104 protein-coding genes, 2 tRNA genes and 1 pseudogene (2 of these 107 only partly in view) are annotated in these 115,343 nt (G+C 41.8%); 56 read left to right on the forward strand and 51 right to left on the reverse strand.

All coding sequences use genetic code 11. The annotated features are described in order from the left end of the window. The 18 genes and pseudogenes from secY to AOB57_RS10695 all read left to right on the forward strand — a co-directional run. Nucleotides 1-522 carry the final stretch of a preprotein translocase subunit SecY gene (gene secY, locus AOB57_RS10610; protein WP_054299427.1) on the forward strand. Its footprint begins 957 nt before the window's first position, so only the last 522 of its 1,479 coding nucleotides appear in the window; its start codon lies beyond the left edge, outside the window; its stop codon occupies nucleotides 520-522. Between the two features lie 78 nt (nucleotides 523-600). Continuing rightward, nucleotides 601-1,251, forward strand: coding sequence for an adenylate kinase (locus tag AOB57_RS10615; RefSeq protein WP_054299426.1), 651 nt, complete (start codon nucleotides 601-603; stop codon nucleotides 1,249-1,251). A 181-nt stretch (nucleotides 1,252-1,432) separates the two neighbouring features. Continuing rightward, complete coding sequence (locus tag AOB57_RS10620; protein WP_054299425.1) at nucleotides 1,433-1,711, forward strand: hypothetical protein; 279 nt, start codon at nucleotides 1,433-1,435, stop codon at nucleotides 1,709-1,711. Nucleotides 1,712-1,910: 199 nt separating this feature from the next. Beyond that, nucleotides 1,911-2,168, forward strand: a complete 258-nt coding sequence (locus tag AOB57_RS10625) for a hypothetical protein (protein WP_167829600.1) — start codon at nucleotides 1,911-1,913, stop codon at nucleotides 2,166-2,168. Between the two features lie 182 nt (nucleotides 2,169-2,350). After that, complete coding sequence (locus AOB57_RS10630; protein WP_054299423.1) at nucleotides 2,351-2,971, forward strand: DUF106 domain-containing protein; 621 nt, start codon at nucleotides 2,351-2,353, stop codon at nucleotides 2,969-2,971. Next, nucleotides 2,971-3,513, forward strand: coding sequence for a (d)CMP kinase (gene cmk / locus AOB57_RS10635; protein WP_054299422.1), 543 nt, complete (start codon nucleotides 2,971-2,973; stop codon nucleotides 3,511-3,513). Before AOB57_RS10630 ends, cmk begins: the two co-directional genes overlap by 1 nt. A 156-nt stretch (nucleotides 3,514-3,669) precedes the next feature. Further along, the gene (locus tag AOB57_RS10640; RefSeq protein WP_054299421.1) at nucleotides 3,670-4,686 is read left to right on the forward strand and encodes an RNA-guided pseudouridylation complex pseudouridine synthase subunit Cbf5; all 1,017 of its coding nucleotides are present in this window, start codon (nucleotides 3,670-3,672) and stop codon (nucleotides 4,684-4,686) included. A 171-nt stretch (nucleotides 4,687-4,857) separates the two neighbouring features. Continuing rightward, a tRNA-Ser gene (locus tag AOB57_RS10645) sits at nucleotides 4,858-4,940 on the forward strand. 261 nt (nucleotides 4,941-5,201) lie between these two features. After that, nucleotides 5,202-5,690, forward strand: a complete 489-nt coding sequence (locus AOB57_RS10650) for a 30S ribosomal protein S13 (RefSeq protein WP_054299420.1) — start codon at nucleotides 5,202-5,204, stop codon at nucleotides 5,688-5,690. Nucleotides 5,691-5,713: 23 nt separating this feature from the next. Further along, entirely contained in the window at nucleotides 5,714-6,367 is a 654-nt protein-coding gene (locus tag AOB57_RS10655) for a 30S ribosomal protein S4 (protein WP_054299419.1), read from the forward strand. A 2-nt stretch (nucleotides 6,368-6,369) separates the two neighbouring features. Continuing rightward, nucleotides 6,370-6,750, forward strand: coding sequence for a 30S ribosomal protein S11 (locus AOB57_RS10660; protein WP_054299418.1), 381 nt, complete (start codon nucleotides 6,370-6,372; stop codon nucleotides 6,748-6,750). Between the two features lie 70 nt (nucleotides 6,751-6,820). Next, nucleotides 6,821-7,621, forward strand: a complete 801-nt coding sequence (locus tag AOB57_RS10665) for a DNA-directed RNA polymerase subunit D (RefSeq protein WP_054299417.1) — start codon at nucleotides 6,821-6,823, stop codon at nucleotides 7,619-7,621. A 307-nt stretch (nucleotides 7,622-7,928) separates the two neighbouring features. Beyond that, a tRNA-Leu gene (locus AOB57_RS10670) sits at nucleotides 7,929-8,013 on the forward strand. Between the two features lie 965 nt (nucleotides 8,014-8,978). Next, a pseudogene (locus AOB57_RS14590) lies at nucleotides 8,979-9,698 on the forward strand (sensor histidine kinase); the annotation flags it as partial. 38 nt (nucleotides 9,699-9,736) lie between these two features. Continuing rightward, the gene (locus AOB57_RS15055) at nucleotides 9,737-10,240 is read left to right on the forward strand and encodes a PAS domain-containing protein (protein WP_082384295.1); all 504 of its coding nucleotides are present in this window, start codon (nucleotides 9,737-9,739) and stop codon (nucleotides 10,238-10,240) included. Then, on the forward strand, nucleotides 10,192-10,350 hold the full coding sequence (locus AOB57_RS15060) for a PAS domain-containing protein (RefSeq protein ID WP_082384294.1): 159 nt from the start codon (nucleotides 10,192-10,194) through the stop codon (nucleotides 10,348-10,350). Before AOB57_RS15055 ends, AOB57_RS15060 begins: the two co-directional genes overlap by 49 nt. Before the next feature lie 6 nt (nucleotides 10,351-10,356). Beyond that, nucleotides 10,357-11,073 carry a sensor histidine kinase gene (locus AOB57_RS10690; RefSeq protein WP_054299415.1) on the forward strand — a complete coding sequence of 239 codons (717 nt, stop codon included), beginning with the start codon at nucleotides 10,357-10,359 and terminating at the stop codon, nucleotides 11,071-11,073. A gap of 986 nt (nucleotides 11,074-12,059) precedes the next feature. After that, nucleotides 12,060-13,115, forward strand: a complete 1,056-nt coding sequence (locus AOB57_RS10695) for a tetratricopeptide repeat protein (RefSeq protein WP_054299414.1) — start codon at nucleotides 12,060-12,062, stop codon at nucleotides 13,113-13,115. 254 nt (nucleotides 13,116-13,369) lie between these two features. Here AOB57_RS10695 and AOB57_RS10700 read toward each other — a convergent pair whose 3' ends face one another. Both AOB57_RS10700 and AOB57_RS10705 read right to left on the reverse strand, forming a co-directional pair. Then, on the reverse strand, nucleotides 13,370-13,741 hold the full coding sequence (locus AOB57_RS10700) for a DUF2795 domain-containing protein (RefSeq protein ID WP_054299413.1): 372 nt from the start codon (nucleotides 13,739-13,741) through the stop codon (nucleotides 13,370-13,372). 378 nt (nucleotides 13,742-14,119) lie between these two features. Next, nucleotides 14,120-14,680 carry a hypothetical protein gene (locus AOB57_RS10705; RefSeq protein WP_054299412.1) on the reverse strand — a complete coding sequence of 187 codons (561 nt, stop codon included), beginning with the start codon at nucleotides 14,678-14,680 and terminating at the stop codon, nucleotides 14,120-14,122. A gap of 805 nt (nucleotides 14,681-15,485) precedes the next feature. Between AOB57_RS10705 and AOB57_RS10710 the strand changes: the two genes are divergently transcribed. Continuing rightward, nucleotides 15,486-15,779: a hypothetical protein gene (locus tag AOB57_RS10710; RefSeq protein WP_054299411.1), complete on the forward strand. Its 294-nt coding sequence runs from the start codon at nucleotides 15,486-15,488 to the stop codon at nucleotides 15,777-15,779. Between the two features lie 351 nt (nucleotides 15,780-16,130). On the opposite strand, the gene AOB57_RS10715 is transcribed toward AOB57_RS10710, so the two are convergent. The 7 genes from AOB57_RS10715 to AOB57_RS10745 form a co-directional block, all read right to left on the reverse strand. Next, entirely contained in the window at nucleotides 16,131-16,550 is a 420-nt protein-coding gene (locus AOB57_RS10715; RefSeq protein WP_054299410.1) for a hypothetical protein, read from the reverse strand. Between the two features lie 322 nt (nucleotides 16,551-16,872). Then, nucleotides 16,873-17,400, reverse strand: coding sequence for a gamma carbonic anhydrase family protein (locus tag AOB57_RS10720; RefSeq protein ID WP_054299409.1), 528 nt, complete (start codon nucleotides 17,398-17,400; stop codon nucleotides 16,873-16,875). Between the two features lie 348 nt (nucleotides 17,401-17,748). Beyond that, nucleotides 17,749-18,795 (reverse strand): hydrogenase expression/formation protein HypE, encoded by a 1,047-nt coding sequence (gene hypE, locus AOB57_RS10725; protein WP_054299408.1) that lies wholly within the window; start codon nucleotides 18,793-18,795, stop codon nucleotides 17,749-17,751. 143 nt (nucleotides 18,796-18,938) lie between these two features. Further along, on the reverse strand, nucleotides 18,939-19,607 hold the full coding sequence (gene hypB / locus AOB57_RS10730; RefSeq protein ID WP_226999698.1) for a hydrogenase nickel incorporation protein HypB: 669 nt from the start codon (nucleotides 19,605-19,607) through the stop codon (nucleotides 18,939-18,941). A gap of 18 nt (nucleotides 19,608-19,625) precedes the next feature. Further along, entirely contained in the window at nucleotides 19,626-20,048 is a 423-nt protein-coding gene (hypA, locus tag AOB57_RS10735) for a hydrogenase maturation nickel metallochaperone HypA (protein ID WP_054299406.1), read from the reverse strand. After that, nucleotides 20,041-21,159, reverse strand: a complete 1,119-nt coding sequence (gene hypD / locus AOB57_RS10740) for a hydrogenase formation protein HypD (RefSeq protein WP_054299405.1) — start codon at nucleotides 21,157-21,159, stop codon at nucleotides 20,041-20,043. Before hypD ends, hypA begins: the two co-directional genes overlap by 8 nt. An 18-nt stretch (nucleotides 21,160-21,177) precedes the next feature. Next, on the reverse strand, nucleotides 21,178-21,438 hold the full coding sequence (locus tag AOB57_RS10745) for a HypC/HybG/HupF family hydrogenase formation chaperone (RefSeq protein ID WP_054299404.1): 261 nt from the start codon (nucleotides 21,436-21,438) through the stop codon (nucleotides 21,178-21,180). Nucleotides 21,439-22,655: 1,217 nt separating this feature from the next. Between AOB57_RS10745 and AOB57_RS10750 the strand changes: the two genes are divergently transcribed. The 4 genes from AOB57_RS10750 to AOB57_RS10765 all read left to right on the forward strand — a co-directional run bounded on the left by AOB57_RS10750 (nucleotide 22,656) and on the right by AOB57_RS10765 (nucleotide 26,960). Beyond that, nucleotides 22,656-23,801, forward strand: coding sequence for a hydrogenase small subunit (locus AOB57_RS10750; RefSeq protein WP_226999473.1), 1,146 nt, complete (start codon nucleotides 22,656-22,658; stop codon nucleotides 23,799-23,801). 7 nt (nucleotides 23,802-23,808) lie between these two features. After that, nucleotides 23,809-25,584 (forward strand): nickel-dependent hydrogenase large subunit, encoded by a 1,776-nt coding sequence (locus tag AOB57_RS10755; protein WP_054299402.1) that lies wholly within the window; start codon nucleotides 23,809-23,811, stop codon nucleotides 25,582-25,584. Nucleotides 25,585-25,608: 24 nt separating this feature from the next. Beyond that, nucleotides 25,609-26,391 carry a cytochrome b gene (locus AOB57_RS10760; protein WP_054299401.1) on the forward strand — a complete coding sequence of 261 codons (783 nt, stop codon included), beginning with the start codon at nucleotides 25,609-25,611 and terminating at the stop codon, nucleotides 26,389-26,391. Nucleotides 26,392-26,474: 83 nt separating this feature from the next. Then, the gene (locus AOB57_RS10765) at nucleotides 26,475-26,960 is read left to right on the forward strand and encodes a hydrogenase maturation protease (protein WP_054299400.1); all 486 of its coding nucleotides are present in this window, start codon (nucleotides 26,475-26,477) and stop codon (nucleotides 26,958-26,960) included. 261 nt (nucleotides 26,961-27,221) lie between these two features. Here AOB57_RS10765 and AOB57_RS10770 read toward each other — a convergent pair whose 3' ends face one another. Then, entirely contained in the window at nucleotides 27,222-28,136 is a 915-nt protein-coding gene (locus tag AOB57_RS10770; RefSeq protein WP_054299399.1) for a peptidoglycan-binding domain-containing protein, read from the reverse strand. Nucleotides 28,137-28,601: 465 nt separating this feature from the next. Between AOB57_RS10770 and AOB57_RS10775 the strand changes: the two genes are divergently transcribed. Genes AOB57_RS10775 through AOB57_RS10785 form a run of 3 tightly spaced genes read left to right on the forward strand, consistent with a single transcriptional unit; the run spans nucleotide 28,602 to nucleotide 32,408 of the window. Beyond that, nucleotides 28,602-29,813, forward strand: coding sequence for a hydrogenase small subunit (locus tag AOB57_RS10775; RefSeq protein WP_054299398.1), 1,212 nt, complete (start codon nucleotides 28,602-28,604; stop codon nucleotides 29,811-29,813). Then, complete coding sequence (locus tag AOB57_RS10780) at nucleotides 29,813-31,603, forward strand: nickel-dependent hydrogenase large subunit (RefSeq protein ID WP_054299397.1); 1,791 nt, start codon at nucleotides 29,813-29,815, stop codon at nucleotides 31,601-31,603. The genes AOB57_RS10775 and AOB57_RS10780 overlap by 1 nt, the downstream gene beginning before the upstream one ends. 13 nt (nucleotides 31,604-31,616) lie before the next feature. Further along, complete coding sequence (locus AOB57_RS10785) at nucleotides 31,617-32,408, forward strand: cytochrome b (protein ID WP_054299396.1); 792 nt, start codon at nucleotides 31,617-31,619, stop codon at nucleotides 32,406-32,408. Nucleotides 32,409-33,115: 707 nt separating this feature from the next. Here AOB57_RS10785 and AOB57_RS10790 read toward each other — a convergent pair. Then, nucleotides 33,116-33,316, reverse strand: a complete 201-nt coding sequence (locus AOB57_RS10790; RefSeq protein ID WP_167829601.1) for a hypothetical protein — start codon at nucleotides 33,314-33,316, stop codon at nucleotides 33,116-33,118. A gap of 818 nt (nucleotides 33,317-34,134) precedes the next feature. On the opposite strand from AOB57_RS10790, the gene cgi121 reads away from it, so the two are divergent. From cgi121 to AOB57_RS10840, 10 genes are all read left to right on the forward strand, one after another. After that, nucleotides 34,135-34,659, forward strand: a complete 525-nt coding sequence (cgi121, locus tag AOB57_RS10795) for a KEOPS complex subunit Cgi121 (RefSeq protein WP_054299394.1) — start codon at nucleotides 34,135-34,137, stop codon at nucleotides 34,657-34,659. Nucleotides 34,660-34,970: 311 nt separating this feature from the next. Next, nucleotides 34,971-36,059, forward strand: a complete 1,089-nt coding sequence (gene glpX / locus AOB57_RS10800; RefSeq protein ID WP_054299517.1) for a class II fructose-bisphosphatase — start codon at nucleotides 34,971-34,973, stop codon at nucleotides 36,057-36,059. A gap of 86 nt (nucleotides 36,060-36,145) precedes the next feature. Further along, the gene (locus tag AOB57_RS10805) at nucleotides 36,146-37,456 is read left to right on the forward strand and encodes a tRNA (N(6)-L-threonylcarbamoyladenosine(37)-C(2))-methylthiotransferase (RefSeq protein WP_054299393.1); all 1,311 of its coding nucleotides are present in this window, start codon (nucleotides 36,146-36,148) and stop codon (nucleotides 37,454-37,456) included. A 368-nt stretch (nucleotides 37,457-37,824) separates the two neighbouring features. Next, entirely contained in the window at nucleotides 37,825-38,256 is a 432-nt protein-coding gene (locus AOB57_RS10810; protein WP_054299392.1) for a NifB/NifX family molybdenum-iron cluster-binding protein, read from the forward strand. 199 nt (nucleotides 38,257-38,455) lie between these two features. Beyond that, the gene (locus tag AOB57_RS10815; RefSeq protein ID WP_048166970.1) at nucleotides 38,456-38,833 is read left to right on the forward strand and encodes a NifB/NifX family molybdenum-iron cluster-binding protein; all 378 of its coding nucleotides are present in this window, start codon (nucleotides 38,456-38,458) and stop codon (nucleotides 38,831-38,833) included. A 103-nt stretch (nucleotides 38,834-38,936) separates the two neighbouring features. Next, nucleotides 38,937-40,172, forward strand: a complete 1,236-nt coding sequence (locus tag AOB57_RS10820; RefSeq protein WP_048166969.1) for a cation diffusion facilitator family transporter — start codon at nucleotides 38,937-38,939, stop codon at nucleotides 40,170-40,172. A gap of 14 nt (nucleotides 40,173-40,186) precedes the next feature. Beyond that, nucleotides 40,187-41,044 carry an ATP-binding protein gene (locus AOB57_RS10825; protein ID WP_054299391.1) on the forward strand — a complete coding sequence of 286 codons (858 nt, stop codon included), beginning with the start codon at nucleotides 40,187-40,189 and terminating at the stop codon, nucleotides 41,042-41,044. Further along, the gene (locus tag AOB57_RS10830) at nucleotides 41,041-41,985 is read left to right on the forward strand and encodes a nucleotide-binding protein (protein WP_054299390.1); all 945 of its coding nucleotides are present in this window, start codon (nucleotides 41,041-41,043) and stop codon (nucleotides 41,983-41,985) included. The genes AOB57_RS10825 and AOB57_RS10830 overlap by 4 nt, the downstream gene beginning before the upstream one ends. Before the next feature lie 519 nt (nucleotides 41,986-42,504). Beyond that, on the forward strand, nucleotides 42,505-43,113 hold the full coding sequence (locus AOB57_RS10835) for a hypothetical protein (RefSeq protein WP_226999699.1): 609 nt from the start codon (nucleotides 42,505-42,507) through the stop codon (nucleotides 43,111-43,113). A gap of 380 nt (nucleotides 43,114-43,493) precedes the next feature. Continuing rightward, nucleotides 43,494-43,889, forward strand: a complete 396-nt coding sequence (locus AOB57_RS10840) for a secondary thiamine-phosphate synthase enzyme YjbQ (RefSeq protein WP_082384292.1) — start codon at nucleotides 43,494-43,496, stop codon at nucleotides 43,887-43,889. 42 nt (nucleotides 43,890-43,931) lie between these two features. Here AOB57_RS10840 and purF read toward each other — a convergent pair whose 3' ends face one another. The 3 genes from purF to AOB57_RS10855 form a co-directional block, all read right to left on the reverse strand. Continuing rightward, the gene (gene purF, locus AOB57_RS10845) at nucleotides 43,932-45,383 is read right to left on the reverse strand and encodes an amidophosphoribosyltransferase (protein ID WP_054299388.1); all 1,452 of its coding nucleotides are present in this window, start codon (nucleotides 45,381-45,383) and stop codon (nucleotides 43,932-43,934) included. A gap of 49 nt (nucleotides 45,384-45,432) precedes the next feature. Beyond that, the gene (locus tag AOB57_RS10850; protein WP_082384277.1) at nucleotides 45,433-45,603 is read right to left on the reverse strand and encodes a 50S ribosomal protein L37e; all 171 of its coding nucleotides are present in this window, start codon (nucleotides 45,601-45,603) and stop codon (nucleotides 45,433-45,435) included. Nucleotides 45,604-45,755: 152 nt separating this feature from the next. Further along, nucleotides 45,756-45,974, reverse strand: a complete 219-nt coding sequence (locus tag AOB57_RS10855) for an LSm family protein (RefSeq protein ID WP_011032293.1) — start codon at nucleotides 45,972-45,974, stop codon at nucleotides 45,756-45,758. A gap of 439 nt (nucleotides 45,975-46,413) precedes the next feature. On the opposite strand from AOB57_RS10855, the gene thiD reads away from it, so the two are divergent. Beyond that, complete coding sequence (thiD, locus tag AOB57_RS10860; protein WP_054299515.1) at nucleotides 46,414-47,772, forward strand: bifunctional hydroxymethylpyrimidine kinase/phosphomethylpyrimidine kinase; 1,359 nt, start codon at nucleotides 46,414-46,416, stop codon at nucleotides 47,770-47,772. A gap of 323 nt (nucleotides 47,773-48,095) precedes the next feature. After that, the gene (locus AOB57_RS10865) at nucleotides 48,096-49,394 is read left to right on the forward strand and encodes a TrpB-like pyridoxal phosphate-dependent enzyme (protein ID WP_054299386.1); all 1,299 of its coding nucleotides are present in this window, start codon (nucleotides 48,096-48,098) and stop codon (nucleotides 49,392-49,394) included. Between the two features lie 225 nt (nucleotides 49,395-49,619). Here the strand turns inward: AOB57_RS10865 and AOB57_RS10870 are convergent, their stop codons facing one another. From AOB57_RS10870 to AOB57_RS10950, 17 genes are all read right to left on the reverse strand, one after another. Further along, nucleotides 49,620-50,027, reverse strand: a complete 408-nt coding sequence (locus AOB57_RS10870) for a DUF1699 family protein (RefSeq protein WP_054299385.1) — start codon at nucleotides 50,025-50,027, stop codon at nucleotides 49,620-49,622. A gap of 694 nt (nucleotides 50,028-50,721) precedes the next feature. Next, on the reverse strand, nucleotides 50,722-51,129 hold the full coding sequence (locus AOB57_RS10875; protein ID WP_054299384.1) for a DUF1699 family protein: 408 nt from the start codon (nucleotides 51,127-51,129) through the stop codon (nucleotides 50,722-50,724). A 102-nt stretch (nucleotides 51,130-51,231) separates the two neighbouring features. Then, nucleotides 51,232-52,533: a histidinol dehydrogenase gene (gene hisD, locus AOB57_RS10880; RefSeq protein ID WP_054299383.1), complete on the reverse strand. Its 1,302-nt coding sequence runs from the start codon at nucleotides 52,531-52,533 to the stop codon at nucleotides 51,232-51,234. Between the two features lie 311 nt (nucleotides 52,534-52,844). Next, complete coding sequence (locus AOB57_RS10885; protein ID WP_054299382.1) at nucleotides 52,845-55,034, reverse strand: ATP-dependent DNA helicase; 2,190 nt, start codon at nucleotides 55,032-55,034, stop codon at nucleotides 52,845-52,847. Nucleotides 55,035-55,243: 209 nt separating this feature from the next. Further along, a complete protein-coding gene (locus AOB57_RS10890) occupies nucleotides 55,244-57,010 on the reverse strand; it encodes a ribosome biogenesis/translation initiation ATPase RLI (protein ID WP_054299381.1) in 1,767 nt (588 codons plus the stop codon). Nucleotides 57,011-57,485: 475 nt separating this feature from the next. Next, nucleotides 57,486-57,899 carry an EMC6-like membrane protein gene (locus tag AOB57_RS10895; protein ID WP_226999474.1) on the reverse strand — a complete coding sequence of 138 codons (414 nt, stop codon included), beginning with the start codon at nucleotides 57,897-57,899 and terminating at the stop codon, nucleotides 57,486-57,488. Between the two features lie 269 nt (nucleotides 57,900-58,168). Next, a complete protein-coding gene (locus AOB57_RS10900) occupies nucleotides 58,169-59,182 on the reverse strand; it encodes an MBL fold metallo-hydrolase (RefSeq protein ID WP_054299379.1) in 1,014 nt (337 codons plus the stop codon). A 531-nt stretch (nucleotides 59,183-59,713) separates the two neighbouring features. After that, a complete protein-coding gene (locus tag AOB57_RS10905; protein ID WP_054299378.1) occupies nucleotides 59,714-60,121 on the reverse strand; it encodes a DUF1699 family protein in 408 nt (135 codons plus the stop codon). 620 nt (nucleotides 60,122-60,741) lie between these two features. Next, the gene (gene trxA, locus AOB57_RS10910; protein ID WP_054299377.1) at nucleotides 60,742-61,008 is read right to left on the reverse strand and encodes a thioredoxin; all 267 of its coding nucleotides are present in this window, start codon (nucleotides 61,006-61,008) and stop codon (nucleotides 60,742-60,744) included. 298 nt (nucleotides 61,009-61,306) lie between these two features. Continuing rightward, on the reverse strand, nucleotides 61,307-62,116 hold the full coding sequence (gene cofE / locus AOB57_RS10915) for a coenzyme F420-0:L-glutamate ligase (RefSeq protein ID WP_054299376.1): 810 nt from the start codon (nucleotides 62,114-62,116) through the stop codon (nucleotides 61,307-61,309). 282 nt (nucleotides 62,117-62,398) lie between these two features. Beyond that, nucleotides 62,399-63,277 (reverse strand): methylenetetrahydrofolate reductase, encoded by an 879-nt coding sequence (locus AOB57_RS10920; protein ID WP_054299514.1) that lies wholly within the window; start codon nucleotides 63,275-63,277, stop codon nucleotides 62,399-62,401. A 319-nt stretch (nucleotides 63,278-63,596) separates the two neighbouring features. Next, complete coding sequence (locus AOB57_RS10925) at nucleotides 63,597-64,211, reverse strand: methylenetetrahydrofolate reductase C-terminal domain-containing protein (protein ID WP_054299375.1); 615 nt, start codon at nucleotides 64,209-64,211, stop codon at nucleotides 63,597-63,599. Nucleotides 64,212-64,213: 2 nt separating this feature from the next. Further along, the gene (gene folP, locus AOB57_RS10930) at nucleotides 64,214-65,440 is read right to left on the reverse strand and encodes a dihydropteroate synthase (RefSeq protein ID WP_054299374.1); all 1,227 of its coding nucleotides are present in this window, start codon (nucleotides 65,438-65,440) and stop codon (nucleotides 64,214-64,216) included. Nucleotides 65,441-66,322: 882 nt separating this feature from the next. Then, on the reverse strand, nucleotides 66,323-67,186 hold the full coding sequence (locus AOB57_RS10935; RefSeq protein ID WP_054299373.1) for a bifunctional methylenetetrahydrofolate dehydrogenase/methenyltetrahydrofolate cyclohydrolase: 864 nt from the start codon (nucleotides 67,184-67,186) through the stop codon (nucleotides 66,323-66,325). A 25-nt stretch (nucleotides 67,187-67,211) separates the two neighbouring features. Then, nucleotides 67,212-68,450 (reverse strand): bifunctional serine hydroxymethyltransferase/L-allo-threonine aldolase, encoded by a 1,239-nt coding sequence (gene glyA, locus AOB57_RS10940; RefSeq protein WP_054299372.1) that lies wholly within the window; start codon nucleotides 68,448-68,450, stop codon nucleotides 67,212-67,214. A 415-nt stretch (nucleotides 68,451-68,865) separates the two neighbouring features. Next, on the reverse strand, nucleotides 68,866-69,474 hold the full coding sequence (purN, locus tag AOB57_RS10945; protein WP_054299371.1) for a phosphoribosylglycinamide formyltransferase: 609 nt from the start codon (nucleotides 69,472-69,474) through the stop codon (nucleotides 68,866-68,868). Between the two features lie 334 nt (nucleotides 69,475-69,808). Beyond that, nucleotides 69,809-70,792: a transcriptional regulator gene (locus AOB57_RS10950; RefSeq protein WP_054299370.1), complete on the reverse strand. Its 984-nt coding sequence runs from the start codon at nucleotides 70,790-70,792 to the stop codon at nucleotides 69,809-69,811. Between the two features lie 148 nt (nucleotides 70,793-70,940). On the opposite strand from AOB57_RS10950, the gene AOB57_RS10955 reads away from it, so the two are divergent. Further along, on the forward strand, nucleotides 70,941-72,227 hold the full coding sequence (locus AOB57_RS10955) for a tRNA(Ile)(2)-agmatinylcytidine synthase (RefSeq protein WP_054299369.1): 1,287 nt from the start codon (nucleotides 70,941-70,943) through the stop codon (nucleotides 72,225-72,227). A gap of 87 nt (nucleotides 72,228-72,314) precedes the next feature. Here AOB57_RS10955 and AOB57_RS10960 read toward each other — a convergent pair whose 3' ends face one another. Beyond that, nucleotides 72,315-73,085, reverse strand: a complete 771-nt coding sequence (locus tag AOB57_RS10960) for an NAD+ synthase (RefSeq protein WP_054299368.1) — start codon at nucleotides 73,083-73,085, stop codon at nucleotides 72,315-72,317. A gap of 550 nt (nucleotides 73,086-73,635) precedes the next feature. On the opposite strand from AOB57_RS10960, the gene AOB57_RS10965 reads away from it, so the two are divergent. The 5 genes from AOB57_RS10965 (at nucleotide 73,636) to AOB57_RS10985 (ending at nucleotide 82,972) form a co-directional block, all read left to right on the forward strand. Further along, nucleotides 73,636-75,960 carry a CDC48 family AAA ATPase gene (locus tag AOB57_RS10965; protein ID WP_054299367.1) on the forward strand — a complete coding sequence of 775 codons (2,325 nt, stop codon included), beginning with the start codon at nucleotides 73,636-73,638 and terminating at the stop codon, nucleotides 75,958-75,960. Between the two features lie 149 nt (nucleotides 75,961-76,109). Then, nucleotides 76,110-76,361, forward strand: a complete 252-nt coding sequence (locus tag AOB57_RS10970) for a PRC-barrel domain-containing protein (protein ID WP_054299366.1) — start codon at nucleotides 76,110-76,112, stop codon at nucleotides 76,359-76,361. Between the two features lie 253 nt (nucleotides 76,362-76,614). Next, nucleotides 76,615-77,337, forward strand: a complete 723-nt coding sequence (locus AOB57_RS10975) for an SAM-dependent methyltransferase (RefSeq protein ID WP_226999475.1) — start codon at nucleotides 76,615-76,617, stop codon at nucleotides 77,335-77,337. Between the two features lie 815 nt (nucleotides 77,338-78,152). Continuing rightward, nucleotides 78,153-81,791 carry an HD domain-containing protein gene (locus tag AOB57_RS10980; RefSeq protein ID WP_054299365.1) on the forward strand — a complete coding sequence of 1,213 codons (3,639 nt, stop codon included), beginning with the start codon at nucleotides 78,153-78,155 and terminating at the stop codon, nucleotides 81,789-81,791. A 785-nt stretch (nucleotides 81,792-82,576) separates the two neighbouring features. Continuing rightward, nucleotides 82,577-82,972, forward strand: a complete 396-nt coding sequence (locus AOB57_RS10985) for a DUF6326 family protein (protein WP_226999476.1) — start codon at nucleotides 82,577-82,579, stop codon at nucleotides 82,970-82,972. 209 nt (nucleotides 82,973-83,181) lie between these two features. Here the strand turns inward: AOB57_RS10985 and AOB57_RS10990 are convergent, their stop codons facing one another. Beyond that, the gene (locus tag AOB57_RS10990) at nucleotides 83,182-83,415 is read right to left on the reverse strand and encodes a DUF2795 domain-containing protein (protein WP_054299364.1); all 234 of its coding nucleotides are present in this window, start codon (nucleotides 83,413-83,415) and stop codon (nucleotides 83,182-83,184) included. 511 nt (nucleotides 83,416-83,926) lie between these two features. On the opposite strand from AOB57_RS10990, the gene AOB57_RS10995 reads away from it, so the two are divergent. Continuing rightward, nucleotides 83,927-84,550: a transglutaminase-like domain-containing protein gene (locus AOB57_RS10995; protein WP_226999477.1), complete on the forward strand. Its 624-nt coding sequence runs from the start codon at nucleotides 83,927-83,929 to the stop codon at nucleotides 84,548-84,550. A gap of 57 nt (nucleotides 84,551-84,607) precedes the next feature. Here AOB57_RS10995 and AOB57_RS11000 read toward each other — a convergent pair whose 3' ends face one another. Together AOB57_RS11000 and radA are read right to left on the reverse strand one after the other, a co-directional pair. After that, a complete protein-coding gene (locus AOB57_RS11000; protein ID WP_054299362.1) occupies nucleotides 84,608-85,288 on the reverse strand; it encodes a phosphoglycolate phosphatase in 681 nt (226 codons plus the stop codon). Nucleotides 85,289-85,451: 163 nt separating this feature from the next. After that, the gene (gene radA, locus AOB57_RS11005; protein WP_054299361.1) at nucleotides 85,452-86,429 is read right to left on the reverse strand and encodes a DNA repair and recombination protein RadA; all 978 of its coding nucleotides are present in this window, start codon (nucleotides 86,427-86,429) and stop codon (nucleotides 85,452-85,454) included. A gap of 327 nt (nucleotides 86,430-86,756) precedes the next feature. Here radA and AOB57_RS11010 point away from each other — a divergent pair, with 327 nt between their 5' ends. The 4 genes from AOB57_RS11010 (at nucleotide 86,757) to AOB57_RS15065 (ending at nucleotide 88,750) form a co-directional block, all read left to right on the forward strand. Continuing rightward, nucleotides 86,757-87,227 carry a phosphopantetheine adenylyltransferase gene (locus tag AOB57_RS11010; protein ID WP_054299360.1) on the forward strand — a complete coding sequence of 157 codons (471 nt, stop codon included), beginning with the start codon at nucleotides 86,757-86,759 and terminating at the stop codon, nucleotides 87,225-87,227. Between the two features lie 67 nt (nucleotides 87,228-87,294). Beyond that, nucleotides 87,295-87,627, forward strand: a complete 333-nt coding sequence (locus tag AOB57_RS11015; RefSeq protein ID WP_054299359.1) for a hypothetical protein — start codon at nucleotides 87,295-87,297, stop codon at nucleotides 87,625-87,627. 14 nt (nucleotides 87,628-87,641) lie between these two features. Then, the gene (locus AOB57_RS11020) at nucleotides 87,642-88,475 is read left to right on the forward strand and encodes a TIM barrel protein (protein WP_054299358.1); all 834 of its coding nucleotides are present in this window, start codon (nucleotides 87,642-87,644) and stop codon (nucleotides 88,473-88,475) included. Nucleotides 88,476-88,576: 101 nt separating this feature from the next. Beyond that, the gene (locus tag AOB57_RS15065; protein ID WP_226999700.1) at nucleotides 88,577-88,750 is read left to right on the forward strand and encodes a HepT-like ribonuclease domain-containing protein; all 174 of its coding nucleotides are present in this window, start codon (nucleotides 88,577-88,579) and stop codon (nucleotides 88,748-88,750) included. Between the two features lie 68 nt (nucleotides 88,751-88,818). Here AOB57_RS15065 and AOB57_RS15070 read toward each other — a convergent pair whose 3' ends face one another. Further along, a complete protein-coding gene (locus tag AOB57_RS15070) occupies nucleotides 88,819-89,274 on the reverse strand; it encodes a hypothetical protein (protein ID WP_394339712.1) in 456 nt (151 codons plus the stop codon). A gap of 89 nt (nucleotides 89,275-89,363) precedes the next feature. On the opposite strand from AOB57_RS15070, the gene AOB57_RS11030 reads away from it, so the two are divergent. Next, the gene (locus AOB57_RS11030) at nucleotides 89,364-89,627 is read left to right on the forward strand and encodes a UPF0228 family protein (protein ID WP_054299357.1); all 264 of its coding nucleotides are present in this window, start codon (nucleotides 89,364-89,366) and stop codon (nucleotides 89,625-89,627) included. Nucleotides 89,628-90,198: 571 nt separating this feature from the next. Here the strand turns inward: AOB57_RS11030 and AOB57_RS11035 are convergent. The 8 genes from AOB57_RS11035 to AOB57_RS11070 form a co-directional block, all read right to left on the reverse strand. Beyond that, entirely contained in the window at nucleotides 90,199-90,489 is a 291-nt protein-coding gene (locus AOB57_RS11035) for a DUF378 domain-containing protein (protein ID WP_082384291.1), read from the reverse strand. Between the two features lie 257 nt (nucleotides 90,490-90,746). Beyond that, on the reverse strand, nucleotides 90,747-92,108 hold the full coding sequence (locus AOB57_RS11040) for an energy-coupling factor ABC transporter ATP-binding protein (protein ID WP_054299356.1): 1,362 nt from the start codon (nucleotides 92,106-92,108) through the stop codon (nucleotides 90,747-90,749). An 11-nt stretch (nucleotides 92,109-92,119) separates the two neighbouring features. Next, nucleotides 92,120-92,902: a cobalt ECF transporter T component CbiQ gene (gene cbiQ, locus AOB57_RS11045; protein ID WP_054299355.1), complete on the reverse strand. Its 783-nt coding sequence runs from the start codon at nucleotides 92,900-92,902 to the stop codon at nucleotides 92,120-92,122. 120 nt (nucleotides 92,903-93,022) lie between these two features. Further along, nucleotides 93,023-93,364 carry an energy-coupling factor ABC transporter substrate-binding protein gene (locus AOB57_RS11050; RefSeq protein ID WP_054299354.1) on the reverse strand — a complete coding sequence of 114 codons (342 nt, stop codon included), beginning with the start codon at nucleotides 93,362-93,364 and terminating at the stop codon, nucleotides 93,023-93,025. Further along, a complete protein-coding gene (locus tag AOB57_RS11055; protein ID WP_054299353.1) occupies nucleotides 93,361-94,068 on the reverse strand; it encodes an energy-coupling factor ABC transporter permease in 708 nt (235 codons plus the stop codon). The genes AOB57_RS11050 and AOB57_RS11055 overlap by 4 nt, the downstream gene beginning before the upstream one ends. Before the next feature lie 727 nt (nucleotides 94,069-94,795). Continuing rightward, on the reverse strand, nucleotides 94,796-95,251 hold the full coding sequence (locus tag AOB57_RS11060; RefSeq protein WP_054299352.1) for a YqaA family protein: 456 nt from the start codon (nucleotides 95,249-95,251) through the stop codon (nucleotides 94,796-94,798). Between the two features lie 458 nt (nucleotides 95,252-95,709). Continuing rightward, entirely contained in the window at nucleotides 95,710-98,313 is a 2,604-nt protein-coding gene (locus AOB57_RS11065) for an S-layer protein domain-containing protein (protein WP_054299351.1), read from the reverse strand. Nucleotides 98,314-98,644: 331 nt separating this feature from the next. Beyond that, on the reverse strand, nucleotides 98,645-98,848 hold the full coding sequence (locus AOB57_RS11070; RefSeq protein WP_167829602.1) for a hypothetical protein: 204 nt from the start codon (nucleotides 98,846-98,848) through the stop codon (nucleotides 98,645-98,647). A 283-nt stretch (nucleotides 98,849-99,131) separates the two neighbouring features. Between AOB57_RS11070 and cca the strand changes: the two genes are divergently transcribed. Beyond that, the gene (cca, locus tag AOB57_RS11075) at nucleotides 99,132-100,496 is read left to right on the forward strand and encodes a CCA tRNA nucleotidyltransferase (RefSeq protein WP_054299350.1); all 1,365 of its coding nucleotides are present in this window, start codon (nucleotides 99,132-99,134) and stop codon (nucleotides 100,494-100,496) included. Between the two features lie 147 nt (nucleotides 100,497-100,643). On the opposite strand, the gene AOB57_RS11080 is transcribed toward cca, so the two are convergent. The 7 genes from AOB57_RS11080 to argC form a co-directional block, all read right to left on the reverse strand. Next, entirely contained in the window at nucleotides 100,644-103,364 is a 2,721-nt protein-coding gene (locus AOB57_RS11080; RefSeq protein ID WP_054299349.1) for a DUF2254 family protein, read from the reverse strand. Nucleotides 103,365-103,650: 286 nt separating this feature from the next. Further along, nucleotides 103,651-104,493: a DNA-3-methyladenine glycosylase family protein gene (locus tag AOB57_RS11085; RefSeq protein ID WP_054299348.1), complete on the reverse strand. Its 843-nt coding sequence runs from the start codon at nucleotides 104,491-104,493 to the stop codon at nucleotides 103,651-103,653. Then, nucleotides 104,480-105,880 carry an ADP-dependent glucokinase/phosphofructokinase gene (locus AOB57_RS11090; protein WP_054299347.1) on the reverse strand — a complete coding sequence of 467 codons (1,401 nt, stop codon included), beginning with the start codon at nucleotides 105,878-105,880 and terminating at the stop codon, nucleotides 104,480-104,482. Before AOB57_RS11090 ends, AOB57_RS11085 begins: the two co-directional genes overlap by 14 nt. Nucleotides 105,881-105,930: 50 nt before the next feature. Continuing rightward, nucleotides 105,931-107,403 (reverse strand): ADP-specific phosphofructokinase, encoded by a 1,473-nt coding sequence (gene pfkC / locus AOB57_RS11095; protein WP_054299346.1) that lies wholly within the window; start codon nucleotides 107,401-107,403, stop codon nucleotides 105,931-105,933. A 157-nt stretch (nucleotides 107,404-107,560) separates the two neighbouring features. Beyond that, nucleotides 107,561-108,748 (reverse strand): bifunctional ornithine acetyltransferase/N-acetylglutamate synthase, encoded by a 1,188-nt coding sequence (argJ, locus tag AOB57_RS11100; RefSeq protein WP_054299345.1) that lies wholly within the window; start codon nucleotides 108,746-108,748, stop codon nucleotides 107,561-107,563. 18 nt (nucleotides 108,749-108,766) lie between these two features. Beyond that, on the reverse strand, nucleotides 108,767-109,231 hold the full coding sequence (locus AOB57_RS11105) for a CBS domain-containing protein (RefSeq protein WP_054299344.1): 465 nt from the start codon (nucleotides 109,229-109,231) through the stop codon (nucleotides 108,767-108,769). A 75-nt stretch (nucleotides 109,232-109,306) separates the two neighbouring features. Continuing rightward, entirely contained in the window at nucleotides 109,307-110,320 is a 1,014-nt protein-coding gene (gene argC / locus AOB57_RS11110; protein WP_054299343.1) for an N-acetyl-gamma-glutamyl-phosphate reductase, read from the reverse strand. A gap of 354 nt (nucleotides 110,321-110,674) precedes the next feature. On the opposite strand from argC, the gene AOB57_RS11115 reads away from it, so the two are divergent. The 5 genes from AOB57_RS11115 to AOB57_RS11135 all read left to right on the forward strand — a co-directional run. Next, nucleotides 110,675-111,097 (forward strand): nucleoside 2-deoxyribosyltransferase, encoded by a 423-nt coding sequence (locus AOB57_RS11115; protein ID WP_054299510.1) that lies wholly within the window; start codon nucleotides 110,675-110,677, stop codon nucleotides 111,095-111,097. 526 nt (nucleotides 111,098-111,623) lie between these two features. Continuing rightward, entirely contained in the window at nucleotides 111,624-111,794 is a 171-nt protein-coding gene (locus AOB57_RS11120; protein WP_167829603.1) for a hypothetical protein, read from the forward strand. Nucleotides 111,795-112,118: 324 nt separating this feature from the next. Continuing rightward, nucleotides 112,119-112,547, forward strand: a complete 429-nt coding sequence (locus tag AOB57_RS11125; RefSeq protein ID WP_054299342.1) for an N-acetyltransferase — start codon at nucleotides 112,119-112,121, stop codon at nucleotides 112,545-112,547. A 225-nt stretch (nucleotides 112,548-112,772) separates the two neighbouring features. Continuing rightward, nucleotides 112,773-114,347 (forward strand): class I SAM-dependent DNA methyltransferase, encoded by a 1,575-nt coding sequence (locus AOB57_RS11130; protein ID WP_054299341.1) that lies wholly within the window; start codon nucleotides 112,773-112,775, stop codon nucleotides 114,345-114,347. A gap of 189 nt (nucleotides 114,348-114,536) precedes the next feature. After that, a protein-coding gene (locus AOB57_RS11135; RefSeq protein ID WP_054299340.1) for a hypothetical protein crosses the window boundary here: on the forward strand, nucleotides 114,537-115,343 show its 5' portion. It continues 159 nt past the right edge of the window; the window shows 807 of its 966 coding nt (coding positions 1-807); it begins with the start codon at nucleotides 114,537-114,539; its stop codon lies off the right edge, out of view.

Here is a 115,343-nt window from a genome sequence, read left to right on the forward strand (position 1 = left end):
GAGTTCAGTGGGTCAACACCGCTTAACGGGATTATGTATTATCTTGCTCCAATAAATAGCCCCTATGACTGGATTCCGTCTCTAGTGCGGGAGTCCTTCGCAAGCTATGGGGTTGCTGCGCCTGCTACCTGGCAGATTGCACTTCATGTTTTCATGGATGCGCTTTTCCTTATTGGAGGCGGGATTATCTTTGCCCTCTTCTGGATAGAGACTACAGGCATGGGCGCAAAGCCTACAGCCCAGAAGATATTTAATTCTGGCATGCAGATCCCAGGCTTCAGGCGGAACATCGGCAGTATTGAAAAGGTCATGCAGCGTTATATCCCGAAAGTAACCGTAATAGGTGGAGCTTTCATAGGAATTCTTACACTGGTTGCAAGTCTGCTAGGTACCATTGGAAGTGCTGGCGGTACAGGGCTGCTGCTTACTGTGAGTATCGTGTATAGGCTGTACGAGGATATAGCATCCGAGCAGATGATGGAAATGCACCCGATGATCCGTTCTTTCTTCGGGGAACAGTAAGGGTCTTTTGAGTTTGAGAAAGGAATCGAGTTAGGTGTAAAGTAATAAACTAAAGGATACAGACACAGGGATTTTCGAATGAATATAATAATCTTCGGGCCCCCGGGTGCCGGAAAAGGTACCCAGGCCAAAAAAATGGTTGATTTCTACGGAATCCCGCAGATCTCCACAGGGGATATTTTGCGGGCGAATGTTAGGGAAGGGACCGAGCTTGGGCTTGCAGCCAAGGCATATATGGATAAAGGAGAACTTGTTCCTGATGAGGTGCTTATAGGGATTATTAAGAACCGTCTGAAGGAAGAGGACTGTGAAAAAGGCTTCATCCTTGACGGATATCCAAGGACTATACCCCAGGCTGATGCTCTTGCAACCATCCTTGATGAGATCAACAAGCCTATAGATGTTGTCCTCAACCTTGAAGTGCCTGATGAAGAATTGGTCGAGAGAATAAGCGGCCGTCTTATGTGCAGTAACTGCGGCGCGAGCTACCACAGAACCTTCAACCCACCGAAAAAGGAGGATGTCTGTGATGTTTGCGGCGGGGAACTTTTCCAGCGTGACGACGACAGAGAAGAGGCTGTCAAGAATCGCCTTACAGTTTATAAAAGACAGACTCAGCCACTTATTGATTATTATGCAAAAAAGAGTCTCCTGGTATCTCTTGATGGCACCAAAGGCATAGATGAGGTTTTTGAAGATATAAAGGCAGTCCTTGCAAAATTTGCCTGAAACCTTCATTTCCTTTTCCTTTTCTTTTATTAAGTCTCTTGCTTTTCTATTTTTTCCTTTACTAGGCATGTCAAATAAAAAGCCTCCGCTTCTTTCTTCTCTATTTGATTCAAACAATTAGTATTTAAATAATATGCGGCTGTTTATGTCAACAAGAACTATACGACGGAGAAGCTGTAATATGACTGAAAACTCAATCGATGAACTGGTTAACTGGGTTATCAGTGTTGACCGCCGTTTGATTCTTATGGATTCCATGAAAAGGCATACTTTTGTTCGTGCTTCGAATATTGCCCATGAGGCGAGCCGATCTACACAGAATATCAGCCATGCTTTAAAGGAACTTGAGAGTAAAGGCTTAATCCAGTGCTTGACTCCTGATAAGACCACATGGAAAAAATACACGCTGACAAGTGAAGGAAAAAAAGTTCTGGAAAAACTTGACGGAACGTATCTTTAATTGCTGGAATTATTGGAATATCTCCTGTTGCACAGATATTCGTTGAAAGCATTAACAAAAATATGTACAGCATATAAAATTAGAATTTTAGCGAAAATAAATTAATTAGCAAATTTTTTTACTCTGGACTTTCAGGGCTCTGAAGCTCTCTGGTCCCGCTTTCATGTAATATACTTAAATGCAATCCCTTATTCTCAAGTTGGACGTATTTATGATAAACTATGTGAATATATTCGAAGATACCCTCTGCCCCACAATCCTTCTCACAATCTTTCTAATAAGCCTTTTCAAAAAACTGCTTGAGACCGCAAGCCTTTTCAAAAAAGGCTTGAGCGAAAACCCCGAGCAACGGCGTGATCGACCGGCGCAACGGTCGCAGCTCAACGGTTTTGATCGAGCAACGCCACGCTTTCGGGTCAACGGTATCGGGTCAATTGAATTTCACAGAATAGTATAACTTATATATACATCGACCCTTATTAAGCAGAACAATCTGAGTTATCGTTTAAAACCGGCTCCGTAATCGAGCTGATTTATCAGAACTTTACAGTAATCAAGCTTGTCGAGCTTTTATTTAACGGAATTCTTCTACGTTTGAAGATCTCAGAATAATTATTGAACCTGAATGGTGAGGACATCTTGGTTTCAGAGACACTAAAAAATCAAATAGACCGGTTCCTGCTAGCTCTCGGTTTTTCCCTTATGATAGGGATTATAGTCCTTGGAGAGGGTTTCAGGAATGCTGTCGGGGAAGCCGTCGGGATTTTAATGAATCCCATACTTGCTCTGGTCGGGCAGGAGAATTTTCATCTAATTCTTTTGGTAATGGCGGCTATCACTGCTATTTATGCATCCCTTATCCAGAAGTATACAATTGACTGGGAACTCATGAGGAATACTCAGGAACGCATGAGGGTTTTCCAGAAGGAATTCAGGGAGGCACAGCTTTCCCAGAATACCTATATGCTGAAAAAACTTGAAGACCAGCGTAAGGAAATGATGGAAGACCAGATGAAAATGTCCAAGCAGCAGTTCAAGCCAATGGCTTATATCAGTATCATTTCCCTTCCTCTTTTTATGTGGGCTTATTACTACATTAGCGGGCATGGGAATGCTACTATGGTTTTTCCTTTCTGGGGTGAACAACTGCTGACTTCTAAGGCTTTCTGGGTCTTCCAGCATTGGATATACTGGTACTTTATCTCTTCTCTAGGGGTTAGCCAGCTTATCAGAAAGGCGCTGAATATCGGTGGGGTCTGATGCGGATAACAGTTAGTGGGCTTCCTGGAAGTGGGACGACAACAATCTCAAGGCTTCTTGCCGAATACTATGAGCTTGAGCTGATTTCCTCAGGTGAAGTTTTCAGGAGGATTGCAAAGGAAAAAGGGATCAGCCTGGCAGAATTCGGAGCTATGGCTGAAAAAGATCCTTCAATTGACCTGGCTATCGATAAGAATCAGAGAGCTGTTATCAACAGTCAGGAAAATCTGATTCTCGAAAGCAGGCTTGCCGGTCACATGGCTAAAGACGTCCCGAATGTACTCAAAATCTGGATAAAGGCTTCATTACCTGTCAGGGTAAAACGTATCCTGAGGCGGGAGAAAGCCTTATCTTTTGATGAAGAGCTTGAAAAAACAGTCGAGAGGGAAAAATCCGAAGCTCTCCGTTATATGAGTTATTATAATATTGATATAAGTGACCTTTCGATTTATGATATCATTATTGACTCCGAGAAATGGAATCAGTACCAGATCTTTGACATTCTCAGGACAGCTATCGATTCTCTTATGGGACCAGAATAATTTTCTGCGGGCTCTGTCAAAGGCTGGATTCTTATATAAAGCGTAGAGTTTTATTTGCCGGAACCTGATATAACTTGATATATTAAAGCGATTATGAGTATTCAGCATAATGATGTTTTACATTTATCCATCCAATTCAGGAGTTTTTGAAAAACTATGTCATCTGCCGGCAAATTGCCATCCGAAGTTGAAAGGATTCTGATCCGGAAGTCCGGTGCCTGGACGAATCCATCTTATGGTTCCTATCCTGAAAGGCGCCCTATCCTCGAATACATTGAGAAAGGCGTTGTAAATATTGATAAACCAGCGGGGCCGACAAGCCATGAAGTTGCAGCCTGGGTAAAGGCTATTCTTGGTGTAAGCACGGCAGGGCATGCGGGCTCGCTTGATCCCAAGGTTACGGGGCTTTTGCCCACTTTACTCGGAAAGGCTACAAAGGCAGTCCCTGCTCTGCGCCTCTCAGGAAAGGAATATATCTGCCTCCTGAAGCTTCATAAGGAAATGCCTCAAAAACTGGTAAGGGAAGTCTGCGAGGAATTCACAGGTCCTATCTACCAGATGCCTCCTATTAAATCCGCTGTCAAGAGAGTTATCAGGATAAGGACGATCTATTATCTCGAGGTGCTTGAGATTGAAGGCAGTTCAGTGCTCTTTCGCGTAGGCTGCGAAGCCGGGACTTATATCAGGAAACTCTGCCATGATATAGGGCTTGCTCTTGGCTGCGGCGGGCATATGCAGGAACTCAGGAGAACAAAGGCAGGTCCTTTTACCGAGGAGACACTTATCACGCTTCAGGACCTGATAGATGCATACATATTCTGGAAAGAAGATGGTGACGAGTCTGAACTCCGGCGGGTAATCATGCCAATGGAAACCGCTGTAGCCTACCTTCCCAAAATCGTCCTGCGGGACAGTGCTGTGGATGCTGTCTGCTCCGGCGCCGCTCTGGCAGTTCCTGGCATCACAAGCCTTGATGCAAACCTTAAGAAAGGAGATCTTACAGCATTGTTTACGCTTAAAGGTGAACTCGTTGCCCTTGCAAAAGCTGAAATGAGTACAGAGGATATTCTTAAAGCCTCTACCGGGCTTGCAGCAACCTCAATCCGGGTTATGATGGAAGTCGGGACTTACCCGAAAGGTTGGGTTAAAAAAGAAGATAATGTTAAACCCTGATCTCTAAAACTCTTTTTAAACACCCTTTCTTAGAATAAAGTTTATATATCACTATTCCGTTATGGTATAAGTCGTGCCACAACCTTTCCAAGGGAAAGCTTGACCAAAGGTCTGGTATAAGTCGTTTAATAAGTTAAAGTTGTGTTAAAATTAGTTGTTTATAACCTCTATGCCGAGGTAGTCTAGTGGTAGGGCGCAAGCCTGGAAAGCTTGTGGGGCTTAGCCCCTCGGGAGTTCGAATCTCCCCCTCGGCGTCGTACTCTTCTTACTTTCGTATTCTTAAGTTTCCCTGGATTTTCTTTCTATACTCTATTGTTTTTCTATGGAAATTGTCTGTAGGTTTTTTACCCGGGCAGAAGATCATATCCAGTAACGGGTCCAGTGCAGATACCCTTATATACTGGTAAATGCATGTAAAGTGAACTCATCAGTATATGCTGTAAAGAAGCTCCTATAGAGAGCTGCTCCTGACTTTTTCGTGTATTCTTTAAGGGTATTCGATCAGGGGCTACAGGATGCTGTATGCATTCCCCAGGAGGGAGTATATGGTAGAAGAGAAGAATAATGAAGAATTAAGGCATCTTGTTCGGATTATGAATACCGACTTGCAGGGGGCAAAACCTGTAGAGTACGCCCTTACAGGTATCCCGGGAATAGGGAGGCGCACTGCTATCCTTATTGCAAAGGGCGCAGGAGTAGACCCTACTGCTACACTTGGATATCTGCCAGATGAAGAAGTGGCAAAACTTGACAATGCAATCGGGAAAATTGAGGAAATCGTTCCTTCCTGGATGTTGAACAGGCGGAGAGACTTGGCAACAGGACTGGATAAGCACCTGCTGGGAACGGACATCGTATTGACTTTCAGGGAAGATATTAACAACCTTAAAAAGATCCGTGCATATAGAGGTCTCAGGCACGAAAGGGGTCTTAAGGTCAGAGGACAGAGGACAAAATCCACTGGTCGCCGCGGATCAACTGTCGGTGTCAGCAGGAAGAAGTGATTTTCCGGTTGAGGTGATTTTAAATGGCATATCCAGGTAAGAAAAGTAAAAGTTTCGAGACTCCAAGGCACCCCTGGCAGGAAGCCAGGATGGCATCCGAAGTCCAGCTTATAAAGGCATACGGCCTCAGAAATAAGAGAGAAGTCTGGAAAGCAGCCAGTATGCTCAGAATGTACAGGACCGAAGCCAGAAAATTACTTGCAAGCGCTGCAAACGCTCAGGAAAGAGGACTTGAAGGACATCAGAAGACTCAGTCTGAAGAAATTCTTTCAAGACTTATCCGCTATGGTATGATCAAGCCGGATGCAGATGTTGACGACATCCTCTCCTTAAAAACTGAAAATATCCTTGAAAGGAGGCTCCAGACCCAGGTTCTCCGCCTTGGGCTCGCCAGAACTATCGTCCAGGCACGCCAGTTTATTACTCATGGGCACATAGCAGTAAACGGCAGAAAGGCTACCGTACCAGGAATGCTTATCTCCAAGGAAGATGAGATGCATATAGGGTATTATGGAACTTCTCCGCTTGTTAGCGAATCTCACCCTGAAAGACCTGTGCAGGTGGCATCTGCCCTTGCAGAGACCACAACTTTAAAGGCTGCTGCCGAAGCAAAACAGGCTAAAGAGAGAGCCTCTGAAAGAGGCGGCGGAAAGAGGAAGAGAGGAGGGAGGAGATAACCATGGCAGACATGAAATGGGCCATAGCTCACATCAAATCTTCGTTTAACAATACAATTATTACTGTAACCGATATCACAGGGGCTGAGACCATTGCAAAGTCCTCAGGTGGTATGGTTGTAAAAGCTGCAAGAGACGAGAGCTCTCCTTATACTGCCATGCAGATGGCAGGCCAGCTTGCTGATCAGCTCAGGGATAAGGGTATCAATGGCATCCACATCAAGGTAAGAGCCCCAGGTGGAAACAAGCAGAGAAGCCCCGGTCCTGGTGCTCAGGCTGCAATCCGGGCTTTTGCAAGAGCAGGAATCCGGATTGGCAGGATTGAAGATGTTACTCCTGTCCCACATGATGGTACTAGACCGAAAGGCGGAAGACGTGTATAAGAGAAATTTTCAGGGAATTCTCCTAAAATTCTCTTTTTTGAATGCATTAAACTATAAGGGAAATTAAGGTATGACGATGGAAGTAGACATTCTGGAGTTATCGGACAGATCTGCAAAATTCGTGCTCTCAAGAGTTAGCACCGCTTTTGCCAACGGCATTCGGCGTGCCATGATCGCAGATGTGCCAACGCTTGCGATCGAGTATGTGAACCTTTATGACAACACCTCGGTACTCTATGATGAGCAGCTGGCTCTACGTCTGTCCTTAATCCCGCTTGTAACAGATCTGGAGGCGTATGTGCCACAGGCAGAATGTGATGTCTGCGGAGGAGAAGGCTGTCCTGCCTGTGAGGTTTCCTTAACCCTCAGCGCAGAAGGCCCGGGCACGGTTTATTCACGGGACCTTGTCTCTTCTGACCCGAAGATACAGCCAGCTGATCCAAATATACCGATTGTCGAGCTGAAAAAGGGGCAGAAGCTTGTGCTTGAGGCTATCGCTCACATGGGTTACGGCAGGGACAGCGCTAAATGGCAGGCAGGAATCTCTTGCGGCTACAAGAATGTGCCTATTATCAACATTCAAAACTGTGATGCATGTGGACACTGTGCAGCCGAGTGCCCAAAAAGCATTATACGGCTTGAGGAATCAGGTGCTAGAGTTGCTGAGGAAGACATTCTCAAATGCTCGCTTTGCAGGCTCTGTGAGCAGGTCTGTGATATTCATGCGATAAACATTGGCTTCGATGAAAACGCTTTTGTGTTTACAATGGAGTCCGATGGTTCTTATACAGCTAAAGATCTTGCACTTAATGCGGCAAATGTGATTAAAGGCAAAGCCGAAGAAATCCTGGGCATTCTGGACCAGTTCTGAGCCGCAACTCGGACGGGCCCAAACCTAACTTTTTACATGAGGCTTTGTAGAGTCATAAACATTTCAATATATAGGCTTCTCAGGACTTTTTATGCCTGATTTATTTGATCTTTCTATGCCGCTATGCATTGCAACTGAAAAAAAAGGGGACATCCGCTTTACTAAAGTTTTTCTATGACCTGTGCAGAATGGCTTATACGACTCGAAATGTTTATATATTATCCATGATATTGTGAGGGATTGCAAGGCGTAAAGCGCGCCGCATTACCAAAATGGAACCGCTTTGAAAACATAATTAAAACAAGATGCGAGGGTTGCCCAGCCAGGTCAAAGGCGCTAGGTTGAGGGCCTAGTCTCGTAGGAGTTCGTGCGTTCGAATCGCACCCCTCGCATCAAATTTTCTATTCTTTCATTTTAAAACTTTTAACATTCGGTTAGGGACGTTAAATAAGGATAAGTTTGCAGCTTATTTAGCATAAGTACTGAGACAAGAACTTTTCACTTTTGCCAGTTATTGGAGAAGAATATGGGGAGTAAAAGTAGAATTCTGTTATTGATTTTGTTGAGGTACCCTGGGGAGCAAATTTTTGCAAATTCTACCGGACAAAAGCAGATTTGACAGACTTACTAGTCCCCGATTTCAAAGCATGTCTGGGGAAAAATGAATTGTGCATATTGTCACCAAATTCGTGGGAATGCTGGGGGATAATAAATGAGCGTAGTCGGAGATATCCAGAAAAGGCTTAAATTTGGGTTGAGTACAGATCAAGAGGATCGCTTTCGACAGGCTAACTTTGGTAAGGACATAGCTCATGCCCGGATTTTCATTATTCTGATCCTCCTGCCCTTTGTAGCCATTCTGGTCAATGATTATGGTTTCTTTGGGCCCACACGAATGTTCTATGGGATTTTAGCGCTTAGACTTGTTATTGTTGCATATACCATCCTGTTCCTCAAAAGCCTGCGAGGACTTCCGGATTACCTCTCTTACGACCGGGCTGAATTCTATTGGGGTCTCTCTTTGGCACTCGCTCACATCATGGCGAATTCGACGCGACCTGAAAACTTCTTCGCCCATACCATTGCCATAGTCGTAGCTATTTCCATCACGGTTATTGCCATTCCTAATCGATTCACCAACCAATTTATTACAGCCATAGTGTACGTCGTCGGGCAGACGCTGATTATAGCACCCAATATATGGACGTCTCCACTAGCTTCCTTTACGGTACTTCTTAACATGTTCATAGCTACTGCCGTTGTTATTATATTTAGCTGGCTGCTTCACTTCTGGCGCAGGCGTGAATTCCTGACTCAAGAGGAAATAGAGGAGGCAAGGGCGAAGATTGAGATGCAGCTTACTGAACTAAAGCAGGCAGAAAAAACTATGGCAAAAATAGACAATGCTCGCCAGAAAGAGATCCATCACAGGATAAAAAATAACCTGCAGATAATTTCTTCCCTTCTGGATCTTGCGGCTGAGAAATTCAATAATAGAGAATGTATTCAGGATTATGAAGTTATTAAAATCTTTAAGGAGAGCCGGGACAGAGTGATATCCATGGCTTTTATTCACGAAGAGCTCTACAAAGGTGAAGGATTCGAAACTCTAAAATTTTCGCCTTATATTAAGAAACTTGCTGAGAATCTCTTCCAGACATATAAGCTTATAGATACTGATATCAGCTTAAGTATGGATGTGGAAGAGGATATTTTCTTCAATATGGATATTGCAGTCCCGTTGGGGATAATCGTTAACGAACTTGTTTCAAATTCCTTTAAACATGCGTTTAAAGGGAGAGATACAGGAGAAATAAGAATCAAGCTCTATAGAGAAGAAAACAGCGAATGTATAAACGGCTTAAATAATAATAAAGAAGCCTGTAAGAGTACAGATTTCGTTCTGGTTGCTTCCGATAACGGTGTGGGAATTCCTGAAAGTCTTGATATTGAAGATCTTGAAAGTCTTGGGCTTCAGCTGGTAGTTCCCCTTGTGGATCAGTTAGATGGAGAACTTGAACTGAAAAGAGAGAATGGGACGGAGTTTATTATAAAATTCACAGTGACAGATAAATAAACATACCGCCAACCTTAAAACAGCTAACTTAATGGCGTATTAGAACCTGGCTAGAACATATCCATCCCGATGAACGGGACAGAATTTGGCAGGCTTTTGAGAGGTATCTGGGAAAGGGAGAAAATTTCAGTCTGGAGTACAGGTTCAGGAAACCTGATGAAAGTTATATCTGTATAGAAGAGAACGTAATCTGCCTCAAAGATGAGAACGGTGATGTAAACCGAGCTCTTGGAATAATTAAAGATATAACTGAAAGAAAGCTTGCCCAGGAAAGACTAAAAACCAGTGAAAGTAAGTATCGCTCATTTATACAGAATTTTGATGGAATTGCATTCCTGTTAGATGAAAACTTCTTTCCTGAGTTTATGCATGGAAAAGTAGAAGAGATTACCAGATATAGTGAAGAAGAATTCTTATCTGGTCAAGTTTTGTGGATAGGTATTATTCATCCTGCTGACAGGTCCCTTATCGTTAAAGGCAGTATAAAGATAAGATTCGAGAATCTCCATATAATTTATCCAGAGAGCTTAACTTCCGCATAATACATAAGAGTGGTAGAATTAAATGGGTTCATCAAATTTACCAGAAAATTAAGGGACAGGATGGAAGATCTGATAAGTACCAGGGAGTCATTTATGACGTCACTGAATAAAAGAGTATGGAAGATGCCCTTGAGAAAATAGAGGCTATCCGTAATAAAGAAATTCATCACAGGATAAAAAACAACCTGCAGGTAATCTCTTCGCTTCTGGGTCTTCAGGTTGAAAAGTTCAACAATAGAGAATGCATTAAGAACTCAGAAATCCTTGAAGCTTTCAAGGAAAGGCAGGATAGAGTTATGTCTATTGTCCTCATCCATGAAGAATTGCACAAGGGCGAAGAAAGAGATACATTGAACTTTTCGCCTTACCTTGAGAAACTTGTTGAGAACCTTTTACAAACCTACAGACTTGGAAACGTTGATATCAGCTTAAATTTAGATCTTGAGGAGAATGTTTCCTTTGATATGGATACTGCAGTTCCATTAGGAATGGTCGTTAATGAACTTGTTTCAAATTCCTTAAAATATGCATTTCTTGGCAGGAATAAAGGGATAATTCAAATCAGGCTCTTCAGTGAAGAAACCGGACAGAACTTTAACGATAGTAAAAGGGAACTTCCTGTAAGAGATACTATGTATACCCTCATAGTCTCAGATAATGGCGTTTCTATCCCACAAAAGATCAATTTTGAAAACCCAGGTACACTTGGTCTGCAACTTGTAAGCGTGTTAGTAGATCAATTAGACGGTAAAATCGAGTTAACAAGGAATAAAGGTACTGAATTCAAAATAGGGTTCAATGTTAGTAGAGTTAACAAGAACTTGTGCTTTTGAACAATAATCAGCAGGATTAATCTGTGCTCCTATGTTCACTAAAAGTTTCACCCACTTTGTTTACTCATATGAATTTACAAAGTGTTTAAGATGATTAAAACATTTAAGCAACACTCAAGCCTGAAACTCAAATAAGAACATTATAAAACGGGCTAACATTTCTGTAAAATCAATCTAGAAGTAGATGGTAGAGTCTGAGTCCCTATGCTCAGGTCCCTACCTGCGATCCAACCCAAAGATTAAGAGGAAACCCTATGACTCTTAATCTGTACCTTTATAATGACTCAGTTATATAAATCATAACCGATACGAAACATTGTTTCTAATTTGAATTTTTGATATAATTGAAAAATTATATAACATTGAAAATTTTAATTATATTAAAAATAATCGATTTATAAAAAAAGTAAATATACGAAAAGCTTACGGTGGGCTTAAAGTACTTCACGTCAAAGTGTTTTTTACTCGAAACTAACTTTTGATATAAATAATTTAAAATAGGTTTTAATATACTATGCTTCGTAGTTGGTAGGTAAATGTGGTCTCATCTCCCAAATGAAGGAATGCCTGGAAAAACGCCTGGAGATTTCTGATCTTTCTTTAAATCAGTATGCTTGGGGGAGCATAAGTGAAAAGACTGTATAGAAATACAGTGAACGATGCAGTGTTCCGGGCTTCTTCGCCACTACTTTATGGTGAATGGGAGATAGAACTCAGGTATAAAGAAAAAAAATGGTATAAAATATATTTGTATTCGTTAATTAGGTGAATCTAACCCTTTTGGCCATGAAAGTCTACTTTTCCCAATTTCTTTTCAAAAAGTATCTCTGTGTATTACATTGCAAATATGTATTCGTGGGAGATTATTGGGTTAAAGAGAGATTGTGAGGGTTAAAGGGAATTTATGTAGGTTTAAAGCCGGTGAATCCAGTTCGGCGTGGGATTGTAAATGACTACTGATATCTAAATTGTCAGGTCCTAGTATTATGACTGAGACAGATAAAAATCGTGAACTCAAGCAGTCAGAGAAAAGCTCGTTGTATGATGAGGAATTTCCCGGGTCAGGGGTAAGCGAAGGTAGAAAAAATGATCTGGAAGCCATTGACATAATCGGGTCTTTAATGAAGGATGAAGAATTCTCGTTAGAAAACGAGAGCAGTTTTACCATTAATAAAATCTTATCATTTCTTAACAGAGAAATAGACGAAAACCAGAACTTTACCGAAGCATTGCTGATTAAAGGTACGGTCCTTTACAAAACTGGCAAATATAATATTGCAATAGAAACTTTTGACCGAGCTCTGGAAACTATACCAGAAGAGATCCCCGGGGAAAACTTGTCTCTATGGACAGAAAGTGATAGTATAAACTATAAGTATGCACTGAAACTCAAGGCTTTTGCCCTATTCAGGCTTGGAAAATACAGAGAAGGACTGGATGTGCTTAATGAGATCTTGGCAGTTTATCCAGATGACATGGAGATTCAGGAATATAAGACTATAATATCTACACTTGAAGATGAAAGTCTGATTAAAGAGTTGAACAATCTCCCATATATCTATCCCGAAAAATCTGGTACCTGGGAGCGTGGATACAGACAGGCTTATGAACCAGATAAGTATGCCAGAGTGCTTGAAGAGCTTGACAAAAGCCTTGAGATTAACCCTCAAGATTCGGACATCTGGAGGTATCGGGGCTCTGCACTTTATATGCTTGGCAGGTATGCTGAAGCACTGGAGGCATTTGATAAGTCCCTGGAAATTGATCCTAAAAATGAAGATGCCTGGAGCTTCAAAGGTTCTACTCTTTATATGCTTGATATGCCTGAAAAAGCCCTAAAAGCACTTGATAAAGCGCTACAAAAGAATCCCAACAAACTTGAGACTTGGTTCAATAAGGGATCTATCTTTTTTGAACTCGGAAGATATCAGCAAGCACTCTCTGCAGTAGACAACGCCTTAAGAATCAATGCTAACGACAGAAATGCTTTAAATCTCAAGAATTCTATTCTTCGTAAACTTGACAAAGAATTAATTATTTGATAAGACGATGAAGAATCAATTATTTGACAAGGCGATGAAGAATCATTATTTGATAAGGCGATGAAGAATCAATTATTTGCTCAGCACAGATAATTAGTTCCCTTAATATATTTGCATATTTTGAGAGAAAATTCGAGGGAAATCACCCTCAAAACTTCGATACTGGCTGATCTGAACTTAAATTACGGTTTTTCTTTTCACTTCTTCTCTTTTCTTCCCTTTTGTTTCTCGTGTAGTTCTATTCTAAAGTCATATTACCTGCTCTGAAGCCTAGTTCTGCATTCGTTGATTACCTCAGTGGGACTGGAGTATTCTTTGTCAGGGCAGGCCTCAAGAGCCTTTATTATTACGTTGCGGACATGAAGATTTCTGGCCTCGTTGATAAGCTCCTGCTTCGATGCAGGATATTTCCTGGTATGGAAAACCTCTATAGCTCTTTGAAAGCCTTCGAATTCATTGACGACATCATCAGAACTGGAATATTCGCGGTTTGGAATGTTTTCAAGAGTCAGCATTGTGTCGCCACTGATATTCTGCCTTCTGGCTTCGTCGATAATTTGCTTCTTATTTGCAGGGTATTTCACATTTCCTAAAATGCTCTGGACTTCAGTAATACTTGCTTGCATAACCTTTCTCCCCCATGTTTGATCCTTTTTCTGGAGTCCCTTGCTGGCATCAGGTGGTGTTTTACTCCTGTGTTAGCAGGTTAATTTTTTGGACTTTAAATGCTTGATTCTAATGCTTATCGCCTTATCCAATTTAATTGCCCACCCTTCATACATTATTACTCTAATATAATAAAAAGAATACAAGCCAAATCTTTGCTAAAAGAAGATTTTTCAGGTTAGAATTGCGAATCAGGTTAGAATTGCGAATCAGGTTAGAATTGCGAATTTTATCACTGTTTGAGAACTTAGTGGCTGGGAGTTAACGTACATACTTAGTGTATAGGAGAGGGCTTAATTCTCAAAAGAAAAGTTTATCCTGATAAAGATGGATGCATTTCACCTTTGCCAGTGGGTTTCCTCCATGTCAATAGCCGCAAAAATCTGTACGAGAGGGTGTCTTTTAATAGCTTTAATCAAATCTTCCGGGGTATACTCCATACCATACTCGTAACATGAAAAAAGCCCCATATGATACAGGATTACATCCCGCTCTATGCGCGTAAGTCTTATGTATTTCTTAATTCTTTCAATGGATAGAATCGAATGTTTGTTATTCGCAGGATGTCCTTCTAACGTTCTATAGTTTCCATATTCTCCAATGTATAACCCTTCCTTGCAAATATCATGGCATAAAGCAATAATTACTAGAGAATCTTCAGGAAGCTGTTCTTCCCTTTTCAGGCGAGAGTTAGATAATTTAAGGGGCTCCAATAAGTTTAAGCAATGTTCCGCAAGCCCTCCAGGATAATCCCTGTGATATTTTGTACTTGCGGGGGCAATAAAGAAGTCCGAATTTTTGAGATAATGAATATAGTCTCTAATTCCTTCTCTTTTTATATCCTTCAAAAGATCGATTATATAAGTCTCGTTGGCAAGAATTTCACTCTCAGTTAGCATTCCAACCCCTTTAAGCGCCAAAATTATAGAGATCTTACACTTTTTTTCAGGTTAAAGACAATATTTGTTAATAATTGTGAATCTACTATAATCCTGAGAGCCTACATAAACCTAATAGAATAAATTTTCCTTAGATTTAATAATTATAGAATATTAAGGAAAATATACAAAAGAGTAAAAGGTTTGCTCTATGACTATTTGAATAATTTTTAATCTCCGTTGTGCCTATCCCAGAACCTGATTAAATTTGATTATTGCTGCTAACATTACAACTATGGGGTATGTTCATTCTTTGATCATATCCTGAAAATGCTTTTTGCATAACTCTATCCAGCTTGTGCCCATAGTACGCGACATTCTTACTTCGTGCTACAAGGCTAGATACACAGATGAATTTAAATGCTTAGGCACATCAGGTATCCGGGCAACACAGATAGCTACACAGTAAAGGGAGAAATTTGTGATGGAGCAGTCGATTAAAAAGCAGGATATGTGAATATGGCTGACTGTTACAGTAATCGAAAGTACATCCTGTATGATCTTGCAAATTTCCGGCTGGAACTCGAACGTTTATAGTTTCTCCCAAATACGATTATTTAGAAAACTTTAAGCATCGAAAAATACATATTTTTAATTGCTGTTTAAGGCGCTGTCTCTGGAAAATCAGGATTAAATGATATCCTGGGCTGAATTCAGGAAGATATGTCTGCATTTTTACAAATATCCTGTCATTGTGATTGTGAAAAAGTCTGAAGCCCAGTGTGACAAGATGAGTTGACACTTATCGTATGAAGGAGTTAGAATCATGCGTGACGCGAAACTGATAAGCGTACTTGCAGAATATCTCGCAAAATGTGCAGAAATCCATGCAAGGAACGAACCGATACCGCCAGAAAGCCTGGAAAAGTTTTTGATTGACATTGTAAGCTGCCTTGAGGTTGGTGGTATAGGTGATGTAGGAAAAGAGCTGGTTCCACTCAAAAGGGCACGCGCAACCATCAGGCTTGCAAGGCGTGAGTTTGAGTGGCAGTGCGATAATATAGATCATCCTGAAGACTGGGAAACCTGCCTGCGGAATGCAGTCTCAGGAAACGTATAAATTTTTTAATTCTACCCCTGAACCAGTAGAATTACGGGAGATATTCAGGTTTTACCCTCTGCAGAACGAGGATTGAGAGCCTCCGTATCTTTCCGGAGACTGGTTCAGGTTAAATTCTGCAGGCATATCTCCAGGCAACCTGTGCATTCGAACGGCTCTCTTGCATAAAGATTGTCCTTAAAATAGCTTAGAATCCGCTCTTAAAATTACCCGTTGAGTTTAGCTGATATGAGAAGCCGGGATTAGCTAATAGCGAAGAGCCGAAAATTCACAGCTTTCATATGGCTGTTCTGGTTTTTAGGTTTTACTTTAAGTCAGGTTTTACTTTTAAATTTTCAGTAGTAAGAAAGGTCAGGAGAGGCCGCTTTTTCCTCCAAGCTCATTTGCTCTCTTTTCGGCTTCTTCCTTTGTCTGGAAAATCTCACCGGTGCAGCTACAACTTCGAGTATCGTGGTTGCAGTGGTAAATAACATACAGAATCTCTGACAGGTTGTCAGTGGGCACATAACTGAGCTCGGCTTCCCCCCGGCTTATACGGGTATAACTTTGCCCATCGATCTCGATTTCTCCTGCATCTCTCATAGGGTCATACCCAAAAAACGCAACGCTATCCGTTGCTGCCTCCCACTCTTCCACAAAATATTCAGGCTGGTTTTCAATGTAATCTATCTCACAATCCAGAGGGGCAGAACATTTTACATATTCAAACATGCTTTCATATATGTTTGCCTGCTTTATTTTTCCATAATATATAATATTTATATTTTTCATTTCTGTTTCTCCATATCTAATCGTATTGTTCTGTATGTCTTTAAAGTATTAAAGAGGAAACTAAAGAGAGAAGTAATGAGAAATTTGATTTTTCTTTCAGTTTTTTGTATTTAAGGATAAAGTCTTAAACAAGGATAAATTCTAAATAAGGATAAAACCTCAAATCCTATCTATATAATACCTCAAATCCTGTCTTCCGCAGTCTAAAGAGGGGACGAGAGAAAGGAAGAAAAGATAGACCTAATCTAAATTTCTTTTTGAATTTTGCCATTTTAATACATTTTAATAATGTGCTCTTCAGTATTTGCATTAATTTACTTCCTCAAGGGGTTTCCTTGCTTTTTACCTCTTCCCTGTACTCTCTGACAAACTCAACATATTCTGCAGCGTTTTTTGCTATGGCTTCAATTTCTGATATCTCGATTTCCCTCTTAACCCTACCCGGAACCCCAATAATCAGGCTGTTTTCAGGAAATTTCTTTCCCTCTGGAATCAGTGCGTTCGCGCCTACTATGGAGTTTTTTCCTATTTCAGCTCCGTTTAATACTGTAGAGTTCATTCCTATAAGCACATTGTCTTCTATTCGGCACCCGTGAAGTACAGCTCCGTGCCCGACACTTACCTCATTTCCTATCTGAACTCCGTTCTCAGGGTCTGCATGAATTACCACATTATCCTGGATACTTGTACGATTACCGATTTTTATTCTATTCCTGTCTCCACGAAGCACGGCATTAAACCATATGCTTGAAAGGTCCCCGACTTCAACATCCCCTATGATGCTTGCAGAAAAGGCAATAAAAGCTGTCTCTGAGATTTTTGGGCTTTTACCTTTAAAATCCATTATCATAATTCTCTCTCCGTGTTTCCCCTGGCTTTTATTTTGTTCATAAAACTAGCCTTGCTAGGCATTTAAATAAGCAATCTGATTGTTTTAGTATCAGATGCAAAGTTATTAGAAACTATTTATTTATTATCAAACTTTATTATTTAAATTATAAAGTTTGATAATAAATAAATAGTATGATAAAATCCGGGAAGAGGCAAAACTAAATGCAGATAAAATTGGACCCAAAATAAAATTAAAAAGAAATAGAAAAAAGAAATAGAAAAAAGAAATAGAAAAAAGAAATAGAAAAAAAAGTAAAACTGGAGGAAAAGTAAAATCAAAAAGATTTACTCCTCTATTACTCAGTCTTTAGCACACTCTTGGAATCGGGTCTCCAGCAGGTATATCGACATAACGCATGCCGCCAAAGCGGTTTCTCAGGATTACTTCACCTTTATTGTCTGGAGTAACCTCTCCTATAACAGCCGCATCCCTGCCGTATGGGTGCTGTCTTAAGATTGAAAGCACTTCTTCTTCAAAACCGGATCTTACTCCGATGACTGCCTTTCCTTCGTTTGCAACCTCAAGGGGATCAAGGCCCAGCATCTCACAGGCTGCGGAAACGGCTGGCTTGAAAGGAATCCAGTCTTCTTCAATAAGAATCCCTGTTCCTGACTTTTCTGCCATCTCGTTCAGGGCGTTTGCAAGACCTCCGCGTGTCGGGTCTTTCATTGCTGTAATGACAGGTTTCCCATCGAGAGTTTTGAGTTTAAGGAGAGGCTCTATTAGCTTCCAGAGCGGGGCTGAGTCCGAGACCAGGTCAGTATCAAAATCAAAACCTTCCCTGTGAGCCATAAGTGAGATACCGTGGTCGCCAATAGTGCCTGTGACCAGGATTTTATCTCCCACCTGAAGCCCTGAGTCCCTGACCGGGCTATCCGTAATTCCTAGCCCTGCCGTGTTCAGGATAATTGAATCAAGTGCGGCTTTCTCCACGGTTTTCGTATCACCTGTTATTATGGGCACTCCAGCTTCTGCAGCCGTTTCGTCCATTGTCTTGATTATTTCCTCAAACTCAGTGAGTGGAAAACCTTCAGGGACTACGACCGCACAGGTAAGAGCAAGCGGCTTTGCTCCCATAACTGTGAGGTCATTGATAGTGCCTGCAACTGCAAGCCTTCCTATATTGGTATTCGGGAAAAAGGCAGGTGTTATCACGTGGCTGTCAGTGGTCAGTACGAGTTCGCATCCCGTGTCTAGACCTTCAAGCCTGACGGTGGAACCGTCATCAAGACATTCAAGCCCTATCGAGCCTGCACTTTTATTGTGAAAATTTTTAAGAATTATTTCTCCTATAAGTGCCTGCATGACCTCTCCACCTGCACCGTGTTCAAGAGAAATAGTATTGGATTTCATATGGGTCTCCTTTTAACTCCTCTGGGTCTTCTCAATCCGATTTAACTTTTTTGTATTCATGGTTTTATCTTAATCTCTTAACCTGGTTTCTGTTTTAATTTTCCTTGACCGGCTTCTACCTTATATTCCTTTTAACAGGTTTGTTATTTCTTCTGAGTTTCTTTAACTCCATGCTCAATAAAGTCAATCCAGGTTTCCAGGCTTTCCCAGTCATGCTTCGAGGTTAGGAGAACTGGCACATTCGGGTTCAAGGAAAGGATGTCTTCTCGCATTTTCTCGGCATCGACATCAACCGCATGGGCAATGTCAACTTTATTTATGATCGCAAGCTCTGCGGTCTTAAAAATCATTGGGTGCTTGAGGATAATGTCGTCTCCCTCGGTCACGCTCACAACTACAACCCTCAGGTGCTCTCCCAGTTTGAAGTCCACGGGGCAGATCAGGTTGCCTACGTTTTCAATTAGCAGGAGATCTGTGTTATCGAGGTCGATTTTATCCAGGGCTTTTTCCACCAGCTTTGCATCCAGGTGGCATTCTTTTCCGGTATTTACAGGGATAGTGGGGACATCAAGTTTCCTGAAACGGGAGGAATCCATCTCTGCTATTACGTCCCCTGCAATTACAGCTACTCTATACTTTTCTTTGAGATGACTGATTGCCTCCTCAATAAGAGTGGTCTTTCCTGAGCCGATAGCTCCCATAACATTTACTGAAAAAATCTTATGCTTGTTAAGTTTCTTTCTATTTTTTTCAGCAACTTTGTCATTTGCTTTGTAGACATCATGTCCCATATGGATTACATGCATTAACATAAACATCACTTGGGGGAATTACTTATTATTACTATCTGCGGTTCGATCTTCTTCGGTTTCGATTTCGATGCTTTTGATTATAAGTTCTCTGCCGCCTTTAATATTTGCCTGTTTTCCACAGATAGGGCAATCCATAGCTGCCACATAAGCAAGAAGTTCGCTTCTAAGTGCACTGCTCTCCCGTATCTGTCTTTCGTCTATATCTCCCTCATACCCGCACTCGCACTCAAGGGTAGGCGCCACCATTTCTACAACAAAATCCGCATTTTCTGCAATGCTTCCCTCTGCAAGGACATTGAAACAGAAGTTGAGCTGTTCGGGATTCGTATGACTCAACCTTCCCATTTGGAGAGTTAATTTCTTAACTTCTGTAGCTCCGTTGGCATTAGCAGTACTGATTACCTGATCAAAAATCTCACAGGCTATAGAAAATTCATGCAAGATTGCTACCTCCTTCTCTGGAGTATCTGAACCAGTTGTAGCACATGCCTTCCTGGCTGACCATACATGGGCCTGCTGGACTTTTCGGGGAACAGTCTTTCCTGAAGTTCGGACATTGAGAAGGCTTTGCTTTTCCTGTAAGGATAGCTGCACAGATACAGCGTTTCTTATTCTTTTTCCCAACTTTCTTTTGGACTTCTTCAAGAGCAGATGCATACAGGTCTTCGTGCTTCTTTGCAGCGTCTTTTTCCTCAAACTCTTTCCTTAACACAAGTCCTGAATTTTCTATTTTTCCTATACCTCGCCACTCCGAATCCGAAGTTTCGAATACCTTTTCCATCATTTTCAGGGCAATCTGGTTTCCTTCAGGTTTCACAGCTCTGGGGTAACCGTTGTTTACCCTTGAGCTGCCCTCCTCTACCTGCGCCTGCAGCAGGCTTATACCAAGGAGGATGTCTCCTGCCTCAAATCCACTAACGACGACAGGAAAACCCTTTTCTGCGAGCGGCTCAAAAGGTTTTGTGCCTATTATAGTTGCCACATGCCCTGGAGCTATAAATGCATCAACATTTGCATCCCTGGCAAGGAGTTCGATTGCAGGAGGAGTTTGCTTCTGGGAGGTAAGAAGGCTGAAGTTCTCAGGAGTCTTTCTTAAGAGGGCAGCCGCATTTGCAGGAACTGTGGTCTCAAAGCCTATTCCAAAAAAAACTACCTCAAGTTCTGGCTTTTTCTCTGCAAGGGCAACTGCATCGTCAATGCTATAGACCATCCTCACATCTGCCCCTTCAGACTTTGCATCCAGCAAGCTTTCGGCCGAACCGGGAACTCGCATCATATCTCCGAAGGTGATAACAGTTGCTCCGCTTTTCGCAAGGGCGATTGCAATATTTATATCCTCTTCAGGAGTAACACAGACAGGACATCCGGGACCACTTATTACCTCGATATTATCTGGAAGGACATTCCTTAACCCGTATTTTGCTATGGTCCTCTCGTGCGTTCCGCAGACATGCATTATGCGAAGCGGTGTTTTTGAGCCCCTGATTCTCTCCAATAGCTTTTTCTCAAACTCAGGAATGTCTGGCTTTGAAGAAGAATTCCCGTTTTCCATTTTATCAGCATCCGTTTTTCAGGGGGATTCACTTTCTAAGGTGTCGATTTCTTCAAGCCCTGCAATCTGTTTGAGAAGGCGCATTGTTTCTTCACTTTCTTCTTCGGAGATTTCCGCAATTGCATATCCCACATGGACAAGGACATGCTTTCCGATTATGGACTCACTGGCACCTCCCAGCAAATTCATATTTACGTTTCTGCGAACCCCGCCCATATCGACAGTTGCAGTGCTTTCATCTACGACAGACACTATTTTTCCAGGAATAGCTATACACATGTTACCTCGAAATATTTTCTTTCAAAATTCTATTAGTTTATGGTAATTATTTTTTTCATGATATAAATTCCTGTATCAGGATGATATAAATTCCTGTATCAGTATATTTATAGGAATTATTTTACAGGAGATATATATTTGTATGGTATATATATTTACAGGTTTTAACCGGGCAAAAACCTATCCAGTTTACTTCCTTAATTGGTTAAATAGCCCGCATCCCCATCTCCTTTTTTACTTCTAGAGTGCTGCTTTTAACCACAGGTTTTTCCTTTCTTCACTTGCCGCAAATAGAAGAACGGAGGTTTCACAAACAGGAGCTGAATTCTACGTTTTAAATATGTATATTATCGAAAATTGTTTATTAAAATTCTATGGTTCTATATTATATTCTTTTTGCTTTTTCACTTCACTTGTATAATTTAAAGATGTTTTTGCCCTACTATTGAATTTGTTTTAGAAGGTTTCTTGAGAAAAGTCCTAAAATTACTTTATCTGAGCATGAATTCCATAGGTTTTAAATTGTATGAATAATTCGAACTTGAGTATTATCTCTTCTTTAACTTCATGCAATATGATAAACTTTTTTAGCACTTTTTAATCCTAGTTTTTCCTTAAAAACCTTTTTCAGAGTACTAAAGGTTATAATAACAAGAATAACTATAGGAAATCCGAAATTAAATCTCTACCTCAACAGGATTAGCAGAGATACCACGAATTCATGTAGTGGCACCTCAGTCCCGATTGAGATGATTCAGGTATTAAACATTCCCTGCAAATAAAATAGCTTTTCCTTTGCCTTTTAAAATCTTTCTGCACTTTACCCTGTTTTTATGCGTTTTGTCATAATACACGCAAATTTCTAAGTATGAATTACTATCTCATTGGTAACTTTTAACTTTTGCAATTAAGTTTATTCTTTTGAATCTCTTTTCTTTTTCAAAATGATTTAATTCCACTTATTTGTACTACATTGCCGATTATTGCACATTAGATTTCTTACTCATTTAGAAAGCTCATTATACTTGTTGCTGAATTATAAGTTTGCAATGCAACCAATTAATATAATTATCGTATCGTGTAAAAAACCTTAAATACTATTCCCTCATTGAAAACATTAACCGTAAATTTATGTATATATTTATATAATTACGATGGATAATTATTCGAAATTTTCTTCGTAGGTATAATTTGGGTAAAATCAAGATGTGGTAGAGATGAGTACTGGAATAAAAAATCTTGTCCGTACACTGGACAGTGTGGACTTCTTAAAAATGGACCGCCGCACTTTCATGAAAGCAGTAGGTGTAATGGGAGCATCTGCGTTCCTGGGCACCTACAAGACTGAGATTGTAAATGCGCTTGAATTTGCAGAGACCAAGCTTATCTGGATGCATGGTTCAGAATGCACAGGCTGTTCCATATCGCTCTTAAATGCAGGCAATCCTGACCTTGTACAGGCACTACAAAAGCTCAATGTCAATCTTGTTTTCCATGAGACTATTTGTGCACAGCAGGGAATCTGGAATGATGGTAAGCTTGTAAACAATGCCGAATTTAACTCTGAAATACTCCTCGAGGAAACTTATAAGGAAGGCAATTATATCCTGGTCGTTGAAGGCTCAATTCCGAATGGTCCGAACGGTACAGGACGCTACCTGGTCATTGGAAACAAGCCTTTCAAAGAATCTCTTGCAGAAGCTGCAAAGAACGCAACTGCTATCGTCGCAGTAGGCACATGTGCTTCATATGGAGGAATCACCTCTGCAGATAGCGATGTTGCCGAGGACACAGACTATAGAGGAGTTGCTTTCTCAAAGACTAACAAAAATGGAGGTATGCTTCAGGAGCTTGGAATCGATAAGCCGGTAATTAATATCCCTGGTTGCCCTGCTCATCCCGACTGGGTTCTTCTTACCCTTGGAGCGATGATTCTCGAAAAGATTAAACTTGAAGACATTCCATCAATTGTGGATGATTACGGTAGGCCGAAGGTCTTCTATCCCCCAGACCACACAGTGCATGAAAACTGCCCACGCCGCGGGTACTATGACCGTGGAGAATTCGATGAAGAAGTAGGAGGAGAAAAGTGCCTGTGGAAATTAGGATGTAAGGCTCCTTATTCTCACGCAGACTGCGGGATTCGCAGATGGAATGGTTCAGTAAGCATGTGTACCCAGGCAGGCGGCCCTTGTATTGCCTGTGTAGAACCTGGATGGCCAGACATTGCAAGGCCACTGTTTGTTGAGCGTGAAGATGTGGGAATTGTCGGAGCAAACATTGATACGGTAGCCAAGGTTGCAGTAGGAGCAGCTGCAGTTGTTGCAGGTGTGCATGCTGTAAGGAGAATGAAAGGAGAGTGAGTGAAAAATGGTAAATGTTACAGTTGATCCCTTAACCAGAATTGAAGGCCACCAGCGCGTATCTACTGAAGTAGATGCTAATGGTGTCATAACTGATGCCCAGTCATCTTCCCTTATATTCAGAGGTTTTGAGCGCATTTTGCAGAAACAGGACCCAAGAGACGCAGCCTTTCTTACCCAGAGAATTTGTGGTGTCTGTCCTATTTCTCATGGAATAACAGCCACAAACGCCCTCGACGACCTTTATGGCGTCGCTGAACATGTTCCTAAAGATGCTCTTGTAATGAGGAACATACTCCAGGGACTGAACATGATTGCAAGCCATGCAACCCATATCTATGTGCTCTGGGGCCCTGACCTCTCAAACCCAGCGTACAGAGATGTTCTTACAACTCTGGGAGACACTGGAAACGCAGTCTGGAAAGAAATGGTTGGAAGGTTTGCCCCAATTAGCTACAAGATAGATGGCACGGCTGTACCTGCGGGAAGTTCATATCTGGCAGCAATTCCTGAAAAGAAGCGTCTTCATGAGGCTATTGCACTTATTGCCGGTAGAATGCCTGGCCCTGCATCCCTTTATCCAGGTGGATATACCTACCCGGCTACTGTTGCAGATATAACCAAACTTTCCACCTACTATCTGGAGGTCATGGACTTCGTATCCAAGCATACTCTGAGAGTTCCATTCGATACCTGGATAGAAAATACCTATAAGGCAAGCTCTCCTCAGAAAGCAGTAAGCTTTGTTACTGAACATCTCCAGGGTCTTGTTGACAAATCAACTACATCCAATGATTTCTCCAAAGAGGCAGGTTGGGGAGACGTGGAATTTTATGCAGCTTTTGGTTCCGAACTTGTAGGAGAAACACTCCTTGGCCTTCCAGCAAGCCTTAAACTTGATACAATCGGTGGGTACAAGGATCCCTCAAAGATCTGCTTTGTTTCATATGGTGGATATTACAAGCCCAAAGACGGATACGACCCGAGGAGCCCGGCAGGAGACCGTATTTTCACCTCAGGTGTGGTATCAGGTAATCTCGAATACCTGAAATTTGATCCAGACAAGATTACGGAGAGTACTGCTCACTCCTTCTACGATAATAGTAATAACGACCTCCCACCATTAAAAGGCGAAACCGTTCCGTTTACGGATCCAGATAAAATCGTCTACACAGGAGGCTCGGATAGCCAGTACAGCTGGGATAAGGCTCCGAGATACGACGGAATTCCAGGTGAAGTCGGGCCTCTTGCACGCATGCTGAATATAAAAGAGCCGCTTGTAACCGGTCTGGCTCAGGCCTTGGCTGAGAACGGCTACTCTCCAGCTAATGTATACACCAGAATGCTGGCTCGTATGCAGGAAGTTGCAGTTCTCGCATATGAACTTCTCAACTGGGTAACAGTTGACTATGAGCCAGGAGGAAAGATCTCCGTGCCTGTAGACCTTAATGCAGCTAAGAATAACCAGGGAATGGGCTTATGGGAAGCACCTCGTGGAGCTCTCGGACACTGGGTCTCTGCTGGAAGCGATGGAAAGGTCACTAACTATCAGTGTATAGTTCCGGGTACCTGGTTAATGTCCCCAAGAGACAGCAAAGGCATACCTGGCCCGCTTGAACAGTCCCTCATTGGTTCAAAAATTAACCCCGTCGGAGATGTCGATTATACCAATCCAATTGGTATCTACCATATGGGCAGATCCTATGATCCTTGCATCTCATGTGCAGTCCACACCATTGACCTGACTGGGAAGCGTGCTCCAAATACTCTAAGAATACTTTAAGTATATACAAGGAGATGACCCACAATGAAATCTAATAACAACCGGTCAATGGTTGTTGAGCGCTATACAATAACTGACAGGATAGCTCATACTGTCCATGCTATTGCGATGATAGTGCTCATCATTACCGGGTTAAAGATCTATACGGGATGGGACTTTATGAGTTTCAGTACTGCCCGTGCCCTTCACATGATAATGGTTCCGTTCCTGCTTGCAGTGAACTGGATCCTTATCCCATACAATATTTTTTCCGAAGGTCGTGGAGTATTCGGAAAGATCTCGCATTTTACGGATCACTATATTTTTGGTCCTAAGGATGCAGTGCGCCTGGGTGGTATAATTAAAAACTTCTTCAGGAAGGGCAGGTATCCTGCCTATTCCATCTATGATGAAGAAAAAGGTCACTACGAGACCAAACTTCATCCCGTAATGAAGATCCTGATTGTATTTGAGGGTACAGCAATCTTCCTGATTGCGGTTTCAGGCATTGTACTGTATAAGCTTGACTGGTCAGTCTTCGGGCTGCCAATAGGGTCATGGATTCTTTCGATCGGAAACTTAATTGCGCCTTACTTCGATTTGACTGCTATTCAATTCTACAGAATACTTCACCTGGCGTTGACTTACTGGTTTATCTTTGAACTGGTAGTGCATGTGGGTATTCTGGAGTTTGACCCTAATGTCTGGAAGTACTATAAAGCTATCTTCTGGTCAGGAAAAGAAGATTTCTCAGACCCTCACTACTCAGAGTACATAGAGAAATATTCAAGGTTTGATGCCAAGGAAAAAAAGCACTCAAAACACTGAAAATTGCTAAAGAAAAACCTTAACTGGAGAAGGTAATATAGGCATATTCGAAAAACCTGTACACCTTTTAATTAAGTGAGAATATGTCTATATTACATGCTCCAGTCCGCATCCTGGGATGCGGAAGTCCATTAATGGGAAATGACGGTATTGGTCTCAAAGTGATTGAGGCCCTTCACAAAACCGAACTTAAAGACCTCAAAGACCTTGATATCGAGGATGCAGGTGTCTGCGGACTTGATCTCTTAAACCTGCTCGAAGGTGCCAGGAAAGTCATTATAGTGGATGCAATTCTGGCAGACAGCCCTCCTGGTACAGTACACCGTATAGAAGGAAAGGACTTACTGGATGGTACCGAGCCTCACCCTCTGGTTTCGATGCATGACCTTACAATTACTGATGTATTGAAAATAGGAGAACAGGTCCAATCGCTTCCGGAAGTCGTAGCTATTGGAATTGAGATAGGTTCTCCCGTTACTGAGATTACACAGGAGATAAGCCCCAATGTGCTTAATGGCGTGGATAAGGCCATACTGCTTATCAAAGAAGAAGTCTATTCCTCGCTTTAATCTTGTTTTTGTTAACTTACTTTGATTCAGGTCTTGTTTTAGGTTTTCTGCTTGATGATACTGAACAAAGCTTTAACAGGATGAATATAGCCCTTAAAGAGCGCGTTGAGCAAGCAGACCGAGCAGTTCTGAACCCTGCATGCAAATAAGTTAAACTTAAAATTTTGCTGGATAAAACGGCTATTTTAAGAATCTGCCTGAAGGGAATATGCAAATTTTAGTTCCCTTCAGGGTTAATGCACTCTCTTTTCCCTTTACGGATTATTCGGGTTTTCCCGGTACCCAATTGCTATAAAGCTTCCACTCGATTAAAGAATCCTCCCTGTCTGTTTCAATGTAAAATCTCCATATAATGGGTTCACTTACTGCGGAAAATTCCAAATTCATGAGGGTGTCAGGTAGAAGTACGGATTCTCTGTATTCTCCTGTGCTCGTTTTTATCCGGACGCTTGATTCGTTGGTCTTGAGGTTTCTCAACTCAAGGCGTATTGATTTGCCGGCTTCAGCTCCAAAAGAATAGTTGCTCCCTCTCCAGGTCCCTGCAGTAAGGAATTTGCGCCCCTGACTATCAACTGTATGGGGTAGTTGGGTCACAGGTGGAGTAATCGGTTTAGTTACACGAACCTGGGGTTGATCGATCGGAACTGCCTGCGTTGCCATCAGTGGAGGTTCAGCTACCGGTACTTCAGGAGGTTGAGGTATTTTGACTGCAGGCGCCGATACTCGTGGAGCCTTGGGCGCTTCTACCGGTGGGACTTCAGGTGCCTTTGCTGGTCCAACCGGAGATGCCCTTGGTGTCCGAACCGGAGATTCCGGGAATAAAGGACTCGGAACATCCGATACCTTTGGCTCTGTTGATGGTAAAGCCTCAGGCGTGCCTGTGACAAACTCTTCATCCAGGCTTCCTATAGTCTCTGGCCCCACAATACCGTCAACCCTCAGTCCGCGTGCCTCCTGGTAGCTTCTGACTGCCAGTTCGGTTTCTTCATCAAAAGTACCGCTGGCTCCAGTTTCGGGCACAGGAATACCCAGGAATATAAGAGCCTGCTGAACTTTTCTTACTGCTGAGCCGCTATCCCCTCTCTGGAGAACTCTTTCGTTGTCATAACAAGCCTCCAGAACCTCATCGCCTGCAAATCTCGGCGATCTTAAGTCGTGACCATCCCCAATAGTCATATTCTATCCCCCATACTTTGCTGCAAGCTTTCTCCCTTAAAGATGCAGTATTAATACTAAATGTTACTAGCCTTAAAATTTCAATAAATAAATAGTGATATTAAAATATATAAGGTTTTAGAAAAGCTATATTTATTTTTAAGTGTACACGGCTGTACACGGCTATTTTTATAAATTAAATGTATTAAAAACCATTTCGGAGGACATCTCTGGTTTATCCGGATATGCTTGAAATTTCTCAGAACAGATTCATCTTCTACAGGATTTTATAGAAATCTGATAAAGAGAGGCCTTCGTTCAAGCTTTTGCCTTTCTATTTTTTGAATTAGCCCTGAATAATACCCTGGCTGCGATATAAAAAGATTACTTGTGGAGTGAGGTCTGAAGATGTGATAGTCTTTAATATATTGGATTCCTTTTTTTATATGTCTTATATAAAATTATTTGCGACATGGGGGAAGTAGAATGAATAATGAGAGTTTACTTGAAAAGTTTAAAAATCTCGATTTCATAAAAATGGACCGACGGACATTTATAAAGGCTGTAGGGGCAATGGGGGCTTCGCTATTTCTGCAAATCTATAAAAGCGATATCGCTAAAGCCTTTAATGGGCTACCTGAAACCAAAGTACTCTGGCTTCACGGGGTAATGGACTCGGGATGTAGCATCTCAATGCTGGACGGAGAAAACCCGGACATACTGGAATTTCTCCAGCTTTTTAACCTCAACCTGCTTTACCATGAGGTACTGATGATGCAACAAGGAATCTTCGTAGATGGACAACTTGCAAATACGAGTGATCTGAACTCTGAAGTCCTGCTGGAAGAAATTCTGGAAAACGAAAGAGGCTATGTGCTTATTGCAGAAGGTGCAATCGCAAACGGGCCTCATGGTTCCGGGAAATACATGGTTCTCGGAGGAAAGATCTACAGGGATGTTTTCGAAAGAGCTGCGAGAAACGCCTCAGTAATTGTTGCAATCGGGCAGTGTGCAACCAACAGTGGAGTAAATGCCGCTGAAAGTGAGATCAATGATCTCATGGACCATCGTGGAGTTGCTTTTACTCGGGAAGACTCGTCAAAAGGAATTGTAGATCTGCTAGGGATAGATACGCCCGTTGTCAATGTTAACGGTTGTCCTGCCCATCCTGACTGGGTATTTTTAACCGTAGGCGCAATCGCCCTTGGGAAAATCAGGGTGCCTGACGATTTACCTGAAGTATTGGATAGGTGGTATCGTCCTAAGGTTTTCTACCCCCCAGACTACACAGTGCATGATAACTGCCCGCGACGTGGGTTTTATGACCGTGGAGAATTTGAGACTACAGTAGGCGGACCAAAATGCCTCTGGAAACTTGGATGCAAGGGACCTTACTCTCACGCAGACTGTGCCACACGCCGCTGGAACGGCCATATCAATTTCTGTCCGCAGGCTGGCTCTCCATGCATAGGCTGCGTACAGCCAGGTTTTCCGGATAGCACCAGGCCTTTCTATGTGGAGATAGAAGACGCCGGAATCGTCAATACTAACCTCGATACCATAGCAGGGGTAGCAATAGCAGGGGGGCTTATTGCTGCAGGTGCCCATGCCTTAAGAAGGACAGTTTTGAGAAAGCCAGAGGAAAAGGAAGGCACCACTGAAGAAAGCGCATTAGAGAGGGCAGGAGGTGAAAAATAATGGTAGAGGTAACCGTAGATCCCCTTTCAAGAATTGAAGGGCATTACAGGATCAATACTGAGGTCAGTGAGGACGGCGTGATTACTGACGCTCAGAGCAATGGCCTGGTTTTCAGGGGTTTTGAGAGGGCTCTTCAACACCATGATCCCAGGGATGCAGCTCTCTTTACCATGAGAATCTGCGGGGTCTGTCCGGTTTGTCACAGTATAACTGCAGCAAATGCTCTGGATGACCTTTTCGGGGTTGCAGACCAGGTTCCCAAAAATGCCCTTGTTATGCGGAATGTTCATCAGGCAATGAATTTTATAGCCAGCCATGCAGCTCATATTTATGTGCTCTGGGGTCCGGATCTTGCAAATCCCGCTTACCGAGATCTTCTCACACAATACGGAGATGTTGGAAATGCTGTATGGGGAGAGTTATCCGGACGTTTTATGCCTCTTGTAAACCAGGAGAGAGGTACCCGTTATCCTGCCGGTTCTTCCTATGTTGCTGCTCTCAGGGAGTTCCGCCGCCTTCACGAAGGTATTGCTCTCATTGCAGGCAAAATGCCTCATCCCGTGCTGCAGCATGTCGGAGGGGTGGTTTACTCTCCAACTGTTGCAGATATTCAGAAACTTATCTCGTATATTTCACAGACTGCAAAATTTGTTGAGAACTTTACACTTGGGGTGCCTCCGGAAACCTGGATTGAGAATACTTACAGGGCTTCTTCCCCGGAAAGTGCTGTGAATTTTGTTATTGAGCGCCTGCAGGAGCTTCTGGACGATTCTCTTAACAGCAATGACTTTTCACATGCTTCAGGCTGGGGAGACGTTCCGCTTTTTGCGGCTTTCGGTTCGGAACTGGTTGGAGAGACTCTGCTTGGCTTGCCAGTTAGCCTGAAACTTGACCGTTCAGGGGGCTATAAAGATCCTAACACAATCGGTTTTCTTTCTTATGGAGTTTTTTTCAAGCCTGAGAACGGGGATGGTTACGATCCGACAAGCCCCGCGGAAGACAAAGTTATTCCATCAGGCTATATGAACGGAAATTTGCAGCTTGAAAAATTTGATCACAGGAAGATTTCAGAAAATATCACTCATGCATTCTATATTGATGAAGAGGCAGACCGTCCTCCCTGGAATGGGGTTACAAACCCTGAGGATAATCCTGATGAAATCGATTATACCAGAGGTTCGGAAAGCCGTTACTCCTGGGTAAAGGCTCCTAATTATAGCGGCATTCCCTGTGAGGTCGGCCCGCTTGCCCGACTTCTGGTTATGGGAGAACCTCTTATTACGGGTCTTGCAAGAACTTTCCAGGAAAACGGCTACTCTCCTGCAAACAACTATACTCGTATGCTTGCAAGAATGCAGGAGATTCTGATAGTGATTCCCGAGCTGTTGAAATGGCTCAGTCAGGATCTTGAGGCAGGCGGAAAGGTTGCAGTACACACAGAACTTTCCATGGCAAGGGATTCCGAAGGAATGGGATTGTGGGAAGCCCCGCGTGGTGCCCTTGGGCACTGGGTAGCTACAGATTCGGATTCCATGACAACCCTGTACCAGGCTGTAGTTCCAAGCACTTGGAACCTTGCGCCGCGGAATGGGCAGGGGATTCCAGGCCCTGCTGAGCAGGCTCTTATAGGGACAAAGATTTCGGCTGCGGAAAATGCCCTTGGAGTGGATTATGCAAATCCACTGGGAATCCTGCATACGGCTCGTTCCTATGATCCCTGCCTTGCCTGTGCAATTCATACAATTGATATAACCGGAAAGAATCCTGATCACATTATCAGGGTAGTTTAAAGGAGGTTGGATTATGGTACGATCAGCCGAAAGACCCGCTTCCAGAAGAAAGGTTGTTGAGCGCTATACATGGCTTGAGAGGGTTACTCATCTGGTGCACCTTATTGCTATGTTTGTCCTGCTTATTACAGGATTCAAAATCTATGCCGGCTGGGATTTCATGTCCTTTGATGCAGCCAGAACCTGGCATATGATCGCTGTTCCCTTTTTCCTGGTTGCAAACTGGCTTCTGGTCCCTTATAACATATTTTCTTGCAAAGGAGAAAAATGTAGCATCAGGCACCGCATAGAGCATTTCAAAGAGTCTTACATATTCGGGAGAGCCGATGCAGAGCGCCTTATCGGTACAATCAAAAATTTCTTTGGAAAAGGCAGGTATCCGGCTTATACAATCTATGATGAGCGTAGCGAGCATTATGTTACGAAACTTCATCCCGCGATGAAGATTTTGCTTGTTTTCGAAAGCCTGTCAATTTTCCTGGTGGCAGTCACTGGGATTGTACTCTATAGTCTTACCTGGGCTCCGTTTGGAATTCCAATCTCAGAATGGATACTCTCTGTAGCCTGGTATTTTGCATCCCTGGTTAATGAAAACGGTCTGGCACTGCTCCGCTTTTTACACTTGTTTGCAGCCTACTGGTTTGTCCTTGAGCTTATAATCCATGTAGGAATAATTGAGCTTGATCCGAATGCCTGGAAATATCATAAGGCGATCTTCTGGTCCGGAAAAGAAGATCTCTCGGACAGACATTTTGTCAAAGTAATTGAGGAGGGTGAGCAAAAAGGAGTGGCAGGAGAGCACTGACAGTAAATTCCAGCAGCAGAAATATCAACTCCGAAATAAATATTGACATGTGTACCTATTTAAAAACGATTATATACCTACCATTCTTATTTATATACGGGAATCAGGATGTATGAACTGGCGGCAGTTCGGACAAAACTCAGCCAGATCATCCTCAACCTCTTGATTCTTTTTTCAGTGGTAGTGCTCTGGTTAACTGTGGTTGAGGTTGTTCTCAAATGTTTGGTAATTAAGGGCCCTTTTTGAGAATTCTCGGCTTTTCTTTTATTTCATTCTTAAATTTATTCGTTTTTCTCATTACTTTTCCTTGTTTCTTCTATACTCTAAACTTTGCCTCCTGTTTAATAATAAGTCTTAAGGAATAATCTGTAATACGAACTATTTGCCGCCTGTTTTTTTGTCTTTGACTTCGTGCTCTATAGAAAAACTCTTGAACAGGACCTGGATGTGTTAAAGAGCACTACAAGGCAATTTTCTGGTACGGCAAAGGGAGCTTGACAGATAGGTATTTGTCAAGTAGATTAAATAAGTGATCAAAAATGATAAGTAAAAGTATTTGAACATAGGTAGAAAAATAGTCGGCTAATCGAAAAATATAAACTGAAAGATAAGTCCCATTACGAAACCTATCGTGCTATAGTAAGCAAGTCACAGGTAGTTTTAACTTTTATACATAGCTTTTATGTTTGTTTTTACTTGTTTCTTATTCACGTATAGTTCTTATCTTCGCCCAAAGCATCTCCAGTCCCAGTCTTTACAGACCCATCTCCAGCCCCAGTCTTTACAGAACCAATCTCGGCCCCGGCCGCCCCAGTCTTTACAGAACCGCTGTCGATCCCAGTCATCACAGACCCACCTGCAATTCCGACCGCCATCTCTCCAGCCATCTCGATCGTCATCATCGTCATCTCGCCCCCTTGTAGGTTGTGCGCTCACTACCGCGACCATCATTGACATTACAAGCAAAACTAGGATAGAAATACCCAGTATCTTCTTAGTTCTGTCAGATATTTGTTTTCCCATTTGTCTACACTCCCAATTATTATTTAGTTTGATGCAATTTGAAGGCTGTTGATTTTTGATTCACTTCCAATCGGTAGATGCATCAATAAGTTTTGTTTTTTCCAGTTAACCATCCAGATTCATCTCTGGAAGGGTATAAGCATTGGTAACTTTTTCAATCTTCATTTTATATGCTGATGACTGCCGATGAAAGTTATCTCAAATTGTATTACCATGAGTTTTATGATTTAAGAAATATAAAAACTATAGAAATATAAATAAGTAATCAATATTAACTGAAAGGTAAAGTTATTTAGTCAAGTTTTTGCTAATATATCTTTAATAATATTATTTTTCTATAAATCTTTCTCGCATTCCGCAGAAAACTAGAAAAAGTACCTATTTGTTCAATATAGCAATGGACTAAAATATACATCATCTTTTCATTCTGTTTGTAACCTATATTCAAGCTTAGTGTGCCTGAGGTAGATATGCAAAATTAATGACATTAATTAGTTAGGTTAGAGAAAAGTTGATCAGTTAATCATGATCAGTTAATCATGATAATACTATAACATATAGATTTATTATTAACTGTCTCACTAAATAGAGTGATGTGTATTTGAAAGAATAAGGGCTCTCAGATTTTATGAGTCTTTACTCACTAATTTTTCCACAACCGAAATCCTTATTGTAAAGGCAGCGCTATGGCAGGACTATGGAAATGCAAAGGGAAATCCAGGTAATCTGCGGGAATGTAAATATCCCGAAGCTTTCTGACTTTCTAAAAACAATAAATTCGATAGCTTCCGAAAATGAAGTCATTATCCAGGGCTTAAATGCAGACCTGATTGCAGGTGAGAGGCATCTTCATTATGCAGTAGGAAAAGCTCTTAGGGCAATTGCTGCGGGCAGAAACATAGCGAAAGACCCCGGAATCGAGATTATGCGGTACGCATCCGGGGAAAGACAAATTGAGAGGAGTTTTTCGATAGGGTTGCATAAAGGGGAAAACAATGCTGTATTCGTACTGTTTGGAAAAATGGATAATCTGGTTCTCGCCCTCTCTGCAATCCGAAAACTGATTCTCGAAAGACCCTGTTCCGAACTGCTTGCTTATTCAAATTCCAAAAGGGAGAAAATTCTTTCCCTGTTCGGCATCAGTAATGCCGAAATAGAAGCCTCAGGGGAAGAACATATTCCTGAACTTGTTATTGAAAGAGTAGCACTGGCAGATTTTGTAAAGTGAAAGTCTATCTCAAGCTACGTCTACAATATCCGGTTTCTCATTTCTGTTCTTTATCAGGGTAAATACGGTATCGGTTTCCCCCTTTCATAAATTATATGCGCTTTGTAACTATACGAAAATACGAACTCATTATCTTCGGATTGTGGGGAAGTTGACGCTCTCATCTCCCACCTGTCTTCCGGTTTGGCCAATAGATTCTTTAATATAGTATTGAATCAAGAGATCACATAAACATCCAAAGTATAATAACGAAAAGAAATTCCGTTATCAGGAAGCAGATTATATCAAGCAGAAAATGGGAGTTGATTACCATATCGTATCCGAAGACCGTAGAAAGAATAATTGATCGTGCGGGACCAATTGAGTGTGAATTATTGCCCAGACTTATTCAGGTGACCGAAACTGCTGCCATTGCCGCAGCCTACCAGATGGGGCGCGGGAATAAAAATTTTGCTGATCAGGTAGCAGTCGCTGCTATGAGGAGGATGCTGAATAAGCTTGATATGAGAGGCATAATCAAGATAGGGGAAGGAGAAAGGGATGAAGCTCCCATGCTTTATATAGGGGAGCAGGTAGGCACAGGAAAGGGAAACCTGGAAGTCGATATTGCCGTCGACCCTCTTGAAGGAACGAACCTTACCGCAGATGGCATCCCTGGCTCGGTTTCAGTCATGGCAATGGCGGAAAGGGGGGGAATTTTCCACGGGCCTGACATTTACATGGATAAGATTGTTGTCGGACCGGATGTGGTGCGATATGAAGAAGAACATCCCGGTGAAACAATTGATCTGGATGCTCCTGTCAGACATAACCTGGAGATTGTCGCAAAAGCCCTTGAGAGAAGTGTTGAAGAACTCGTTGTTGTAATTCTTGACCGGCCAAGACATGTCCAGAAAATAACCGAGATTCGGGAGGCTGGAGCCCGTGTAAAGCTGGTCAGTGATGGAGACCTTATGCCTGGGGTTTCGACTGCAATCCGTGGGTCAGGCATTCATATGGTAATGGGTGCAGGCGGCTCAGGCGAAGCTGTACTTACAGCTGCTGCGATCAAGATCCTTGGCGGAAAGATTCTGGCAAGGCTTGTGCTTCCCACGGTTGCAAATGGAAAGTCTCAGAATATGATCAATCAGGAAATCGAGGAAAAAATGCCCAGGCTTGAAAAAATGGGAATTACTCTTGAAAACCTCAAGGATGTGCTTGACACAAATAAACTTGTACCCGGGAACGACGTTATCTTTTCAGCAACAGCCGTAACTCCAGGCCATTTTCTGCGTGAAGTCAATCTGTTTGGTGGTGGAGATGCAAGAGTGCATACGATTTCCATGGGTTCATCCGGAGCTGTCAAGTTTACAGACAGCATCTATATAAGGGATAAGCGGGACACTCCTCTCTACCTGTAAATCCCTTTATCCTTTCCTTTTTCATTCTTTTTAAAACACGGATTTTAAGAAGATATAACTAAAAAACACGGCATTAGAGTCAGAATATGAAGGTCTATCTTGAAAGTTTTGGCTGCTCGGCAAGCCAGGCATCAGCCGAGATCATGAAGGCAAGCATTGAAAGGCTCGGGCATGAGCTATTGAGTCCGGGCACTGCCGACCAGGCAGAGATCTACATCTGTAACTCCTGTACAGTAAAATACACTACAGAACAAAAGATACTCTACAAGCTCCGCAGGATGGGTGAACGAGGCGTGCAGGTAATCGTTTCCGGGTGCATGCCCGAGGTGCAGCTTGAAGATATTCTCCACGCAAATCCCGAAGCCCATATCCTGGGAGTAAATGCGATTTCCCGGCTTGGCGAGCTTCTTTCCTCACTTGAGCAGAGAAAAAAGAGAGGTCTGTCAGGAGGAACACGTCTTGAGCTCAGGACTTCCGAACCCCTGGGTTTTCTCAATGTTCCACGCGAGCGTTCCAATCCGAATATTCATATCTGCCAGATCTCCCAGGGCTGCAATTTCGCCTGCTCTTACTGCATTGTAAAATATGCAAGGGGCAAATTGCATTCTTTTCCACCGGATGAGATTGTGGAAGACATTCGCGCAGCTGTTGCAGACGGATGCAGGGAAATCTGGCTTACTTCCCAGGACGACAGCCAGTACGGAATGGATACGGGTGTCAAACTTCCGGAGCTCCTGCGCATGATCTCGGAAATTCCCGGAGACTTCAAAGTGAGGATAGGTATGATGAATCCCTTCTCTGTCCTTCCTATTCTCGATGATCTTGTAGATGCTTTTGACTCAGACAAAATTTTCAAACTCCTTCACCTCCCTATTCAGTCTGCTTCCCACTCAGTCCTGAAGAGAATGAACCGCTTGCATAAAATGGACACCGTGGATACTATCATAAAAAAGTTCCGTGCCCGTTTCGAAGACCTTTCTCTTTTCACCGACATAATCGTTGGCTTTTGCGATGAAACTGATGAAGACTTCAGGGAGACTGTCGAATGGATACAGAAATACCGCCCTGAAAAGGTCAATATTTCAAGATATTCTCCTCGCCCGCACACGAAAGCTTTTTCCTTCAGGAACCTCGATTCCCGGATTTCGGTCAAGCGTTCTCACGATTTACACAAAATCTGTGAGCAGATCAAACTTGAATCAAAGCAGGCTATGGTAGGCTGGAAAGGCCGGACTTTTGTCTCTAAATATACGGAAACAGGGGATGTTCTCACCCGCACGGATTCCTACCGTCCTGTCGTGATAAGAGGCTCGAACCTGAAACCCGGTCAATATGTTGATGTGGAAATCGTTGCTGCAAAGCCCGGTTATTTCCTCGGCAAACTGGTTGACAATTGATCTGCTACGAAAACCTCTGCTGGAAGACTTATTTTTTAATCAAAGTCCAAAATCTAAGAACTTGAATACTTTAACTTATGCCCGGACAGAAGCACAAATTCAGGTTCAGCAGAGGGATTTCTGATAATTTTAACTCCTGCTATTTCTAATAGTTTCAGCTCCTGGTATCCGGCTTTTTTCAAAAAGAATTAAAAATCTAAACTTGCTCTGTGTCTCTTTTTGGCAGCTAATTTACTCAATACAGGTAAATATAACAACCTCATCTTCAAATAGTAACATATAAATACTTTCACTCATATGTGGGAAAATAAGGTTTCAGAACTTTCGGGTATAATCAGTCACAAAGAAAAAAATACGGGGTTAATAGAATGAAAATTTGTATAACAGCCAGCAGTGAAGGGCTCGACTCCGAAGTGGACCCAAGGTTTGGGAGATGCAGCCATTTTATAATTTATGACCCTGATACCAGATCTGTAGAATCCATATCAAATGCGAGTGTAGCAGCTTCTGGCGGTGCTGGTATTAAAGCAGCCGAAATTATTGCAAATGCGGGGGTCGCTGCACTCTTAACAGGCGGTTTAGGTCCCAATGCTTTTTCTATTTTTGAAGAGTTTGGTATCGACGTTCTGGTTGGAGCAAAGGGTACAGTTAGGGAGGCTATTAGCCAGTATGAAGCTGGAGAACTGCAGCCAATCCGCAGTCCCAATAGCACTCCTGGTTTTGGTATGAGAAAGGGAAATGGTAAGGGAAGGGGAATGAAAGGAGGTGGTATGGGAAGGGGGATGGGCAGAGGCATGTAAGACAAAACTTGCTAGCTAAGTAAAATAGAATCCATGATTAAGAACAGAATCTGTGATATTAGACACATTCCTCCATGTATGAAAAACGGTATATTTTTTCTTTCTAAAAATTTATATAATTATGATCTTACGAGAAAAAAGATCAGTGCAACAATAAAGCTACTGATTAATAAGGGTGATAAAAAATGCAGGTGATTCTATGAGAGTAAGTATTCCTACAAGAGATGAAAATGGTCTGGAGGGAATTGTTGAACAGCATTTTGGAAAAGCTCCCACTTACACCATAATTGACACTGAGACTGATCAGGTCATGGTAATTCCCAATACCAGTGAGCACATGGGAGGTGTCGGGCTCCCTCCTGAATACCTTAATCAAAATGGAGTGGACGTCATGCTTTGTGGCGGGCTAGGGTTCAAGGCTGTTCGTATGTTCGAGTCATATGGAATTAAGGTTTTTGTAGGAGCTGGAGGCACAGTCAGGGAGACGTTTGAAGCCTGGAAAGCAGGAAAGCTCCAGAACGCAACTGCTGAGAATTCCTGTTCCGAGCACGGGAATGAGGAGCATCACCAGCACTGAAATCGTGAGTTTTACTCCCAGTGCCAGAGATATTTTGATTTCTATAGCCTCTGTATTTTAAATTATGGAATAAAGCGATAACACATGTTTAAGCGGTCTTCAAATGAATTCACAGGATAACTTAAAACTCGGGGTAAAAGCCTCAAGAAACTCGACTCTAGCGCTTGCACTCCTCGCTTTTCTTAAAGGGGCTGTAGGTATTTATTCCGGAAGCATGGTTTTGCTTGCGGACGCAGTCCATACGGGACTGGATATTTTCGCTTCGCTGGCAGTCTTGATTGGACTCAAAATAAGCCTTAAAAGCAGCGGGAAGCATTTCCCTTACGGTTATTATAAAGCAGAAAATATTGTAGCTCTCTTTGTTTCTCTGTTGATCCTGTTTTCCGGTTTTGAGTTGCTAAAAGAGGGCTTTACAGGCGTGAGTACTGCTTCCAAACTTGAGTTCCAGGGGCTTGCTCTTGCAACAGCTGTTTTTTCCGTGCTTGTAATCTATGGGCTTTCAGTATATAAACGAAATGTAGGGACCAAGATTAATTCCCAGGCTCTGATAACTGATGCAAGACACTCTTATACGGATGTCTTTTCATCGATGGTTGTGGTTGTGGCAGTTCTTGGCTCCATACTGGGGTTCTCGGAACTTAACAACCTGGGCGTTATTTTAATTTCTCTTTTGATCTTCAAAATGGGGATCGAAAGTGCAAGGGATGCAGTGCTCACGTTGATGGATGCCTGGCTTGATGAAGAGAAAAGTGAGAGGATTAAAAAAAATATATACAATATCCCTGGCTTGATAGAGCTCGAAGACCTGAAACTCCGAAAATCCGGGCTTGTGGTTTTCGGGGAAGCCACTGTCGAAATAGAGGGCGAGACCGACCTGAAAAGGGTGGAATTGCTATCAGAAGATATTAAAACGGCTGTTAAAAAAGAAGTGGAAAACCTGGAGCATATTGTTGTCAATTTAAAGCCCGTACGCAGGAAGAACTTAAAGCTAGCCCTTCCAGTTCTTGATAGGAACGGTTTTCAAGCAGAGCTTTCGGAACATATCGGAAAATCCCCTTATTTTCTCTTTGTAGAGCTTGAAGAAGGTAGGGTAGGAGATTGGCAAATCCTTGAAAACCTGTTTTCCAATTCCGAGAAGAAAAGAGGTGTGAAAGCTGTAGACTTAGTTATCAGGGAAAAGGCAAACGCCATTGCGGTAAAAACAGTTGCAAAAGTCCCCTTCTATATGCTCCGGGATAATTTTATAAAAATACTGAGAATCCCTGAAGGGGCAGCCACTGTAAGAGATGTCCTTGACAGATTCCAGGATCTTGAAGAAATCACAGCTCCTATGGAATAACACGGAGATCGAATATGAAAATTGTAATTGCAAGCGGAAAAGGAGGAACAGGAAAGACCACGGTTTCCTTAAATCTTGCCCTCGCTCTTTCAGATGTACAGCTTTTTGACTGTGATGTTGAAGAGCCTAACTGTAATCTTTTCCTTGGCTTTGAGCTTGAGAAAGTGGAAGATGTCGTCTGCTCGGTGCCTGTAATAAATCAGGAAAAATGTAACATCTGCAGGCAGTGTTCTGACTTTTGCCGTTATAACGCCCTTGCTGCACTACCTGACAGAGTTCTGTTTTTCCCTTCCCTCTGCCACGGATGTGGGGGATGTACTATCCTCTGTCCGGAAAAAGCAATCCAGGAATCCCAGAGATCACTTGGAGTGATCGAAAAGGCAAAAGGAGAGAGTTATCCGGAGTTTTACAGGGGACTTTTGAATATCGGGGAAACAATGACATCGACTGTTATCAAAACACTCAAGAAACATATTGATGACCGGAAGATTGCAATTCTTGATGCGCCGCCTGGAACTGCCTGCCCAGTAGTCACCTCTATTGAAGGCATGAATTACTGTGTGCTTGTGACGGAATCAACCCCATTCGGTTTCTATGACCTCAGGCTTGCAGTAGATGTTGTAAGAGCAATTAAAGTTCCCTTTGGAGTTATCATTAACCGCTATGGGTTAGGAGACTCAAGGGTTGAGGAATACTGCAAAGCCGAAGGAATTCCTGTTCTCCTCAAGATCCCAAATGATCGAAAGATTGCAGAGCTCTATTCTAAAGGCATTCCTTTTGTTCGAGAGATGCCTGAATGGAATGAGAGGTTTCTTGGCGTGTTCGAGGCAATAAAATTTCAGCTTGCAGGTAAGGAGGAAGCGGGAATATGATACAGCTCACTGTGATCAGCGGAAAGGGGGGGACTGGAAAGACAACCCTTACGGCAGCCTTTGCCTCGCTTGCAGGAAGTGCCGTTATTGCAGATTGCGACGTGGATGCAGCCGACATGCATCTTATTCTGGAGCCCAGGATTCTTGAAAAAGAAGACTACTGCGGTCTTGAGGTTTCTCTGATTGATCCGGAACTCTGTACTAAATGCGGAGTATGCAGAGAATCTTGCAGGTATGGGGCTATAAATAAAGACTTTAGAATCGACCCTTACAAATGTGAAGGCTGCACAGTCTGCAGTATTGTTTGTCCTGAGAGAGCAATTTCCATGGAAAAAAGAATCTCAGGTCAGGCTTTTTACTCCGAAACCCGTCTTGGACCAATGGCTTATGCAAGGCTCGATATAGGGGAAGAGACAAGTGGAAAACTTGTAAGCGTAGTTCGAAGCAACGCAAAGAAACTTGCGGAGAAGTTCCATAAGAATTTGATTATTATTGATGGACCTCCCGGAACAGGTTGCTCAGCTATTGCAGCTATTACAGGGACAGACCTGGTTGTGGTGATAGTCGAACCAACGGTTTCCGGAATCCATGATATGAAAAGAGTCCTTGAACTTGCTGCACATTTCATGATCCCGGCTTTTGTCTGCATCAATAAATATGATATAAATGAAGAGAATACCCGCCGGATCGAAGAATTCTGTACCAATACTGGTATTCAGGTACTTGGCAGGCTTCCATATAATGACATTGCAACAAAGGCTATGCTTCATAAGCAAACCGTAATAGAATATGCTAAAAATAATGAGTATGCAAATGAGTACGCAAATGTAAGCGAGTTTGCAAACCAGATAAGGAAAATCTGGGTTAAGGTAGAAGAGACACTTGTGGATCTTCAGGGTAAACAGGAGGAGATTATACACCTTGAGATGAGGAATTTATAAACTTCGGTAAAATCTGAATATGAATTCATTATTCTGAGATCCTAGTGATATTTTCCACGGACATTCGACCAATACGCTGAGCTGATAAGTGATTCCTGCAAAATCTATTATTTCTTTGGAAATCTTATCAATCAGGCATCTGTAATTTAGCCTCTTTTCGGCTGCATGTTCTTGCAGCCTTAGATTTTTTATTTTTTGAGATAAAAAGTATCAGATTTGGAGTTTTATATTCTTTTTTCGCAGGTTATTATTTATATAATATCCTTTGTATATAAACTTTAGATATAATAACATGCTATTTGAGTAAAATAACCTGTGAATTTAGAATAACGGTCTATGAATTTGCATAAAATGATAGGTCATTTGAATCTGGAATAATGACCTGTATTGCAGTTTTGCTAAAAGATCTCTTGCATTTCTTGCCTGTGTTTCTTTGATATAATGCTGTTTATTGTATTTGAGGGGGTTTAAACACTGAAAGATATTGCTGTGGGAACATGTGTACGCCTGTTGTCCAGAATGGATAACGAGGCTCTTAACGGGTTCTGGGGAGAAGTCTCTAGAGGAAATTATCCTATAATCGATTTCGAAGGTAATCTTGGTTATTCACTTTTGAGCCAGGATAGTCTGTTGTTCATAAGGAATGATTTTAAGGCTCCGAGTTATGAGCAGTTTGAGCTGGTCTTCGGGGATCTCTTCCTGCCAGACACGGTTCAGGAACTCCTTTTTAAAGACAGGGCACTGCTTCTTATGGTGTACAGGAAAGGCATGCAGAACCTTCTATTATCCGAACTTCGTATGGACATCAAGTTCATGCTTGATCTTCCTCACGGGGAATACTACTTTTTTGCATTTGTCCTGGATATGGGAACAGAATCCCTTTTAGACTCCAGAATCCATGCCATAGGCTTCCCTTCTAGAAAGTATTCGAACAACCCTGAGCTTGAGACTTTTTACCTCAATCATCCTGTAGATACCTGGGAATTCGTTGATCCCTCTCATGTAGACATTAAACATGGAGGACCTTACTACATCAATTTGATTATGATAAATATTGAAGAAATCCCGGACTGCCCAATGCTATTTTCCGAACTCCTTCAGGAAGACGAGCCCGGGCCCCCTCTTTAAAATTATTTGGAGATTAATATCTAATATTCATAACTAGTTTGTGACTCCACAAAACTCAAAATATAAAATACTTACAGCCTAAGAATATGAGCATTACATACTTGAGATGCTTATAGCTACCGCCTTTCCACGGTTTGATTCCAATCCCCTCAGGGTAATCCTGCCCTGTTATCTACCTCCCAGATATTCAAACGTTACCTCGCTGGTTTTATTAACCCAGCTAGCTAAAAGCAGTACTTTATGCTTTTTTTAACTGGAAATAACGATTTTTATCTCCTCTAAATAACTATTTATCATACACAGGATGAAGAACCTGTATATACCACTAAACAAAGGAGAAAAGCCTGAGAATAAAACCTGAAAGCTTTAGAGGGATGACCTTGCAACTCAAAATCAAGACTTCCAAACGTGTTGAGCTTGTAGATATCACTTCAGAGGTTCAGGAAGAAGTAAGGAAAAGCGAAATATCTGAAGGCATCTGCCTTATCAGCACACAGCACACTACCGCAGGCATCATAATAAACGAAAATGAAACTGGGCTAAAAGAAGATATCCTGGATCTCTTAAATAAGCTGGTGCCTGCTGGCGCAGGATACAGGCACGACCGTATAGACGACAATGCCGACTCTCATCTCAGGGCAATACTGCTTGGAGCAAGCGAGTCTCTGCCTGTTTCGGAAGGAAAGCTTAAGCTGGGCACCTGGCAGAGAATTTTCTTTGCCGAAATGGATGGACCAAGAACCAGAACTGTAAATATTACGCTTCTAAGGGCTTAATGCCGTAAAGAACAAGCGGTAATCAAAAATAATAGAAGATTCTTACGAATTGCCTGAAGCCATTCTTGAATCTTCCGGATTATTGAAATCATCCAGACGCATTTGCTTCTTTCTGCAATTTTCTCCAGGAATTTCCACTGGATACTCACCTGTGAGGCAGCCAATGCACATGTCGTTCTTATCGCATTCCAGAGCACGCATGAGCCCGTCAATACTCAGGTATCCAAGGGAATCGGCATTAATTAGGCTTTCGACCTCTTTTATAGTCTTATATGATGCGATAAGTTCCTGCCTGGTAGCCATATCTATACCCAGGTAGCAGGGAGCAATAATTGCAGGACTTCCTACCCGCGCATGAACTTCTGATGCTCCTGATCTGCGGACCATATCTATAATCCGCCTTGAGGTTGTACCCCGGACAATGCTGTCGTCAACCAGAACCACACGTTTGCCTTTAACGTTATCGTGGATGGCGTTCATTTTTAGCCGGACTGCAGTATCACGCAATTCCTGACCAGGCAGGATAAACGTGCGCCCAATGTAACGGTTTTTCATCAGGCCTTCAAGGTATTTGGTACCTGATTCCCTGGCATAACCAATTGCCGACGTAATCCCAGAGTCCGGAACTGGAGAAACAATATCAGCGTCAACCGGATGCTCTCTGGCGAGTTCGCGCCCGATATTTTCCCGAACTTTATAGACAAGTTTGCCGTCAATCACGGAATCAGGTCTTGCAAAGTAAATAAACTCAAACACGCAATGTGCAGGATGAGGCTCGCATCCTATCTGGTGGCTCTCAAAGCCGTCACCAGTAAAGACTATCACCTCGCCTGGCTGCACATCCCTGATAAGCGTGCCATTGAGAGTATCAATGGCTACACTTTCAGAGAAAACTCCATATCCTCCATCGACTTCTCCAAAGCAGAGCGGCTTGAATCCGAAAGGATCCCGCACGGCATAGAGAGTGCCATTGATATGGATTACTAGGGAATAGGAGCCTACAAGTTTGCGCATGACGTTACGGATCGATTCTACAGGCTTGTGCCTTATCAGTTCCTTTACGAGAAGATGACCAATAACCTCGGTATCGGAATCGCTGATAAAGATACGGCCTTCGCACTCCAGTTCGTCCTTGAGGGCTTTGGCGTTAACCAGGTTCCCATTATGGGCAATTGCAACTGTTCCGCCTTTGAAGTTCAGGACAAAGGGCTGACAGTTTTCGATTTTTGATCCTCCGGATGTTGAGTAGCGAACATGCCCTACTCCTACGTTCCCGATTAAACATCCTACAGAATCTTTGTTATACACATCAGGAACAAGACCCATGCCTTTGATGGAATGAGAGGATGTACCGTCATATACCATTATCCCGGTGGATTCCTGTCCTCTATGCTGGAGAGCATACAGGGCGTAATACAGTTTGAATGCAACAGTATTGGATAGGGATCTGTCTTCTGGTAGAATTATGCCTGCAACACCGCATTCTTCTTTCAATTTTGGCCTCCGGTGCAGGTAAAAAATAGATAAAGTGGAACAGACAGGTTTAATACTTACACTTTGCCTGCCACTTGTAAGCTCTCATGCGAGATGTTTTTCCAAAGCCGCATGAAGTACACTGTTTTGTATGCACGTTTAAAGAAACACTGCCGCAGCGTCTGCATTTGACGTGCGTGCGTTTCTGCCTTTTTCCCATTGATGATGTACCTTTACTCATTCCTAAATCTCCTGCTAAAAATCAATTATTAGAGCAATATTCGATAATCTAAAGCGGTTCTGTTTTTCTGAATTTACTTCCTGCGGCCAGCTACAATATAGCCCTGTTACTCACCGAGGTTTAACGATAATAGATAAAGTGCTTGATATAGATTACGGAGATACGTATACCACGTTGTCGCCGCGAATAACGACACTACTGAACTTGCTTACAACTTCTCCTTCTCTAAGCTCTTCAGCATTGTCAAGCACAAGGTTCATGTGAATATCGTATCCTTTCAGCTCGCCTCTAAACTCGCGTGCGCCTTTCAATCTAACGATTACAGGTGTATCCAGTGCGTTGTTCAAAATATCCAGAGGTCGGTTTGCCATCCTTACAATCCCCTTAAAACATTATAAATTAAGTCATTATCCATATCAGTATAAATAATTAATTCAGATTTTAAACTGGTCGTTACGTTTAAATTTGATTATTTGCATCAAAGTCGCAAATACAATATATAAATGTATCGAAGCAATATATCATTTTTCAAGTTTTCATATAAAAGACACCCTTATATGAGCAAGGCATTCTTCAAAAATACCCTCACTAAGAGAGATTCTCCTCAAAATTACCATGATATGAAAAAAATATTCTCATAAAGAATACCTTCAAGGAGAAAATGAATGGCTGTTCAAGGATACTGAGAAAATTTTTTACAGGCAATTCTATCAAAACCTAACAAAATTTCTTTGAATGCACAATGTTAAATTAATTAACCTCATTGCCAGGAAAAAAGCTTGGGAATACGAGAATAAAAGTGAGAAATACATGACAGAAAAACCCTTTAAAATAGGAACTCCCATTGTTATGACTATTGCAGGCTCGGACTCCGGAGGAGGAGCCGGAATTGCTGCAGATTTGAAAACCTTTGCCGCCCTTGGAGTGCACGGGACCTGCGCCATTACGTCGGTCACTGCCCAGAATACTACAGGCGTCCTAGAGACATTTGATCTCGCTCCTGAAGCCGTATCCAGCCAGATAGAGGCTGTCTGTTCCGATATGGAAGTTAAGTGGGCAAAAACCGGCATGCTTGCCTCATCGGAAATCATAAGAGAGGTTGCAAAAGAAGTAAGGAAACAGGGACTTTCCCTTGTGCTGGATCCTGTTATGGCTGCGGAAGCAGGAGGCGACTTGCTGCGAAAAGAAGCTCTCTCTGTTCTTGTTGAGGATCTGCTGCCCTCCTGCAGGGTTACAACGCCCAATGCGTCAGAAGCAGGCGCACTTGCCGGCATGGAAGTCAAAACCCCTGAAGATGCCAAGATCGCAGCCACAAAAATTGCGGACTTGGGTGCCGAAGCTGTCATTATCACTGGAGGGCACCTGGATGCCACGGACTTGATTTATGAGGCTGCTTCTGAGACTTTTACTCACATTCCGGGCACTTTCGTTAAAGGGGGAACACACGGTTCGGGATGCACCTATTCTGCGTCATTGACAGCCTTTTTAGCCTTAGGAGAGAGTCTTGAAGGAGCTGCAAAGAAAGCAAAGAAGTTTGTTGAGCAGGCGATCCTTAAGAGCCGTCATGCAGGAAAAGGAGTCAACCCTGTAAACCAGCTTGGTGCGATCCTTGAAGAAAAAGAGCGCTACCTGGTTTTAAGGGATCTAAAAGAAGCCGTTTTAACCCTTGAAAACAACCCTAATTTTCCAGATCTTATTCCTGAGGTAGGCTGTAACATAGGAATGGCTATTCCAGAAGCTAACAGTTACGAGGATGTTGCAGCAGTTGAAGGTCGAATCGTGAGATATCGCGGGCGGGCAGTTGCGGTAGGCTGTGTGGATTTCGGAGCCAGCAGGCATGTAGCAAGGATTATTCTTGCTTCCCTTCGTTATAATTCTCAAATAAAGGCAGCAATCAACGTAAAATATTCAGAAGAAGCCCTTGAGGCCTGCAGAGAAATGAAGCTTGGAATTTCCTCATTTGACAGAGTTGAAGAACCGAAGGACACCAAAACTATGGACTGGGGCACAGCCGAAGCAATTAAAAAATATGGTGGTATGCCGAAAGTCATCTATGATAAAGGCGGCCCAGGGAAAGAACCAATGATACGCCTGCTCGGTACAGGCGCGACTGAAGTGGCAGAACTTGCTGTGAAGCTTGCTGAAAGGATACGGCAAAAACCCTGTTAAAACCAGGTACTTATGTATCTGTACGGTCGTTCCAGAATCGAATAGGACTCCCGGAATCGAGTGAAGTTTCTTAAAGTCAGGCTCTGGTTCTGGCCATTTTCCTTATTTCCAATTCCTATTTTTAATCGCTCTATTTTTCCCCAGTTTCTCCACTGAACGGTTTTCCTTTTTGGTTCATGGCTTTGAGAGACAGTTCCCCTCCAGACTTTCTGATTCTTCACTAAAGTACATAGATGGAATATGAACACCTTAAATGTAAATTAAGTAACAATTAAATACGTCGAGGTACGATTTTGTACGTAAAAGAATGATGGAGTAAACCTATGGAACAGACCAAGATAATCCTTGATGAGAATGAGATGCCTAGACAGTGGTATAATGTCCTTTCAGACTTATCTTCTCCTATTGAGCCACCTCTTGATCCCAGAACCTGGGAGCCTATAAGTCCAGAAGCCCTTGAGCCGATCTTTGCAAAAGCCCTTATCAAGCAGGAAATGAGCGATGAAAGGTTTATCGATATCCCTGAGGAGATTCACGAGATCTACAAACTCTGGAGACCCAGCCCCCTTTACAGGGCTCACAGGCTGGAAAAAGCTCTAAAAACCCCTGCAAAAATATACTATAAATATGAAGGGGTGAGTCCTGCCGGCAGCCACAAGACAAATACCTCAATTGCCCAGGCCTATTATAATATGAAAGAGGGAACCGAGAGGATGACAACCGAGACCGGGGCAGGGCAGTGGGGAAGTGCATTAGCTCTTGCCTGTAATTACTTTGAACTCGAGTGCAAAGTGTATATGGTTCGTTCCAGCTATTACCAGAAGCCCTATAGGAAATCCCTGATGACAGTGTGGGGAGGTAATGTTGTGCCCTCACCCAGCCCGGATACGGAATTTGGGAGAAAGATTCTTGAAGAGCAGCCAGATACCCCAGGAAGTCTGGGAATCGCGATCAGTGAAGCCGTAGAAGATGCAATCGCGCACGATGACACAAAATACTCTCTCGGAAGCGTGCTTAACCATGTTATACTTCACCAGACAATAATCGGGTCTGAAAGCAAAAAGCAGCTTGAGAAAGTTGAGACCTATCCTGATATAGTCATAGGCTGCTGCGGAGGAGGAAGTAACCTTGCTGGAATTTCCCTTGAATTTATTAAAGACAGGCTTGAAGGAAAGGGCAATGCAAGAATAATCGCAGTCGAGCCTTCGGCATGTCCTACCCTGACCAAAGGTGAGTACAGGTACGACTACGGAGACACTGCAGAGATGACTCCGCTTCTGAAAATGTATACCCTGGGACATAAGCATGTGCCTCCTGCCATCCATGCAGGCGGTCTCCGCTATCATGGGGACTCCCCAATCATAAGTAAACTCTGCGCTGAAGGGCTTATTGAAGCCGTTTCATACGATCAGTACCCTGTATTTGATGCCGGTGTACAGTTCGCACGGACTGAAGGCATAGTCCCTGCCCCGGAGTCCTCTCATGCTATCCGCTGCGCAATAGACGAAGCCCTCAAATGCAAACAAACCGGGGAAGAAAAAACAATCCTCTTCAACCTCAGCGGGCACGGGCATTTCGACATGACATCCTATGACAAATACTTCAACAAAGAACTCTCCTGAACCCGGAAAAAAGAGTAAAAATCAATCCAGAATTTGGGGGATGCCCTTAAGGCATCCTCAAATTTCGAAGTCAGGACTACTCTCCTGAGGCGCAATTCGGGCCGTCCTTCCGAGACGGGATTAGGGCGAAACGGGACTCGGGCGAGAAGGAACTCGTGTTGTATAGTCTTAGATCACAATTCGTACGTCCTCCAAGAGAGGGAACTCGGGTGGTTCTACTCTAATTTACTCTAAATCCTTCCTGCTCATAATGTAAGAAACCATTTTAGGATTAAGCTTGCTCTCCTGTGCTATCTTCTCGACAATTCTTTCAGCGGGAGTGCCTTCAGCCTTCATGCTTCTTATTTTTGAAATTACGGAAGGAGGAATAATAAAGTACTCGTTAATATCTTTCCTGTGCCCCCATACGTCCCCTTCAAGGAGCTCAACCTTTTGCATTTCCAGAAACATCTCTATAGCTCTCGAGACTGTCCTTCTATATGATTTTGGAAGCTGGATCACCTCCAGTTTTGGACAGGTCTCAACAAGCAGAAAAACATCTTTATTTGATGGCCTGAATGCAAGGTGAACAACCTTCTCATTAGGATTCAGTGATAGAATTTCATTTCCTGTACTAACAACTCTTATTTTCATATAGATCCCCCGACCCAAAAGTTAACTAAACAATTAATAAAGTAAGTTACACGACTTCATTTAAATAATTTACTAGTATGCCTTCCAGTTTTGTCCCTATAATTTTAGATACCTGCAAAAAAAGAGTATATGAAAAAGCAAAAATAAAATAACTAAGAAAAAACTGGAATAACACTTTTTAAGTGCTTTTAAATTAATTAAATTGTTCTTAATAAATATAAAAAGGAAATTTTGCAGGAAATTTTATAGGGATATGCTCGGGTAGAAATGTGTCGATCGGGTAGAAGTGTGTTGATCAGGTAGAAGTGTGTTAATCAGGTAGAAGTGTATTCAGAGAAAAAATAGATAGAAGAGTATACTGCGGGAAAGAATAGAATGACCTGAAGAATAAAAAGACACGAGAAATATAAAATAGAAATGCAAACCCAGGAAGTTTGAGAAAAGTATACATTAGATGGTTCCAGGATGGAGTTCCATCCTGAAAATAAGGATTCGTATTTTAAGGAAAAGCTTTTAGAAAACTTCCAGGACTCTTTAAAGATACTATCTCAATTTTTCCTGTTCGAAGAAATATCCTTTATTCCTGTTCTTAGTTTGCTGTTTATCCCTGTTCGCTGTCATCCCCCGTAGACACTGCCTGAAAAGAAGTTTATACTCAGGTATATCCCTGGGAGATGCCTGAAGAATTGACTGATTAATCCACAACTTTCTTGCTCAGGATATAAAGAATCATGTCCGAGTTCAGTTTGCTTTCCCTTGAGAGCTTTTCGGCAATAGCCTCATTGGAGAAGCGATCGGCTTTTAATTCCTGAATCTTCTCCAGAATATTCTGAGAGACATTGTAATATTCATTTATATCTTTTCTGTGCCCCCAAACATCTCCTTCCAGAAGATTTATCTTCTGCATCTCCAGGAACATCTCAATTGACTTGGAAACAGTCCTTCTGTAAGATTTAGGAAGCTGTATCGCTTCAATTTTCGGACATGTCTCCGCAAGCATAAATACGTCCCTGTTAGATGGTCTAAAAGCAAGGTGGATAACCTTCTCATTCGGCTTTAGGGTAGGAATTTCCTCCCGTGAACTAACTACTCTGATTTTCATACGCATCCCCACTCTTTATTTAAGAATTAATTTTTCATTTATTTAAAAGTCAAATTTTGTTTACGCATTTACATTTTATATACATATCGATTAGCAGAAATATTATTTACAAGGTTTGTACCCAAAGCGAGTTCTAATAGCATCAGCATGTGCCTGTAGACCTTCCTCCTCGGCTAATGCGATTATAGTTTCTTTCAGACTTTCAAGCCCACTCTTGCTGATTTTCTGAATACTCGAGTACTTAATGAAGTGATTAATATTCAAACCTGAGTAAAGTTTCGCGTATCCGGACGTGGGGAGTACGTGATTGGTCCCTGAGGCATAATCCCCCACAGGAACGGGAGCATAGTTTCCTACAAAAATTGATCCTGCATTTTTAATTTTATCAAGTACGAGATCCGGATCCGAAACCATAATCTCAAGGTGTTCGGGAGCAAACTTATTGCTGAAGCCAATACATTGTTCCAGGGAATCTGCCGTGAGAATTGCAGCATTTTCAAGAGAAGCTTTTACAATACTGCTTCTTGCAGCCTGTTCAGCCTGAATAAGCACTTCTCTTTTTACAGCTTCTGCCAGAGTATCCGAACCTGTGATGAGTATCGAGACCGCACTTGGATCATGTTCAGCTTGAGCTATAATATCCGATGCGACCATAACGGCATCTGCCGACCCGTCTGCAATAATGAGAACCTCGCTTGGGCCTGCCGGGAAGTCAATCTCTGCAACATCCCTGATCTGCATTTTGGCAGATGTGACAAAAACATTTCCAGGTCCTACGATTTTGTCCACCTTCGGAACTGTTTCAGTCCCATAAGCCATTGCCCCAATAGCCTGCACGCCGCCGAGTTTGAAAACTTTATCCGCTCCTGCAATCTTTGCAGCAGTAAGCGTAAGCGGGTGTACAGAGCCATCCTGCCTAGGTGGCGTACAAACTATGACCTGTTCAACGCCTGCAACCCTGGCAGGGATTACAGTCATGAGGACGGTTGAAGGATAGGAGGCTCGTCCTCCAGGGGCATACGCACCCACACTTTCCAGCGGCGTTGCCTTTTGACCCAGCACAATCCCTGGTTTTAGCTCCATAAACCAGGTAGTTTCCGGAAGCTGAGCCTCATGGAAAGCTCTTATATTTTCGGCTGCGGACTTAAGGTGATCCAGGAGTTCGGGACTTATGCTGGAAAGAGCCTTTTCAAACTCTTCTTCGCTAACCTCAAAGTTTTCAAGCTCGACTTTATCGAATTTAGCCGTATATTCCCTGAGCGCGGCATCTCCTTTAGTGCGCACGTCCAGAAGCACGGCTGAAACCGTTTTCACTACATCCTCAAGCCCGGATCCCCGGGAGAGCAATTTCTGCATTTCAGTTTCCGAAACATCAGACAATTTTTTGAATAACATCATGATCATCTCTGAAAGAACCTGACAGGATTTGATAAGCCTGGAATCTGAGAATTTTATATAAACTGGCGAGTTTGATATAAATCAATAATAGGTTAATCTGAGAATCAGATAATCAGTTAATCTGAGATTCAGACAACCAGAGAGCCGGTTAACCTGATAATTGAATAATTGGTTAATCGGATAAATTGTTAACCTGATAATTCAATCCAATTAAATCCCTGCTTTCATTTAATATTTTATCCCTTACTGAACCCATCAGTAGAAAAAAAAATATAGATATGAAATGTCAGAAGATAAAAAGAATGGAACAGATAGAATCAATAATCATTGATCGTTTTTTGCCCCGAAGAAGGACTTTTCTCAGGAAGTTTGGGCTCAGCAATTCCAGGGGACGCCTCTCTTCTGCCGATCTGCTTAAAAATCCTATCTGCGATCTTCGGCCCCAGAAGCGCAGCCACTTTCACGGGGTCAGCCCCAGCAAGCTCTGCTGAAGACCTGAAATCTGCCTCGTAAAGTTTCCTTGCCCTCACGCGTCCTATGCCTCTTATATCAAGCAGATCCATAAGTTCGGGAGATGCTCCATAATGGATTCTTTTTTCCAGTTCTGCGGCCTCTTTTGCCCCTTTGAGTTCAAGGAGCTTTGCAAGCTGGGCCGTGACATGCATTAGCCATTTTGCAATATCTGCAATTGCATGGATGTCTCCTTCCCCTATACCGAACTTTAAGCAGATTTCATTTTCGGATTTTTCATGTACCCAGTCAACCAGAAGAAGGGAAGTCTTGACTTCTCCCAGGAACCACTCATATTCCGTAACATTAAAGGGGCTAGGCACCTTTACGAACTCGTCTGCATGAGCAATTACATAATCATTGATGTCCTGATAGTCCTGATTCCGCATATAAAGCAGGCGCATATCAGGCGTGCTGCACACTAGATGAAGCAGGGTGAGTTCGGTCAGGGTCTCTGCTTCTTTAAGGCCCTTTGCAATTCGAGCGGCTGAGAGAGGATCAATATAGAGCCTTGAGACAAGTTTCCCGAAATTTGTAGAAGTAAGGGTGTCGGTTTTCTCAAGCATCTCTTCCTGACGCAAAAAGTTCAGGCATTCCTCCACAACCGTAGAAAGCCCGAAATTCGAGTACTGAAAAGCGAAAAAGGTCGCCTCCAGAAACTCCATGAGTTCTTCTTTTGTCCGCGCAAAACCATTGGAAATTGTAGAAAGCACATGCGTCCTGAGGGCATTTTCGGTTCCTAGCTTGGACCAGATATCTTCGGCATCAGCTTCGATATAGTTCTTAAAGAGGAAAACAAACTCCTCATATGATTTTGCAACAAGCACGGCTTCTCCATAGGGGTCAAGCCTCGGCCTGCCTGCTCTGCCTGCCATCTGTTTGTACTCAAGTACAGGAATAGGCTGCATCCCATCTTCAGAGGAATAGCGTCGGTAACTTCGGATGATTACGCGCCGTGCAGGCAGGTTGAGCCCGGCTGCTAGAGTAGGAGTGCTTGAAATCAGTTTTATCTTTCCAGCCCTGAAACCATCCTCAACAAGTTCCCTTAAAGGTGCGGTAAGCCCCGCATGGTGAAAAGCTGTGCCTGAACGGATGCAAGCTGCAAGAGCTGTCGAGGTATCGGTTTCACTGTTTTCCAGAATTTCGTCTGCAATTTCTGCCAGAGCTTCCCTGTCTTCTTCAGAGAGGATTTTTTTAATAGCTGAAGACGCTTTTTTTGCGAAAGCCATGCAGTTTTTTCTGCTGCTTTCAAAAACGAGACACTGCCCATCTTCTCTGAGAGTATCCAGCACAAGATTAACGGCTTCGTCTTTTGTGGACTGCTCAACAGGCTTTTCCCTATCTTTGCAATAAAAAGTCCTGTTAAAGAATACCCCTTCCCGAAGCTCGGTAGGTCTCCATTCGCTTAATACAAGCCCGGCTTCCAGCCAGGCTGCAAGTTCGTCAGCGTTTCCGATAGTTGCAGATAGCGCCAGGATTTGACAGGAAGGGTTCATTTTCCGAAGTTTTGCAAGGGTAATCTCAAGCGTGGGGCCCCTATCCGGAGAATCGATAAGATGTACTTCATCGGCCACAACCACGGAAATTTCTTGCATCCAGACTGTCTCATTCCTGAGCAATGAGTCGGTTTTCTCAGAGGTCGCAACTATAATGTCATTTACCCCGAGCCCTTCATCCCGCAAGTCATAGTCCCCTGTAGAGATCCCTACTCTGATTCCAAGTTTCGAAAACTCCTGGAACCTTCTGAATTTTTCGGAAGCCAGAGCTCTAAGGGGCACAATGTAGAGAGCCTTTCCTCCACTAAGAATGGATTTCAACATTGCAAGCTCTGCAAGGAGAGTCTTCCCTGAAGCCGTAGGGATCGCAGCAAGCAGGTTTCTTCCTTCAAGCAGCCCTTTTTCCACAGCTTCAGCTTGAGGAGGATAAAGTTCGAGAATCCCGGAGTCTAGATAAAACTGTTTTACTTCATCGGGCAGATCGAGACTTTCTATCTTCATTGAGAATCAGAAACTCACACATTGGATAAATAACTATTTTGGAACTTCATAGCAGATCGAAAATTTTTTTATTCACAGAGCTTCCCAAAAACCTATTCAAAAGCTCAGCAAAAATCCGGGTTCCCGGTTAAAGGAGTCCCGGCTCTAAAATTTTCGAACTGATTTAATCTATTACTTCTCTAATTGAATTAACGGTTGGTCTGGCGAATTTAACTACCAGCCGAGTAGTAGTAATTTCCACTTTCCTTCTGTTCCCGGTCAAGCCTTGAACCGAGATTATTTACACGCGGGCGCCTTGTTTCCTCATCCCGGCGAAAGGTTATCCCCAGATTTTTCAGGAATCTGTTCATACCGTCTTCCATGCTGAATGGACCATGCGCTTCACCGTATACAGACGGCTTGCCTTCAAAAACCATGAGGCGCTGGCTCAACATATCTATCATATAGATGTCGTGGTCTACGACAAGAGCTGTCTTCTGGTTGCTCTCGGCAAAACGGTTAATGACCTTAGTAACCATGGAACGCTGTTCCACGTCCAGATGGGCACTGGGTTCGTCCAGAATATAGAGGTCGGCTTCCTGAGAAAGACAGGCTGCAATCGCAACCCTTTGCAGCTCTCCACCGCTGAGGTCCGTAAGCAAGCTGTCATAGATCCTATCAAGCTGGAGAGGGTTCGCTATCTCTACCTCATAGTAACTAGTTCCGAACTGCTTTGAGATCCCGCGCAGGAAGTCCTGTACGCGCACAGAGGTATCGGCTTTAATGTACTGCGGCTTGTAAGAGATCTTGACATCTATGCCGGGATCTCCCTCATCAGGTTTGACTTCTCCTGCAAGGATTTTTACAAAGGTAGACTTACCTATACCATTCGGGCCCACTATTCCAAGCACCTCACCTTCCCGAAGGCTGCCGCCTGCAGCTTTCAGGGCGAAGCCATCACCGAATTTCTTTGAAAAACTGCCAAACGTAACCATTGACCTTAACTGGTAATCTTCTCTCGGGGGATGGACTTCAAATTTAATGGCCTCAGGCCGGATTCGTATATTTTCTTCAGGGAGGTAGCCTTTAAGGTACTGATTGATCCCCACACGTACACTCTTTGGGAGAGTGACCACACCGAAGGCTGCTGGTTCTCCATAAGCAATGTGAATTACATCGGTAAGCATATCTAGGATTGCAAGGTCGTGTTCTACCACAAGTACTGACCTCTCCTTTGAGATTCTCTGGATAAGGCGTGCAACGTTAATCCTCTGGTAGATGTCAAGGTAGGGGCTGATCTCGTCAAAAAAATAGAACTGGGCATCCTTTGCCGCACAGGCTGCAATTGCCACGCGTTGTAGTTCTCCGCCGCTCAATTCTGAAATCTTCCTGTCGACTACGCTTTTTAAGTCAAGATAGTCTATAAGTTCATCAAGTATGCCTCTTTCATCGGTTTTTCCAAGCAGTTCTGAGGTTTTTCCTTTGAAGGCTTTAGGGATAAGATCCACATACTGGGGCTTTTGGGAAACCCGGACCTTCCCGTCCACAACAGCTTTGAAATAGTCGTAAAGCGCAGTTCCGGCATAGTGTTCAAGCACGGTATCCCAGTCGCCTTTTTCTTGTCCGAAGTTAGGGATCAAAGCTCCTGAGAGAATCTGTACGGATGTACTTTTCCCTATACCATTAGGTCCGAGAATCCCTGTTACTTTTCCTACCCTGGGCACAGGCAGCCCAAAGAGGGCAAAACCATTCGGCCCATACCTGTGGGTTGGCTCTTTCAGAGCCTCAGGAAGCCCTATAATCATAATGGCCTTAAAAGGACATTTATTCACACAAATTCCGCAACCTACACAGAGTTCTTCGGAAATGACGGGTTTTCCGCCTTCCTCAAAAACAATTGTCTCATCCCCTGTCCGGACCCTCGGGCAATATTTCTCGCACTCCTTGCTGCACCGTCTGGGCTGACATCTATCTTTATTAAGTATAGCTATTCTCATAATAGTCCCCGAAAATTACGTTTTTTTCATTGATTTATCAGTTAAGATGGAATGGCATGTCTGCCTTAATTTCTCAGGCAAGGCACATAAAGTATTGGCTTGCTATAGTAAAAACCAATTAATACAGCAGAGCAATATGACAAATAAGGGCGCCCTACTGAAAATTTATTGTACATATACAGCAGTATCGGTTATGAAATGCCTTCTCTAGTATATGAATCGTTGGACGAATATGAATGTGAGAGCCGCCCAGGAATCTAACAGGATAAAGAACGAATTTGATAAATAAACGGACAAATTAATCTTACAGGAAAAATCAATCTTACAGGAATCCGGTAAATCAAACCGGAAAATCCCGTAATAAAAATCCTGTAAAATCCTGAAACAAGATACCTGTAGTAGCAAACATGTATAGGAGGCTTTCAATTTATGAAAGCCTTTTTTGCAGTTCAGGAAAGACAATTTAAAGAAGATTTTAATTCAGGAGTAGAGTCCAGGTAACAAGGAAGAAATCAAGAATTATAAACTCTACGTAGAACCAGTCCTTGAATTTGAACTCTTTTATGTCGATATTGATTTGGGGATAGATGAACTTCTGTATGAAATATGTAAGCCCGATAACAATCATAAGTATTGCATACCATTGCCTATCTTCTCCGGTCCCATAAAGGCGGAAACATATAACTCCTGCGATTGTGCCAAGTACTGCGGCTACTATAGTTTTTATGATTCCGTCCCTGTGTTCCTTTTGCTTTTCTTCAGGCGTCCTTTCCTTAATAAAACTCTTCTTTTCCGGAGTCTCAACCTTAGCTACAGACCCTTCTGCAGCACGTCCTGTAACTTTTGCGGGTTCCTTTCTGTACTTTGACTTAGGGTTTTGCTTACTCAAACTGTATACTCTCCTGAACGGCAATTAACATTCCCGGGATGTAATCGTAGTCAGGATCTAATCTCAGTTAGAATTAGACCTGAATATTATGATCTGAACTCGCAGATCTGAGCTATCAGATTAAGATTATTGTATTTAAATTATTAGAATTAAATTATTGAAATAAGATTCCTGGTACTAAACTGCTTCATGGGTTATTGAGCCGGATAATGAAATCCGGTTACTGGAAGAGATAATTAAATGGGTCATTGGAACTGAATCTCACAGCTTTAAATAAATCCATTGCTTAAAACGTTACCGATCTGATCTATGGATATCGAATCGATTCCTATTGAATTTAAATGTTTTGAAAATTTTGAAGGTCTGTGCCCTCCCGGGTGATAGACAAGCGTGACTTCAGGCGAAAGTCTCCTGACCATGTTCTCAAGCCCGCAGGCGTCAAGATGGTCGCTTATCCGTATTATTGGATAGGGGTAGTCCATGCGGCAGCTGAGTACATATTTTTTCATATTCCAGGGAAGTTTGTCAAGGTCCCAGGGAGCAACAACAAAAACTCCATCTTTGGAATCAAGTCCTGCAAGCTCCCCGGCATTCTCAAGCATGCTGCGGGTAAGAGCCCTTGCCCTGGCCTCCATGCGGATTGCACCGTCATATCCGAAGCCTCTTATGAGTTTGACTGCGCGCTGGGCCTTTCCGAATTCATATGCCCCAAAGGCAACCGGACCATTTTCAAAAAGTGCAGATTTCATGCCTTCGAGGTCATCTGCAAAATGGCAGGCAGGATCGGCAGGATCGCCATAGTTAGCCTCAGTAATAAGGACGTCACAGGGAGGAAGCCCGCTTGCATCTTTCACGTCCCCTGTAACCAGAATCCTTGTCCCTACTTCGTTTTCCCAGTAAAAAGCCGTTGCACCTGCCGTATGCTCCGTAGGGAAGGTCTTTACTTTTGTACCCTCTATATCGATTTCATTCCCGAGCCTGAACATACTGCCCGCAAATTTCCTGTCATGCCTGATTTCAAGCGCCATTGCGGTTTTTTCCGAACATACGGCATTGGGGGAGAGCATAGCCGATTTTCCGTGATGGTCAGAGTGGGCATGGGTAATAAGATAGGCATCGGGTTGGAGATGCTTTCCAGGCGTGCGGGTAGTGTCAATGGAAAAGGTGCGCAAATCCCCGGCATTATCCCTGAACCGGAGAGAAACATGTGGTTTAAAAGTTCCGCGCGAATTACGCTGCCTGAGCACCAGCACACCAAGATCAATCAATTTTTTAGAAATCACTTAAATCCCTGAGGAGATAATACTTAAAATATTTAAGCTTAGGGAAAAGCTGTAGATTCGTAATATGGTAGTTTTATATAAAAACAGCGATTGGCATTGAAGCCAAATTAAGCTCATTTTTAAAAAACAATGTCTTGAAAGGAAGAATCAATACCTGATGAAGTTAGCATCCCGAAAAATCCATTAGAGAAGAAGTTAAAAAATAAGATTATTGCAGCTGAAGAAATCGTAAAGTTTGTTTTCTAATTAGTTTTGATAGTAACTTCGACATCAACTTCCTGGGCTCCGGAATCTCCTCTCATTATAAATCTTTTGAAAAATGTAATACATCAACTTAAGAAATAAAGAATCTTTTTGTTATCTTGAGAAGTACGCCTCAATTATATTTTACAGTTTTCTACTTCCTCCTTACATAAGCTTTTTCTAAAAAAGAGATTTAAGCCGGAGATCGGATCTCCAAGCGCGAATGATTCGAACCTTACGATTCAATCTCCAGTAAAACACCTGACAGCATATCTTACTCTGCCCTGATCATATAGAAACTTCTTTAGTAATGATATAAGCGACCAATCCGGGATTAAGCTTATTTTCCCTTGAAATCCTTGCTTCAATATCCTCCGTGGATTTACCTTCGATTCTCATCTCTCTTATTTTCTCAGTAACTGAGGATGGAATGGTGTAATATTCATTTATATCTTTTCTGTGACCCCATACATCACCTTCGATGAGCTGGATTCTCTGCATCTGAAGGAACATTTCTATAGATTTTGAAACCGTAGCCATATAGGATTTGGGTAATTGAATTACCTCAAGCCTCGGGCAAGTTTCGACAAGTGCAAAAATATCCTTGTTCGACGGCCTGAAAGCCAGGTGAACAACACGCTCATTAGGGTTAAGTGTAAAGATTTCTTCCCTAGAACTAACCACTCGGATTCTCATGTTTTTTCATCCCACTGTAAATTTTTTACATTTTACATTGATATATTAGGATATACTGACTATAAATATTTATCCTATTCAACTAACATTATTTAGATAGTATTCTCGATTCTTGATTCACAAAATATTTCTTAGATATGCAGGTGAAGACAAGGAAAAATAAATGGCCACTATTATTGCAAATTCTCTTCTATTTGGATTCGATTTTTTTCATCTCTACTTATTTAATTTTTTTATAAAAACTGGCGTAATTATTACGAAATTATGAAACCTTTAATATCTCTTTAGTGGGTAATTCCAATAAAAATTATACTCTCTGAGTAAAGGGAAAATTCGACTAAAGGCGAATGATTTTAGAGAATTATTAGTGGTTTAATACAAAGAACATATGAAATGGCATCAAATATTTACATGTAAAAGAAATAAAATTTACTTTCAAAAGAAATAAAATAAACCTCCAAAAAAAGTACGTAATCGTGTAAAAATAGACATAGCTAATTATATATTTGTAGTTAGATTTCGGTTTAACAAGTTATAGAAAAAGCTCAAAGACCGTATGGAAAAAAAACTAGCCCCAGGTTTCTGGAACCCCGGACGATCTTTGTCAGAAGAATTTAAGGTCAGAGGAGCTTATCTAGCTCCGACGCAAGCACGCTGCCCTGGGTTACCCCCATAAAGCGCTTTACTTCGGTCCCGTCTTTCTGAATGATCAGAGTCGGGACGGCATGTATGCCATATTTGGAGGCCATTTCCTGGTTTTCGTCTACATCGATAACCTTGAACTCAACCTTATCCCCGTACTTCTTCTCGAGCTCTTCAAGAATCGGTTTTTGCATCCTGCAAGGTCCACACCATGTTGCTGAAAAGTCCAATAATATCGGCTTCATAAAATCACCTGAATATCTTGAAACGTCTGAAACCTTCTCTGTTTTTATCTAATCCACTCCGGAAAGCGCATAGAAGGGTCGTACAGATACTGCCTGTAAAGGCATATACGACAAAGCTGCCGGAAACCCAATCCTGATGATAGGCGACCTGAAAGCTGGATTTACCAAATACAGGGTCGGGACTTAATAATTGTATGTATTATCTTCGAGAATATATAACGCTTATCTCAAGCTCATGGGTTTTACTGTAAATATATTCGTAAGAGAAAGCCTCAATAAGCCTGAATAGGTTAAGAAATCAGTCGTTTTTTCCAGTACATTTATTATCGGCTCTGCCTCTAATAACATTGCCGAAATACATGCAACCTTCCATAGAGATAGTTGGCATTTCCGGAGACTCATTTACCATACTCACAGGAGCACCCCTAACAAGCACGCAGGGCACTCTTTCTCCGGCTTCTCCCATAATAAGTTCTGCAGCCGAGACAAGGTTATCTGCTACAGCCTTATAAGTAATACGGAGAGGTTTCCCATAAATGTCATTGGTTCCGCGAGCGTCTTCTACAGGAACAAAACCTGAGACTCCAAGCGCGATTCCCGAGCAACCAAGCCTGAGAGGTTGGGTCCTGCTATCCCCTATGATTACTCCAAGCCTGCAGGAGTAACGCTGCTCAAGCCTGTGCCTGATGTTTTCGGAACTTTTTCGCGGGTCTTCGGGAAGCAGGGTTACATAGCCTTCAGGGGAATTGGAAGCATCGATACCTGCATTAGGAGCCAGAACACCTTTTGTAATTGTAAGGGCAGCGCCTGGCACGCCCCCAAAAATCTCATCGCATTCCTGAAGCACAAGTTCCATTTCCCTGGGGTCTATACCATATTGGTCCCCAAGTTCCTTTGCCCTTCTACATGGAGTGATATCTGCAAGCTTGACTTCTCTTCCTTCTGCAGTGCCAACCGCAGATTCGGCAAGCACGAAAATATCCCCATCAACAGGAACAAGGCCTGATTCCTCCAGAGCCTTTTCTAGAATCTGTACTATATCATCCCCTTCGCGGATAATAGGGGTCTTAATCCCGAACATCTGGATGGAAGCGTTTTCTGAGCTCATATTTTGTTGCCTTTAGAAATTAATGATTAGCCTGTTTTGCTGAATCAAAAATAGATATAAATCAAAGCGTAAAATACTGCAGGATATTGATAAATGTATCCAATGGTTGCAGAGAAGAGCGAGGGGATATGTAAACAAAGTGTTCAAGAAAGACAGGAGAACAAAAGGTTCAGCGGAGAATAAAAGATTCCGTGTGGAAAACGAGGAAATACAGAACTTTGCCGCTGAAAAGTGAAAAAAGAGGTTTTTACAGTACAGGCGCATTTTAAACTCTCATCTTAATCATTTTCCAGAAATTCCAGCCATAGAAAGCAGTCTCGGAGTATTTTTGTGAGAGCCTACAGGCATAATGTGGACCCCTCTTGATAGTCTCATAAGCTCTTTTATGGTCTCCGAAGCTATGGAAAGGCCTTCTTCAACCGGGTCAGGTGCATCTTTTATTCGGAACATAATCTCCTCAGGCACACTGATTCCTGAAATATTCTTATTCATGAATTCCGCCATTCTAAGGGACTTGAGTGGGATCAACCCGGCAATAACAGGTACTTCAAGGTGGTTTGTAACCTCCATAAACTCCTCAAACATGCCCACGTCATAGACAGCTTGAGTCTGGATAAAGTCAGCTCCGCACCTGACTTTTTTTTCAAGCTTTATGAGCTGGATTGTTTTTTCGGGGTCTATTCCAGTTACAGCACCTGCACAGAAGGAAGTCCCCCCGTCCAGCTTGTTCCCTGCAAAGTCTATGCCTGAATCTAGCTTCCGGACAAGTTGAAGGAGCTGTACGGAATCGAGGTCATATACAGGCTTTGAGCCAGGGTGATCTCCGCACGAAGGAAAATCCCCTGTCATCAAGCAGATATTCCGGATACCTAGAGCATACGCTCCCAGAAGATCTGACTGAAGCCCGATCCTGTTCCTGTCCCTGCAGGTGAGTTGCATAATAGGCTCATGCCCTTCATCAAGTAGAAGCTTGCTAAAAGCCAGGGAACTCATGTGCATAATCGAGCACTGGTTATCCGTAACATTTAAGGCATCTGCAATGCCTTTGAGATAGCGAGTATCTTCCAGGGAAACTGAAAATCTTGTGCCCTTAGGAGGGGAAACTTCAGCAGTAATCAGAAATTTGTTGGAATTCAGTTTTTCACGAAAATTAGTAAGCATTAACAAGAATATTAGGGATGAAATTATTTAAACCATGCTCCTGTGAAACACAACAACACAAGGAAGACTAGATCTCTTGACTAATCTCAAACACTAAGATATAAAAGATAATGCAGTTGCTTTTCGTGGATAAAAATCAAATCAGATAAAACAGAAATAAGATATTTATTAAATGGCTCTGTAGAAAACCTACTTAATCGTCATCAATAGACTTAAAGTTCTTCAGCAAAATGAATCAGGCAATTTAGTTTTAATTTGTTAAGATTGGTTATTTCAGAGGATTTCTACAGAGCCTATTAAATAAAAAGTTAAAAAGAAGTTATTTAAGTCCATGCTCCTGAGGAGCATGAATCGTATAAAGGAGGTCAAGTCTGTTGATTTTTTTCAGCCTATTATAAATTAGGGTCCATACACAATCATTCTCTCTATTGACTTCACACATCCCGTCAACAACCCCTCCGCAGGGTCCATTCAGAAGTCCTTTGGGACACTGCGCTTTAGGGCAGAGTCCCCCGAATTCACCAATTGTGCATTTCCCACACATTATACACTGGTCTGAGAGCAGCTTTCCTCCACTCGAACCGCCCAAAGAGAGAGTTTCATTTGAGCCAAATACAGGCACCTCCGTTACACTGGCAACCGTTGAGACTCCACTACCGCAGCCCATTACCAGGATGCAGCGTGCCTCGGTTATTTTTTCGTTTTTCTGGACCAGGGAATCAAAAGATCGGATGCTGCAGGCTGCGGTGGGGAGAGCCCAGCCTACTACATGCTTTCCGCTTTTCTCAAGCTGTTTGCACATCTCAAGCACTTCTGGTTCTCCACCTGTCTTCAATTTTGCAGCACAGACATTGCATCCGATTATGAAGATATAGTCTTCGTCTTTTAACAGAGCCAGGATTTCTTCAAGGGGTTTTGCTGAAGTTATAATCATAATTACCTCAAATATCGATATTCCAGATCGCTCCGGTTTGCAATACATTCGCGGATCATTTCGGCAATAAGTGGTAGAGAACGCACCTGCCCTTCAAGTTTCTTGGCAAGGCGACCAAGCTGAAGCAGAGTGCCCATTACAAGTACATCAGTCATTTCTGTTTCATGGGAAACCGCATCCTTTGCCAGGGCTGCATCCCCTCCTCGGGCAAGCATTTCCTGTTTTACTATCAAAGCCTCTGTAGTCGTAAGATTGCGAATTTTCAGCATAAGATGAACGCTTTTGTCCTGCATTACCTGTGAGCCTGTCCTGGTTACCCCAAGTTTCCGCATTACAATGGCTGCGTCCTGCGGGACTTTTACCTCAACCACAGAAACCTCATACCTGCCCTCTTTTACTACACTTGGTCGGCTCCTTATAGCCCCTGAGAGCTTTACAGCATCGCAGGTCTCAGGCACATCATGTGTACGGATAATATGAGCACCTTTGTAGACTGCAATAGCTGCTGCGGCCAGGCTGCCGTAGAATCTTTCAGTAGCAGGTTTTTCAAGCACATCTCCTATGAAAGATTTTCTTGAGAGGGCTGCCAGTAAAGGTTTCTCAAAAATCTTAAGGCGATCAAAATTATCAAGGGTCTCTAAGTCATAAATAGTAAGCTTTTCTTCGGTCCATCTGCCTATTGCAGGGTCAAGTATAAGATTTTTCGGATTTATGCCTCCTGTTTCTGCAGTCTGTATTATGGAATCAAGAGATTCAATAACAGAATCCATTCCGAGAGGGTCACCCGGAACCTTATTTGAGGCCATAACAATAGCGGGGCATCCGTAATCCGCTACTATTTTAACCATTCTGGGGTCTGCTGTGAACCCGGAGACATCATTAATTACCTGAGCTCCTTTTTTGAGAGCTTCTTCTGCGATTTCGGAAAACATTGTGTCTACTGAGATCACGGCATCCACATTGCCTTCCAGAGTTTCGAGCACTGGCAGAAGACGTTTGAGTTCTTCTTTCCTGCTTATAGGTTCGGAGAAGCGCCAGGTTGAACGGGCTCCAATATCAATGAAGGTTGCTCCATCTTTAACCATTTTCTGAGCTATTTCGAACGCAGAGTTCGGGTTTACGACCGAGCTTTCGTAAAATGATTCCGGACTCAGGTTAATGATACCCATTACATGTGAAGGGTACTGGTCTCCTACTTTCATACCGCAGATATCAGTATCAACAACCATTTTTGACAACCAGATTATATAAGTTTTAAATGAATAACGCCAGCCGACGCTTAATAGACACTGGTAAACAGGCATTGGCGGAAGCCAGGTTCATAAAGACTTTTTTCAGCCATGGAAGATTTCAAGGACACGCTTTTGAATCGAGAGATACATTTTATTTCGTCTTCCAGGAAATCCTGTGAAAAAAACCTTTTATTCCGTTACCAGAAGCTTCCGGGCAGGGGGAATTCTTTGATGATTATTATCAGGATAATTAAATAATCACTGTAATGATATATTAACTAATACATATCAGCTTGACTTATCAGGTAGATTTGATTAAGACATGCTGAAGTTGTGTTTAAACGATTATAAAGACTTACAATGGAACTTACTCTGCCACTCGATTATTTTATAGTATCAAACCTATAAAATTAAACTCAATAATTATTCGAGTATTACTGGTGGTAAACCGTTATTGTAATAAAATAAGCTTCTATAATACATAAAAATATTGATGTGTAGAGACAGTCTGGCACAATTGGGAAAGCAATATTGTGCATTAACTAAGAAATCGGCTATGAAAACCGACTATTATTAATATAGGCTGGCAAGATAGGAGGGATAATCCTAGATTTTTCGAATATGACACAACCGGGAAAAACAACTTTTTTTTAGTGTGAAATGAGTAAGACAAGAAACATATGCCTCAAATCCGTAACCTGCCGCCTTAGCTTTACAATCCGTGCCTCAGCCTTATAATCCAGCCCTTAGCCTGTACTCGATGCTTTAACTTAATAACTCAGTGCTTTAACTTGAACATTCATGTCACAATATTTATTTTTCAGGAAAAAATAAAAAAGAAGATTAACAGACCCGGTAAAAAAGCCTTAACAAAGTGCTTTAAAAGTTTTCTTCCGCACATTTAAGTACATGCTTCATCAGCATAGCAACGGTGACAGGACCTACGCCGCCAGGGACAGGTGTAATGAGGGAGGCTTTCTTGATTACATTTTCAAAATCAACGTCTCCATATACGCCATCTTTTTCCTGGGTAATTCCAACGTCAAAGATCACTGCCCCTTCCTTTATCATATCGGCTTTGATAAGGTGTTTCACTCCAGCTGCAACTACAAGGATGTCCGCGCCAAGAGTATATTTCTTAAGGTCGTCGGTGAACACGTGGCAAACTGAAACGGTTGCGTTCCGGTTAAGAAACATTGCTGCCATAGGTTTTCCAACAACATTGCTGTGCCCTACAATAACCACGTTTTTGCCTTTGATAGGCACATTGTACTCTTCGAGCGCCCGGATAATCCCATGCGGAGTGCAGGGAACAAGCCCTTCGTCCCCGATCATCAGTTTTCCCATATTGTAGGGATGAAAACCATCTGCATCTTTCTCAGGCGCTATGGCTTCCATTGCTTCCTGAGGGAAAAGATGTTTCGGAAGCGGAAGCTGGAGCAAAATTGCGTGCACATCCTTGTTTTTGTTAAGGCTATCGATCAGAGAGATAAGTTCCTCCTGACTGGTTTCTGCCGGAAGAAAGTGGTCTTCTGCCCGGATGCCCACACGTTCGCAGGCTCTATGCTTAAGTCGGACATACATTCTGGATGCAGGATCATCGCCTACGAGGATTGTGGCAAGTCCAGGAGTAATACCCCGGCCGCTTTCCAGAGCCTCAAGTCTTGACTCTACCTCATCTTCAATCTGCTTTGCAAGAACTTTACCATCTATAATTCGTGATTCGTAGCCTTCAACTGACATTGATAAAAGCACCCCAACTCTTAGATTAGCAATAAACCGGAAACCTTGAACAGAGTTCCCTGACCTTATCACTTATTTCCGACAGGAGATTATCGTTTTCTGCATTTTTGATTGCAGTCTCGATATAGTCGGCAATTATTTCCATTTCTTTTTCCTTCATGCCCCTTGTGGTACAGGCAGGGGTTCCGAACCTTACTCCGCTCGTGACAAATGGGCTGCGGGTCTCGAAGGGCACCGTGTTTTTGTTTGCAATAATCCCGGCTTTGCTCATGGCGGCTTCTGCATCCTTGCCTGTTATATTCATATTGTTTAGGTTTACAAGCATAAGATGGTTGTCCGTCCCGCCAGAAACGATATCAAAGCCCTTCTCTTTTAGGCATTTACAGAGAGTTTTTGCGTTCTTCACGGTTTGCACCTGATCACGTTTGAACTGATCACTCATAGCCTCCTTAAAAGCCACGGCCTTTCCGGCTATGATGTGCATGAGAGGACCGCCCTGGATGCCTGGGAAAACCGCTTTGTTGACTCTGATTGCAAGTTCTTCTGTTCTGGAAATAATCATTCCGCCTCTTGGGCCTCGCAGGGTCTTATGGGTTGTGCTGGTAACAAAGTCCGCATAAGGTACAGGGCTCTGGTGTACACCTGCAACTACAAGCCCTGCAATATGAGCAATATCTGCAAGCAAGTACGCTCCAACTTCGTCAGCGATTTCACGGAACTGCTTGAAATCGATCTCACGAGGATAAGCTGAGGCTCCGCAAACAATCATTTGTGGCTTGCATTCCTTTGCTTTTTCCAGAAGCTCGGAATAATCCAGCATTTCAGTCTCTTTACTGACCCCATACGGCACAATATTATAGAGCTTTCCGGAAAAGCTCACCGGGCTGCCGTGGGAAAGATGTCCGCCGTGGGACAGATCCATTGACATGATAGTGTCTCCGGGCTGCAAGACCGAAAAATAGACAGCCATATTTGCCCCTGAACCCGAGTGAGGCTGGACGTTAACGTAATTTGCGTTAAAAATCTCCTTTGCCCTGGCAATTGCAAGGTCTTCAGCAACGTCTACGAAATCGCAGCCGCCATAATAACGTTTACCTGAATATCCTTCGGCATATTTATTGGTCAGAATCGAGCCCTGAGCTTCCATAACAGCTTTGCTCGCGTAGTTTTCGGATGCAATAAGATTCAATTTATATTCCTGGCGCTCGGCTTCGTTATTGATAGCCTCGGACAGTTCCGGATCAATTTTTTCAATATAAGACATTACTGTCACCTGTTCATTTAAAATTGTTCAAAATCAAGATTTTTTATGGATTGGGTTGTGTATCATTTAAAGCTAACATGTGCATGTATGCAGGAGTTGCCTGACAGCCTGGAAAACCTCAGGACGCAGGGGCATTTAACGGTAAGAACCACCGGATAAATGGGAATATAATTCAGGCTATAAACCTTCTTGATGGGGGATTTTCCTATTAAAATTTCAGATCTTTCGGCAAAAGACTCCTGAATATTTTAAAGATAAGAAATTTCGAAACCTTGAAAGCCCTTATAGCCTGTAAGATTTCGTGTGAGTACCTATAAGTTAGGGTTATTTATAATTATCAGGGGTTAATGAGTTGTTACCCAGTAGAATTTATTCCGGTTTTGCATGGTTTTAAGTATTTGTTCTAAGTGCTTGCTCAAGCCAGGATTACTACATTTCTACCCTCAATTTTAAGTTTACCTTCGGTAAAGAGCTTGACTGCTTCAGGATAGATAATATGCTCCTGTTCCAGAATTCTATTGGTAAGCGTCTCTTCCGTATCCCCTGGAATCACAGGCACGCACTTCTGGAGAATTATTGGCCCTGAATCCAGCCCTTCATCTACAAAATGCACTGTACAGCCTGCAACCTTCACCCCGTATTCAAATGCCTGCTTCTGGGCGTTAAGCCCTTTAAATGCCGGAAGAAGAGAAGGATGAATATTCATAATCCTGTTCCTGTAGGTTTCAATTATCTCGTTTCCTAAAAGCCGGAAATAACCTGCAAGCAGAAGAAGATCCGTATCGTACTGGTTCAGAATATCCAGAATTGCCTTATCGTACTCAGCCCGGCCATATTCTCCGGGATCAAGGAAAACCGTGCTTATTCCATGAATTCTTGCACGTTCGAGCGCATAGGCATTTGCCTTATTTGAAATAACTACATTAATTGCCGCATTCTTTATGTAACCCTTCTCAATGCTGTCTATAATCGCCTGGAGATTTGAGCCCCTTCCAGAAACCAGCACTGCAATCTTTACCGTCATCGAAGCTTCTAGATTGAAACAGTGATATATTAGTTTTTTGGAACTATGCTCCGACTAACCACCCAATTTTTGCCCAATTCCATGAGCTAAAATCAAAAGCTTGCTAAATAGATTTACCGAAACCGTTGCGCCGGCTTATCACCAAGCGTTGCGCCGCTTGACCACGCCGACCACGTTGTTTTAGTTAAAGCATGGTTTTTGATCAAACTTTTTCAGAAAAAGTTTGCGATAAAACCTTCCCTCAAAAGGTTTTCGCTCAAGCCTTTTTTAAAAAGGCTTGTGATCAAACTTTTTTTAAAAAGGCTTGTGATCAATTTTTTTTAAAAAGGTTGAGTTACGCTTTGCTATGATTTTCCTTACGTTCTTCTATGAAGTTAAGGAGTTCCTGTGAATCACTTATCCTGTCAAGTTCTTTTTTCTCGATCATTACCGTATTTTCTACGGATTTGATCTTGGAACGCCCGTTGATAATAAATACAGATTGGGTTTCAGTAACGCAGGAAATACTGCTCATGAGATGAGCCCTTTTGATTACGGTAGTATTGAATTCGCTGACTCCAGTAAGGATAACTGAAGATTTGTCCCGTGAGATAGCCTTGAAAGGCGCCTGTGTGGTAGGAAGGACATCATATCCTAACATTGAAATTGTATTAAGGATGAGATCTTCGGGCAAAAGGGTGGAAGGCTTTTTCTGCTCTTCAGTTCTGGATTCTACCTTCTTCCTGGGCTTTCTGCTTCTGCAAGATTCCAGGATATTAATGGGCCTAGCGAGTTCAACCCCAAAAATCTCTTCCAGCTGGAGCACGACGTCTATCGATGCGTCCATGCCCTCTTCTTCGTACTTACTGATTGTCCTCCTTGAAACACCTACCATGGCAGCAAGGGTTCCAAGAGACATTGAGTGATTCATCCTGGCTTTTTTGAGGATATCCCCTTCTATGGAGACGTACAGCCCGCCAGGTGCTGCTGAAACCAGCGGAGGAACATTTTCAATAAAGTAGTCGTGGAGTGTTTGCACATTAAGGGCAATGATGTCGTAGCGCATGTAAACAACGCTATCCTCAAGCATCTGATCTCTTGTCTTTGCCCCCACAACAATAGCAGAACCTCCAAGATATTCGGCCAGGTACTTCATCTCCCTGGCGGTTTCTTCATTCAGACCGTCAATGTTAAATAAAACCTTGCAAAGTAATAGTATCTCGCCTTTCCGTGCGGCAATATCAAAACTCCTTGGACGTATATTGCATCGATCGGAAATTATAAAACCTGCACGTGTCAATACATCAATTATTTGATGTATGAGAACTTCTTTTGTCATTCCGATACCAATCTCTATTTGATCATCTATATATATTTTTCTTTACTTCTGGTAATTCTGACAGTGTGAAAATACGTCGGAGAGTAACGAAAAATGTATTTAATGGTGATGCATCTGGGATACTAGAGGCAAAAACTGGAATCTAAAAATGATTATCGGAATTGATGATACTGACTCAAACGATGGAATGTGCACAACCTATCTGGGAGCTCTGCTGCTGGACGAACTTCAGGCTTATGGAACCTTAGAGACTCTTCCACTCCTAATACGCCTGAATCCTACCATCCCTTACAAAACAAGAGGAAACGCTGCAGTAGCCCTGAAGATCAGGACTGACTATCCGGAAAAGGTAACTGCCCATGTTGTGTCTAGAATAGAAGAACTCGCGCGCATGGAATGCGAGAAAACCAATCCTGGAGTAGTTTTTATTCCGGAAAATGATTATGATAAGCTCAAACCTGTCCTCGGAATTTTTTTTGAGAAAGCCGTAAGGGATGTTATCGAAATACAGGAGGCAAAAACGCTCATCTCGGAACTTGGGATTTCTTCAAAAGGTTTTAAGAACGGGAGAGGATTGATAGGATCTCTTGCAGCCTGCGGGGCTATGCTGAACCTCGAAGCATGGGATCACACCTTTGAGTACCTTGCATACAGGCAAAAGGAAAGCTGGGGGACCCCACGTGAGGTCGAGAAGGAAAGTTTCTTTGAGGCTGACAGGAAGACATACCCTGGCACCTGGGACACTGTGGACCTTAAAAACAGGCTAGTTGTCTGCGTACCCCGCTCGGGTGATCCCGTGCTTTTCGGAATAAGAGGAGAAAATCCTGATATAGTTACCGAAGCTGCATCCCTGATCAGGGCCGAACCTATCGAACGTTTTGCCGTATACAGGACAAATCAGGGTACGGATATGCACCTGCTTTCCGCAGCAAGTCTCGCTGAAATCCAGGATATGCATTCTTATAGGCTTGAGGGCACAGTCCTGGCAATTCCGAGAACAATTACTGGGGGACATGTTATTTTTCCCATCAGCGATAGGGAGGGAAATGAAATCGACTGCGCAGCCTTCGAACCTACAAAGGACTTCCGGTTGCTTATAAGGAAACTCAGGCCCGGAGATAAGGTTGAACTGTCGGGAAGTGTCAGTTCCAGAACCCTCAATATCGAAAAAATTGAAATAAAATCACTCACTCCCCTTTACAAAGAAGAAAACCCTAGATGCCCGAACTGCGGAAAACACATGAAGTCTTCAGGCCAGGCCCAGGGTTTCCGCTGTAAAAAATGCAGAACCCATACCGCCTCAAAGATCACCTGTGAAGTAAAAAGAGACCTTGTCGCAGGACTATATGAAGTCCCGCCCTGCGCCCGCAGACATCTTGCAAAACCCCTGGTAAGGGAACAAAGATCTAACGTAAACATCTACCCTGCCCGTTAAGAAGAAACCGTTGTGCCGCTTGACCACACCGTCACGCCGGTTTTTGATCAAACTTTTTCTGAAAAAGTTTGCGCTCAAGTCATTTTCTCAAAAGATTTGGGGCACAGGAGGGGAATTTCTTTTATGCTCGCTTTTCTCAATGCGGCTCATGACTGAGTCCAGCTGTTCTTCGGAAATTCCGAGCGTATTCGGGATGGTTTCAAGATCTTCGTTTTGCTCAAGTTTTCTGAGCACTTCATCCACTTTTACGTAGGAAATCCCAAGTTCGACTTCATCAGTCTGACCAGCCCAGAGCCCTGCAGAAGGCTTTTTGGTGATAAGAGAATCTGGAACCCCAAGACTGCGAGAAAGCTCCCATACTTCAGTTTTGTAAAGTCCGCCTATGGGTTCGAGATCAACGCCTCCATCTCCATATTTCGTGAAATATCCAAGCAAGATCTCAGTTTTATTGCTTGTACCTATGACCATACGGTTCATCTGGTTTGCGTGGAAATAGAGGAGGGACATCCTGATCCTTGCTTTCAGGTTTCCCATGGAGAGTCGGTCCGCAGATTTACTCTCAGGGACTGCAGCCATGAAAGCCGAAATAATGCCTGAAATATCAATGATCTGAAACTCGATTCCCAGCCAGTCCGCAAGGGCTTTTGCATCTTTGCTGTCTTCAGCAGGGGTAAGACCGAACTCGGGCATATGGATTCCGAGTACATGATCTTTTCCCAGAGCTCTTACGGCGAGTGTTGCGGCGAGGGCTGAATCTATTCCTCCACTTATGCCTATAACAGCTCCATTTACTTCTGCTTTACGAGTTTCGTTGAGGATAAAGTCAATAATTCTGTTCTGCGCGATTTCGAGGTTCATGCTGTCAATTCCGGGGTATTGTAAGGTTAGATTCGAAACAATCTAGATCTCCTGATAATTCAAGCTCCTGAAAATTTAGGACATAACAGAAGCAGATTCGAAAGCTATCAGGTTTAAGAACTGATTTGGTAATTAAACAATTTTATACACAGTAGCTTCAGATATATAAAATACTCAGAGAAAAACGGATATAAGGTAAACTTATTTAATAAATGGAAGAGATAGGGAGTAATATATCCCAGGCAATATAATATAAATAATAATTACCAAATGTACCTCTACCGATAAAATTATTGTCCTGACAGGGTACAGGCTATAAAAGGGGGTGTATTAAAATAGGAAGGCTGGAAAGAAAATTCAAAGCCTAGAGTGTTCCGCAACAAACCCTCCGGGATAAAAACTTCCCTTATCAAAGGCATTGAAATAAAAAGACAACTAATACAGAAAACAGGTAGTTCCGTAATATGCAGTCCGGAAAAATCTGTTCATTTTATGTAATTATTGAATAAAAGTTACAATCAAAAAGACACAACTATTTTCGGGATGATCTATGGAAGAAATACAGTTGAAGGTTGAAAAGGCATATCCTATCGACCTTGGAAGAGGAATTATCCGACTTGACCCTACAACCTTACTGAAACTCCAGCTCTCGCCAGGCGATATTGTTGAAATAAGGGGAAAGAAAAAGACCACAGCAAAAGTATGGAGAGCTGACAGACAGGACTGGGATCAGGGACTCGTGAGAATTGATAACTTCATCCGGCAAAATGCAGGTGTCTCCATAGGGGAGAAGGTTACTATCAGAAAGGTTGAAGCTCCGGAGGCAAAGAAACTTGTTCTGGCACTTCCGGAAAGCATGACACAGGGGGGGCCTGAACTTCAGTTTGGGGAACATGCAAATGAAATTATAAAAAGGCATATCCTCAAAAGGCCAGTCTTCAGGGGAGACATTATTCCTATAATAAATTCGATGTCACAGCCAATGACCGAGTCCCTGACAACAAGCCAGGTAATTCCTCTGGTCGCGGTTGAGACCGAACCTTCGAACACAATTGTTCTCATCACGGAAGCCACGCTTATCGAGCTTCGCAAAAAGCCGGTGCAAGGGTACGAAAAAGCAACCCGGGGCGTAACCACCTATGAGGACATAGGAGGTCTCGGGGAAGAGATTATGCGTGTCCGGGAAATGATAGAGCTGCCCATGAAGCATCCTGAGCTTTTCGCTCACCTTAATATCGAGCCTCCCAAAGGAGTTATTCTCTACGGTCCACCAGGAACCGGAAAAACCCTGATTGCAAAAGCCGTAGCCAATGAGTCTGGGGCAAGTTTCCATTACATTGCCGGCCCTGAGATTGTAGGGAAGTTCTACGGAGAGAGTGAAGAGAGGCTCAGGAAGATCTTTGAAGAAGCAACCCAGGATGCGCCATCAGTCATTTTCATTGATGAGATAGATTCTATTGCCCCGAAACGGGAAAACGTGACAGGGGAAGTGGAAAGGCGTGTGGTTGCCCAACTCCTTACCCTGCTTGACGGGATGGTAGAGAGGGGACAGGTTGTTGTTATAGGTGCCACCAACCGTGTAGACGCAATCGATCCAGCACTCAGGAGACCAGGCCGCTTTGACAGGGAAATCCATATAGGTGTACCTGATACAAAGGATAGGTACGAAATCCTGCAGATCCATACAAGAGGTATGCCAATAGAGGGACATGCTGAGACTGAGGAGGCTGGTGAAGCCGAAATTGGAGCTGGTGAGGCTCCGGAAAGAGAAAGGAAAGAAAAGGTAGATAAATATCTGATGTATCTGGCTGAAAGGACTCAGGGCTTTGTGGGCGCAGATCTGCTGGCTCTGGTTCAGGAAGCAGCCATGCGGTGCCTCAGAGAAAATCTACCTGACCTAGACCTGGAAAAAGATGCGATTCCGCCTGAAAGACTGGAAAAGATCATTGTAACCAGAAAAAACTTTGAAGATGCCCTGATGGAGGCTGAACCCTCAGCTCTTAGAGAGATTTATGTAGAAATGCCTACAGTTACCTGGGATGATGTGGGTGGGCTGGAGGAAGCAAAGCAGGCCATTATTGAGGCAGTGGAGTGGCCTATTAAAAATCCGGAAAAGTTCGCTAAGATGGGGATAAAAGCTCCAAAGGGAATCCTGCTTTACGGTCCGCCAGGTACCGGAAAAACCCTGATAGCCCAGGCGGTTTCCAGGGAGTCTAATGCCAACTTCATAAGCGTCAAAGGACCTGAGATGTTTTCAAAATGGCTCGGGGAATCGGAAAAAGCCATCCGGGAAACCTTCAGAAAAGCCAGGCAGGTTGCTCCCTGTGTGATTTTCTTTGACGAGATTGATTCGGTTGCCGCGATGCCAGGCATGGAATCCACGGACAGCCGAACTTCAGAAAGGGTACTGAACCAGCTCTTGACCGAAATGGATGGACTTGAATCCCTCAGGGACGTTGTGGTAATTGCCGCAACTAACCGCCCTAACCTGTTGGACCCTGCAATCCTGCGCCCAGGGCGCTTTGACCGGCTGGTCTACATTGGTCCTCCTAATCGGAAAGGCAGGCTCAAGATCTTCAGAATCCACACAAGTAATACACCACTTGCTGACGACGTGGACCTTGAAACCCTTGCCGATATAACCGAGGGTTACGTGGGTGCCGATATAGAGTCTGTGTGCAGGGAAGCCGCAATGATTGCTCTCAGAGAAAATTTTGACACGGAATACGTGGAAATGCGGCACTTTAGAGAAGCTCTCAAGAAGGTGAAGCCCACCATTACAGAGAACATTGCTCAGTTCTATGAGAAGATCGAGGCACAGTTCAAAGGTGGCCAGAAACTCACGGAGCCAGCTGGTTATATCGGGTACAGGTAATGGTTTGAAAGAGTAATACTTTAAATGAACAACTTTTAAAAGGAAAAAGTTTTAAAGAACCTGGTTTCAAATGGAATAAAATGTTTAAAGTGAAAAAGCAAGCTTTACCCAGACCCTCATAACACGCTGCTACGGAGATACGATAAAAAATGTCAAAGGAATTTGCAAGAAACCTCTTTAACAAACAGGTAATGGCTACCGACGGAACCGAGATAGGAGTACTAAGCAACATCGTAGTCGAGATAAGGGGAGGAAACATTATTGACATGATGGTTATCCCCAATCCTAATTTTGACACAACGAGGTACAGGAAGGAGGATAACTTTATCCTGATTCCTTTCGATTCCGTTAGTGCCATAAAAGACTACATAATAATTGACAAGATGAAAGCAAAAGCGTAAATTAAAACAAAGAGAGGAAGTTTCCTCTCTTCTCATACTTTGTTTTTATTCTGTGTTTATTTCAGCATAGAGGATCTCTTCCTATATTCCCTAACTCTGCTTTGAGAGCGTTGATTCCGTATCGCTTGCTTCGCTCACTCAGGCGTACTTGCTTTAAGTTATATTTTCTTCTCGAATTGCTTCTGGGGATAATTCGATTAGTTTATAAAGTCTGACAGTATAGAGCAATGGAAAATAAACAAACTGATGAAAGGTGGTCAGGTTGACGTTTAAGAAAAGCAGCAAGTATGATACTGACTTTGTTAAAGAAAATATGATGGGCCCAAACCCAATGAAAATACTTGAGGAGATCGCAGAGTCTTTAAAGTTTGAAAAAGGCATGCGGGTACTTGATCTTGGCTGCGGGCGGGCACTTACTTCAATTTTCCTAGCAAAAGAATATGACGTTACTGTTTTTGCAACCGACCTCTGGATCAGTGCAACGGATAATTATGAGAGAATCAGGTCAACGGGGCTGGAAGATAAAATAATCCCAATACATGCCGAGGCACACGACCTGCCGTTTGCCAACGAATTTTTTGACCTTGCCGTATGTGTGGATGCTTATCACTATTTCGGGATTGAGGAAAATTACCTGACAGACCATCTTGCCCCTCTTGTAAAAAAAGGATGTCAGATAGCAGTTGCAGTCCCTGGGCTGAAAAAGGAATTCACTGACGGGGTTCCGGCAGAATTACAGCCATACTGGTGTGAAGATATGGATTTAACTCTGCACTCACGCGACTGGTGGTACGATTTATGGAAAAAATCCGATTCAGTTAGCATTCAGGAGTGCAAAGAGCTAAACTGTCTTGAAGAAGCCTGGCAGGACTGGCTTTCCTGCGACAACGACTACGCCCGCAGGGATATAGAAATGATGGAAGCCGAAGGTGGAAACTACTTTAATCTTGTCTCAATAATAGCTACTAAGCTGTGAAGAAGTTTTGAGACTCAATTTTTATTTTTTTCGGGAGAGTTTCAGGCGCGAGAATAGTCCTGAAATATTCTATTGAAAAAATAGTTTTAAAAAATATAAGTATTGAATCGTTTACTTTACATCATGTATTCCAGAATAAATGGTAACATTTTTTCCCAAACAAGTGAAATTGTCTTTTTTACTATCATGGTCAATATTCTTATTGCCAGCGCTGAAACTTACCTGAGAAATCCAGAAATTTTTGATCAAAACGGTCTCACGAGTTTACTACCAGTCTGGTATCAATTATCAGCAGGATTTTTAGCAATTTATTACTTTGTTACATGAAGGTATGAGGATAATGTAACAAAGAAAGAATCTATTAACAAACACAGGTACAATACTGTGCGGATTAACTTATTTTGCAGCAGCCTTTTGCTTCTGTGTTTGATCCTCGTTAACAATTTTCCTGCATATTTCACATTAATAGGCTCATACTTGCATAATTTAGCATACTTATCAATAGCAATAAACGTGATTGTACTGGCAATTTTAGCGTTGAATCTCTCTCATTTATTCAAAAAGAAGTGAGGACGTAAGCTTTTGTGCTTAGTTCTGCACTTTCTTTCTTAAAAACGAGACTATTTGATCTTATTTATTGATTATAGACTGAATTAATGGTTTGAAATAATGCATGATTTATTTATTGAATTTTTTAATTATTTGTTAGATAGTTTACAGTCTCTTACCGATTATTATTTAGTTCAACCTTACAAATAAATCTCAATTTAGATAAACTTATAAAGATTACTTTTCATTATCATAAATGACTGCATATGAAATTAAAACAGCAATTAGGTACTGACTACGCCACTAAATTGAAAGTAATTGAAAGCAAAGCAAAAGAAATCTGGGAAAAAGGCGAATTGTACCATACTTATTACACATTACATGGAATGAAACATTCGGATGCAGTTGTAAACATACTCGACCTCTTAGTAGATGGCTTAAATCCTGAAGATAAACTTGACGAAATTGAGATCTTTTGTTTGCTGTCAGCTGCATACTTACATGATGTGGGGATGCAACGTAAATACCCAGATGACGAGGCAAGGATAGAAAGTATTTTTCAAGCAAAAAATAAACCTTACACAATTCAGGATCTAATAAGAGACGAACACCATTTAAGAAGTGGTCGTTACATAAAAGAGAACTTTAAAACTTTAGATCTTGACTTATATGAAGCTGAATGCGTGAGATTAATCTCAGAGGGGCATCGGAAAGTAAACCTTGGTTCAGATGATTATGAAAGTCAGGCTATAGGTTTTAAGAGAGTACGCGTACGTTTACTTTCATCGCTTCTAAGGTTAGCTGATGAGCTTGACATTGATTATAGACGTGCACCTGAAACGTTGTATGAAATCCTAAAAGAAGATATGCCAGACTTTTCCCGGCTTCAATGGCTGAAGCATTATTACACAAGTGGCTTAATTATTGAACCAGTTACCAAAGAAGGCAAAAGAAGACTTTCCATAGAGATTAATTGCCAGTATCCAAGAGAAGATGAAGGACGTAAAATAACTGAAGTACTCATTTTGAAACCAATAGAAGAGAAGATAGAAGAATTGAAAACAATATTCTTAGAATATGGTCTAAAAATCGATCTAGCTTACAGAGTAAAAGTGAATGCAGATTTATCTGAAATTCCTGAATTCCTGTACAGAGATGACTTTGGTCAAAACTTAAAAGTTTCAATCGAACTACCAAGGACTAAAGGGTTTGTTAGTAGAGACGACAAATTAAATGAGTTATCGGACTCACTAAATAGAAATATTATAGTAATTGAAGGAATACCAGGAATTGGAAAAACTTATATTTCAGCTAAATTTGCAGAAAAACTGAAAGACAGATTTGATGTCTATTGGTATGGCAATTTAAGTGAAGTGAGTACTCTAAGTTCTGTTTTAAAAAAGTTTGCATACTTTCTAAAAGGAAAAAATAAGCCAAGACTTGCCAATTCCATAGAACATTTTGGATACGACAATGATGTCTTAATTGCATTGCTTAAAGAGGAATTGAACTCTAGTAACTTCGCCATCTTTCTCGATGATTATCATAAAGCTGAGAAAGAATTAAACCCTTTATTAAGAGAACTATTATCTATTGATAATTCAAAAATCATAGTAATTACCCGTCATGAGCCTAAATTCTATAATTCAGTTGACACTCTTGAGAATAGAGTGACTACGGTACAAATTGATTCATGGAGCCCTGAACATACTAAAATGATGCTAGAAACACGTGGTATAGAAACAAGCGAATTAGTGCTAAGGGAAATTCATGAGAGGCTTCATGGACATCCTCAATACTTAAATCTTTTTTGCATTCTAGCTCTAAAGGATACAGCAGAAGAATTATTGCGAAATGTGCCTAAAGCTCTCAAAGAAGCCCATGATTATCTTGAGACTGAAGTTTACAATTCCTTATCTTCCAATGAAAAAATATTGTTGCAGACAATAGCGATATTTAGACTTCCCGAAACAATAGAAGCATTCGATAGCGTAAATGAATTTAAAGATTTGTCTGAAACACTTGACGAGTTAATTAATAAGTTATTGGTTAATGAAATAGGTTCAAACACTTTTAAAGTACATGATATTATACGCGATTACTGTTTAAGTGATCCTAAAAAGAAAGCGTTAAGAAGATATCATGAAAATGCAGCTAAGTATTACCTTTCTCTAAGTGATGAACCAGAAAACATCTTAGAGGCAGCGTATCATTTTGAGAAAGCAGATTTGAAGGAGAAATCATCTAAAACACTTATAGAAAACGCAAGTAATTTTATTTCGAAAGGATTTTGGGATAAAATAGAAATTCAGCTAAAAAGTTCAATTAAATCTTTTCAAAGAAAAAACCAACCAAATGACATTAATTTACTTGCTTGTGCACATCTAACTATTGGCACTTTATATGACACAAAAGGAGAATATGATCTAGCTTTAAAACATGCTGACCAGTCTAAACTTTTGTTCAACAGAATTAAAGAGAGACATAATATTTTTAATGTATATACATTACTTTCTTCTATACATCATCATAAAAATAATAATAAAATAGCTACTGATTACACTCAAAAGTGCTTACAAATAGCTGAATCCCAAAAAAATGATTATTTGAAGGCTGTTGCAATTGGAAACAAAGCGAATTTACTCGGTTATGAAGACGACGAACTCCGAATGAAATATTTTCAGGAAGCTTTGGAAATCTTTGAACAATATGGTTCATTACATAACATAGCACAAACTTTTGGAAACATTGCAATATTGTACTCTAGAATGAAAAAGTTTGAAAAGGCCTATGAATGCATTACAAAATCTTTAAGAATACAAGAAGAAAGGAACGCTATTTACGATATTGCAAAAGTTAAACATAGCAGGGCTTTTATATATTTACAGGATCCCGCAAAATCCATGAATTATGAAAGAATTGTAGGATGTTTGGCAGAGGTTCTAGGAATATATGAGAAGATTGGTCATAAAAGGGGAGTTGCAGAAACTCTAGAATTAATTGGAGATATATATTTTAAAAATGAAAAATTTGAATTAGCTATCGAAAACTACCAGTGTGCTCTAGACACTTATGAAAAGATAAATAATAAGGCAATGGTTGCACAAACACTCTTATCAATTGGAAATATATATCTAAAAAATAAAGATTTTGAGTTAGCTATAGAAATTTATCGCAGAGCGAGTGATCTTTATTCATCATTAAATCAAGAAGCAGACAGAGTAGACGTAGAAATATCATTAGCAGAGGTACTTTTATTAGCTGGAAGTCCCGAAGAAGCTCTTAATGAAGTTTCCAAAATTATTGTGTTGGATGATGAAAAGAACTCCTTAAACAATAGGGAAAAAGCTCTAACACTTTTTTTCGCAACGGTCTCATCTATTATGTTGAACAAAGTGAATCAATCGTCTCAATTTTTGCAAAAGATTGGAAGTTTAGATAATAAAGAGTTTTCAATAAACTGGGACTTTTCCGATATTGAATCTGTCTTAATTAAAACTGGTGAAAGTAAACAACTACTTTTAGATGTTATATCTTTTTTAAAGGGTGAAACAAATTTTCCTATTATCAGACTTGAGGATGTTCAGATATTGGGAGAGGATAAAGGTACAAAATCTAAAGTTTATCATCCCTTTGCTGGGTATTTGACAATCTCAGTGACCGACACCGACTTAGAAAAACTAATTAAACAAATCAATCAATCTCAAATAATGTACTTTGACGTACCCGATATAATGGATTTAGAACGTAAAAAGGCTTTGCTGATGTTAGGATTTTTGTCGAAGAAGGGGATTTACGAAGTACAATCTTTGGAAGGTCAAGAGTACAAAATAAATTTAACTAAAAAAGGGTCGAGGTTACTAAAATCTGTTTTAATGCCTGAGCAACAATTATCACCATCATGAATTTGCTTTTGTACATTGCAAGTTGAAGTATCATAAAGGAGATAGTTAAAGTCATTTACTAACGCTTTACTTTCTAATTATGTTTGCTTGCGCTATCCAGCAAAATATTGAATCATATAATTCTGTCAATTTCATGCCTTTATAATGAAAAATAGTTTCAATATTAGACTTAAATTTCATAGAGAAAACGGTAGCAACGGTAGGAAAAGGTAAAATCTGACTCACTCCAAGTTTTAAATATCCTTTTTTCACCCCTTTGTGATTTCAAGGCATGTCACATCGAACTATTGTTGTTATATATTCAATCTAGATGTTGACGAGAATTTACAGCACTAATCATCGTGGACAGAACTTAATGCTGCTCAAAACAATAAGAGAAATTTAAGTGCAAGCTCAAAAATAACTGCAATTCATTGGCCGTCGGTTAAGTAATCTTCTTGCCCTGTATGCTGTCGATTCTATAGCAAACTTCCAGAAGGTACGGACTTAGATAAATCAGAAAGCTATGAAGGCACCTGTGAAAAAATAGACACTAGAAGTTTTGATAGTTCACATTCTTCCATATTTCTTATGCACTTGTTAAGCCGTCAAAATATCGAAAACATATGCCTTGTTTTCAGCTTAATCAATTTGAGAACGTATCCGATAATCTCCAACTCTAAGAGCATGTCTTAAAATAAATTGATCACACAATTAGGATAGTAATCTAATCATTAGATTTGACATTCCCAGCTATCCAATTGTAAATGGTATGGTTTAGATACATCCCCAGGAGGCAGAAGGTTTTGGAAGATTGGAAAATAAAGATTTCTGTGCTCTGGCTCTTTGCATCAATTGCCTTTCTGGCTCATCAGATACTGTTGCTTATGGAGCCGGGTATAATAGAAAATCTAATGGCGGGAGAAGCAGAAGGTCAGAAAATAGTGCCTGAGCTGATACTGTTCTTTGCAATCTTGATGCTGGTTCCGATGTTGATGGCTTTCCTATCCCTGACCCTGAAATATTCGATAAATCGCCGGGTAAATATTATTGTGGGCACAATCTTTGCTGTCATCTGGTTAGTTGGCGTAGTTGATGCGGTACAATCTGCATATTGGGGTGGGGCACTAATGACGTTTTCAGCAGTCGTGGCTTCGGTATTGATTGTCTGGTATGCGTGGAAGTCAAAACAGATAACTTGAATCTTACCAACCGAATCTAGGTAAAGGGTCTATTAATAATGAAAATTAAGGAAATTAATTGAATTATAAACAATCAATTTCCTGTGGAGTATTAAAGATAACTAAATAGTTTATCTTATAGGGTGGTATAAGGAAGAGAAAAGAAGATTTCCACCCCGGCAGCTTGCTGCGGGGGTATTGGGCTGAATGAAAAAGAGTAAATTAAGTTTTCAGGAAGGAACCCCCATATAAATCATATGAAGCTCTTTGGCGACTTCCTCAGCGTTATTATACTGTTTATCCGGTAGCAGGCCAAGTTCCCGAAGAATGTCCGGAAGTGCTCCACTCTTCTTTGCCTGGGCAATAATCTCGTTCCTTTTTACAGGAAAATCCATACTCTGTAATATCTTCTGAGCTCCCATAGGAAGTTCGGCAATAAATTCGCTTTTAGTCTCTTTTTCCATAATATTTCCCCTTTACTCTTGTTTAATCTTTATTTAATTCCATGAAGGCATTTGAGGCATTTACATACTCCTTTCCCTGAGATTACCAGGTTCCGCCAGCAAAATGTTGTTTCTGGCATTCTCTCCTTAACGCTTAACAGAACCTTCCTGTTTTGCAGGAAATCGATGCTGATTAAAGCCTCTTGAAAGAAGCTGTACTTCTTTTTCCAGTATGAATATTATGATAATACTATTTAAAAGTTAGCATTATTGTATTAAGATATATTAAATATTAACATAATTTTTAAGTTTAGTAACAAAATAAGTTATAAATTAGTAAATTTTTAAGATTGAAACTAATAAAAATCCTCACTTCAGTAAGTCTCTTGGATTCAATAAATCTTTTAAAGTAAGTCTTCTGAATTCAATAAATCCTTCAGATTACAATTTATCCATATTTATGTATGTGAGTCAATAAAAAGAGATCCGTATTAAACTTAAATTTAATAAGCTTTGTAGGGTTTACTGGCAGATGAATAAGATGTACACTGAAAGCGATAACCTTCAGGACTACCTCAAAAAGAGTGAAGTCATAAACTATGACCACAGGCTGATTGTTGAGAAGTGCCTTGAACTGCAGAAAGGCACAGGCGACGAGATCAGCCTGATTAAAAAGGTTTATGAATTCGTTCGGGATGAGATTCATCACTCAGGCGATATAGGGGCACAGGAAGTTAACTGTACGGCATCAGAGGTTCTGGAGGCGGGTCACGGGATATGCTGTGCTAAAGCTCACCTGCTTGCAGCCATGCTGAGATTTTTCGGGGTTCCTGTCGGATTCTGCTATCAGAAACTTTCCTCAAGTCGCGATGTTAACAGGAAGTTCCTGCACGGCTTAAACGCTGTATATTTGATAGATCTGGACAAATGGATAAGATTGGATGCAAGAGGTAACAAGCCAGGCATAGACGCTCAGTTTTCCATACACGAAGAAAAGATTGCAAAACCAGCCCGCAAAGAGTTTGGGGAAGAAGATAGCCACATAATATTTGCAGACCCTAATCCTACTGTTGTTGAAATATTAAAGAAAAGTAATAACATGGAAGAATTATGGATGCAATGGGATCTTGGGCTGAGAGATTTATTTCAAGATTAAAAATTAATTGGGGAGCGTTAGGGAAGCCGCTGTTGCGCTGTTTTTAATTTGAGGTTTTTAAATCCAGCCTTTCTCCTCAAGAAATTCGATGGCTTCTATGGTTCCGTCGCCATAGGTAGCTTCTGTTACATAATCTGCGGCTTCCTTTATTATTTCATCCCCGTTCCCGACAGCGATTCCGAAACCTGAAACCTCAAACATCTCTACGTCGTTTGCAGAGTCCCCTATGGCTACAAAATCTCTGGCTTTTAGCCCCATCATGTTTGCAAGTTTCTTAAGACCAACACCTTTGTTGACTTTCTTGCTTTTGATATGTATAGCATATTTAGTATCAACCATTTCGACGTCCAGATTCTGGGTTTTGAGAAGAGATCGGGCTTTTTCAAGGTCAAAGTCTCGCCTGAGGGCAATTTCGGTTTTTCGGTAGAGAGGATCGAGTTTGGTGAGGTTAAAATATCGGGAAAGAAAAGAATAGGCTTTCTCGCATTCTTCCATGCTTTCCTCATACGTACCCTGCAAATCGAAGCGGACAGTTATAGCTCCACCATTTTCCGCGATCACAGCACCCTCAAGGCCTATAAGCCTTGATGTCGTCCTTGCATAGCAGAGAATATTCCCTGTGGCAAGCACGAAAGGAAGTTTAAGAGTGCGGATCTTTTTGACGGCCCCCAGATGAAGTTCCCTTTTCTCGCAGGTGATTGTCCCGTCAATATCGGCAACAATGGCTTTGAATTTCATTAAAAAAGATTGGAGATGGGTAGATAAAACATTTCCCTACCCAGCTTTGGATGTATTTACCGTTTATATCTGTTACTTTTTGTAAATTTATCACAACGTTGTTTGTCTCTTGATTTCACTGATTTGCGGTTTCTCAAGTTCACTTGCCTGCGGCTTTTCAACCTCACTGGTCTGTAAGCCCGGCAGTCGTAACTGCGATAACAGCTTCTCCTTCGGGCAGATTTGGTGAGTCTACAAGACGGACGATTCTTTTATCACCCTTGGATTTTCGCAGGTAGAGCCTGAAGGTTGCAGTGTGCCCTACAACGTGCCCTCCGACAGGTCTTGTGGGGTCGCCAAAGAAGGCATCGGGTTTTGCCATAACCTGGTTTGTTACGACCACACAGGCATTGAACAGGTCTCCGAAACGGAGCAGGCTGTGCATATGCTTGTTGAGTTTCTGCTGCCTGTCGGCAAGGGTTCCCCTCCCTACGTATTCAGCCCTGAAGTGAGCCAGAAGTGAGTCAACAATCAGCAGGCGAACGGGTTTGCCCATTTCCTTGAGCTCATTTGCCAGGTCTGTTGCAGACTCAACAAGGAGCATCTGGTGATTGGAGTTGTATGCCCTGGCGACATGGATATTCTGGAGGAACTCTTTTGGATCAAGATCCATGCCATATTTCTCGGAAAGCCCTTTTACCATCTGGGCAATTCTTTCAGGCCTGAAAGTGTTTTCAGTGTCTATAATAATAACCGAACCATCAAGCCCTCCGTGTTCCCTGTCCATCTGGACATTGACTGCAAGCTGATGAGCCAGTTGAGTCTTTCCTGAACCGAATTCTCCGTATAGTTCGGTAATTGCCTGGGTTTCTACGCCCCCACCCATCATTTCATCAAATTCCGTACAACCGGTCGTCAGCTTGCCTACAAGTTTCCGCCTTTCAAGCACGACGTCTCCGGTCTCAAAGCCCCCAATATCAGCAGCTTGTCTTGCAGCATTAATGATTTTTGCAGCCGTCGATTCTCCTATTTCAGCTGTTGTTGCAAGTTCAGAAGGAGAAGCTACAGCCACTGCTTCAATGGTATTAAATCCGGCTTCTTTGAGTTTCTCTGCGGTTGCAGGGCCAACTCCGGGCAACTCTTCGAGTGCTATTTCGCTCATTACTAATTCTCCTAAGATGCACATGTTTGTATAAGGTGCATAACAGTTGCTCCACAATAGTTTTGCAGGTATATATAACTAGAGGAGGCTCTGTGAAAGTATTCTGAAGTGGCTGTAAACACGGAAACATAACCAGGGGATATGGCAAATCTGGCAAAAACCAAGAAGCTTTTTTCTGACACTCACATTTAAAAAAAGCAGAGAAGAAAGTTAAAAGAAAGTGAAAAGAGCGTGGAAAAATAGAGAAAAAAGAGAAAAAACATGATGATTCCCTGAAATCCGGGGAAAAACCAAAACTTCTTTTTACTTGGTAGATTATCACCCATCATGCCAAAGGTCGCAGTCGGCGGTACGTTCCAGTATTTTCATGACGGCCACGCCAAACTGATTAAAAAAGCATTTGAGATAGCAGGAGATGGAAAGGTCCACATAGGACTTTCATCGGATGATATGGTGAGTAAAAGCCACAGCGTCGATAATTATAAAAAAAGAAGAAACCAGTTAATTCAATTTATAAAAAAGATGGGGTTTCTGGACGACAGGTATGAGATTACAAAGCTGAATGACCCTTATGGCCCTACACTGGAGGAAGATTTCGACTATATAATTGTCTCTCCTGAAACCTATCCGGTAGCCCTTAAAATCAATCGCATCAGGGAAGAAAAAGGAAAGAAGCCTCTGGAAATCGTATACGTTGAATATGTACTGGCTGAGGATGGAATCCCGATCTCCTCAACACGGATTGCAGAAGGGGAGATTGACAGGCACGGCAAGCTGAAAAAAGACATAAAGCACTGAATAAGTCCACTTGGCATTGCTTATATCCAAGTAGATATAAATCAGGACAGAAACATAAAGTGATAGTATGCCCAGAGAATTTACACGAAAGGATATTGAGATTTTTAACAAACTTGCCCCTGAAGCCGGGGGCAGATTGACTTCCAGGGAAGCAGGACACCAGTTTCCCTTTATTCTGCGCCCGGTCTCACATAAGTTTGCCGAGTCGCCGGAAGATTTCAGGGAAAGGCTGGAGAGGTTGAGCCCCGATGAGCTTGATTACCTTGTAGGGCTTGCGCTGGAGGGAAAGGAAGACGTCCAGTCCCTGGGAGAAGACTTTGAGGAGCTGGCTGCAATAGTTGCCGAAAAGCTGTCTCCTGAAAGAGCAAAGCAGCTAAAGGACTTTGTAGGAGTCTTCTAAAAGGATAGCTGAAAATGTCCTCAAAACAGCTGCTTTTCGGTACCGGAGGGATCCCAAGAAGCACAAAAGGAACAAGCAGCATCTTGGGAATTAAACGGATAAGAGAACTTGGCCTTGACTGTATGGAGCTTGAATTTGTTCAGGGAGTGCGTATGAGCGAAAATGGGGCAAAAAACGTTCTGGAAGCTGCGATAAAAGAAGAAGTAGCCCTGAGTGTCCATGCCCCTTACTACATCAACCTGAACTCTTACGAAGAAGAAAAATTAAAAGCAAGCCTTGAAAGGATCTACCAGGCTGCAAGGATAGGCAGCCTCTGCGGTGCAGAATCCATTGTGCTGCACGCCGGTTTCTATCAGAAAAGCAGCAAAAAACACACCTTTGAGAGTGTCTCAAAAGCCCTGAAAATACTTACCAAGCAGCTTCAGGATGAAGGAATTCCTGCAGTCCTGCGCCCTGAAACTATGGGCAAGCGTACCCAATTTGGAACACTTGAAGAAGTGCTTGAGCTAAGTGCAGAAATCGAAGGAGTTATGCCCTGTATTGATTTTTGCCATTTGCACGCAAGGGAAGGAAAGGAGAACTCCTACCAGGAGTTTACGGAAATCCTCTCCCGGGTCGAGGAAAGCCTCGGAAATGAAGGGCTTTCAAATATGCACATGCATGTCTCAGGCGTGGAATACGGCATCAATGGGGAAAAGAAGCACCTGAACCTCAAAGAATCCGACTTTAATTACCCCATACTTATGAAAACTTTGAAAGAATTCAATACCAGAGGGCGGGTAATAATTGAGAGCCCTATTCTTGAGCAAGACGCACTTATGCTGAGGGAGATTTACACGGAATTATAATTCCTTTTTAAATTTACCTAGGCACTTACAATTCAGAAAAAAAGTGTTTCTTATTTTTCACTTGCTTTTTCTAAAAAGGCAATGTGCCTAATTTTCTGTAAATTAAGTATCCTGAGGTTCCTTGGAGAGATATGGCCAGATTTCGAGACAAAGTAGTACATGGCTATTTTGGTGTTGATCTTGAGGTTGTTTGGAATACGGCAATTGATGATGCTTCTTCTTTGAAGCCTTTAATATCAAAAATTCTAGATGAAACAGAAAAAAGATTAAGTTAATTTCTTAAAATGGGGTACAATAGTACTCTTTCTTTGGAATCTATATTTATAAAATCGTTTATATTCCGTTATATTTTAAGACTGTGTATCCTATTGAACTTTTGAATATACGATATTTGGAATTTACAGAACTTTTGATATATAGCCAAAGATAGAGATATTGATGAGTTTGTGATTTTAGAAGTCGTTTTCAATATATCTTTGAATACGGGTGGGATACTTATTCTATATATGCTTTCTGTGTAAGCTATCAAACAATCAAAGATTAGGAGACAATCGCAGAATTTAGATATGGGCTCTGTAGAAATCCTTAATTTAATCCATAATAATTCTATTACTTTTTTTATATTATAGACTATTAGTTTAACTTTTACTTCTTTTACTTGATTTCTAACCTTTCTTGCTCTTAATGTTTCTCCAAATTTCCTTTTTACAACAGATATTATTGTCTCTACTATATTCCTTCTATTGTATGTGATCTTATCAAAGTCTTTGTTTAATTGTTTTCTATATTTTCCGTTTATTCTGGCTCTGTAGAAAACCTACTTAATCGTCATTAATAGACTTAAAGTTCTCAGCAAAATTGAATCAGGCAATTCAGTTTTAATTTGTTATGATTGGTTATTTCAGAGGATTTCTACAGAGCCATTATTACATAATCACGGTATCTGAAGAAGCTACCAATGATAAAAATTTTCTTAATATGCTATATAAATATGATCTTCAATTGAAAAAGTTTGTCTGGTGCGTAATTTGTTTTAGAGATGGATCTAAGAATTGGATTCCGGAGAAAGATGCAATCAGAATTAAAAATGAGCTTGAAAATAACGAAAATATTTTTACTGTACGTCTTGATTACCTTTATTATGGTGCATAGACTCCTAATTAATTTTCAGTTCAAGCTTATCTTCAGGTACTTCAGATTATTCACTATCTAAAACAGCCTTTGTAGAATTCTACAAAGGCTGTTTTACGAAGTTACTAAGCTCATTTTCAATCCTTGCTTGTTGAGCAAGTAATCCATCAATTGAAAAGTTTTCTCTTGACTTTTCTGGCCTGGGTGCATAATTCTTCTCTGTCATTGTGGGAACGCAAACCAAATACCTACCGGCTTTCTACAGCGATTTTCCTAAAACTTATGCGTTTCATCTTACTTTGAGCCAATCCCAGCGCAAATTGCTATGAATATCAATGAAATACAGAGCTTTTGTGCTAAAATCTATGCATAAGTAAAACATGGGATTTCAAAGAAAAACGCAACAAGTAGTCTAGACTGTTGTGTTTACAATTAATTTATTGGCACTTAGAATTTACAGAACTTTTGGCACATTGCCTCTAAAAAGCTTAAAAGAAATTAATATGTACATGGTGTTGCAAGCACATATTATTCAATATATTATTCAAAGTCACATTCTAAGCAAATCCCATAAAAATACAATTCTCATATTTTACTGAATCCCACTCCAGCTGTACTGTTTACCACTGTAACGTTTCTCGCCCTTTATTTCCTCCTCGTGCTTTTTCATAGCTAACTTTTTCTTGTGTTTCATTATCAGGTAGACTCCAGCCAGGCCCACAAGAGTGTAGATTAGCCGCGTGATAAAGGACTTCTTCCCAAATATAGCCGCTACCAGATCGAAGTTCAGGAGACCTACAAATCCCCAGTTAATTGCACCTATTATTGTTAGCACTTTAGACGGAATATACAGACTATCCGGCATATTATGCATCTCATGCATCTTTATCAAACCTCCCCACTGAAATAGAGCATTCACAAACGACAGATCTCTTTTCCCGGAGTGGAAAAACTCCAGGTTTCGGATGGTCTTATCATTTGTTGTAGTAAACAGTGTTGGAGCTAAGATATTATGAAACTATTCCTCACATTGCAATCTGGCGTAAAATGAGATAAATTTCCAGATATACTATTAATTACAATACATAGAAGGGCTAAGTATAGTGAGGTCTGAGGAAAAAAGGAGAAAAGAAGGGAAAATTATATCTTTATCGTCTCAGGGCTGTCTTCGGTTTCTTCAAGCCACTGACAGTCTTCTTCCCTGTTAACAACTCCAACCTTAAATTCTATTCCACTTTTTTCCACGTATTCCTTTATTCTTTTAAGGGCATGGTCAACCATCCCGCCGGCTGTAAGAATAAGACAACGTTTTCCACAAAGCGCCATAAGGATAGATTTGTCTATAACACCTGAAGTGACATCCAGTCGGATTCCGTCCTGTTCAGCAAGGATTTTACTTTTCTTGCCCATAGCTCCGACGAAGGCAATCTCTCCTTTCTTGAGGATCTGCTTTATTTCAGGCAAGGAATAGCTTTCAGTATCGTAAAGCAGGACTCCGCCCGCTTTAATCCCTTTGCGCTTTAACTCAACAATAGCCCTTCCGTCTGAATGAATATGTAGCACAGTAGCGTTAATGGCCTCGTAAGGCGACTGGGTTGCATATTCTCCATACATCACCCCGAGGTTCAGGTTATCCCCTTCTCTTACGCCAGGAGGAACCTCAACCCACATCAGGTCAAGGGGTTTTAAGGTATTGACAAGCTCGGGTATGGTTTTCGGGGTATTCCTGCCGTATGCAAGCCCCCTTCTTTCTATCTCGTGGTAGATCTCAAGGGTTGTTGGCTGCTTTAGCCCAGCTTTTTTGAGCAGCTCGGAGTCTTTGAAAACTTCTGCCGGGGTACCCTGCCCTATTATTTTGCTATTTGACAGGAGGAATACATAATCAGACCAGCGGTATGCCAGGTCCACGTCATGTGTTGAAATAATAATAGTGCTCCCAAAGTGGTTAAACTCGTTAATTAAGTCCATGATTTCATCCGCGCTGACTGGGTCAAGATTTGAGAGGGGTTCGTCAAGGATAATCACTTCGGGTTCCATTGCCATTACACCGGCAATCGCGACCCTTTTCTTCTGTCCTCCGCTGAGATGATGAGGAGGTTTGTCTTTAAACCTGGAAAGACCCACCTGCTCAAGGGCAAGCTGAACGCAGGTGTCGATCCTTTCTTTCGGATAACCGAGGTTTGAAGGTCCGAAAGCTACATCCTGAAATACTGTGGGAGCAAAAATCTGGTCATCGGAATTCTGAAAGACTATCCCTATGGATTTCCGAATTTCCCGGAGAGATTTTGAATCATACTTGAAAGGAACACCGTGGAACAGAATTTCACCCTGGCTCGGCTTAAGGGTCCCATTAAGAAGCAGGAAAAGGGTGGACTTACCGGAGCCGTTCTGCCCTACAAAGGCAATTTTCTTTCCTTTCATAATTTCAATATTCAGATCCTGAATAGCCACGGTCCCATCAGGGTAAGTATACTTAAGGTCCCTGGTCTCAAGAATTATCATAAGTTTTTACCTCAGACAATAGATGCGTTTTTTGTTAGATAAAGAAGTGCGAGAGTCAGGAGAAAATAGGTTGAAGTAAGTAGCATCTCAGGTGCTCCTACAGGCCTGTGCACTTCGAAAAGTGCCATTTTCCCATCATAACATCTTGAGTTCATGGCTAGGAAGAGTTTATCCCCCTGTTCCCAGGAACGGACGAAAAGTGTGCTCCCAAGCATGCCCAGGGAACGGATAGACCGCCTGAAATTTGAGTATCCCAGTCTCACGGTCTGGGCGTACCTGATGGAAAGAGCCATGTCAAGGAAGACGAAAATATAGCGGTAAATCAACATGGAGAGTTCTATAAAAGACTCTGGGAGCCTGGAGGCTTTAAGCACCGCAAAGAGCTCTATCATGGGGGTTGTCAGTGCCAGAAAGTAAAGGCAGCACATCCCGCTTATTGATCTTGCAAGTACCAGCAGGGCAAGCTCAAACCCATCTGCTCTTACAGCGAGAGGATAACCCAGGAGTTCAAAAGACAGAAGTTCAGGTCCTGTACCTGAAAAAAAGGCTATAATAAAAACTCCGATAACTGCAAAGCCCATAGGAGCCAGCAGAAGTTTTACATACAGATAGAGGGGTGCTTTGCCAAAGGTAACTGTTGCAAAGCTCATGCACAGAGCTATGAAAAAGGGAGGGATAGGAGACCTGGAAGAAACTCCTGCAAGCAAACCGAATAGCACTATTGCCAGTTTTAGCCAGTTATTTCGGTGCCTTAGAGGGCTAATAAGGGCATAGTCATCAAGGATATTTGTCATATTGAAAACCTGCAGAACGGTAGATGAAACCTGAAAATTAAAGGCTAAAAATAAAAGACAAAAGATAAAAACCTTCCTACCTGAGAGGAAGGAAACATGGTGAAAAAATATAAAAATAGATTACAGGGACTGGCTATCTCCTTCGGACTTACTTTTTTCTCCGTAGGCAAGGTCGCTTTCATATCTCTTTTTGGCCCTGTAATATCCGAAGAAATATCCCAGGATGCCTGCACCTATAGCAGCCTGAAGCCCAAAGAGTAGGCTCTCGATTTCACCGCTCGGAGGTTCCCAGAAGGGTTCTGCTACAGGTTCATAGGTTCCGCCAGTGATTTCAATTATTGCGTCTTCAGCCTGCCCGTCGGCTCCCATATATTCGGCATCTGTTGTCGAAGACATATAGACAAACTGAATTGCAAAGATCAAGATGATGGCAAGCACAATAATTTCCAGTTTTCTGCTCATGCTGAGCTCCCTCTAAGTTTTCGAACAACTGCAGCTTCAATTACTTTCATCTCCACAAGGATATCACTTTTTACGTTGACCACGTACTTGAAGAGCAGAGCACTGACCGCACCTTCCATAATTGCCAGAGGCAGCTGCGTAAGTCCAAAGATAGCCCCGAATATCTTAAGTTGGGCCAGAAATCCTCCTAAGGTAAGGATATTTCCTTCAGGATAGGCAAGCGCAAGCTGTACAGAAGTTACGCCATAAGTTGCCCAATCTCCAATAGCTGTAGCAAGGAAGACAACGAAATAAAAATTAATCCTGGCTTTCATACCTGCCTTATAAACAATATATGCTGCCAGAGGGCCTGCTATTCCCATAGAGAATACATTTGCTCCAAGGGTTGTCAATCCGCCATGGGCAAGGAATAGAGCCTGGTAGAGAAGCACGATGGTCCCGAGCACTGCAGAAATCGCCGGTCCGAACATGATTGCAGCAATCCCGGTTCCGGTAGGATGAGAACAACTTCCGTTAACAGAAGGTAATTTCAGTGCAGAGAGCACGAAAATAAACGCACCTGCAACAGCCAGAAGAGGCAGTATCTCACGTTTTTCATTTACAAGCCTGTTCATTTTATAAATCCCATACAGTATCACCGGTACGGATACTATAAACCACAACTGCCACCAGGGGGCGTTTAAAAAACCTTCCATTATATGCATAGGATCACCGTGTGATATCAAGTAAACATTATTGGACTTAAGGCAAGTTAAATTGAGTTCATTTATAGATAAAGGTTACGGTGAGGCAGAAGCGAGTGCGTGAGAGCTTACCAAATTAATCTAAAGGTAGATAATATTTTCGAAATTTGGAAAGTATAGAGTAGAACAAGTAAACTTGAATCATTATTCGATATAAATAAGGTAAATAATTATGCCCAATTTTTAATAATATTTAAAAAAGGATATTACATGAGGTTAGTGGAGAGAACAAAAGTGAAAAATTAGATTTGTTAGTTCAAAAGACAGGATAGTCCTGGATATGAAAAGCTAGGTTGAGTAAAGAATAGAAAAATAATAGAAAAAGAAAAGGAAAAAAATATAAAAAATGGAGGTTATAATCAAATACAGATCCCGTTTTAAAACCCTGGAAGACGGGCAAGAAAGAACAAATTGGAGCAATGGATATCAACTAAATTTGCTTTAGCGAATTAATATTGTACTTCGTACTACATAAATATATCTGTTTTTCCCGTTTGAGAAATAATTTTTGAAAAATTGTGAAAGATTGCTCCTAAAATAAATTCTTAAAAGTAAAAAGATGAAGCTGCATGAAAAATTCGATGGAATAAATGAAATTTAAGGAATTTACTTGAGATGGTGAATTTAAAAGAATTATTTAATTTATAAAATTAAGCAAATTACTTAAACTTATCTAGAAAACCGCAAATCAATTGCTAAAGAAAGCTGTCAGATATGCAACTGTAAAATAACGCCCAAATTTACCAAGAAAAACCATGACAGAAAAGTACCGGAAAGGGAGCTGCATAAGCCCGGCAACCATGGTAATTATATCTCCTATACCCGGTACCCAGGTGAAAAGCAGGGTATAAAGACCATATTTTTTAAAAAATTTTTCAATTTTCTCAATCTTCTCAGGGGAAGGAGATAGGTATTTTTCAAGTACCGGACGCCCTTTTAATCCGAGATAGTAAGTCGTGCAGGATCCGAGAAAATTGCCTAAAGTCGCTACCATAACGACAGCAAAAGGATTGAAGTCCTGATAAATGAGAGCTATTATGAGCGCTTCCGACCCTAAAGGCAAAATTGTGGAAGCCAGAAAGCTCAGCACAAAGAGATTCAGATAACCGTAATCGGCAAGAAAGGAAGTCAAGGCTTCAAGCATTATAATCAACAATCGTAGTTCACTATTTTAAGCTGTCGTCTCAAACATTAATTCGTGGGAACTTTGGGAATGAGATTTTCGTGGGACTCCTGGAATGAGATCTGGTAAAAGTGAAAGGAAGTCAGTCTGGATAAGGAAAGAAAAACAATAAAAATAATATAAAATTGTAAAAGATGGTAAAAATTGTAAAAATGGTACGAAAATTATAAAAATGATAAAAAATAATAAAAGATGATAAAAGTACTAACAAAATAAGGTGACAAAAAAGTGATAGAAGAATAATAGTAAATTATAGAAAATAATAAGAATCGTAGAAAAAAGAAACAGAAAGCTGGAAATCATAAATCTGATGTCCAGTTTCTGTTGCTTAATTTTTAATCCCGAGAAATTCATTTCCATATTTTTTCATCGGTCTGTGCAGTTTTAACACAGAGCCAGAAGTGCCCATCAGTTCTTAATTACTTCCTTCTTTTCCTGAGGACAACAAATGCTGTGGCAAGTATTCCAAGCGTAGCTATCCCACTCAAGAAAGGAGCCTCTTCGGTCACCTCATAACTTTCAGTCTGCCCTCCTACCTCAATGGTATATGTTCCTGGTTCATCCGCGGTGTGTGAGAATTCTACTGTTGTATTTTCATTCGGTTCCAGGGTTATGTTTTCGGAGTCAACCGGTTCGTTGTTAACCAGTAAATCCACTTGGGTTTCTCCTGCCACATTTCCGGTATTTGTGACATCCACTCTGATATTTACCGGACTACCTGCCTCAACCGAAGCTGGCTCTACTGTGAGATTCGAGAAGGTAAACTGTGGTGCATTTTCTATTACCTCGATAACAGTCTCTCCTTCTTCATACCCTTCTTTCGTAGCATTTATCATGTACGTGCCCGGAGCAGTAACCCAGTGAGATACGGTACCGTTTGAATTTGTCTGTTCAGCTATTCTTTGTCCGCCGAAGAAGACATCCGCTCCTGCAACAGGCTGGTTTTCTACGGAGTCCGTAACCATTATGCTAATCTGGTCTCCTTCCCGGACAGTTTCAGGTGAGACTGAAATCAGGAGTTTCAGGACTCCCTGTGCGACAACATCAATATCCTTACTTCCGGAAACATACCCTTCCCGATTTGCCGTCACAGTGAAGCTGCCTTCACTGCCCGGCGTAAAAGTCAGATTGCCATCATCGCCAGTAGTGCCTATTCTGTCGTTTCCAACAAAGACTTCAACATCTCCGACAGACACGTTTCTCGCAGTTACCGTGATATTAGCTTGTCTCCCGACCTCAAGGACATCTGGCATTTCGATATTCAGTTGATCTCTTTCCCCGATCTCGACTTCAACAAAGGGGTAAAAGCGCAGGACTGAAGCATCGGCAACCCTGAATTTGACATTGCCCATCAGGTCAATAACCTTATCTCTTGAAAGGGAGATTGAGTCCTCGTTTCTCATTGTGATGCCAGAATCGGAAATTGAGCTTACCTCCATTTCGCCGAAAGAGTCTCCCTCGGAAATTTCTATATAATCGTCCGAGACCTGGAATATCCCTTCCACAAACACGGCATCGGTTTCACGGGAACGGAAGACTGTGCTTACATGGACTGCAATGATAGGGACATCTTCAGCGCCTCCGATATCGGCTTCATAGATATAATCCCCGTTCGAGGAAATTATTCCCGAGTCCAGCTGTTCTCCGTCTTTATAAAGGTTAAAGAGTACTCTTTCCCCGTTAACGTCAACCTCAGCTGCTTCGAGGGAATAACCGTTTTCAAGGACTAAAGAAGAACCAGTAAACAGGGATCTTTTGTCATCATCGTCAATAAGAACTTTTGAAAGGATATTGTCAGAAAGTACACTTATGCTGTTCGAGTTACCAAGAGTGGCTTCAGGATATCCTGCAAAATACTTCTCTGCCATGAAGCCGATAACTTCATAGCTCCCCCAGTTTTCATGTTCGAACTCAACACGTGCCGGTCTTGTAGAATAGACGAGATCTCCGTCATCAATTGTCCTGCCATCGAGTTCTTCAATGACAAGGCTTTCAGTTGAGACATTTTCGTCGATATTATAGTAGAAACCTTCGAAGTTAAAAGGCGTCCAGGCCATAGTGTCAAACCTATCATCGTGTACTGTTCCCCTTAACTCATAGGTTCCGGGCTCTGAGATTTCAACTATTGGGGCAAAACGAAGATCATCGGCATCAGCGACAACGAAGCTCAGTTTACCCATGATATCGATGGTATCACCCCTTCTAAGTGTGATAGAGTCACTGTTTCTCATTCTTATGCCTGAACTTGAGGTGGAACTTACCTCCATTTTTCCGAACTCATCTCCATTCCGAATTTGCACATACTGATCAGAGATCTGGAAAATCCCTTCCACGAAAACTGCATTGGTTTCTCTGCCGCTGAAAATTTGGTCGAAATGGACTGCAATTATGGGCACATCTTCTACATCCCCTAGTTCAGCAGTATACACATAATCGTCATTGGAAGACAGGAAAGCGTCATCGACTATGTTGCCGTCCTTTTCAAGTTGTACCCAGACAGTATCTCCGTTTATATCAACCTCAACTATATTCAGGGAATATCCGTCCTCAAGAATGAGAGAAGAACCTGTGTATAGCGATCTCCTGTCATCGGAATCGATCAGAATCTTTGAAAGTTGCCCGTCAGAGATAACGCTGATCTCATCATCTGCAAAGCTTGAGTTTGCATTGTACCCTGCAAAGTAGCGCTCTGCCATAAACCCTATAACTTCATAAGAACCCCAATCGGTGTATTCAAAAGCCGTTTGTATGGGCACGGTTTCATACTGCAGGTTCCTTTCTCCAATTGTCCGACTGCCCTCACTGAGCTGAACTGTCAGATTCTCGGAGCCTTCTCCAGTATCCAGGTCATAGTAAAAACCCGAATAGGTCTGAGGCGTCCAGGTGTAGGTAAGGTTCTGGTTTGCATTCTCATCCCAGATACGGTTGCCTGCCGAATCTGAAACCTGGGCAGCTGCGTTTACAGACAGCAGCCCAAGTAACAGAAACAAACATAAAATCTTCGTGTAGGTTTTAGTCCCCAAATAAGGCCTCCTCTATAGTTATCAGGTGGGAGTAGAATTTTCAGGTCTCCGAAAAAACAGGGAAAAAAGTAATTTCCTCAATATCCGGATTATGTCCTTAGCAAAAATACTCCCGTCAATCTGAGTTATATCTAAAGTATTCAACTATGTACATTTTCTAATATCTCGGACATCAAATAAAAAATTTTTGGATATTAAACAATTTTTTTTTGGAAAATTAAAGAATAAAGAAAATAAAGATTAAAAAAGAGGGAATTTTACGACATGAATGCCTTAGAATTCTTTATAGACGACTTTTTTGAAAATGTAACAAATTCAGAAACAGTAATTATCAGGATGAGAAGAAAGAAAAACCAGAGAAGATACTAGGGGCTTTTCGACCAATCTTTTTGAAAAAAGCTTGCACTACGCTAAAACCGTTGGTCTGCAACCCTTTTACGAAAAGGCTTGACCGAAAATGCTGTTTTTGATCAAACTTTTTCTTAAAAAGTTTGTTTTTATCACCAAGCGTTGCGCCGCTTGACCACGCCGTCATGCTAATTTTTGATCAAACTTTTTTCAAAAAAGTTTGCGATAAAACCTTTTCTCAAAATGTTTTCGCTCAAGCCTTTTTAAAAAAGGCTTGAGCTTGAGCGAATTAAGTGAACGAAATGGATGCTTCCAAGCGGGATTCGGGCTGTCCTCCCTAAGAGAAGCTAGGAAGATCCACAAGTTATAAGTTTGAAGAGGCGATTTCTGACACTTATAAGCAGAAAATCAGAGTAACTCAGATTTATTCTACATGATAAGACCAAGTAAAATATGGAGCCGTCCCTGGCATGGAAACTTATACAGACATTCCCGAAAAATTAAAGCTTGCAGTCCTTGAGAGAATAAAACCCACTGAACCTGAGAGAGAAAAACTCCTGACTATTCAGGAAGAGCTTGCCTCAAAGGTAAAAACAGCAGCTGAAAGGCTTGGCATCTCGGATGTGCTTGTGAGAATGGTGGGCTCAGCTGCCAGAGGCACTTGGCTTTCAGGTACTCATGATATTGATGTCTTCATAAGCTTTCCTGAAGAGACACCCAGAGAAAAACTGGAAACCATGGGCATGGCAATTGCAAGGGAAGTTGCAAAACATGCCGAACATGCCGAAGACCGCCATGCTGAGCATCCCTACCTGAATATCATATACAAAGGCTTTGATGTGGATCTTGTCCCCTGTTTCAGGGTTGCCTCGGCCTCCCGAATCAAATCCGCAGTTGACAGGACACCTTTTCATAACGATTTTGTCAAACCCCGCGTAAAAGGGCTCGAAGACGAAGTCCTGCTCCTGAAACAATTTATGCGCGGGGGTGGTGTTTACGGTTCAGAACTGAAAACCCAGGGCTTTTCAGGCTACTTTACCGAACTTCTGATAATTCACTACGGTTCCTTCGAGAACACAGTCCATGCAGCCTGCTCCTGGAAGCCCGGCCAGAAAATCGATATTATGCAGCACTCAGAAATCGAACACGACGAACCTCTCGTAATGGTCGACCCAACCGACCCTAGGCGGAACGTGGCAGCAGCCCTTTCCCTTGACAAATTCTGCATGTTCATAGACCACTGCCGGGAATTCTTAAAAAACCCGGAACTCAGATTCTTCTTCCCAGCCGCCCCCCTCCCCTTGAAGGACAGCGAGATCCGCGAGAAACTTGAAGCCCGAAAGAGCACCCAACTTGCAATCGTCTTCAAAACCCCTGACGTGGTAGAAGACGTTCTCTACCCCCAGCTCTATAAAATGGAGCAAGCCGCCGCTGCCCTACTGAAAGAATATGATTTTACTGTTATGAAAACCGGCGTCTGGTCAGGCAAATCCGAAACCGCAGTCCTGCTTGAGCTCATCTCCGGCACCCTCCCCAATGTGAAAAAGCACATCGGTCCTCCCGTCTGGGTCAAAACCCACGCCGAGAAGTTCAAGGAAAAATACAAGGGGGCAGACGGCGTTTTCGGAGGCTATATCGAAAATGGAAAATACGTCTTTGAAATCCAGCGCAAATATCCGACTGCAAAAGGGCTTCTAGAGGAGCGGCTTATGACGTGCTCGCTTGGGAAGAGTGTGTGCAAGAGCGTGAGTGAAGGGTTTGAAATTATAGAGGATGCAGGGATTTGCAGGTTAAAGGATACTGATTTCAGAGTCTTTTTGAGGGGATGGATGTAAAGAATTTGCTGTAAGATAAAGTAGTGTCCAATTGACTATTTTACATAAGGCAGAATTCTTCCGCAATGATTCTTTTTTGCGGGTAATGCGGATGTTCGGAAAATTCTTCTGTAACACGCTTGATTGCTCTTTTTGGTGGAGATCCAACTACTCTCCATCAGATGTTGTTTTCTCGTTTTTGAATTCTTGAATTGCGTCTTCAATCATCTTTATGATTTCATCACGTTTAGGCTTCTCAAGCCCAGATTCTTTTATCATCTCTAATATTCTCTCGAATTTATCCTCCACGTGAAATATACTGCGGTATTTTCTTTGTATACGGATTAAACAATTTATCTGTTGAGGGAGCATACTAAAATCTACAAAGTTATATTTTAGAGATTCAATTGTTAATTTATAAATAGAGTTAGAGACAATTTCTGTCACAAAATACAAATATTCCCCAACATTCTCATCTTCTCTATATTTTAAATACTTAAAGTCATCAAAAGAGTCCCCCACTTCAACAAGATACCTCATGAATACCTTATTTAAAGAAAATTTGTCTCGGAAATGAATTGATATTAACCCAAAATTTTCAAAACTTTGGATTATCATATTAAAGGGTTTTATCGTTTCATCAGAAGGTGAATTTAGTGCATACTCTAGAATAGGTTCAACAAGTTTCTTTAACAGTATGGGCACTTCATAATATGCCCCTTTAGAGTTTTTAAAAACCCCTTTTTTAAATAATTTTAGCCAAGGGTATCTACCGTCTATATCTTTAAGATAAAGACATTTTATGTCTTTTCTTTCTTCCCCGGCAATTATTAATTTCTTTTCCCCATAAACTATGTCATCCAAGTACATTGTATAACTAAAGTCTGATGAATCCTCCAAATTTACTTTCTCTTCAAAATCAGAATAATGAATTTGTAATCCTTTAGCCAAATAATTTCTATACTCTATATCCAAAAATTTTTTCTTTTCTTTTAAATCTCTGTCCCAATCAAACATATAGCCGAATTGCAACAAACTTATTGAATATAGAGATTTAATTATATCTTCCATTAAGGGGTAAGTTTGATCTTTCTTTACAGCTTCTAGCCCAAGACTTCTTATGTCTTCACCGATATGTCTTGATTCAGTACCATTTTTAAGAATTCTTTCGATAGTTTCTAGTGATTTAAGGCATTGCTGTGCTACATCTAAGAGGTTATTTCTAATAGACTCTCTACCAATTGTGTACACATAGGAGGAAATATATGCTCTAATTACACATTCTACTCTATTGTTTAGTTCTTGCAATGCATCCTTTGTTCTTTTATGTTTATAATTTTCATTAATATGCATGTAATATTTAATAACCTGTTTTTGTGCTTCGCCTGTGAGTTTTTCAGAATGAGAGTTTATTCTTGATGCTAGTTCTTCTAAGCACTCCACTACTCGTTTAGTTGAAGACTCAAACTCCATTCCTTTTTTTGCGGATTCTTCACCAATAATTTTTAGACTTTTTACTATATGGAATATGCTATGTATGAGATTGTAATCAATTGACCCTTTTCCAATGTTATCGAGAGCTAAAATGACTTCGTCTACTGTGCGTTTTGAGTCGGCTTTGATTGCAACGACTCCTATATCACGTAAAAAATACGATAATTCAGTTACTGAACTTTCTAAACTTTCTAGAGCCTTATTTTTGTCTTCATCTAAACTTAATTCATAACGATTCCTGAAAATCCCTAACCCAATTCCATTAACACACTTTACTAAACCTATTGACAAACTTTGAAATTCTTCTTCTTTCATTTCCACAATCGATTTAAAAACTTCTTTTAGATAATACTCCGATAAAAAAGCGGTATATAATAAATTATTTTGCGTGATTTTTTCTTTATAATTTGGTATATTTAGAACGTTAAATAATGGGATCAAATTTTTTGGCATCTGTTTCAAGAGAGAACTGATACGCGATGAGTGTGACATTTCTATGGGATAAGTACATAATTTTCCGATGTAACAGTATTGTGTCAGTGTCATGTAAATGAATTCGCTATCCTTGATTTTCAGAGCCAACTTCCAAATTTCATAAATGCGTCTAAATACATGCTCAGATATTCGTTTTTCCTCATGTGGATTTTGTTTTATAATATTGTAATGACATTTTGATACTGCCCAAAGCCCGTTTCTTGCTGTAGCGTAATCGTATCGCATAATTGAAGCTCGTATAATGTCAAAGATTGGCAGAAAAGGATCTTCTTCATCATGTAAATTTATCCTAATTCTATTAATTCTTGGTTCGTCTTTGGAAATTTTGCTTTCGAGTTCATCAACTTCCTCTGAAGAATTAGATAAACTTTTGATGTCAATTTTATCAGATAAAAGGTCAATTACCGAGCTTGATTTCATCATCTTTAATACATATGGAATGTAGGCGATTAGTGAGATATATGCAGCAAATGAAAGCAGAAGAGCCAGAGTATAGCAGATTTCTAAACAATTAATACCTAAGTACGAGTATCCATTACTTGAATCCTTTATCAATCTAATAACGATAAGAGAAAAAATTATTGAGAATCCATAGAAGAAGATAAGTGCCCACAATCTTATATCGTTCTTAAAGATATCAACAACTCTTGCTGAGTAAGTGGTTGCAGAGTACTGAACTACCAGTAAACTTAGACTTATAACTATAGCGATTATTGAAGCACTGCTTTGAGCTATGGTACTTAACAAGTATAATGCACTATTAGTGTCTGTAGTTAGAAGATAGGTGTAAAGTCCAAAATATATAATACAAAATAATAGAAAAATAAATACAAGTAGTGCTAGCCAAAGCCTTCTTGTTTGCTGGAAAAAATCAGAGATTATTCTTCTAAACTTTCTCATTGTATTTTACTACTTACATATATCACATATGAACGTTGTTTTTTTGAATTAGTTCTCTGAGTTTATTTTCCTCACCAGACCTTTAGATTTCATCAATCTCAAGCCAACTGATGCTCATAGTAAAGAAAACTATCCTCAAGATTAATTTAAAAGGAGTATACCGTTCAAGGAAATTTTTCTATTATGATATTGTCATCTGTGTAAAATAATATCCAATCTAGTAAAAAGAAGTTTTCTTAATCTACCTGTAGTATGGAAAATTACAATGTAAAAAATCATGCACTAATTAATAAAGACTTACAAACCCTTCAACCCTTTTCTGATAATACAAATACTCCTGCGCATACCCACAATATTGCCCGAAATACTCTCTTCCCCAATCTCCCATACAGCTCATACTTGTGCAGGTTTCAAAGTAACTGTCATCTATGTGGTAATGCTGGATGATCTGCTTGATGTGGGTATCTACCGGGAAGGCTTCTAATTTCCCGAAGGCAAAAAGGAGAACACAGTCGGCAACCTTTTCCCCAATGCCGCGAAGCCTCATGAAACGTTCTCGTGCATATTTATATTCCAGGCGGAAAAGAACATTGAGGTCCAGTTCTCCGGAAGCCACTTCTTCGGCTGCGGCTTTTATGCTCGGGGCTCTGAAGCCAAGTTTACATCGTTCAAGCGCGGCTGGATTGGCGTTTGCGAGGGTTTCAGGGTCTGGGAAGGTGAAATAGCCGGGTTCGATTTCCTGCCCGAAAGTTCGGCTGAGAAGGTAGATCCGTCTCTGGATTGTGGGGATGCTTGAGGCGGTTGCGAGCATATAGGAGATAAGGCATTCCCAGGGGTCTTGCCGGATCAGGCGCAGACCCTGGTATTTGCGGATTGCCCGATCGATGAGCAGGTCACGGTTTATGCTTTCATAGATCGAGGGCAGGTCGTCATCAAAGCGAAAATAATGTGAAAAAAATTCAGGCGTCAGGGTTGAATCGATAATCAATTGTCCGTTTTCCTGAGAAAGTCGGATAACGTGATCTCCGACAACCCCTGTCCACCAATTCCCTTCCCGTTCCCAGCGGAAGACCTGTCCGCAGTCGAGGGTATAATTAAGGTTAAAAAGATGGGGCTTAAGCCTGTACATCCAGTTCAAGCCCCCTCAGGAAGATTGCTGCGGTTAGCGTGTCCCCAAGCCCGACCGTGGTTACGGGAGATTGGGAAAGCATTGTGGGAAGCATACAGATAACATAGCCTCCCCTGAAAGCATAAGCGCCCTGCCGGAGAGTTTTTCCATTGAAGGCTTTAAGGAAAGCTTCAATCTGTTTTCTTCCAAACTCGCTTTCCTGAAGTTTCAATGCTTCTTCTTCCACGAATTCCCGTCCATCAAGTTTGCCTGAAGCTGCATACACGCCTGCGCACTTAACTCCAAATTCCAGGGCTTCAAGTTTTTCTCCGGATACTCTCTGCAAATCCTGCTCAGAATTAGGATTAAATCCTGGCTTAAACACATTCAGCACAAATTCCCTTGTGTGAATAAAGAGCTTCTTAAGCTCGTTCCTCGAAGCCAGCCTGCATGCGGCATCAGCTACGGCTTCAGCTTCCATATGAAGAAGTTTTTCTCCAGGCACTCCGTGCAGGTTATAAAACATTGCAAGTTCGTCTTCGTTCATTCCAAAGCTGTCGGAAAGCCCTGAAAACTTAAGAAAAACTGAATTTCCAATTTCTCTACTCGCGAAATGCCCGAGTTCCAGGTGAATCTGGAGTTTGTCGTTTCTGGATTTCCAGCTTGTGAGCTCGGAAAAAGAATTATCGAGAATTGTTTTATAAGTGGTGCCATCGGGATAGTTCTCAATCAGGAGATGAAAACCCGATATGAGTATGCCATCAAGCTCACAGGCATGTTGAAGGGCATACTGCTTAAACGCAGGATTGGTATAAAGCCTGAAATTAAGATGATCACAGGTCGCTATGAAGCGGTTTTCCCTCGGAACCCTAACTTCTGTCCCATACAGGGAAAAAGTCTCCCCTTCAGAAAAATCAAACACGAAATGTATCGGTTCCTGATTGCTGGAAAGATCTTCCTCGCTTTTCTCAGGTAAAATCCCTGCGTTTTTCTCTTGCTGTGTGAAAGCCTCCGGCAGGTAGATTGCTTTTTTTGAGAAAAGAGAAAGCTGTGTTTCTGAAGGTACTGCAACATTTGGAATTACTCTGGAAGCGCCCAGCTGGGAAAGGGCATTTGCCATTATCCCTGCGTTTCCGCCCATTCTTACTAGGGATTTTTCAAAATAACGGTTTTTAAGAAACTCGAAAACAGAATCCTCAAATACAAGCCATTCGGCTCCACATCCCTCTTTCATACAATAGGCAAGCCCTGCTACAAAATCCGATTCAGAAATTATTTTTCCAGGGGGGTTTTCGATTTTCTCAAGGATTTCAGCAGCTTCGAAGGCACTCAGCAGTTCCGAAATCTCAGCCCCAGTGATCCTGTATACTGAGTCTATGTTGACATTATATCCGCAGAGTATATTCATCTTACCAGTTCCTTACAGAATGGGGAGGCTTCGGATTAAGTAAGGAGGATTTATTTTCCTGACTGCTTTCGCTTCATTTCTGCAAGCATAGCTGCAAAAGCTCCTGCCGAGATAGTATCACCTATTCCCACTGTCGATTGCGGTTGCTCGACCACTTTGGTAGGAATGATAACTGCATTATGATCTGCCCCGTAAATATATCCATATTCAAACTCATCAGGAGTACAGAGTTTCTTCCCTACACAATAAAGCTTGAAATTCTCTAGATCTTCAATGCCTTTGTCTGAAACCGGAACTTCTAGCCCTGTTGCTGCCGACTCAAAATTTTCAATATCTCCTGTGAGAGCCTTGGTGGCGGCAAGGGTTGAGGAAAAGAGCAGGGCATCCCTGTGTTCTCTAAGTGTAAGTGGGTGACCTTTCGCAAGGACACAGATATAAAACCCAAGAGAATGCACATGGACTCTCTCAAGCGATAGATCCTTTAAAAGCTGAACAGCACCGTGATAAAGCGAGGTTATCCCGTATTCTTCTTTTCTTATGACAGAATAAGAAAGTTCTTCATGTCCCAGGACGTTGAGGGCATTTGCCACTTCCACGGTATCAAGACCCAGGGAATGGACATGGCCGGCAACGATTTCAGTAAGAATAGCCTTTCTTATAACCCGATTCTGGATGGATGTAAGTTCTACATGGATGCGCAGTTGGGGATTTAAAGCCTTAAGTTTGTCAATAACTTTAACAGAATGTGAAACGTAGTCCTTATACGTAGATCCATCCTCATACTCTTCTTTTATCATCTGATAACCTGAAAGCATTGCACCGTCAATCGGGAAAATTGTGCCAAGGTGCTCATAAACTTCCCTGTCCATATCCAGACGAATCCATTTCGGACGGGAGGAGATTATCAGGCGATTATCTCTTGGCACCGTGAAGTTTCCATTACAGGTTACTTCCAGACCTTTTGAGTATTCAAAGATCCAGTTGACTTTTGATTCTATCCCTGGTTTGAATGCCTCCTTCGGGGGCTTGAGCACGACATCCCCATTTTCTACCTTCGGGTGCAGAAGATTGTCAGAAGCTACAAAATACTCTGTCTGTTCTTCGGAAAGCCAGGGAATGTATGCAACCACTTTCTTTAGCCCGAGGCGGGCAAGAAGGTTAGAAATAATTCCTGCCTGGCCTCCCATACGCGCATAGTCAAAACCCAGTTGAGCTTTCAGCCACTCATGAGTATTCGCGGTATGGGTTGGGATCTCTGCGGCTTTTCCTTCTCGCATAGAAATCATCAGGCGAGCTATGAAATCCAGAGGCTCTTGTATTTCCCTCGGATAAGTCTCAACTCTTTTCTGAATTTCAGCTTCATCAAAGAGTTCCATAAGCTTGCGCATGTCTTCATCTGTAAGGTGTTTAATAACATCGATATTACTGTTGTAAGCCACAAACATACCATCCAGATAAGGAAGGGATCTTTTTATATTGTAAAAAGCATCGGTGTGGCGCTGTTCCCATTCTTGTATATTCACTATAATAAGCCCCCTGGAAATGCATATCTGAACTAAAATAATTTCAGGAATAGGGGAAAACCCATATTCATTTTCTTAATATGGTTTTACTTATAAGTTATCTTGATGTAAGTGATCTCGCTTGTATTTCATCTATTTCCTCTCAAATTTACACTGATTAAGTCGTATATTCAGCATTGATCCTGACATAGTCATAAGTCAGGTCACAACCCCAGGCTGTTGCCTGTTCATTTCCCATACTGAGGTCAAGAGTAATGACAATTTCATCATTTGTCATTATTCTTTTCAGAAGCTCAAGATCGTAAGAACTGGAAATTTCACCTGACTTTATAAGTTCGATCTCTGATCCTCCTCCAGAAAAAGAGAGAGAGAGCTTTCCCTGTTCAAGTTCCGCACCAGAGTATCCTGCAGCAGCTACAACCCTTCCCCAGTTTGGGTCCTTTCCGAAAATTGCGGATTTAACCAGTGGGGAACGTACAATGGCTTTTGCAGCACGTTTAGCATCTTCGTATGTTTTTGCGCCTACTACCCTGGCTTCAATGAGTTTTGTAGCGCCTTCTCCGTCTTTTGCTATTTTCTTTGCAAGCTCTGTAAATACGTAAATCAACCCTTCCTCAAAATCATCCAGGCAGTCCATGCAGGGTTTGATCCCGGACTTGCAGGTGGAGGTAAGAAGTACCATATCGTTAGTGCTTGTATCCCCATCCACCACGACCATATTGAAAGTTTTATCCACTGCTATTCTCAGAGCAGCATCAAGGACGTCGGCAGGCACTTTTGCATCGGTATATGCAAAACAGAGCATAGTTCCCATATTGGGATTAATCATCCCCGATCCTTTGGCAATCGCCCCAATCCTTATCCCGCAGTCCATCTCAATAGCCACTTCTTTTATAGCCTTATCCGTGGTCATGATCGCCTTTGCAGCTTCCCGGCTGCATTCAGGAGAACTGCCCAGCCCTTTAAGGACTTCAGGAAGGAGTTCACTTATCAGGGAAACATCAAGCCTTCTGCCAATTACACCTGTTGACGCAACTGCAACTGTTTCAGGTTTAACGTCAAGTTTTCGGGCAAGCATTGTTGCCATTTCCATAGCATCCAGAAAACCGTCATCACCTGTAAAGGCGTTGGCATTGCCGCTATTTGCAATTACGGCTGAAAGATGGTGCTTGGTCTCGATTACTCCTTTACTCAGGATAACCGGAGCTGCGGTCACCTTATTCTTTGTAAAGACGCCTGCTGCAGGGCCTTCCGCAACAATGACAGCCAACCCCATTTTTTCAGTTTTAACCCCATTTGCGGACACCCCCCTTACTGCACAGATTCCACCTTCTATTTGCTTCATGAAAGACTCTCCTTTTCCTCAGAGCTTTGCAAGACCTTTTATAATATCGCCGCGTGTAATAATCCCCACTACGCGGCTGTCCTCAGTTACAGGAAGCCTGTTAATCCTGTGCCTTATCATATGCTCAGAAGCTTCTTCTACGGATGCCTCAGAAGAGATTGTGTGCACATCCTTTGTCATGATCTCTTCTATCTTTGTGGAACCCACATCAGAAAGCATTCTTTTTGTTTCCTCCCAGCCAATGAGTTCCCTGATAGGAATCTCTATAACCTCAAAGGGGCTTGGAAGCCAGAGATCCCCTTTTTCGGGGACTATGAGCAGTTTCAGCAGATCCGCTTCGCTTATTATCCCCACAAGCTCTCCCCCTTCAAGAATAGGAGCCCCACTGATATTGTTTTCCTTCAAGATTTTTGCCGCTTCACGGACTGTATTGTCAGGCTTGCAGAAAACAACGTTCGGGTTCATGACATCTTTTACTTTCATCTGACTGTACCCCTTGAGACAAATTCCATTCTTTACTTTAATCCGTCAACAGTTATATTCTCTTGCCTTGGCTTGTTATGGAGCCGCTGCGGGCATCCAGAGCCCACATATTTCATCCAGCCCGAACATGAGGTTCATGTTCTGGATAGCCTGCCCTGAAGCCCCTTTGACAAGGTTATCGATTGCCGAGAGCACCACAACCCTGTTATTTTCCTTATCCGCCTCAAAACTTATATCACAAAAGTTAGAGCCTCTGACTGCGGTAAGGGAAGGAACTCCTGAAGGGAACCTGATAAATGGTCTGTCTCTGTAGAATCCTTCATAGATTGTCTTTAAGTCATCCGTGGAGAGAGGCTCCTTTGTAAAGAGGTGAGCCGTTGTAAGGATCCCTCTAATAGAAGGGATTACATGGGGAGTGAAACTGATATTCCGGAGTCTTCCATCGAGTGCTGTCAGCTCCTGGATGATCTCAGCTCTATGCCTGTGAGATGTAAGTTTGTATGGGATGATATTTTCTGCAAGGTTCGGGTAATGTGAAGTCTCGGTTGGTGAGATGCCAGCTCCTGAGATTCCTGTCTTGGAATCAAAAACTGCAATATCGAGAAGCTCGGCTGCCGCAAGAGGAGCTGCTGCAAGGATTGCGCCTGTAGGAAAACATCCTGGGTTTGCAACGAAACTCTCTTCTGAAGCCTCAGGATGGAGTTCTACGAGCCCATATACGGCATCTCTCGGATCAGTGTGCTTTAATCCGTAGATTTTTTCAAACTCCGATGTCTCAAGCCTGTAGTCCGCGCTAAGGTCAATAACCTTGGTGTCACCATCAAGCAGCTCAGGTACATAGTTCATGGCAGATCCGTGAGGCACTGCAAGAAATACAACGTCACAGCGCTCCCTGATGTTTTCAGGATCAGGATTTTCGTATTTCAGGTTCAGGAAACCTTCAAGGTGCTTGTGTGTGCTTGTTACAGGTTTCCCGGCAAGGCTTCGGGAGGTTGCCAGCTCCAGCTTTACATTGGGGTGGTTGACGAGCAAGCGAAGGAGTTCTCCTCCTGTGTATCCCGATGCTCCTATTATTCCAGCCTTGATCATAAGTGTCACTGCCTGTGTAATGTCAATACAAGATAATTAAATTTGTTCCTGGAAAACAACTGGTAGGAAATTTTGCTCGCTCAGGAAATCTCTTTGATCAAACTGACCCCATTTATTCAGAAGGCTAATCGACTTATCCTTTGACCTGCGATTTTTGCAGGGAGCGAGTCATATTTTTAATTTTGAGTCAGTAAAATTTAAGTTTTTAAATATATAAGTATATTCCACACAGGGAGAACTGAGGCCCTTCGCGCTGGAATAGAAGGCGTCACAGATATATTTTTTACCTTTAGAAGCTCTGATACTATGAGAAAATCTGTTTAGATGCCTTCTGAAGCGGCAGGAAGAAAAGACATGGACAGAAAAAAGAATATCTACCTTGCAGGCCCTCTTTTCAGCCATGCGGAATTAGAATATAATCGTAAATTGAGGGATTTGCTGCTCAATAAAGGCTTTTCAGTTTTTTTGCCCCAGGAAGATGCAGAGGAAAGCACAGAAGAACGTAAAAAACAGAGTCAGGAGCATGTTTTCAGAAAATGTGTAGAAGGTGTGGATAATTCCGATATTGTAGTTGCGGTGCTTGACGGAGTAGATGTAGATTCTGGAACTGCCTGGGAGATCGGTTACGCTTACGCAAAGGAAAAGCCTGTTATAGGGCTTCGAACTGATTTCAGATCTCTCTCGGATGGGGTTGTTAACCTGATGGTGGAGATGGCTATAGTCGCCCTTGCCAGGGATGAGAATGAACTTTTAAAAACAATGGAGAAGTTTAGATAATCTCTGAATGCTACCTGGTTATTTCATACCCTGAATTCTTTTAGTTCCAACTATCTTTAACCTGGGATTATTTTTATTCTTAACTTTTATTCTCAATTATTATCCTCAATTTCTCAATTATTATCCTCAATTATCCTCAATTATTATCCTCAATTTTTTGGCTCTGAATTGCTTTAAATTCATCATTTTTATTCACCAGAACTTAATTCTGGATCAAATCTATTAGATAATATTTAGTAGGATAATTTTTAAGCAAGGAAAAGGTTGAGATAAATGTTAACTAGTTTTTTTAAAAGATATGCGCTGGAAAGTTTCTGTTGTTCAGTTTTTGTTAACGAGTTTCAAAAATGACCTCTAGCTTTTAAACACTTTATAAAATTCTTTTTTTATTAATTATCTAATTATATCTCGATTGAGATATGTTTGAGGGTCAATTCGGGAACAGAAGCCCGAATCTATAATGATTATTAAGTAAAAAAATTTTAATATAGAATGCCTGACATAATAACTACTGGAGGTTAAAATAATGACCCTTGTAGAAGGGTATACTTTTACAAAAGTTAAAACTTCACATGGGACTAACATATACGTATCCAGATACGGGAAGCTGGTAAAGGTCGTTCCATGCAGTCCACATGTGGAGTTCTCTAAAAGATACACCACTGACCTGATCCGCCAAATCGAGTCATTGGAGTGAAATGATAGAGATTTTTTCCGATGTTTCTTTTTAATTCGGACCCATCTTGATGAAAGCCCCTTATCAGGCCGAAGCTTTTCGGTCTGACGTTTTTTAAACTATTTTTTTCCTATATATACTTTACTTTTGCCATGACTTTTTATATACAGTTCTTGCAACAGAATTTTTATGCTAGATATGGCTCAATGAGTCTCTCTCAGTCAAACCCTTCACATTCAATGAGTTTCAGCCAGACCTAGCGCATTTAATTCTATTTACGAGGATAATTTTAAGTATAGACAAACAAAAGAACCTGAAAAAACCTGAAAAAAGGAAACCGATAATTTGATCCGGAGTTACAGTAAAACCGATCTTGAAGAAATGGTGAGAATATGGTATGAGTCTTCTGTTACAGCCCACTCCTTCGTCCCTGTTTCTTTCTGGGCTTCGCAGAAGAATGCAATGAAGGAGACATACCTTCCACTTGCCGAAAACTTTGTTTTTGAAGAGAATGGGAAGCTCGCAGGATTCATTTCCCTTGCTGGAGAAAGAATCTGCGCCCTTTTTATTGCGCCCGAAATGCAGGGCAGAGGGATCGGTAGTGCTCTTCTCGAACATGCAAAAACCCTGAGAGGTAGGCTCTCCCTTAAAGTCTACAGGGAAAACAAAAGAGCTTTCTGCTTTTATAAGAAGTGTGGGTTTATGGCAACCGGCGAAGAGGTCGATGAGTATACGGGCTGCGTGCAGATTTTGATGGAATGGAAAGAAAGATAAGCAAATTCTGATCTACAAGGCGCCGGTCTTGAAAACTGGCATTTTTAGTAAATTCTTAGTATGTTCTTAGTAAAACTTTTAGCGTATTCATAGTTTACTTTTAGTAAATTTTTAACATATTCTTATTAAAATCTGTTTTAAAGGAAGATAGCGATCAACACTTAAATCAACAATTTTATCAAAGCATACAAACTATCCTGAGTTATAATTTAAGTGTGAGAATCTATGGCAAAGAGTACAGCAGGCTCGAATGGAAATGGCGCAAATTTAGGTTTTGAAGAAAAGCTTTGGCAGGCAGCGGACAAGCTCCGAAACAATATGGATGCAGCAGAGTATAAACATGTGGTACTTGGCCTAATTTTCCTGAAATACATCTCGGATGCTTTTGAGGAAATGCACGAAAAACTTCTATCGGAAGTTGACGAGGGGGCTGATCCAGAAGATCCCGAGGAATATCTTGCAGAAAATATCTTCTGGGTGCCTCCTGAAGCCCGCTGGAGCTACCTGGAGAGAAGTGCAAAGCAGCCCACTATCGGAAAGATAATAGATGATGCCATGACTGCAATTGAGCGGGATAATAGTACCCTCAAGGGCGTGCTCCCAAAAAACTATTCACGGGAAGGACTTGACAAGCAGCGCCTGGGTGAACTGATCGACCTTGTTGGCACAATCGGCCTTGGGGACAAGGAGAGCCGCAGTAAAGATGTCCTCGGCAGGGTCTATGAGTATTTCCTTGGCAGATTTGCAGATGCGGAGGGAAAGCGCGGTGGCCAGTTCTATACCCCGAGAAGTATAGTCAAGGTGCTTGTCGAGATGATTGAACCCTATAGAGGCCGAATTTACGACCCCTGCTGCGGTTCTGGCGGAATGTTTGTCCAGAGCGAAAAATTCATTGAAGCCCATAACGGCCGCATTGAAAATATCTCTATTTTTGGCCAGGAATCAAACCAGACAACCTGGCGCCTCTGCAAAATGAATCTTGCAATCCGGGGCATAGACAACGACGGCATTAAATGGGGCGATTCCTTTCATAATGACCTGCACAAAGATTTGAAAGCCGATTTCATTCTTTCGAATCCTCCTTTTAACGATTCGGACTGGAATGGCGAACTTCTTTCCGAGGACGTCCGCTGGAAATTTGGAGTCCCGCCTAAAGGCAACGCCAACTTCGCATGGGTTCAGCATTACATTCACCATCTTTCCCCGTCCGGAATTGCAGGCTTTGTCCTTGCGAACGGCTCCATGTCCTCAAATACCTCAGGCGAAGGTGAAATCCGGAGAAAGATCATTGAAGCTGACCTCGTTGACTGCATGATTGCGCTCCCAGGCCATCTTTTTTACAATACTGGAATTCCAGCCTGCCTCTGGTTCATTGCCCGGGACAAGCGGAACAGCGGCTTCCGTGACCGGCGCGGCGAAGTTCTCTTTATCGATGCCCGGAACATGGGAGTTCTGCGGGACCGCACACACCGCGAGCTTACCGACGAAGAAATTCAGAGGATTGCTGATACCTACCATGCCTGGCGCGGGGAAAAAGTTGAAAGCGGGAAGACCGGGAGCGGGAAATATGAAGATGTTCCCGGCTTCTGTAAGGCTGCAACTCTTGATGAAATAAAGAAGCACGATTTTATCCTGACTCCTGGCCGTTATGTGGGTTTTGAAGAAACCGAAGACGATGACGAGGAATTTGAAGAGAAAATGGAAAGGCTGATTGCTGAACTTTCGGAGCAGTTCAGGAAATCGGAGGAGCTGGAGAAGAAGATCAGGGAAAATCTGGCGGGGTTAGGGTATGAACTCTAATCTCAAGTTAGTAGAATCTGAAACTAGAATCTGAAACCCTTGAGCTGTTAAAGGTTCCCACTAAAGGCTCCCACTGAAAGTAAAGAACAACTAAACTTACGAACGAAGCTCAAAAACTAAGTTTAAACATATGCTGCTACAATGAATATTAAGAAAAATATAAAATTATAGATAAACGGAGGGCATGCCATGAGTCCTGATACTGGGAACAAATTTACTGAAGGGGGAGACGACTCGCTTTCCCGATATCTGAAACCCGATTCTCCGGAAATAAAGGAAATTAAAAGCCTGCAAGGAAAGGAGTACGAATACAGTGATTATCTGGGAACAATTGAGTATTCGATTGCAAGGTATTTTTATGAAAATGACCGGGGAATTAAGGACAAAGACGCAGTAGCAGCATTAAATAACATCAAAAATAACTACGATAAAAAAATCTCTTTCTTTGAACAGGACCTTGAGATAGAAATAATTGAAAACCTGATAGAGCTTCTTGAAGATGAACCAATAAGCCATCACGAGTTCAAACTGGCAATTGACTACGTTCTGGAAGTTATTGACAACAGGTCGTGGATGGAAGACGATCAGGCGTACCTGAAGTGGGCTGCTTATGTTATGGGGCTTTTCACTGAAAAAGAAAGGGAAGAGTACGAAACAGAAATCAGAAAGCTTGCTGCCAGAATGGGTTTTTCCAGCAAACACGCAGACCTCATGCTAATGAAAGGGGAGGAGGAAGATTATTTCGAATTTGTAGAAAACTACGGAGCAGAGGGCACAGAAGAACTAACTGATGAGGAACTGATAGCCGAAATGGAGAAAAGGTTCCTCTCAATGCCAGAGGACGAAAAATTTGATTTCCTGCTGGAAAACGGCCCCGAATTCTATGAACTCGTGGGTCTCTATCTCTCAGACCTGTCCGAAAGAGGCGAATTTGATAAAATCCAGACCCTGTACAGAAAGCTTACTGAAAAATACGATGATTTCCTCTACCTGTAT

It is taken from the genome of Methanosarcina flavescens, from assembly GCF_001304615.2.
GTDB classification, from domain to species: Archaea; Halobacteriota; Methanosarcinia; order Methanosarcinales; family Methanosarcinaceae; genus Methanosarcina; species Methanosarcina flavescens.

Excerpts from the sequence above, each read along its gene's own strand:
- AOB57_RS10690 (WP_054299415.1), top strand. The coding sequence starts at position 10,357 with ATGGAAGATGCCCTTGAGAAAATAGAGGCTATCCGTAATAAAGAAATT.
- AOB57_RS10965 (WP_054299367.1), top strand. The coding sequence starts at position 73,636 with ATGGAAGAAATACAGTTGAAGGTTGAAAAGGCATATCCTATCGACCTT.
- radA (WP_054299361.1), bottom strand. The coding sequence starts at position 86,429 with ATGAGCGAAATAGCACTCGAAGAGTTGCCCGGAGTTGGCCCTGCAACC.
- AOB57_RS10650 (WP_054299420.1), top strand. The coding sequence starts at position 5,202 with ATGCTGTATGCATTCCCCAGGAGGGAGTATATGGTAGAAGAGAAGAAT.
- AOB57_RS10925 (WP_054299375.1), bottom strand. The coding sequence starts at position 64,211 with ATGATTATAACTTCAGCAAAACCCCTTGAAGAAATCCTGGCTCTGTTA.
- AOB57_RS10960 (WP_054299368.1), bottom strand. The coding sequence starts at position 73,085 with ATGAACCTCGAAATCGCGCAGAACAGAATTATTGACTTTATCCTCAAC.
- AOB57_RS10835 (WP_226999699.1), top strand. The coding sequence starts at position 42,505 with ATGGATAACGAGGCTCTTAACGGGTTCTGGGGAGAAGTCTCTAGAGGA.
- AOB57_RS10720 (WP_054299409.1), bottom strand. The coding sequence starts at position 17,400 with ATGATAATGGATTTTAAAGGTAAAAGCCCAAAAATCTCAGAGACAGCT.
- AOB57_RS10820 (WP_048166969.1), top strand. The coding sequence starts at position 38,937 with ATGAATTCACAGGATAACTTAAAACTCGGGGTAAAAGCCTCAAGAAAC.
- folP (WP_054299374.1), bottom strand. The coding sequence starts at position 65,440 with ATGGTTGTTGATACTGATATCTGCGGTATGAAAGTAGGAGACCAGTAC.
- AOB57_RS10765 (WP_054299400.1), top strand. The coding sequence starts at position 26,475 with ATGTCTATATTACATGCTCCAGTCCGCATCCTGGGATGCGGAAGTCCA.
- AOB57_RS11010 (WP_054299360.1), top strand. The coding sequence starts at position 86,757 with ATGCCAAAGGTCGCAGTCGGCGGTACGTTCCAGTATTTTCATGACGGC.
- AOB57_RS10665 (WP_054299417.1), top strand. The coding sequence starts at position 6,821 with ATGACGATGGAAGTAGACATTCTGGAGTTATCGGACAGATCTGCAAAA.
- AOB57_RS11130 (WP_054299341.1), top strand. The coding sequence starts at position 112,773 with ATGGCAAAGAGTACAGCAGGCTCGAATGGAAATGGCGCAAATTTAGGT.
- cbiQ (WP_054299355.1), bottom strand. The coding sequence starts at position 92,902 with ATGACAAATATCCTTGATGACTATGCCCTTATTAGCCCTCTAAGGCAC.
- cca (WP_054299350.1), top strand. The coding sequence starts at position 99,132 with ATGGAAACTTATACAGACATTCCCGAAAAATTAAAGCTTGCAGTCCTT.
- trxA (WP_054299377.1), bottom strand. The coding sequence starts at position 61,008 with ATGAAGCCGATATTATTGGACTTTTCAGCAACATGGTGTGGACCTTGC.
- AOB57_RS11035 (WP_082384291.1), bottom strand. The coding sequence starts at position 90,489 with ATGCATGAGATGCATAATATGCCGGATAGTCTGTATATTCCGTCTAAA.
- AOB57_RS10830 (WP_054299390.1), top strand. The coding sequence starts at position 41,041 with ATGATACAGCTCACTGTGATCAGCGGAAAGGGGGGGACTGGAAAGACA.
- hypD (WP_054299405.1), bottom strand. The coding sequence starts at position 21,159 with ATGGAAAACGGGAATTCTTCTTCAAAGCCAGACATTCCTGAGTTTGAG.
- argJ (WP_054299345.1), bottom strand. The coding sequence starts at position 108,748 with ATGAAGCAAATAGAAGGTGGAATCTGTGCAGTAAGGGGGGTGTCCGCA.
- AOB57_RS10745 (WP_054299404.1), bottom strand. The coding sequence starts at position 21,438 with ATGTGTATAGCTATTCCTGGAAAAATAGTGTCTGTCGTAGATGAAAGC.
- AOB57_RS10955 (WP_054299369.1), top strand. The coding sequence starts at position 70,941 with ATGATTATCGGAATTGATGATACTGACTCAAACGATGGAATGTGCACA.
- AOB57_RS10970 (WP_054299366.1), top strand. The coding sequence starts at position 76,110 with ATGTCAAAGGAATTTGCAAGAAACCTCTTTAACAAACAGGTAATGGCT.
- AOB57_RS11070 (WP_167829602.1), bottom strand. The coding sequence starts at position 98,848 with ATGACGGCGTGGTCAAGCGGCGCAACGCTTGGTGATAAAAACAAACTT.
- AOB57_RS10890 (WP_054299381.1), bottom strand. The coding sequence starts at position 57,010 with ATGAGAATAGCTATACTTAATAAAGATAGATGTCAGCCCAGACGGTGC.
- AOB57_RS10935 (WP_054299373.1), bottom strand. The coding sequence starts at position 67,186 with ATGTCAGTTGAAGGCTACGAATCACGAATTATAGATGGTAAAGTTCTT.
- AOB57_RS10775 (WP_054299398.1), top strand. The coding sequence starts at position 28,602 with ATGAATAATGAGAGTTTACTTGAAAAGTTTAAAAATCTCGATTTCATA.
- AOB57_RS10905 (WP_054299378.1), bottom strand. The coding sequence starts at position 60,121 with ATGAGAATCCGAGTGGTTAGTTCTAGGGAAGAAATCTTTACACTTAAC.
- AOB57_RS11115 (WP_054299510.1), top strand. The coding sequence starts at position 110,675 with ATGGACAGAAAAAAGAATATCTACCTTGCAGGCCCTCTTTTCAGCCAT.
- AOB57_RS10875 (WP_054299384.1), bottom strand. The coding sequence starts at position 51,129 with ATGAAAATCAGAGTAGTTAGTTCACGGGAGGAAATTCCTACCCTAAAG.
- cgi121 (WP_054299394.1), top strand. The coding sequence starts at position 34,135 with ATGCAAAGGGAAATCCAGGTAATCTGCGGGAATGTAAATATCCCGAAG.
- AOB57_RS10980 (WP_054299365.1), top strand. The coding sequence starts at position 78,153 with ATGAAATTAAAACAGCAATTAGGTACTGACTACGCCACTAAATTGAAA.
- AOB57_RS10640 (WP_054299421.1), top strand. The coding sequence starts at position 3,670 with ATGTCATCTGCCGGCAAATTGCCATCCGAAGTTGAAAGGATTCTGATC.
- AOB57_RS10815 (WP_048166970.1), top strand. The coding sequence starts at position 38,456 with ATGAGAGTAAGTATTCCTACAAGAGATGAAAATGGTCTGGAGGGAATT.
- AOB57_RS10615 (WP_054299426.1), top strand. The coding sequence starts at position 601 with ATGAATATAATAATCTTCGGGCCCCCGGGTGCCGGAAAAGGTACCCAG.
- AOB57_RS10770 (WP_054299399.1), bottom strand. The coding sequence starts at position 28,136 with ATGACTATTGGGGATGGTCACGACTTAAGATCGCCGAGATTTGCAGGC.
- AOB57_RS10825 (WP_054299391.1), top strand. The coding sequence starts at position 40,187 with ATGAAAATTGTAATTGCAAGCGGAAAAGGAGGAACAGGAAAGACCACG.
- AOB57_RS10990 (WP_054299364.1), bottom strand. The coding sequence starts at position 83,415 with ATGGAAAAAGAGACTAAAAGCGAATTTATTGCCGAACTTCCTATGGGA.
- AOB57_RS10620 (WP_054299425.1), top strand. The coding sequence starts at position 1,433 with ATGACTGAAAACTCAATCGATGAACTGGTTAACTGGGTTATCAGTGTT.
- AOB57_RS11020 (WP_054299358.1), top strand. The coding sequence starts at position 87,642 with ATGTCCTCAAAACAGCTGCTTTTCGGTACCGGAGGGATCCCAAGAAGC.
- cofE (WP_054299376.1), bottom strand. The coding sequence starts at position 62,116 with ATGAGCTCAGAAAACGCTTCCATCCAGATGTTCGGGATTAAGACCCCT.
- AOB57_RS10715 (WP_054299410.1), bottom strand. The coding sequence starts at position 16,550 with ATGAAAAATATAAATATTATATATTATGGAAAAATAAAGCAGGCAAAC.
- AOB57_RS10700 (WP_054299413.1), bottom strand. The coding sequence starts at position 13,741 with ATGCAAGCAAGTATTACTGAAGTCCAGAGCATTTTAGGAAATGTGAAA.
- AOB57_RS10695 (WP_054299414.1), top strand. The coding sequence starts at position 12,060 with ATGACTGAGACAGATAAAAATCGTGAACTCAAGCAGTCAGAGAAAAGC.
- AOB57_RS11030 (WP_054299357.1), top strand. The coding sequence starts at position 89,364 with ATGATTGGTTATTTCAGAGGATTTCTACAGAGCCATTATTACATAATC.
- AOB57_RS10950 (WP_054299370.1), bottom strand. The coding sequence starts at position 70,792 with ATGACAAAAGAAGTTCTCATACATCAAATAATTGATGTATTGACACGT.
- AOB57_RS10660 (WP_054299418.1), top strand. The coding sequence starts at position 6,370 with ATGGCAGACATGAAATGGGCCATAGCTCACATCAAATCTTCGTTTAAC.
- AOB57_RS11080 (WP_054299349.1), bottom strand. The coding sequence starts at position 103,364 with ATGAGAAAGTTTAGAAGAATAATCTCTGATTTTTTCCAGCAAACAAGA.
- AOB57_RS10750 (WP_226999473.1), top strand. The coding sequence starts at position 22,656 with ATGAGTACTGGAATAAAAAATCTTGTCCGTACACTGGACAGTGTGGAC.
- AOB57_RS10790 (WP_167829601.1), bottom strand. The coding sequence starts at position 33,316 with ATGACGATGATGACGATCGAGATGGCTGGAGAGATGGCGGTCGGAATT.
- AOB57_RS11040 (WP_054299356.1), bottom strand. The coding sequence starts at position 92,108 with ATGATAATTCTTGAGACCAGGGACCTTAAGTATACTTACCCTGATGGG.
- AOB57_RS10865 (WP_054299386.1), top strand. The coding sequence starts at position 48,096 with ATGGAACAGACCAAGATAATCCTTGATGAGAATGAGATGCCTAGACAG.
- AOB57_RS10705 (WP_054299412.1), bottom strand. The coding sequence starts at position 14,680 with ATGCTAACTGAGAGTGAAATTCTTGCCAACGAGACTTATATAATCGAT.
- AOB57_RS10920 (WP_054299514.1), bottom strand. The coding sequence starts at position 63,277 with ATGCTTACTAATTTTCGTGAAAAACTGAATTCCAACAAATTTCTGATT.
- AOB57_RS10885 (WP_054299382.1), bottom strand. The coding sequence starts at position 55,034 with ATGAAGATAGAAAGTCTCGATCTGCCCGATGAAGTAAAACAGTTTTAT.
- AOB57_RS10850 (WP_082384277.1), bottom strand. The coding sequence starts at position 45,603 with ATGAGTAAAGGTACATCATCAATGGGAAAAAGGCAGAAACGCACGCAC.
- AOB57_RS10995 (WP_226999477.1), top strand. The coding sequence starts at position 83,927 with ATGAATAAGATGTACACTGAAAGCGATAACCTTCAGGACTACCTCAAA.
- AOB57_RS10655 (WP_054299419.1), top strand. The coding sequence starts at position 5,714 with ATGGCATATCCAGGTAAGAAAAGTAAAAGTTTCGAGACTCCAAGGCAC.
- glyA (WP_054299372.1), bottom strand. The coding sequence starts at position 68,450 with ATGTCTTATATTGAAAAAATTGATCCGGAACTGTCCGAGGCTATCAAT.
- cmk (WP_054299422.1), top strand. The coding sequence starts at position 2,971 with ATGCGGATAACAGTTAGTGGGCTTCCTGGAAGTGGGACGACAACAATC.
- AOB57_RS10760 (WP_054299401.1), top strand. The coding sequence starts at position 25,609 with ATGAAATCTAATAACAACCGGTCAATGGTTGTTGAGCGCTATACAATA.
- AOB57_RS11090 (WP_054299347.1), bottom strand. The coding sequence starts at position 105,880 with ATGAATATACTCTGCGGATATAATGTCAACATAGACTCAGTATACAGG.
- purN (WP_054299371.1), bottom strand. The coding sequence starts at position 69,474 with ATGACGGTAAAGATTGCAGTGCTGGTTTCTGGAAGGGGCTCAAATCTC.
- hypB (WP_226999698.1), bottom strand. The coding sequence starts at position 19,607 with ATGTTAATGCATGTAATCCATATGGGACATGATGTCTACAAAGCAAAT.
- hisD (WP_054299383.1), bottom strand. The coding sequence starts at position 52,533 with ATGATCATGATGTTATTCAAAAAATTGTCTGATGTTTCGGAAACTGAA.
- AOB57_RS11015 (WP_054299359.1), top strand. The coding sequence starts at position 87,295 with ATGCCCAGAGAATTTACACGAAAGGATATTGAGATTTTTAACAAACTT.
- hypE (WP_054299408.1), bottom strand. The coding sequence starts at position 18,795 with ATGAAATCCAATACTATTTCTCTTGAACACGGTGCAGGTGGAGAGGTC.
- AOB57_RS10855 (WP_011032293.1), bottom strand. The coding sequence starts at position 45,974 with ATGGCAAACCGACCTCTGGATATTTTGAACAACGCACTGGATACACCT.
- argC (WP_054299343.1), bottom strand. The coding sequence starts at position 110,320 with ATGATCAAGGCTGGAATAATAGGAGCATCGGGATACACAGGAGGAGAA.
- AOB57_RS11000 (WP_054299362.1), bottom strand. The coding sequence starts at position 85,288 with ATGAAATTCAAAGCCATTGTTGCCGATATTGACGGGACAATCACCTGC.
- AOB57_RS10870 (WP_054299385.1), bottom strand. The coding sequence starts at position 50,027 with ATGAAAATAAGAGTTGTTAGTACAGGAAATGAAATTCTATCACTGAAT.
- AOB57_RS11105 (WP_054299344.1), bottom strand. The coding sequence starts at position 109,231 with ATGAAAGTAAAAGATGTCATGAACCCGAACGTTGTTTTCTGCAAGCCT.
- AOB57_RS11050 (WP_054299354.1), bottom strand. The coding sequence starts at position 93,364 with ATGAGCAGAAAACTGGAAATTATTGTGCTTGCCATCATCTTGATCTTT.
- AOB57_RS10785 (WP_054299396.1), top strand. The coding sequence starts at position 31,617 with ATGGTACGATCAGCCGAAAGACCCGCTTCCAGAAGAAAGGTTGTTGAG.
- AOB57_RS11060 (WP_054299352.1), bottom strand. The coding sequence starts at position 95,251 with ATGCTTGAAGCCTTGACTTCCTTTCTTGCCGATTACGGTTATCTGAAT.
- AOB57_RS11085 (WP_054299348.1), bottom strand. The coding sequence starts at position 104,493 with ATGTACAGGCTTAAGCCCCATCTTTTTAACCTTAATTATACCCTCGAC.
- thiD (WP_054299515.1), top strand. The coding sequence starts at position 46,414 with ATGACAGAAAAACCCTTTAAAATAGGAACTCCCATTGTTATGACTATT.
- AOB57_RS10810 (WP_054299392.1), top strand. The coding sequence starts at position 37,825 with ATGAAAATTTGTATAACAGCCAGCAGTGAAGGGCTCGACTCCGAAGTG.
- AOB57_RS11120 (WP_167829603.1), top strand. The coding sequence starts at position 111,624 with ATGACCCTTGTAGAAGGGTATACTTTTACAAAAGTTAAAACTTCACAT.
- AOB57_RS10710 (WP_054299411.1), top strand. The coding sequence starts at position 15,486 with ATGCGTGACGCGAAACTGATAAGCGTACTTGCAGAATATCTCGCAAAA.
- AOB57_RS10780 (WP_054299397.1), top strand. The coding sequence starts at position 29,813 with ATGGTAGAGGTAACCGTAGATCCCCTTTCAAGAATTGAAGGGCATTAC.
- AOB57_RS10755 (WP_054299402.1), top strand. The coding sequence starts at position 23,809 with ATGGTAAATGTTACAGTTGATCCCTTAACCAGAATTGAAGGCCACCAG.
- AOB57_RS10805 (WP_054299393.1), top strand. The coding sequence starts at position 36,146 with ATGAAGGTCTATCTTGAAAGTTTTGGCTGCTCGGCAAGCCAGGCATCA.
- AOB57_RS11055 (WP_054299353.1), bottom strand. The coding sequence starts at position 94,068 with ATGCATATAATGGAAGGTTTTTTAAACGCCCCCTGGTGGCAGTTGTGG.